Below are 115,343 nucleotides of genomic sequence, written 5' to 3'. Positions count from 1 at the left end.
GCGGCCTGCTCGCGGTGCTCGTCAACATCACCAACAACACCGATCGCACGGCCTCGTACGCCGTCCAGATCGACTTCAAGAACGCCGACGGCAAGGTCGTCGAGACCAGGTTCGTGGGCGCGGAGAACCTCAAGCCGGGTCAGCGCGCCCAGCCCGTCGCCATCAGCAGACAGCCCACCCAACCCCAGCTGACCCCGGTCCTGGCGAAGGCCCAGCGGTACTGACGGGCCCCCGACGGGCGAGAGCGACATGGGGTGGCCCACCAGCACTTTGACGGGGTGTCAGTCCTCCCGGACGAGGTGCACCGCCGTGCTGGACCAGTCGCCCGCCGGCAGCTCGAGGTCGATACCGTACTCGCCGAGCACCGTGGAGTGGTGCACGGCGCCGGTGCGCGCGTCGCGATAGCGGCCCCCGGGGGTCAGACCGCGCGGCCGGACCGGCAGCCTCGGCGCGCCGTGGCGGGAGACACGCCGGTAGGCGAGCACCAGAGTCTCCGAGGCGTCCGCGGCGGTGTACTGCACGACGCAGACCGAGTCCTCGGCGGGCGGCGACAGCCGGTCAAGGCTGCCGTGCTGGACGAGATGGCGGACCTTCTTGTACGTGGCGACCAGGTCGGCCCCCTCCCGCAGTTCCTCCTCGGACCAGTGGGTGAGATCGCCCCCGATGCCGAGCGCCCCGGCCATCGCGACGTGGAAGCGGAAGCGCAGCGGGACCGTGCGGCCGGTGAGCTGGTTGGGTACGTCGGTCACCCAGGCGCCCATCGTGCGGGCGGGGTAGATCTGGCCGTAGCCCTGCTGGATCCCCATCCGGTCGGCGGCGTCGGTGTTGTCCGACGCCCACGCCTGGTCCGTGCGGGAGAGAATGCCCAGGTCGACGCGGCCGCCGCCACCGCTGCACGTCTCGATCCGCAGCGCCGGATGGTCCGCGCGCAGACGGTCGAGGACGCCGTAGAGATTGCGTACGTACGCGGGGCCGAGGCGGTCGGTGCCGTCCTGCCGGTCGGGCCAGCCGGCCTCGCTGAACGCGCGGTTCATGTCCCACTTGAGGAAGTCGATGCCGTGGTCGCCGACCAGCCGGGTCAGCCAGCCGTGGGCCCAGTCGGCGACGTCGCGGCGGGCGAAGTTGAGGACCAGCTGATTGCGCAGCTCGGAGCGGGGGCGGCCGGGGAAGTGCAGTACCCAGTCGGGGTGTTCGCGGTACAGGTCGCTGTCCGGGTTCACCATCTCGGGCTCCACCCAGAGGCCGAAGCGCATCCCGAGCCCGTGCACCGTGCGGACCAGCGGGGCCAGTCCGTCCGGGAAGCGGTCGGGCGCCGGTGTCCAGTCGCCGAGGCCCGCACGGTCGCTGCGGCGCGCCCCGAACCAGCCGTCGTCGACGACGTAGAGTTCCACCCCGAGCGCCGCCGCCCGCTCGGCGAGCGCCTTCTGCCCGACCTCGTCGACGTCGAAGCCGGTCGCCTCCCAGGAGTTGTAGAGCACCGGGGCGAACTCGTCGGCATGGGGCAGGACATGGGCCAGGACGTACGCGTGCCAGGCGCGGCTGGCCGCGCCGAAGCCGCCGTCGGTGCACAGTCCCGCGAACGGGGGAGTGGCGAACTCCTCGCCCGGAGCGAGCGGCACGGTCGTGCCGTCCTGGCCGAGGCCGCCGGTGAATCCGGCCCGCCCGTCGGGGGTGCGCTGCACGGTGACGCGCCAGCTCCCGCTCCACGCGAGGGCGGCGCTCCACACCCGCCCGTGCTCCTCCGTCGCCTCACCCGCGTCGAGCATCAGCCACGGGTTCGCGTGGTGGCTGGTGATCCCGCGACGGCTGGTCAACACGGTTTCGCCGTACGGCAGCCGGTCGCGTCGCAACTGGCTCTCGGCGGACCACTGGCCCGTGACATGGCTGAGCCGGTAGTCCCGCTGCGGCGGCAGGGTCCAGGCGGCGGAGTCGGCACGCAGCAGCGTGACGGGCTCGTCGCCGTCGTTGCGGACGACGGTCCAGCGCTCGATGACGTCCGTGTCCTCGCGCACCCGGTAGTGGAGCGCCACCCGCAACGGGTAGCGGCGGTCGCGGAACGACAGGGTCAGCTCGCCCTCGTCGACCTCGTGACCGGTCGGCTGCCACTCGAAGGCGCGGGCGCCGTCCGCGAACCGGACCTGCAGTGACGGCGGTCCGTAGCGCGTGCCGCCGTCGACCGGCAGCTCCTCCCCGACGGTCGGCCTGCCCTCGAAGCTGCTGGCCTCGGGCGCGGGTGGCACGGCGAGCTCCGCGGCCTCCGCGGGCGTCAGTCGTGGACCCCACGCGACATGGCAGGGCGCTCCGGTCTCGTCGATCCGCAGCGCGTACGAGGTGCGCGGTGTGGACAGCAGCCAGACCCCGGTGTCCGGGGCGAAGGAGATCGGCGACATGAATCCTCGCGTTCAGGTGGTGCTCACGTACGAGACGAGGAAAAGCCAACCCTGACCTTGGATCACGTGTCAATGCTTGCTCGCATTCTGGAATTCACAGGTCACAGGTACCTCCTGGAGCATCCTCAGGAGAATCCTGCTTCTTTCATTGACAGCAGAAAATAAGGGCCTTAGGTTCCGGCCATGCGTTCGACCTCTCCCACCGAGGCGTTCCCGGCCCACACGCCGGCCGCTTCCCAGATCTTCACCACCGTGCTGTCCCACGGCCCGCTCACGCGGTCGGAGATAGCGGGGCGGACCCGGCTGTCGGCGGCGGCGGTCACCAAGGCGGTCCGGCCGCTGATCGAGGCCGGCTACCTCGTGGAGGACATCGCCGAGGACGCACGGCAGCCCGTCCTCGGGCGGCCCGCCAACCCGGTGCGGGTCGACGGAGGAAGGGCCCTGTTCCTGGGGATCAAGGTGACGGGCGACGAGCTCATCGCCGTACTCACCGACCTCTGCTGCCGCATCCGGGTCGCCCGGCGCGTTCCGCTCACCTCCCGCGAACCCAAGGCGGTACTGACCTCCGTCGCGGGACTCGTACAGGAACTCCTGACCGAGGCGGACGGCTTCGGGGTGCAGGTCCGGGGGCTCGGCATCGCCGTCTCGGGAGACGTGGACCGGGCGGCCGGGGTGGTGCGCTACTCGCCGTTCCTGGAGTGGCACGACGTTCCCCTCGCCGAACTGGCCGCGACCACGACCGGACTGCCGGTCACCCTCGACAACGACGTTCGGGCGCTGACGGTGGCCGAGCAGTGGTTCGGGGCCGGGGTCGGGCTGTCCGACTTCGCGCTGGTGACCGTCGGCGCGGGCATCGGCTGCGGTCTGGTGGTGCACGGACAGGTGGTGGCGGGAGCGCACGGCGTGGCCGGTGAGATCGGGCACGTGCCGATCGACCCGGCCGGTCCTCGCTGCCACTGCGGCAACCGGGGCTGCGTCGAGGCGATCGCCTCGGACCCCGCGATCGTCGCCCGGATCCGGGAGGTCACCGGCGCGAGTGTCGCCGACGCCACCGCGGCCCTGGCCCTCGCCCACGACGGCGACCCCGGCGCCCGGGAGGTGTACGCCCGGGCGGGAGCGGCGATCGGCCGGGGCATCGCGACCGTGGCCAACCTCCTCGGCCCCGAGCGCGTGATCATCTCCGGCGAAGGCCTGGCCGCCTACGACCTGTTCGCCGAACAGATCCGTGACGCGTTCGCCGCGGCCGCGTTCGGTTCGGCCGCGGACTGCGACGTACAGACCAGGCCGCTGCCCTTCGAGGAGTGGGCGCGTGGCGCGGCGGCCACCGCCATCCAGTCCTTCACCACCTCGGACGCGCGCTGAGGAGCACGACGCCCTGAGGGGCGAGCACGCGCCGACGAGCACACCACGCACCGACCAGCACGTACTGAAGCACAGCCTCGCACTGAAGATCAGACATGTACGGACACGCGTGAGGAGCAACAATGACGCAGCAGAGCCGCAATCCCCTGGCTGCGCGTGACCTGGGCCGCCGCAGAGTCGTCGGCGGACTGTTCGGACTCGGCGCCGCCGCACTGGCCGCGCCCGTTCTGACCGCTTGCGGCGGGGGAGCGGGGGCCGACCCGAAGACGGTCACCTTCGGATCCAACGGCGCCGACGCCACCCCCAAGAAGGCCTACGCCTCCGTCACCGGCGCGTTCGCCAAGGACAGCGGTCTGACGGTGAAGACGAACACCGTCGACCACGACACCTTCCAGAAGAGCATCTCCACCTATCTGCAGGGCACCCCCGACGACGTCTTCACCTGGTTCGCCGGCTACCGCATGCAGTACTTCGCCAAGAAGAAGCTCTGCAGCCCCCTCGACGACGTGTGGGACACGATAGGCGCCGACTTCAGCGACGCCACCAAGCAGCTCTCCCGCGGCGAGGACGGCAAGTACTACTTCGTGCCGCTGTACAACTACCCGTGGGCCGTCTTCTACCGCAAGAGCCTCTTCAAGGAGCGCGGCTACCAAGTCCCGCAGAAGTGGAGCGAGTTCATCGCGCTCGCGAAGCGGATGAAGAAGGACGGGCTCTCCCCGATCGCCTCCGGCTACGGCGGCGGCGACAGCTGGAGCATCCTCGGCGCCTTCGACTACGTGAACCTGCGAACCAACGGCTACGACTTCCACATGTCCCTGATGCGCGGCAAGGTCTCCTGGACCGACAAGCGCGCCCTCGCCACCCTCGACCACTGGCGCGAACTCGCCCCCTACTACCAGCAGGGTGCCGCCGGCCGTTCCTGGCAGGACGCCGCCCAGTCGCTGCTCGACAAGAAGTCCGGGATGGCCGTCATCGGCCTCTTCCTCGGACAGCAGATCACGGACGAGAAGATACGCGCCGACATCGACTTCTTCCCCTTCCCCGAGATCGACGCCGCGCACGGTCAGGACGCCGTCGAGGCACCCACCGACGGTTTCATGCTCAGCCGCCGGCCCAAGAACGAGGCCGGTGCCAAGAAGTTCCTGGAGTTCCTCGGCGGCGCCCACACCGAGGAGCTGTACATGGGCGTCGACCCGAGCAACCTCGCCGTCAACGACAAGGCGAGCACCGGCTCGTACAACGCGCTCCAGAAGAAGTCCGCCGACCTCATCGCCTCCGCCAAGCAGATCAGCCAGTTCGCGGACCGCGACAGCGACCCCGGCTTCATCTCCACCGTCGTACTCCCCGGCCTGACCGAGTGGCTCAGCCACCCCGACGACGGCTCGGGAACGCTGACGAAGATCGAGTCCCAGCGCTCGCGCTTCTTCACGGCCTGACCAGGACCGGAAAGGTCTCACGCACCGTGTCCTCCGCGCCCACCACGCCCCCCGCCCCGCGGGGCGCCCGCCCGCGCCGCCTCGGCACCGGCGACCGGATCTTCCTCACCGTCATCATCGGCATCCCGCTGGCGGCCCTGCTCTTCTTCGTCTGGCTGCCCGCGCTGGCCTCCCTGGGGCTGTCCTTCACCACCTGGGACGGCATCGACCTGGCCGACATCCACTGGATCGGCCTGGACAACTACAAGGAGATCTTCACCAACTACCCGCCGTTCTGGCCCGCGGTGCGGCACAACGTGATCTGGCTGCTCTTCACGGCGCTGCTGCCGACCCCGTTCGGCATCTTCCTCGCCTACCAGCTCGACCGGAAGATCCGCTTCACGAGGATCTACCAGACCGCCATCTTCCTGCCGATGGTGCTCTCCCTGGCCGTCGTCGGCTTCATCTGGGAGATCATCTACAACCCCGACACCGGGCTCCTCAACGGCATCCTGGGCGCCGCCGGATCCAGCCACCACATCGACTGGCTGGGCAACCCCGACCTCAACCTGTGGGCGGTCCTGGTCGCCTCCAGCTGGCGGCACACCGGATACATCATGATCCTCTACCTGGCCGGCCTGAAGGGCTTCGACCCGGCGCTCAAGGAGGCCGCCGCGCTCGACGGCGCCAACGGCCGCCAGACCTTCCTGCGGGTGGTCTTCCCGGCCCTGAAACCGGTCAACGTCATCATCCTGGTCATCACGGTCATGGAGTCCCTGCGCTCCTTCGACGTCGTCTACGTCCTCGGCGGCGGCGTCGGAAGCAAGCCTGGCATGGAACTCCTGTCCCTCCTCATCACCGACAACATCATCGGCGAGTCCAGTCACATCGGTTACGGCTCCGCCCTCGCGGTCGTCCTGCTCGTGGTCTCCCTTGCCGCCATCGGGACCTTCCTCGTCCAGAACTTCCGCAAGGAGGACCAGTGACCACGACCGTGCCGCGACCGGCCTCCCGACCGCGGACCCGGCGCGCGCAGCAGACGCCGAAGACCCCCTCCGGGCCGCGGCGCCAGACCGGCCGTCATCTGATGCTGGGCGGCATCGCCCTGCTGTGGCTCGTCCCGCTGCTGTGGGCCATGTACACCTCGCTGCGGCCCTACTCGGACACCGCGAAGCACGGCTATCTCTCCTGGCCCCACAGCCTCGGCCTCGGCAACTTCAGCGACGCCTGGAGCCAGTCCGGGATGCCGCACTTCTTCTGGAACTCCGTCCTCATCACGGTGCCGTCCGTCCTGTGCACCCTGCTGTTCTCGGCCGCGGTCGCCTTCTTCGTCTCCCGCTTCGACTTCCGCTGGAACATCGTCCTGCTGATGCTGTTCACCGCGGGCAACCTGCTCCCGGCACAGGTCCTCATCACCCCCCTGTACCGCCTCTACCTCCTCATCCCGCTGCCGCAGTGGATGAGCGACTCCCTCCTCCTCTACAACTCGGCCTGGGGCATCATCGCGATCCACATCGCCTACCAGTCGGGGTTCTGCACCTTCGTCCTCAGCAACTACATGAAGACGATCCCGAAGGAGATCTCCGAGGCGGCGCTCGTGGACGGCGCCCCCGTCTGGCGCCAGTTCTTCCAGATCATCCTGCCGCTGTGCCGCCCCGCGTTCGCGGCCCTCGCGACCCTCGAATCGATCTGGATCTACAACGACTTCTTCTGGCCGCTCGCGCTGATCGAGAGCGGCGACAAGCGCCCGATCACCTCCGCCCTGGCCAACCTCCAGGGTGCGTACTTCACCAATCCCAACCTCATCGCGGCCGGCGCCCTGATGACCGCGATCCCCACACTCCTGGTGTACTTCGCGCTCCAGCGCCAGTTCATCAGCGGACTCACCATCGGCTCGGGCAAGGGCTGAGCCGCCCCAACCCTGACCCCACAGGAGGCACGACCCATGCGGTCATCCTCGTATTCCGTCCTGCCCGCACGCACCCTGAGAGCCGTGGTGGTGTTCGCCCTCACGGCAGGACTCGCGACGACCGTCCCGGCCGCACAGGCCAAGACCCCGGTGCCGCGCGAGACCACCGCCACGACTCCCGTCGCCGCCAAGCCGTACATGGGCTGGTCGAGTTGGAGCATGCAGTCGTCGAAGTACCCGGGCCTCAACCCTGACGGCGACTACAGCTACCTCACCGAGGCGAACGTCCTGAAGCAGACGGACGCCCTCGCCGCCAGGCTGAAGAACTACGGCTACGACCATGTCAACATCGACGCCGGCTGGTGGATGGACAAGACCTGGAAGACGGGCTTCGACCAGTACGGTCGTCAGACGCCCGACCCGGTCCGCTTCCCCCACGGCATGAAGTCGGTCGCCGACCACATCCACTCCAAGGGCCTCAAGGCCGGCATCTACCTGCCCGTCGGCCTGGAGAAGGGCGCGTACGGCGACGGCAGTACGCCGATCTGGAACGCCACCGGCTGCACCACCGCCGACATCGTCTACCCGGACCTGCGCACCACCAACGGCTGGGACAACGCCTACAAGATCGACTTCGACAAGCCCTGCGCGCAGAAGTACATCGACTCGCAGGCACAGCAGTTCGCCGACTGGGGCTACGACTTCCTCAAGCTGGACGGCGTGGGCCCGGGCTCATTCAAGTCCGGTGACAACTACGACAACGTCCCCGACGTCGCCGCCTGGCAGAAGGCCATCGCCACCGCCGGGCGCCCGATCCACCTCGAACTCTCCTGGTCGCTCGACATCGGCCACGCCGCCGACTGGAAGAAGTACTCCAACGGCTGGCGCATCGACACCGACGTCGAGTGCTACTGCAACACCCTTGTCACCTGGGAGAACTCGGTCAACGACCGGTGGGACGACGCCCCCGCGTGGAGCCGCAAGGCGGGCCCGGGCGGCTGGAACGACCTGGACGGCATCGACGTCGGCAACGGCGAGATGGACGGCCTCACCAAGGCCGAGCGGCAGAGCTACATGACTCTGTGGGCCATCAACAAGTCGCCACTGTTCACCGGTGACGACCTCACCAAGCTGGACAGCTACGGGGTCTCCCTGCTGACCAACAAGGAAGTCATCGCCGTCGACCAGAACGACTCGCCCGTCGCGCGTCCGGTCACCACCGTCGGCGACCAGCAGGTCTGGGGCACCAAGAACGCCGACGGCAGCTACACCGTCGCCCTGTTCAACCTCGCCGACTCGCCGGCCTCCGTCACCGCTCAGTGGGCCTCCCTCGGATTCAGCGGGAACGCCTCCGTGCGCGACCTGTGGAACAAGGCGAACCTCGGGACCTACAAGAACAAGATCACGGAGGCGCTGCCCGCCCACGGCTCGCGGCTGTTCACCGTCAAGCCCGGCGGCGGCACGCTGACCACCACGAGTTACGAGGCGGAGTCCGCCGCCAACACCCTGTCGGGCAACGCCTCGGTCGCCGGCTGCGACGCCTGCTCCGGCGGCAAGAAGGTCGGCAACCTCTACACCGGCGGCAAGCTGCGGTTCAACGACGTCACGGTGAAGAAGGACGGCATCTACACCGTCCAGGTCGCCTACGTCAGCGGCGACCCCCGCTCGGCGACCGTCTTCTCCACCAGCGGCAACGGCACCAGCGAGAAGTTCCCCTCCACGGGCGACTGGAGCACGGCCGAGACGGTCAGCGTCCAACTGGCCCTGAAGGCGGGCTCCAACACGATCACCTTCGACAGCGGCAGCGGATACGCCCCCGACATCGACAGGATCGTCGTCCCACAGTCGGTCTGAGTTCCGCAGGCGGTTCTTGGTTCAGTGGTCGGTTCTCAGCTCAGCAGTCCGTCCGACCCGCTTCCCGCGGGGCCCGGTGACACGACCCGGGCCCCGCGGGGACCTGCAGCACGCCGACGGTCCGCAGCCGTCCTTCCCGCATGAGCAGCTCCCGGATATGGAGTGCAACACCGTGGACGTTCAGCACAACGCATCACGCGACAACACCCCCAACCGCAGAGGCTTCCTCGCCCTCGCCGCCGCGGCCGGCGCGGCCACCGCACTCGGTGGTCTGCCCGCCTTCACCGCCTCGGCGGCCCCCCTGCGCCCCACCGCGTCGCCCATGCTGTCCGCGGCCGACGCCGCGAAGAACCAGCTGTGGTGGGGGGCTCCCGGCTCCGCCAAGTCGATGATCGAGCAGGGGCTGCCGGTCGGGAACGGGCGCCTCGGGGTGCTCGCGAGCAACGACCCCGCCGGCGAACTCCTGATGATCACCGACGCCACCCTGTGGACCGGAGGTCTCAACGACAAGCTGCAGAGCGACGGTCAGTTCCCGTACGGCCGGGACGACTTCGGCTCCCTGACGATGCTGGCCGAGCTCACCGTCGCCCTCCCCGACCACGACCTGGGCAACGTCAACAACTACCGGCGCACCCTCGACCTGGCCCAGGGCCTGATCAGCACCTCGTACGACATCTCCGGCGTCACCTACCGGCGGCAAATCTTCGCCAGCCGACCCGATGACGCCATCGTCCTGTACTTCTCCCAGCAGGGCGGCGGCTCCTACACCGGTACCGTCTCCCTCGCGGGCACCCACGGCGAGTCCACCACCGCCAACAGCGCGGGCCGCTACGCGTCGTTCGGCGCCTCCTTGGCCAACGGCCTGAAGTACGGCGCCGCCGTCACCGCGTACAGCGACACGGGCAGGGTCCGCGTCGACGGTACGTCGATCGCGTTCCGCGGCTGCAAGGACCTCACCGTCGTCGTCAGCGGTGGTACCAACTACGTGCCCGACGCGGCGACGAAGTTCCGCGACCCGTCCCTGGCCCCGGAGCGCCTCGCCAGGACCAAGGTCCTGAACGCGGCCGGCCACTCGGCGAGCACCCTGCTGCACACACATGTCGCCGACTTCCGGGCCGTGTTCGGACAGCTGGACATCGACCTCGGCACGTCCTCCGCCGCGCAGCGTGAACTGGACACCTTCGAGCGGCTGCGGGCGCGTCACCGGGACGACATCCCCGACCCGGAACTCGAGGCCGCCTACCTGCAGTTCGGCCGCTACCTCATGATCTCCGGATCCCGGGGCAGCCTGCCGATGGGACTCCAGGGCCCCTGGCTTGACGGCAATGACCCGGACTGGATGGCCGATTACCACACCGACGTCAACCTCCAGATGAACTACTGGATGGCCGACCGGGCGGGCCTGTCCGACTGCTTCGACGCCTTCGCCGACTACTGCCTCGTACAGCTGCCCGACTGGACGGAGGTCACCCAGCGGCTGTTCAACGACTCCGCCAACCGGTACCGCAACTCCAGCGGAAAGATCGCCGGCTGGACCGTGGCGATCTCCACCAACCCCTATGGCGGGGGCGGCTGGTGGTGGCACCCGGCGGGCAACGCCTGGATCTGTCAGAGCCTGTTCGAGCACTACGAGTACACCCAGGACCGCGCCTACCTCAAGAAGATCTACCCCCTCCTCAAGGGCGCCGTGCAGTTCTGGGAGGCCCGCCTCATCACCACGACCGTCACCGACGCGTCCGGGACCGAGCGCGAGGTCCTCATCGCCGACAGCGACTGGTCGCCCGAACAGGGCCCGCTCGACGCCAAGGGCATCACGTACGCCCAGGAACTGGTGTGGAACCTCTTCGGCAACTACCGCACCGCGACCGAGGCGCTCGCCAGGGACGCCGCCTACCGCAAGACCATCGACGGACTGCGGGCGCGCCTCTACCTGCCCGTGGTCAGCCCCAAGACCGGCTGGCTCGAGGAGTGGATGTCGCCCGACAACCTCGGCGAGACCACCCACCGGCACCTCTCCCCGCTCATCGGCCTCTTCCCCGGCGACCGGATCCGTCCGGACGGCTCCACGCCGAAGGACATCCTCGACGGCGCGACCGCCCTGCTCACCGCGCGCGGGATGAACAGCTTCGGCTGGGCCAACGCCTGGCGCAGCCTGTGCTGGGCGCGGCTGAAGAACGCGGAGAAGGCCTACCAGCTGGTCGTCAACAACCTGAAGCCGTCGGTCAACGGCAGCAACGGCAGCGCGATGAACCTCTTCGACATCTACGAGGTGGAGACGGGCCGGGGCATCTTCCAGATCGAGGCGAACTTCGGCACCCCCGCGGCGATGGTCGAGATGCTGGTCTACTCGCGCCCCGGACACGTCGAGCTGCTGCCCGCCCTGCCCGCCGCCTGGGCGGCGTCCGGCTCGGTGTCCGGCGTGGGCGTCCGAGGCGGCTTCGTCGCCGACCTCAGCTGGAAGAACGGCAAGGTGACCCGGGCCACGCTGAAGAGCGTCGGGGGCCGCGAGACGACCGTGGTCGCGGGCGGCGCCTCGCGCAAGGTCAGCCTCAAGCCCGGTGAGTCCGTCACCCTGAGGGGCCTCGGGTGAGCGGCGCCCGGTTCCGACGCCGCGCCGTGGGCGTCGTATCGGCGCTGCTTCTCGCGGTCTGCGGACCCCTGACCGCCTCGGCGGCGGCGCAGCCGGGGGTCTCGTCGGGCACGCCGATGACGCCCGCCGCCGAGGCGCGGGCGAAGCACTCCGTGGTCACCTGGGGCGCCAGCGCCGACCGGCAGGGGGCGGGACCCGCCGACCGCAGCTACCGACTGATCGTGCGCACCAGCGTCGGCGGCACGAACCTGCGGATCCGGCTGTCCAACGCCTTCGGCGAGCACCCGGTGACCTTCGCGAGCGCGTACGCCGGGCTGCGGAAGCAGGGTGCGGAGCTGGTCCACGGCTCCAACCGGCGGCTGTCCTTCGGCGGGGCCGCGTCCGTCACCGTCCCGGCCGGCGAGACCGTGTTCAGCGATCCGCTGCCCGGAACACTGGCCGCCCAGAGCGACCTGGTCATCAGCCTGTACGTGACCGGCGCCCAGGGACCGACGACCGGTCACGGCATGGCCATGCAGACCAACTACGCGACCGCGGGCGACCACGCGGCCGAAGAGGGCGCGGCCAACTGGACCGATCCGATGGGCTCCTGGTACTGGCTGGACGCCGTCGACGTGGAGACGTCCGCCTCGGTCGGCTCGGTCGTGACCCTCGGCGACTCCATCACCGACGGATGGGCCTCGACCACCGACCAGAACCGCCGCTGGCCCGACTATCTGTCCCGGCGGCTCCAGGCCGCGTCCGGGCTCACCGTGAAGGGAGTGGCGAACGAGGGGATCTCGGGCAACAAGGTGCTCGCGGACGGCGCCGGGCAGGCGGCTCTGAACCGACTTCAGCGTGACGTCCTCTCCCAGCCCGGGGTCCGCACGGTCTTCCTCTTCGAAGGCATCAACGACATCAAGGCCCACTCCGGTGTCACGGTGGACGACATGATCGCCGGCTATCGGCAGATCATCGACCGGGCCCACGCGGCGGGCAAATGTGTCGTCGGCGCGACCGTCATGCCGTTCAAGGGCTGGTCCGAGTACGACGCCGCCTCCGAGGCCGTGCGCCAGGGCGTCAACGACTGGATCAGGAACAGCGGCGCGCTCGACGCCGTGACGGATTTCGACAGGATCACGCGCAATCCGTACGACCCGCAGCTGATCCTGCCGTTCTTCGACGGCGGCGATCACCTGCACCCCAACGACAAGGGGATGCAGGCGATGGCCGACGCGGTGGACCTCGGGAGCCTGACGTCCTGCTGAACCCAGGCTCCGCGCGGGGCGGTCAGGGGTACGAGACCACGGTGGACGGCACCGTCGAGGTGCCCGACGTGGGTGCGCCGGTCTCGTTGACGACGTGCTCGTACTGACCCTGGCCGCCCAGCGAGACGACCAGCAGGTCGTGGAACTTCACGCCCGGTGTGTTCGGCGCGGCGAAGCCGTTGTGCTGGACGATCGTCGGATCGACGTTGTAGTAGCAGTAGCTGCCCAGGCCCCATCCCTCGTGCGTGGTCACGGAGTCGGCGACCTTGTAGGCCGCGTACCCCTTGACGTTTCCGTTCTGGATGGCGGCCTGGTTCGGCGCGTCGTACGCCTTCTCGTTCTGGAAGAAGATGGTGCGCCCGCGCTGGCCATACCACTGGACGTCGTACTTGTTGAAGTGCTCGACGAACAGACCGGTGGCCAGGACGTCGTCGCCGTTGACACGGATGCCGTAGTCGGCCCGGTTGGTCTCCCAGCCGACGCCGGTGCCGTGGTCGGCGCGCCAGACCCAGGTGTGGTCGATGATCGTGTGGCGGCTGTTGATCACCACGCTGGTGGTGGCCTTGCCGGCGCCCGCGCCGCCGATCCGGATGAAGACGTCCTGGACCGTGGTCGGGTTGGCGGAGTGGCTCGCTGAAGCCCCCGTGGGGCCCACTTCGAGGAGCGTCGACGAGTTCACGGGACCGGCGTCGATGAGGAATCCCGCGAGCCGCACCCCGTCGACGTCGGCGGTCCTGAGCGCGGTGACGCCGTTGTCCGGGATCAAGGTGGCGTAACCGAGTCCGAGGACGACGGTGCCCGCGCGGTCGACCTGGATCGGCTGGTCGAGGTGGTAGATCCCCGGGGTCAGCAGCAGATGGAGGCCCTGGGTGAGCGCGGCGTTCAGGGTGGCGGCGCTGACGCCGGGCCTGGCCACGTAGAACTGGGTGAGCGGCAGCGACGTGCCGCGCGGGGTGCCGCTGCCCCAGGTGGTGCCGCGGGCATTGGTGCGCCGCTCCGGAAGGAAGACGCGGTACTCGCTGCCGTTGAGGTACAGGAACGGCTTCTCCCTCGACACCGGTGTGGTGTCGAGGGTGGTGTACGGCGGGTTCGGGAAGGACTGCGCGGGTGCGCCCTGGACACCGGAGAAGACCATGTTCCAGACGGCGTTGGCCCAGCCGCCCACCGAACTGTCGCGGGTGTACCACTGCTGCTGCGAGTACGGTCCGACCGAGCCGTCGATACGGCTGTCGGCGATGTAGCCGCCGCTGGCCCAGCCGTAGCCGGTGGGGGCGAGGTTGAGACCGCCCCTGACGTGCATCCGCCGGAAGGGCGCGGCCTGGGCGACCGCCCACCGGTTGGTCCCGCTGACCGGGGTGAGGGCGAGATTCTCCGCCGAACGCCAGAAGTTCTGGGTTGCGTTGCCGTTGAACCAGCCCGCGTCGACGGTCACATCGCCGTTGATCGCCGTGTCGTCCGGCGACAGGCCGAGGCCCGCGATCGAGGTGTAGAAGCCGAGTTGGGCGTTGAGCCCGTTGTAGGTGCCCGGCTTGAACAGCAGCGCGTAGCGGCCTGTGCCGAACTGGGCCGACTCCTGCTGTCGGAACACCTCGTCCAGCTTGGCCTGGATGCCGGAGGTCGAAGGGTCGAACACGATGACGTTCGGACCGAGATCGCCGCCGCCGGGCAGGGCTCGCGGCTGCGCGACGGGTGCCGCGGACGCGGCGGACGCCGGCGAGGACAGACCGAGCAGCGCGGGCGAGGCCGCGGTGGCGGCCATCGCTCCGAGGACGGACCGTCTGGCGGGAAGGGACCGGACGGAGTCCGGGGAATCCATGGGGAAGTGAGGCATGGGGGGCGACTCTCCTGGTTCAGAAAGTGAACGGTTGGAGGTGCGGGGAGCGCTCTCTTGCCGATGCATGCTTCATCCGCGTGAACACAGCGTCAAGAGTTGTCACACGAGTGCCGTGGATTGTTTCCCGATGAGACGTCAACAGGTGGATGTTTTGCGGTAGTTCGGTGATGTCTGGGCTCCGCCGAGGCTCCCTGGGCCGTGGGTGATTGCGTTCAAGAGGTGCGCTCACGAGGGTGGGTACTCCTCGGTGCCGTGGTGCGAGAGAGCGCTCTATGCCCTCGTGACGCCGGGCCGATAGGCTGCTGACATGAGCAGACGGGCCCCCACGCTTGAGGACGTCGCGCGGGAGGCCGGCGTGTCCCGCGCCACCGTCTCCCGCGTCGTCAACGGCGTCCAGAGCGTCGATCCCGCCCTTCAGGACGCGGTCCGCCAGGCCGTCGAACGGACCGGATACGCTCCCAACCGGGCCGCCAGGTCGCTGGTGACACGACGGACCGAGACGGTCGCGCTCATCGTCTCCGGCGCGGGCGACGTCTCCGGCGAGGAGCGGAACGCCTTCACGGCACGGGTGCTGGCGGACCCGTTCTTCGGCCGGGTCGTCACCGGCGTGGTGGACTACCTGCGTCCCCGGTCGATGCACCCGCTGCTGATGTTCGCCGACTCCGCTCAGACGCGACAGCAGGCGCTGAACGATCTGCGGCAGGGCAGCGCGGACGGCGCGCTCGTCGTCTCCACCCACGCCGACGACCCGCTGCCGGCGCTGCTCGCCGACGCCGGCCTGCCCGCGGTGCTCTTCGCCCGGCCGTCGCGCCCGGTGCCGCTCAGCTATGTCGACCTGGCCCACCGGGACGGCGCCCGGATGGCCGCCCACCATCTGCTGGACCGGGGCTGCCGACGGATCGTCACCGTCACGGGGCCACTGGGCGTCTACGCCAGCCAGGACCGGCTCGCCGGGTTCCGCGACACGATGGCGCGCAGGGGACATCCGTACGTACCCGTCGCCGAGGGCGGATTCACGCTCGACAGCGGCATGGCCGCGATGTCCGGACTGCTGACCGAACACCCCGACGTGGACGGGGTGTTCGCGGCCAACGACCTGATGGCCCAGGGGGTGTGTCAGGTGCTGCGGGAACGGGGCAGACGGGTGCCGGACGACGTCGCCGTCATCGGCTTCGACGACTCCAGCGCGGCGACGGCCTGCCGCCCGCCGCTGACCACCGTGCGTCAGCCCGTCGAGGAGATGGCCTCGGTGATGGCCCGACTCCTCGACGAGCACCTCCGGGGCGCGCGCACCGAGCCCACCTCGGTGATCTTCGATCCGGAGCTCGTGGTGCGCGAGTCGGCGTAGGCGGCACCCCGAGCCCTGCGCGACCCTGCGGTGGCGGTGACGGACACTGGACCGGTCAGCAGGATCGAGGGACCGGCACCGCGGGCGAGCCGGCGACGGAGAGGCAGGCGCATGACCGACAGGATCACCGTGGGCGTGGACGGATCCCCCGAGAGCCGGGCCGCGCTGGCCTGGGCGGGCAGGGAAGCCGTCCGGCGCGGGCTGCCCCTGCGCGCGGTGTACGCCTGGCAGTGGTCGCACCACGAACTGCTCGGCGGGGCGGACCGGGACGAGCAGGAGCGCTGGGCACGGGACATGGCCGAGGACGCGGCCCGCACCGTCACCGACCGGCACCCGGACCTGCCGGTGACGACCGAGGTCCTGGACGGCGGCGCCGTCGACTCGCTGCTGGCCGAGGCCGCGGCGGCCCGGACGCTGGTCCTCGGATCCCGCGGACACGGCACGATCGTCGGCTTCCTGCTCGGTTCCGTCGGCCAGCAGGTGATCGCCGAGGCCCCGTGCCCGGTCGTCCTGGTGCGGGCCGGTGACCGCGCAGCGTCCGAAGCGGGCGGCCGGGAGATCGTCGTGGGCCAGCAGGGCGGTCCGGACGACAGCGCGGCCGGCCTTCGGTTCGCCTTCGAGACCGCGGCGGCGCGTGGTGCCGGAGTGCGCGCCGTACGTGCGTGGACCCTGCCGCCGGTGTTCGCCTACAGCCCCGGTTCGCTGAAGCTGCTGGACGAGGCCGGGGGCCTGGAGCCGTACGAGAAGAAGGCGCTCGCCGAGGCGCTCCATCCGTGGCGGGAGCGCTTCCCCGGCGTGCCCGTCACACAGCACGTCGAGATGGGCAGCGCCGGGCAGGTCCTGCTGTCACTGGCCGACCGGGCCCAGCTGATGGTCGTCGGTCGCCGCGCACACCACTCGGCGGTAGGGGCACGGATCGGTTCGGTGACCCACGCGGTGATGCACCACGCGCCCTGCCCGGTGGCGGTGGTTCCGCACTCCTGACCCGGGGGTACGTTCCGACCCCGCGCCGGCACGGGCGGGGCCCTCGGGCGCGTTCAAGTCCCGAAGGCAAGGCCGGGGTTCAGGTTCGGCCCGGGCAATCTCGGCGTGTATTGACGGCACCATGACAGTCCGGTTGACTCCCCGCCCAGCGCCGGAACCGGTTCCGGTACCGCTTCCGGTACCGGTTCCACCCATGGCGCGGGAAGCCGCGATCCCCGTGTGCCGGGAGGCAGCTGTGGCCGTGACCATCGCCGATGTGGCCCAGGCGGCCGGCGTGAGCAAGACGACCGTGTCGCGGGTGCTGAACACCCGTGGCGAGGTCGACGCGTCGACTGCCGCCCGCGTCCGCGAGGTCATCGACCGCATGGGCTATGTACCCAGTTCGGGTGCCGTCGGGCTGGCCCGCGGCAGCAGCCGGACGGTGGGCATGCTGGTGCCCTCACTGACCTGGCCGTGGATGGGCGAGGTGCTGCAGGGCGTCGTCGACACGGTGGAGGCCGCCGACTTCGGGCTGCTGCTGTTCACCTGCAACAGGGGCGCCGAGTCCGTCGCCCGCTTCACCAGCCAGGTGTCGGCGCGCGCCTTCGACGGGCTGCTCGTGGTGGAGCCGGAGAACACCCTCGAGATGTTGACGGCGCTGCACCGCGACGGTCTGCCCGTGGTCCTCGTCGACGACCGGGGACACCACCCGGAGTTCCCGTCCGTCACGGCCGCCAACACCGAGGGCGGAGCGGCGGCCGCCCGTCACCTGCTGGCCGGGGGCCGGCGCAGGCCGCTGGTCCTCACCGGGCCCGCGCGGTTCGGCTGTGTACGCGACCGGCTCGCAGGGTTCCGGGCCGCCTGCGCCGAGCACGGCGTGGGGAACCTTTGGCAGTACCAGTCGAAGAAACCTTCAAGGACGACGCGGTCCTGTGGCGCGACATAGCGCAGTGCGTCAGCGCCAGCCGGAGGAAGCACCTTTCAGGCCGCCCTGCCGGCATGCCAGAACGCCGTCATCCATTGGTGGTGGGACTTCAGGTCGAGGCCGGGTGACGCCCTCAGGGTCGCCTCGTTCGTCCGAGGGTCGGCGGGGTCCTGGAAGTCCTTCATCGTGTCTCCGTGCTCGATCGGTCGGCGGCGTCCGCCGGGGTCCGGGGGCGGGGCACCGCAGGGCCGGCCCGAGGTCGAGGCGCTTGTCCATGTCCAGGCGGAAGGTGCCGTACGGGTTGACGTTGGACCAGAACAGCGCGGTCAAGCCCCGCCGGTCCTCGTCGCTGAGCTTCTTCGCCCACTTCGGCTCGGCCAGAATCTGCTGCACCAGCAGCGTGTTGACGTGCACAAGGCTGGACTGGAGCAGGTGCAGGGCGAGCATTGAGGTTTCGGCGTGCTCCTTGTCCGGGCCGGTCAGGGCGCCGTCCTTGCCGTCGTGCAGCACGGTGTTCGCCGAGTTCCAGTTCTCGACGACCTGGAGCCCACCGTGGATCTCGCGATGCAGGCCGGGGCTGGCCAAGAAGTCGCAAGCGCTGGCTGCACCATCCGGTGATCTGCGGCATGGAGACACGCGAGTTCGCCGCACTGCAGGCTGATGTCGAGCAGTACATCCTCGATCACCCGCCCATCAGCCTGCACCACAAGCGGGCCCGGCACCACACCTTGCGGCGCGGCCCGCTCTCGCTGTCCGACCGGCTGCTTGCCACCGTGATCCGAAACCGCTGGAAGACACAAGTCAGGGCGCTGACCGCGTTGTTGGGCTCCCCCAGGGAGGCGGTCGGCGACGCGGTCCACGAGGTCACGCCGCTCCTGGAAGGACTCAGCCACCCCATCAAGCCCGCCCCGATCACCGCAGCCACCGCCCAGGACCTCGCAAAGCTCATCGGGCAGAACGCCACCAGTACCGTCTGCGGCAGGCGGACGTACGCCTTTGACAGCCGCAACAACCGCACGTCTCTGACCACCCCAGCCGGCGCCCCCGGCCTGGACTGCCCCACCACGGGCGGCACCGCCAACAACCACACCTACGACAGTGCCGACCGCATCGTCGACACCGGCTGGCCTCCAAGGGTCCTGGCGGTGCCCGCTGCAAGCTCGATCCGGGACAACTGCGCGTTCTGGAAACGGCGTTGGATGCCGGTCCGGCCGCCTTCGGCTGGAGTGACCAGTGCTGGACGCCAGCCCGGATCGCCGAGATCGTGCGCCGCCGGTTCGGCGTCGAGTACACCGTGGCCGGGCTCACGCGGCCGGGAGGTCTGGCCGCTATTGCGTGAATCCCCAAGTCATTGTGCGATGCGGGAGCGCTTCTTGCGGGCACTGCCCCTGTTATGGGGGTCGTGGTGGTCGGAAGATGGCTCAGGCATGGGCGTGGGGAATCAGCCTTGGGAACCTTCCGGGAGGCGTGTGCATCTCCCTGTCCGGGAGTCAGAAGCGGGGGGCACACGGCCTTTGCAGGGGTGCTCCACCAGGGGGATGTACTCATGGCACGGCGAACAGCGGCAGTCTGCGCGATCAGCCTGGGGGTGGTTGTGGCTGCTGCAGCCTGCGGTCCAGAACACCGTGTTGCCGCGCAGCCGACCACCGGGCCGTCACGGACAACGGCGCCGACCGTCGAACCGTCACAGACGACCGTGTCGCCCTCGGCCTCGGCAGGCGTCCGACCAGGTGCCGCATGCGGCACCAAGCAGCTGCGATGGAGACTGACGCGCCTCGCCGACAAGTCGAGCAAGGCGCCGACGGCCCTGCTGAGCGCGACCAACGCCAGCACCGCGTCCTGCGCCTTCAACGGCTATCCGGAGCTTCACGCTTACGCGGGCAAAGGGCCGGCCGTCTGGTCGGAGCCGAAAGCGAAGGCGCCGGTCCGCCTGATGCTGGGCCCCGGCAACTCGGTCGACTTCCCGCTCTTCTACCCTGCGTCCCCTGCCCCTGACGGTTCCTGCTCGATACCGGTCGACGACGACCCACGCATCGAGGTGCTGCCGCCGCACCCCGCGCCCACCGACTATGGCGCTACCGTGCAGATCACCGACCTACACGGCCGGAATGTGACCCCGGTGTTCTGCGACACCGTTCACCTCGGCGCACCCCGACTGCGGTAGACGGCGCACGGCACACCGCCCCGTGCCGGCATTGCGTTCTCGTCGGTTGGTGGCCGTGGTGCCGGACTGAACTTCCCCAGGCAATTACCCGGCCTCGCACTCTGCGTCGGCCGTCAACCGCTTGCGTGGCCCCGGCTCATCGAGCCCTACGGCCTTCCTGACCTGGAGTTACTGTAACTTCGAAGACCCGACAACGCTCGTGGGGCCGGCTCACCCCCGCCTGCGCGGAGAGGACAGGGTCGGTATCCGGCGAGTCCACTCCACCGACGGCTCACCCCCGCCTGCGCGGGGAGGACAGGGCCGGAAGGATGCGCTCCAGTTCAAGCCGACACCTGACTATTCGTCGGCCTGAGCCCGCAGAGCAGCGCGCTTTGCATTCCGGCGTCGCCGCAGGCGGTCACCAAGCTCACCCAAGACGATCACAAGCGCAGAAGTGGCTGCACACCCTACGAGGCCTAGCGACTGATCCGTAACCTTGCTGAGCAGCCAAAAGCCGACTGTGACGACCGCCCACCACGCCATCCACACGCCGATCGCGGACCAACGGACTCTCTTCACAGCGTCACGATACGTCGACGTCGCTCTCCCGAGATCAGGAATAGGCACTCACCCTCGCCTGCGCGGAGGGACCGAATCGTCGGCGTGAGCACCCCGAGCACGGGTTACACCAGCCTGTTGTTCAAGTTGGCAGAGGCTCAGGCCCGTCCTTGGTGCCGGCGGTGCGGTATTCGCTGGGGGTCATGCTGGTGGCGGTGCGGAAGACGCGGGTGAAGTCGGACGGCCTGGGGTAGCCCCAGCGCATTGCTATGGCGGCGATGGGGACGGTGTGCTGGGCGGGGTCGGCCAGGTCGCGTCGGCAGCGGGTGAGGCGCTGCTGCCGGATGGTGTCGCCGACCGTGGTGCCGTGCTGCTGGAAGATGCGATGCAGGTAGCGCGTGGAGATGAAGTGGGCTGCGGCCACGGTGCTCGGGGTGAGGCCGGGATCGTGCAGGTGGGTGGTGATGTAGGCGCTGATCTGCTCGAACAGTGCGCGCTGCCGTGGGCCGGTCGGTAGCAGGCTCTGCTGGTCGGCGTGGTGGGCGAGCAGGGTTGCTGTGAGATCGATGACGGTGGTGCCCAGTCGGGCGGTGTCGGCGGAGGTGAGATCGGCGTGCGTGTCGGCCAGGCCGTTCAGCAACTGCCGCAGGAGCAACCCGACGCCCGTTCGTCCGTCGAGGGCCGCTCCGCACAGTGGTGCCGCGGTCTTCTCCGGCAGAGGCAGCAGGCGCCGGGGGAACTGCAACAGCATCGTCCGGGCTCCTGGAAGGTTCGGGCCCGCGGTGGCGGTGAACGGCCGCGAGCTGTCGTACAGGAGCAGGTCACCAGGACCGAGTGACGAGTACGTCCGTGCCTGTTCGATGCTCTGCTGTCCCTCGAGGGTCAGCGCGAGCTGGTACATCTCCGGATCGGACTGCCGGATGAGCCGCGGGGTGCGCTGGGATGACAGCGGCGTGTAGGACATCACCGATAGCTGGACCGGCCCGAGCGCCATGGCCTGGATCCGGGCTTTGACCCGGTCCCGTTCGAGGAAGGCGGTGCGGGTGGTGATCAGTGCCTGCCCCGTGGCCGCCACCCAGGCCGCCGCCCGGTCGGCGGCTGGCAGGTGGGCGGTGTCCAGCATGGTGGTCAGGATGACGTCCCCCCGAGTGATGCCGCCAGGTGGCACGGATGCGACGCGGACAGCCTGTCCGCCCGCCCTGACACGTGATCATCCTCGGTGGGCGGTGACCATTAGAAGTGCGTTGTGCGCCAAGTTGAGTGCGCTGTTTGCTCACGACGCGACCGGTGCCTTGACGGAACGATGCACTCAGACCACACAAGTGCCAGCCGTTGAACTCAACAGCGGGTGCTGGAGCAGCCAGCGCCCGCAAAGTACGGCCCACGAAGAACGACACCACGAGAATCGGCGAGCTCAGCGAAGAGGAGTGACAGCATGCGCATAACCAGGAAGTTCGGAGCTATTGCCGGCGGCATCGTGCTGACCGGTGGGCTGCTGGCCGGAAGCGCAGGTGCTGCCAGTGCAGCGGAGGCCACTCCGCTGGCGGCGTCGGACTGCCCGTCGGGCTACTTCTGCGTCTGGTCCGGGCAGAACTACACCGGCCACAGGCAACAGGTCGCGGGGCCCAACCCGGACCTGACCCAGTTCTCGGTCTTCCAGGACTTCATGTCGTGGTACAACCACGGCACTTCCTGTGACTACAAGTGGTACGACCAGACGAACTACGGCGGAAACAGCGGTGTCGTCGCCAGGGGGGCCAAGGGGACCGGCAGCACGCACTGGTACGAGAAGTCCAATAAGTGGGTCAACTGCAGCTGACCAGCGACCGTCAAACGCAAGAGGGCGGCGCCCCGCCAGGGGCATCCCTCGGGCCGTCATCGCTGTCAGCGCCCCACGCGGGTATGCGGCGACTCCCGGGCCGTGCCGGGGGCCGCTGGCATCCGGAGCGTGGCACGCCGCCAGCGGCTGGCGCTTCGACGGGCAGATGCCACAATGCCGGATGCGCTCCACGTGTCGGTGTCACGCCACGCGAGATGCCGCCGCGGCCCGGCCCCGGGCCTGTAGCGACGCAGATTCATGCGTTCTCCACGGTGGGTCGCGCGGCGTGGCCGGGGCCTTCCCCTCGCCTTCAGTGACTCAGCCGCGAAGCAGCTGGAGAACCTCACCGACGAACACCAGATCCATCTGCCGGACCTGCCCGTCCCCGGGCCGCAGGCGCGTCGTCTGGGTCGGTGAGGACTGGGGCGGCATGCCGTGGGTCAAGACTTGCTGCGACACCTGCTATTACGTGCCGTCATGTGATCGCTCCGGCCGGGAGCACCTGTCGCTCGTCGAGTACTACGAGGACCGCGGTTGACGGGGACGACAACACCGCGGGGCCCGATCGATCTCGCCGGGCTCACCCGCCAGTAGCCGGGAACTGCCGCGGTGAGAGCCAAGGCGGTCGATGACCCAGAAAGGTCCGGCCCGCAACGCGCGGCAGTCGATCAGGCGGTCGACACGGACGACGTCGACGAATTGCCTGCGCCACAGCCGCGCCGCGAGCACACCATTCGGCCAAACCAGCAGGGGTTATTTCTTAGCGGCCTTCAAAAGTTCATCGAGGCTGCGTTCGGCCCATCGGGAATGCGTGGTCATCCCATAGGGTTCCTGCTCCGAGTCGCTGAGAAGTTCCACACCTTCAGGGTCCCGCGAGATGGACGGGACAAGGTCGGGGTCGGTGTCGCCTTCGGCGAAATCAACGCCTTCCTGCCACTTGGGGAAGACCCACCAGGTTGTTGCGTAGTCGACGGCGTGCGTCAGATTCAGCATTTCGCTGCTGTGGTAAATCTTCGAGTGGTAGCGGTAGAAATCATCACCGGAACGCGCGACCCTGGAGGGAGCGTCCACAAGATGCTTCCCCGATGCCAGGTCCCAGGAAGGGGCGACAGAATCTCCGTAGCTGTTCCCCAGTTTGCCCCGGTCGGCTCGGATGAACGAGGCGGTCGCATCGATCTCCACACGACCGAGCCCCGTTCGCAGCGGTACGTCGACCACGAAGTCCTGCGAGAGGTCGACGCCGGGGTCCAACCGGTCCCCCGGCCCCGCGAATTTACCGGTTCCCAGCATGCGAGAGTAGAAGTAATCGACGTGCTTCAGTGCTCGATTGTAACCCAATGCGTCGCTTTTCCACGTGTCCTCACTGACGCCCTTCTCGGTGAATTTTGTAGGCCATCCATTGACTTTCCACATGGTGCCCACGACATAGATCCGCACGGATCCCATGTTACGGAACTCGATATGCGCCGGAACATGAAGCGAGGCGCCGTCCGCGCTCGCCGTGGGATCACCGAACGAGACACCGAAGGAAATCCTTACAGGCGCCGAATAAGGGACGTACATCTGTGAATAGGCCAGGCTCGCGATTCCGACTACGCCGGACACCACCACACTGAGGGCGACACCTTTGGGGTGCGGGACCCCTTGCCACGCCTTCTGACGGGTCAGCAGCCAGAACGCCCAAGCAGCCCACAGCACCAGGGTGATCCAGAGCCAGAGGAACGGCGTGTACGAGCGGCCCTGGATCTGTGTGAACAGGAACATCAGGTTCGTGACCGTCACGATGCCCACGCCCACCAGGACCGCCGCGCCCGAGTAGCGCAGGACCCTCTTACCCCAGTAGTCGCACACCGCGAGGGTCGCGACGGCTTCCACCAGCGCCGCGGTGACGAAGGCGACCCCCATGACTCGGCCCCCGTACGCCAGCGCGTTGAAGGCGTCTGCGCTGCCCACGTAGAAGAGCACCGACGCGGACGCGAGAAGTCCCAGCGCCATCAGGACGCTGGCTCCTCGTCTGCGCCATTGCCGGTCAGGCCAGCAAGACGGGTCCGCCAGCCAGTGGACCCGGGCGGGATCGTCGAGATCCAGCTCCGGCATACCCGCCCGACGTACGAGCCGCGCCAGGTCGCGCCGCGACCAGGCGCGGCCGACGGTCTCCCCGCGCACTCGCACACTCCGCAGTCCCCGGTCGTCCGGGGCCTCCACGACGACGAGAGGATGGTTGCTCATGAGCCAAAGGTGACCACGACCTCGCGACCGCTCAGGCAATGACGCGCACCGGCATCTCAGTCAACCTCGGCTGGCCTAGTGGCACCTCTCCGCCGACCACCTCGCACTCGTGACCCCGAGGCCAGTGAGGTCTTTCAGCGTTGCCACTGACCGGGTGACGGGGACGGTGTGCGCAACACACGGGGCTCCCGAGGCGAAACGCGTTGTGTAAGGGGCCCTGGTCCGTGTTGCCTTGGGCTCTTGAGAGTGGTGCGGATGGTGACCTGATGGAAAGACGGATGCCTTGAACGACCTGACGGCGGAGTTCTCCCGGGAGCAGACGGCGCTTTTCTTGATTTGCCCTTTTTCGTGGCTGTCTGTGCGCGAGATGCTGGACGCGGAAGGGGGATCATGACGGGCGAGCGGAGCGGGCGAGGGCGGTCCGCGTTACCCGGAACATCAGCCAGGTCTGCGTTGGTCCTTCGGTTCGTTCTCTTGCTGATGCTCGCGGCCGGTTGCGGCACGGGCAGCGGCGGCACGGGCGGCAGCGAGGCTTCCCCGCAGCATGTCTATGTTCAGGCGCTGGACAAAGCTCGTAAGTCCCTGTTTCAGGGCGACCTTGCATACGACGACCCGCGCCGCATGCACTTGGAGGCCGGGCAGCAGACTCCCTTTCACATCACGGTCTCCGGTGGCTGGCGTAACTCGACCAACGCACATGGACACTCCAGCGTGGACGTCGGGGCGATCGTGAGTGTACGGCTCCGCTGTCATGGCGATGCAGTCTGCAGCTCGGATTCATCGGTGCGGCAGCCGGTCCTGACGAAGGAGGATCGTGCCCAGTGGATCTGGTGGATCACACCGCGCACCGCCGGACCCCTGCCCCTGAGTATCACCGTGACCACGTACCTCCAGAACTCGGATACCGTCCTGCGCGAGACGACGATCCCTCTTGAGGCGCGCGCCAAGGCTGAGCCTCGCGGGTTCTTCACGGTTGTCTGGGACTGGTTGCGCACCGGCTGGGGTGTCTTCGTCGGCTTCACGACCGGTGTGGGGGCCGTGTGGGGAACGTGGTCGTTGATCACCGGTGCTGTACGGAGGCTTCGGCACAGCCAGGCTTCTGCGGACGATTCCCCGGAACCGGATCCCGAGGACACACCGCCCCCGGTCGGCGAACCGAGAGGGACTCAATGAGCTCTTTCAGCAGATACACCCGGCTCGCTGACTGCCGGGGCCGCGCCAGGTCTGCATCGGTTCGGGCAAGAGCGTCTCTCAGCGGCATAAGCGCATGATCGGGTACTGCAGTGACCGACGTCGAACTGGTTTCTCGCTCGGTGTTCTTGGCCTGGCCCGCTGTCAGTGGCTGCCCGTAATCTCGCTCGAGGCCATGTAGGGGTTCTGAGCCGGAGGCCCGATGGTCAGGGATTCACGCCGTGTGCAGACAGCGGTACTCGACAATGCCGATTCCGAGGATCCATTTGAACTGCCCATGGACGTGCCCGGGCTGGAGCTGTTCCGCGGTGCCCATCTGGGCCGCACCTTCTGGTGCGGGGTGTGGCTGGGCGGCTGTGGAGGCCGGCTGACGACCAGGCTCTGCATGGACAAGATCTGTTCCCTGTCAAGTCCAGCGTGTTGAGTTCATAGGGAGCCGCTGGCCATCATTCCGGTGCTGCCCGGCGCCTCACCGGACGGCGGCTCATCGCAGGGCGGTTTCAAGTTCCTAGTAGGGGCGGGCTGTCGGTGAGGCCCCAGATCCAGACGGCGTGTTCGGGTGCGTCCCGGATCGCTCGGGTGGTCTTGGTGATGTTGTCGGCTCCCAGCAGTCGTAGCCCGCCGACCCTCGGCCTCGGGGTCGACCACCGCGGCGTAGCCGCGGATGACGCCGCGCGGTTCGAGTGTGCGCGACGGGCAAACGTAGTACTGGTTGGCCCGCGACGACAGACATTCGGCTATGACCTGTCCGGCACCGCACACCACCGTGACGCCCAGATGCGGCACGCACTGATCCGGCTCCTGCACTGGGCGAAGCGGCACAACCTGGCGATCGCCGTCGAGGATTTGGACTCACGGCGGACACGACCCGGGAGAGGCACGGCCACCGCAAGAAGTTCCGCAAGCTCATCTGCGGTATGTCCGGCGGCGGACGGCACGCCCCCGCACGACCGGAGCGATCAGGCCGGACCGGGCACCTGAGGACACTGGCCCCCGTATCCCCGTGACACGGACACGATCCGTGTCACGGGGATACGGCGCGAAAGTGGGCGGCCGGGACATCCAACACCATTCGGGATGCCCGCAGTGACCAGGCATGGGTTCAAGACCCACTTCTGCTCACTGCTGAGGAACGGTAGGTCTTGATCACGATATGAATACCCGGCAGTCTCGTTCCGTCTTCACGCGGTGACCTTCATTACGTGATCGCTAATATGTTCGCCCTCACCCCTGCCCACTGCGGCTGACCTTCGAGGAACCAGTGACAACACCGCCCGCCTACCAAGATCCTGCCTACTCCGTACTGCCGCAGGCTCCGGTGCCGCAACCGCCCAAGAAGGGCGCCCGCGCCCTCAAGAAGCTGTTGATCCGCTTGGGTATCGGGCTGATCGCTCTCGTGATCTGGATGATCTACGACGAGGTGACCGGTGACCCCTCTACCGCCAACGCCGGTGACTGCGTCCAGGTGAGCGGTACGGACGACAACCCGGATGTGCACGTGATCGATTGCAAGGACCCCAAGGCCGCGTACAAGGTCCTGCGGGAGGACACCGGCAACGGTGACCAGTGCAAGAGCGTTCCCGGTGTGGTGGCCTGGTACACCGAGACCGGCCGCGCCAACGTGGTGCTCTGCCTGGGCAAGAACCAGTAGGGCGCTGTCGCGTTGGCTGACCGGCTGGGATGATCTTCTGGTTGATCACGCTGGGAGGGGTTGTCGGTGGGGAGTGCGTCGCCGTCGTACAGGGGGCACCGGTACCCGGTCGAGGTGATCTCGCACTGTGTGTGGCTGTACTTCCGCTTTCCGCTCAGTTTCCGCGAGGTCGAGGAGCTGATGCTCCAGCGCGGCGTCATCATCTCCTACGAGACAGTGCGCCGCTGGTGCGCCAAGTTCGGCCAGGCCTACGCGAACGGACTGCGCCGCCGCCGGCCCCGGCCCGGAGACAAGTGGCACCTGGACGAGGTGTTCGTCAGGATCAACGGGGAGCTGAACTACCTGTGGCGGGCTGTCGACCAGGACGGCAACGTCCTCGACATCCTCGTCCAGAACCGCCGCAACAAAGCCGCGGCCCGACGCTTCTTCCGCAGGCTGATGAAGAAGACCCGGGCGGTGCCGAGGGTGATCATCACGGACAAGCTGCGTTCCTACGGCGCCGCTCACCGCGAAGTCATGCCCTCCGTCGAGCACCGCTCCCACAAGGGACTGAACAACCGGGCCGAGAACAGCCACCAGCCCACCAGGCAGCGTGAACGCGCGATGAAAGGCTTCCGCTCCGTCGGCGCGGCCCAGCAGTTCCTGTCCGCGTTCAGCGGCATCTCACCCCACTTCCGACCCCACCGCCACCTGATGACAGCCTTCGACCACCGAGCCGAGATGACCATCCGCTTCGCCATCTGGGACCAGATCACCGGCACTGCCAGCCGGCCCACCACGGCCTGAACACAGGCCCGGACCGTGAGCCCACCACACCTCGACGCACCATCAGACAGTCACGCACCCAACAACGTGACAACGCCCGCCGCAGCGTCTCGTCTGTGAGTCCATGACCGGCTGGGTGGCCAAGGTCCGCGGCACGAACGAGAAGTACGTGTACGCGCGCACGTTCCTCAACCGCAGCCGCGAGCAGCCTTACGGATGGCCGCTCCCTGGCAACGGCTTGTACGAGTGCCGGGAGCTCGGCCCGTATGGAAAGTTCTCCGGCTTCTTCGTAGTGAAAGGCGTCTTCCGCCGCAGGGTGGTGCTGGTGACCCCGGAGGCGGCCGCGCGGATGGCTCGCCGGATGGGTCCGCGGCCCTCCGAGTGATTCAGGGCCAGGCGCCGCAGTGCCGAGATGCCGTGTGGCCGTCCCGCCGAGAGGGTGCCCGGGATTCGCCGGGGCCGGCCGATAGGCCCCGGCACCCTCTGGTGCGGCCTCGCGGTCAGCGCACCCTGACGGTCTCGGTCGGCGTGACAAATTGCAGGCGGAGCTTGTGCGAGTTCCAGTCCGTCTCGTAGAGCGCGCCGCGGAACTGTAGCGTGCCACGGTGCTTCGCCTGCACCCATGTGTTGACCGAGCCGCCGTCGAAGACTGCTCCGTGAGCGCACTTCACCGTGTGCCAGGATCCGGTGCCCTGTCGCTGCTGCACACAGAACTTCTGAAACAGGTCGCTGTCGTTCATGGCGTACCCCTTCACGTGGACACGCGCGCCGGCCTTCACGGTGTGCGGGCTCACCGTGAAGTCGTAACTGATCTTCGCGGAGGCCGTCACCGCGCTCAGCCCGAGTGCCGCTATATCGGCTGCCGTAACGACGGCCGCACGCGCAGCACGTCGGTTGAGAAAGCCCATCACGTGTCTCCCCCTTCGGATAGTCCCCTGCTCGGCGACAGTGAGAAGACGGAGGGCACGAACCTGTTCCACGGCCCGCTGCCGCTGTATCAGCTCACCGATCGCAACCTGTCAGAGGGTGAATGAGGGGGCGTCGTTGCCCCATAATTCATCATTTTTTGGGCGGCTCTCGACGACGTGGGGATACGCCCACGGCTGCCGCCGAGTTCGGCTCGGCGTCAACCGCCCGCGCTAAGGGGGCGGGTGCCACGTCACGGAGAACCTCGCAAATGACAGACCTTCCGGGCGAAGGTCTGTGACAGACAGCCTGTCCGTCTCAAGCGCCCGCGGGGTCACGATCTGGGCGTGACCCTTCCCAGAGGCGTTTCGCCCAGACCGAAGCCCAGGGGTCTAACTGCATAAGGGCTGCGGTTGTCCCTGCTCTGAACTGCGAATACGTGGCATGTTGGCACGCATGTGGCACATCAGGGATGGCGCGCACGGATCGCAGCCGCGGCCGATCTGCAGCCCGTCGGACATGGAGCGGCCCCGGCCGGGGATGGTCCGGCCGGAGCCCGTCTGTAGGTCAGCGGTGGGGGTAGTCCGGGTCGTCTTCGGCTCCCGGCAGTTCCGTGTCCCCCTGCGACCAGTGATTGACCCAGCCGCAGAGCCCGCAGGCGTAGCGCCCGTTCAGGCCGTGTACCTCTGCACCGCAGTCACGGCATCCCGTTGTCGTGATCTCGGAGCCGCCCTGCGCTGCGGCCGTGTCAGTGGGCGGCACGGCTTCCGGTGGCCATTCCTGCTTCATGCGGCGAGACTACCCGCGGGGCAGGCGCGCACCCGCTCTGCCATCCGCAGTTACCACACGGCCAGCCTCCGCTCGGCCCCTGCGAGGTTGCCGCGCCACAGTTCGGACAGGTCATAGCTGCCTCCTAATCCCGGGAAGATCCCGGTCTCCCAGCCGCAATGGTTGGAGCAGATCCATCGGCCTCGGTTGTCCTGGTAGGACCCGGCCCCACAGTTCGGACAGTTCATCGCTCAGTCCTCCGGCAGTGTCGTGGTGCGCAGCCCCGCCCGTCCCCTGCATGCGGGGGTACGGGACGGGCGGGGGGCTGGGTCAGCTGGCGCTGAGGTTCTCGTGGTGGTCGACCAGGGCGTTGAGGACGCGGGCGAGTCTGCGGGCATGCGCGGCACTGCCGCCCGTCCCCGGGCGCGCCTGCTGGCTCAGCTTCCCGCGGGCCTCCCCGACGCACGCCAAAGCTCAGTAGCGGGGCACGTCGTCCTTCGGCAGGCGGCCGGCTGTCGCCTCGACTACCGGGATGAGTAGTGCGATGTGTCCGCGCAGCTGCAGCGTGAGCGTCTCCAGCTCCTCAAGGCTGGGCAGTTGGGCGTCCTCGGCGAGCAGGCGGCGCACAGCGGAGCGCATGGTTGCAAGATCCGGAGGCGCCTGGTCCGGGTCTGCCGTAGCGGCGCCGTCTGTCGCGTTCTGTGTACGTCCGATAGCCACAACGCGATGATGAATGTGCACGGTGAGACGCGGATAGGTCGCGGCGTGGCCACGTGCGGCCACGTAGCGGCCACGGCCGGGAGAGAGCGCGATGACACCCCAGACTGGGCGCATGGGCCACAACGACGCGCTGAGAGCCGCACGGCTCCGTGCCGGCTGGCGCACGATCGGGCAGGCCGCGCTCGAGCTGACCGAGCACGGGCAACGGCTCCTCGACGACCACCAGTTCGCCGTGTCGGCGCGCACCTGGCGCCGATGGGAAGGGGAGCGCCCCGGCTGGCCGTCGGAGGAGACCGCGATCGTCCTGCACGACGCGCTCGGCCGGTGGCCCGAAGACCTGGGATTCACCACGCCGCCGGGGTGGATCCGCCCCGAGCATCATGAAGAGGCCGATGTGAAACGCCGTGCTTTCGTGTCCGTCACCGTCACCGCCGCCGCGCTCGTCGCCGGCCCCGTCGCACCCCAGCATGTCGACCCCGCCCTGATCGGCTACTTCCAGCAGCAGCTGGAGGGCCACTACCGGGCGGACATGTACCTCGGCCCCCACGACCTGATCGGCACCGTCTCGGCGCAGTACCAGCTGATCGACAAGCTGGTCCGCTCCGCGAAGGGCGAGACCCGCCGCGGCCTGCTCCGCGTTGGAGCGGCCTACGCCGCCTTGACCGGCTGGTTGTACCAGGACGCGGGCGACATGGACGGGGCGAGCTTTTGGCGTGGCGTCACTCAGGAGATCGCGATGCGCTCGAGGGACCCGCACCTCGTCGGCTACTCCCTCGTGAACCAAGCCCAGGTGCGCACCGACTTGGGGGACGGGCCCGCGGTCATCGACCTGTGTGAGGCCGCGATCGAGGACTCCGGCCGGCTTGTGCCGAAGGTTCGGATCATGGCCCTTCAGCAGCAGGCCCACGGCGCCAGCCTCACCGGAGACCGTGACGCGGTGGACCAGCTCATCGACCAGGCCGACGGGCTCCTCGGCCGCAGGTGGACGGCGACGCCCTGGGCGGCTCGGTCGCGGCCAACACGACCACCGGCGAGGCGACATCCAGTGCGATCTCCACGCTGAGCCCGGGATCGCACACGGTGGACGCCACCTACAGCGGAAACTCCAACTTCAAGACGGCTACGGCCTCCCTGACCCAACAGGTCAACAAAGCGCCTGTGGTCACAACACTCACCTCCAGCGCGACGTCGTCCGCGTTCGGCCACGCGGTGACCTTCACCGACACCGTCTGTCCGGGTCCCGACAGCACCTCCCCGAGCTCACCGCCGACGGGAACCGTCACCATCAAGGACGGCAGCACCGTGCTCGGCACACCGACCCTGGTCCCGGGGGGTGGAGCCAACTGCAGCCAGGTCCAAGTCACTTCGCCAAACCTGCTGCCCGGCACGCACACCATCACGGCCGACTACGGCGGCGACGGCAACTACCTGCCAGCCGGTACCGAGACCTTCACCCAGACGGTCTCCTGCACCCGCACCATCACCGGCCAGGTCAACGGCGCCGTCTTCGCGACCCGTGAGAGCACCTGCATCATTGACGCCACGGTGCGAGGCTGGGTGAACGGTGTCCCAGGCGGTGCACTGTTCATCAGCAACTCGACCATCGGAGGCAGCGTCCAGTCCTCGAACGGCACCCTGTTCAGCATCTGCGACAGCTCCGTCATTGGGTCGGTGCAGGTCAACGGCGCCACGGGCTTTGTCCTCATCGGTGACCCGGGTGACGACCACTGCCCCGGCAACCGCATCACCACCGGCAGCGTGCAGCTGACCAACAACCATGCCGGCGCCGAGCTCGTCGCCAATAACATTGGCGGCTCGGTCCAGGTGAGCGGCACGACAGGCACCGGGCCGTTCCCGGCGGACAGCAGCGCCGGGATCGTGGGCAACACCATCGGCGGCTCGCTGGCCTGTGCGGGCAACGTCCCGCCACCGACCAACCGCGGCACGCCCAACACGGTGACGGGAAGCCGCACAGGCCAGTGCGCGGCACTCTGAGACCTGGTCCCTAGCACCACCGCACCACATCCGGCCAGGCCCACCAGGGCCTGGCCGGATGTGGTGCCGCACCGGGGCTCTTGTCCCGGCCGGGAGCCGTACGGGGCGCCATGTCACGCTCGGCGCCGGTCAGGCGCCCATGTCGTAGATGTACCAGCCCTGCCAGCCGCCGTCCTGCGACCCGCCGTTGCAGGGGTAGCCGCGCAGCAGGTCGGAGCCGCCGTTACCGGCGTCGGAGTCGTCCAGGCAGCGGCCGGTGTTCGCGTTCTGGAGCACCTGCTGGTAGTAGGACGGGCTGGTGCCCGTATTGCGGTTGACGATCTTCCACTTCTGCCAGCCGCCGTCGTAACTACCCCCATTGCAGGAGTAGCCGCGGAGCAGCTCGGTCCCGTTCGGCCCGCCGTTTGAGTCGTCCAGGCACAGCCCAGTGCTCATGTTCTTGAGCTGGGCGTAGCCGTTGGGGTCCACGGAGATCACGTGCCACTTCTGCCAGCCCCCGCTGTAGCTGTTCTGGTAGCAGGGGAAGCCACGCAGGAGATTGCCGTCTTTGCTATTCGGGTCGATCGAGTCGTCCACGCATCGGTTGGTGTTGTCGTTCGGGCCGATCCAGTAGTCGTGCTCGACCTGCCAGTGGTCGGTGTTGACCCCGACCCCCGCGGCCGCCGTACCGGTCGCTACGGCAACGCCGCCGAGAGCGAGCCCGGCAGCCACAGCACCTTGGATAGCCCGCATGGTGACTTTCCGCATGGCGTTCACCCCATTCACGCATGGAAGGGTCAGTCCTGTCGCTTCCCTCGTGAGTGCCGTTCGGCCCGGTCCTGCGCGAAGCGGCAGGACCAGGCTGACGAGTTGATCTGGTGGAGTCCCGTTTCCCGTACGACTCCGGACAACCCCGCACACCCGGCCCGGCGGATTTTCACGCGCTCACCGCCGCTTCGCGCCAGGTGGAGGTGTTCGTGCCGGTGAGGCGGCGGATCAGTCAGCCGCCGCCCCAGTTGGGGGCGCCGAGGGTGTAGAGGAGGACGGTGACCGAGGCCAGGGTGAACGCGGTCAGCGTCAGGCGCTGCCAAGGGATGACTCGAAGCATTGAAGACTCCTTGAGTCGGTGGTGTCGGAGTGTGTCCGCCGGTGGATCAGTCAGCCGCCGGTCCAGGTGGGGGCGCCGAGGGTGTAGAGGAGGACGGTGACCGAGGCCAGGGTGAACGCGGTCAGCGTCAGGCGCTGCCAAGGGATGACTCGAAGCATTGAAGACTCCTTGAGTCGGTGGTGTCGGAGTGTGTCCGCCGGTGGATCAGTCAGCCGCCGCCCCAGCCGGGGGCGCCGAGGGTGTAGAGGAGGATGGTGACCGAGGCCAGGGTGAACGCGGTCAGCGTCAGGCGCTGCCAGGTGTGGGTGTGGGACATGGCTGGTTCCTTTCTTGAGCGGCGTTGGCTGGGTGGTGCATGGCGGTTGCGACGAGCAGGGCCGCGGCGATGGCCAGGAGCACGTCGCCGATACTGACGACGGCGTGGAGAGGCGGAAGGGGGATGGTGTCGCCCAGGGCGAGCAGACGGGTGCTGCGCCCGGCTGGCACGTTTTTGGCAGTCTGGGACCCGGCGCGCAGCCCGGCGACGGCCGCCGCGGAGAGGCTGTAGGGCATCCGGCCGTTGACGGCGATCGGCAGAGCGTTGAGGACGGCACCCGTGAGTGCCAGTCCCACCCCCGTCTTCAACGGCCAGGTCCTGTCTCGAGCGTTGACGCACAGCCAGAGGAGGGCAAGGGCGAAGGCCGACGCAAGCAGCGGTGCCCTGAGGTGGCGTTCGGCAGCGTCGGGAAGGCTGGTGGTAGCGAGCTGCGCGACCTGCACGGCGGCTGCGAGCCACAGCAGCCGCATCCATCGCAGCCGCACGCCCGGCAGCCTGCTCAGCCGGCCACCGCTGAGATACCCCGCAGCCGTTCCGACGGCAACCGGTCCTCCGAACAGGATCAGCGCGGTGGCGCTCATGGCCCCACCCCGCAGGTGACGCGCCCCTCCACGCTCGTCCCCCGCCTCACTGCATTCTGGCGCCGCAGGATCCAAGCGTTCCTGGGCGCGACTCCTCCAGTCCAACTGGGCATGCCTGATCCTTTCGGCGTACTCAAGTGGGGATCGGCTTGGAAGCGCGGCCGGTGCACCAACCTGCGGCAAGAATGGCAGTTATCGATAAACGTTTGAATGACGCACAGGCCACCGGTGAAAGAGGAATACGCCAGTCTGGATCCGTGGCATGGGTGCCTCCTTCCGCGATCGTCGTGACGCACGAGGGTTCCCGGCAGGGCGCATACCAGGGAACCCTCGTCTATCCCGTTACAAGCCCTCCGCGGTCACCACACCGAGGCGACCGGCGACTCCACGTCGCCGTAATAGCCGTACTTGCCGTTGATAGTGGCCCAGAAGCCCACCCGCACCACGTACGCGCCGCCAGTGTCAGGGTTGTAGTTCTGACCGTCGTCGCTGATCCAGATGGCGTCGTTGGTGCCAGGCCCGTACCAGCCCATGCAGTGGTAGTCGTGCACATAGGACCAGCCACCGCGGCCGTCCGACTTCCACAACTGCGCGCATGGGAAGACGGCCGGGTGGTCGGGGCCGCTGCCAGGGTCGAGCGTGACAGCAATGCGGGCGTAGAAGCCACGCCCGTTGTTGCCCAACTGGTCCTCGATGCAGGAGTCCAGGTGGATACCGTAGCCCTCGTAGGCGAAGCTGCCGTCTTGGGTGTGTTCGGAGCGGCAGCCCCAGTTGCTGGTCGCCGCCGAAGCGTTGCTCGTGCCTGCCACGACGCCGCCCAGCGCCAGCGTCCCCACCACGGCCGCGCGCGCTATCCGGCTGATCTTCTTCACAGAATCCCCCATTTCCCCAGGCCGCCATGTGACAGCCGGTGACAATCTTCGGTGGTCGTCATTGCGTGCCGGTGCCGGTGCCGGTGCCGGTGCCGGTGCCGGTGCCGGTGCCGACCCCGATGCCAGTGAGCACCGCGGCGGCGACGAGGCCGGCGCGGGCTATGTGGCTCATCTTCAAGGTCCGTTCCCTCCCCGTCAGTCTCCGGCGCTGTGCCGGAGGTCTCTTCGTCTGTATGAGTCTGCGGATGTTGACACCCGCGCGACAATGTTCTCGGTCAGGTCCGGACGGATCCGGTTGCCCCGGCTGGGCAGCGGGTCTTACAGGGGGAACGGCATGACGGAGGCACAGCCAGGCCCAGGAGCGTGTGAGCCGGCGGAAAGTGTGGCCGGCTACATTCACGACCTGCGGGCGCTGAAGGTGCGGGCGGGTCAGCCGTCCCTGCAGGAACTGCAGCGGCGCAGCGGCATCGCGCGCAGCACTTTGTCCGACGCACTCAACCCGCGTCGCCGTGAACTCCCGCGGTTGGAGGTCTGCCTCGCTCTCGTCCGCGCCTGCGGCGTGACACCGGCGGAGGAGGCGCAATGGCGGGCGCGGTGGCAGCACATTGCTCAGGCCCGCGAGGCGTTGCGCGCTATGCCGTCGGCTGGCGTGCCCGACCTGGCTGTCCCTGCGGAGTCGGCCGTGCCGCAGCAACTGCCGGCAGCGATACGGCACTTCACCGGGCGCGCCCGCGAGCTCAAAGAGCTCGACGCGCTGCTGGGCGATCAGATGCCCGGTTGCGGCACGGTCGTGATCTCGGCGATCGCCGGCACCGCCGGGGTGGGCAAGACCTCGTTGGCCCTGCACTTCGCGCACCGCGTGGCCCACCGCTTCCCCGACGGCCAGCTCTTCGCTAACCTGCGCGGCTTCGACCCCGCTGCCGCCCCGGTCGACGCCGCCGGCGTGGCGCGCGGCTTCCTGGACGCCCTCGGCGTACCGGCCCCTCGCATCCCACCCGACTCGGAGGGACAACTCGCGCTCTACCGCAGCCGACTGGCCGGCACCCGTACCCTGATCGTTCTCGACAACGCCCGCGAGGCGGAGCAGGTGCGCCCGCTGCTGCCGGGCTCGGACCGCTGCCTCGTGCTCGTCACCAGCAGAAACCGGCTCTCCGGCCTGATCGCCCTGGACGGCGCCGTTCCGCTCCCCCTTGACGTGCTCTCCCGTGAGGAGGCGCGCGAGTTGCTCTGGCGTCGGCTTGGCCCCGAGCCCGTCCTGGGCCATCCGGACGCGGCCGACGAGCTGATCGAGCTGTGCGCCCGGCTGCCGCTGGCCCTGAACATCGCTGCCGCACGCGCCGGCGACCACCCCGGCATCCCGTTGAGCGTCTGGGCGGACGAGCTGCGCGACACCCGCGCCCGTCTGGACCTGCTCGCAGCCGGCGACGGCTACGCCGATGTCCGGGCCGTGCTCTCCTGGTCCTACCGCGCCCTGGCCCCGGAGGCCGCCCGGCTGTTCCGGCTGCTCGGTCTGCACCCCGGGCCGGATATCAGTGCCGCCGCGGCGGCTAGCCTCGCGGGTCTGCCGCTGCCCCGGACCCGCACCCTCCTGGACGACCTCCACCGCGCCCATCTGGTCACCAGGCAGGGCCGTGAGCGGTACAGCTTCCACGACCTGCTGCGCGCGTACGCCATCGAGCAGATCGACGCGCACGACTCCACCGGCGTGCAGTCGGAGTCGACGCTGCGGATGCTCGACCACTATCTCCACACCGCGTACCGGGCGGGTTCCCTCGCCTACGCGGACGAAGCCTCCTGGCCGCCTTTGGACCTCGCGAAACGGGCCGTCGGGGTGACGCCCGAGGTCCTGACCGACCGTCAGCAGGCCCTGAGCTGGTACCGGGACGAGCAGACGGTGCTCGACCAGACCGTCGCCCGGGCCCGGCAGGAGGGGTTCGACAATCACGCCTGGCAGCTCGCCGGAACGCAGGTCTCCTACCTGCTCAAGTCGGGACTGTGGCAGCAGTGGCAGCAGATCAGCGAATTAGCGCTGGCCGCTGCCGAGCGAACCGGGGAACTCGACCGGCAGGCGCATGCCCACCGCTGGCTCGGCCAGGTACACCGCTCCCAGGGCCGCCAGCCCGAAGCCCATATCGAACTGCGGCGCGCCTTCGACCTCTTCGGCCAGGTCGGCGACCGCACGCGCCAGGGCAGGACCCAGATTGACATCGCCATCGCCTACGGCGAGGAACACGCCTACGTTGAGGCCATCGCCGAGGCACGCTTGGCGCTGGAGCTGTTCGAGGCTGTCGACGACCCCTCCGGACAAGCCACCGCCCTCAACAGCATCGGCTGGTACCTCACCCTCCGCGGTGAACCCCGGAAAGCGCTCCCGTACTGTCGCCGGGCGCTGGAACTGTCCCGCGCCTGCGGAAACCTGCCCGCCCAGTCGTCCACCCTGGACAGCATCGGCTTCATCCACCATCACCTGGGCGAGTACCACGAGGCGCTCCCCGCGTACCTCGAGTCCCTACAGCTGCGTCAGGCGATCGGCGACTACTTCCTCCAGGCCGAGATCCACACCCACATCGGCGACACCTATCTCGCGCTCGGCGACACCCTCGCAGCCCGCCGCTCCTGGAGGGCAAGCCTCGACATCCTGGACGACCTTCAGCACCGCGACGCCGACGCAGTCCGTGCCCGCCTGGACAGGCACCAGGACAAGAGCAGCTGACGGGTTGTACGGACTTCGGCGTAACTTCCCTTGGGCGTTTCCCCTTGAGCGTGGACACCCTGATCATTGGATCGTGCTCGAGCGGGAGATCCTGCGGAGGGCCGCGAAGTATTTTGCGGCGGAGACCAGCTGGTGAGCAGCCGCTTCCAGTTCGTCGAGGATCACCGTGGCGCCTTCGGCGTCAAGCGGCTGTGCCGGATACTCACGCTCTCGCGTTCCGGCTTCTACCGATGGCTGGCCGGCGCGGACGCGCGAGCCAGCCGGGCCCGGGCGGACGCCGAGCTCGCCGAACGCATCGCCCAGATCCATCAGGAATCGGACGGTACCTACGGGGTCCCGCGCGTCACCGCCGAGCTGAGGGACTCCGGTCGGAGGGGCAATCACAAGCGCGTCGAGCGCGTCATGCGCAAGTTCCACATCGTCGGGCTGCACCTGCGCAAGAAGGTCCGCACCACTATTCCCGAGCCGTCAGCGACACCGGTGCCAGACCTGCTCCAGCGAGACTTCACCGCCCAGGAGCCGAACACCAAGTACGTGGGCGACATAACCTATCTCCCCATCGGCAACGGCCAATTCCTATATCTGGCACCGGTGTTGGATCTGTGCTCGAAACGCCTGGCGGGCTGGTCGATCGCCGACCACATGCGCGCCGAGCTGATAACCGACGCGCTCAAGGCCGCCGCGAGAGCCCGGGGTGCCGACGGACTGCGCGGGGCGATCTTCCACAGCGACAACGGGGCGCAAGGTGGATTCAACTGGTCGTCGCAACACTTTGATCTCGGAGGTGTGCGACGTGGCCACGGCGGACTGGAGTTTGAAGACCAGCGATGTTCCGGAGGGTCGGCGTCGGCAGTGGCGCGCTGATCGTGCGTTGCGGCCGGCGATGCGTTCGCCGGGGCGGCCTGATCCGTCTCGAGTCGTGCAGCGCCAGTTCTGGCGACTGATCGCCACGGGGGTCACGACGGTGGAGGCGTCGTTGGCGGTCGGCGTGTCGTGGCCGGTGGGTGCGAGGTGGTTTCGTCACGCTGGCGGCATGCCTCCGATCTCGTTGGCCGAGCCCACGGGCCGGTACCTCGCGTTCGAGGAGCGCGAGGAGATCGCGATCCTCAGGGCGATGAACAAGGGCGTGCGCGAGATCGCCCGCGCCCTGGGGCGTGACCCCGGAACGATCTCTCGCGAACTGCGCCGCAACGCCGCCACGCGCAGCGGCAAGCAGGAGTACCGCGCGACGGTCGCCCAGTGGAAAGCACAGCAGGCCGCCAAGCGCCCGAAGACCGCGAAACTCACAGGCAACGACAGGTTGCGTGAGTACGTGCAGGACCGGCTCGCCGGCGGCGTCCGCCGCCCCGACAACACGATCGTCCCCGGACCCAGGACGCTCGCATGGAAAGGGCTGAACAAGCCGCACCGGCAGGACAGACGATGGGCGACGGCATGGAGCCCGGAGCAGATCTCGCACCGTCTCCCTGTCGACTTCCCCGATGATGAGTCCATGCGCATCAGCCACGAAGCGATCTACCAGGCGCTGTTCATCGAGGGCCGTGGCGCGCTCAAGCGGGAACTGGTCACGTGCCTGCGCACCGGCCGGGCGCTGCGGACTCCCCGTGCACGGTCGCAGAACAAACCGCAGGGGCATGTCACCGCGGACGTCATCCTCAGTGAACGCCCCGCCGAGGCCGCAGACCGCGCGGTCCCCGGACACTGGGAAGGAGATTTGATCATCGGGACGGGTCGCTCCGCGATCGGCACGCTGGTCGAGCGCAGCAGCCGCTCCACGCTCCTGGTGCACCTGCCCCGGCTCGAGGGCTGGGGCGAGAATCCGCCCGTGAAGAACGGCACCTCGCTCGGGGGCTATGGCGCGATCGCGATGAACGCGGCGCTCAGGACGTCGATGACGCAGCTGCCCGAGCAGCTACGCAAAACCCTCACCTGGGACCGCGGAAAGGAACTCTCCGGCCACGCCCAGTTCGCCCTCGATACCGGGACGAAGGTGTTCTTCGCCGATCCCCACTCGCCCTGGCAACGACCGACGAACGAGAACACGAACGGGCTGTTGCGTCAGTACTTCCCGAAGGGCACCGATCTGTCCCGGTGGTCGTCCACGGACCTCGAAGCCGTCGCCATGGCGATCAACAACCGGCCGCGCAAAGTCCTGGGTTGGCGGACGCCGGCCGAGGTCTTCGAAGAACAGCTACGCTCGCTGCAACAGCCCGGTGTTGCAACGACTGGTTGAACTCGCCCAATATGTGTCGAAGGAGTTCGCCCAGGTCTGCTCGGAGCTGGGCGTGACCAGATCGCGCGGCGCGGTCGGCACAAGCGCGGACAACGCCGCCGCGGAAAGTCTGAACGCGACCATGAAGCGCGAGACGCTCCAGGGCCGCAAGCGATGGAACGGGGCCAGTGAGGCACGCCTCGCGGTCTTCCGATGGGCGACCCGCTACGACACCCGCCGACGGCACTCGCGCCTCGGCCAGATCAGCCCCATCACCTACGAACAGCGATCAACTACGCTGGCCACCGCCGCATGACAACCGGTGTCCACAATCTTGGGGAAGCCCCCGTTGTCTACATCCACCACAGGACGACCGTCGGCAGCGTGGGCCAGCGTCATGGCAAGCCAGTACTCCACCGGTGGAGGCATGTCACCGCCGCTGGCGACCCCGAGGCAGAGTTCGAGCGGCAGCTCGCCCGCGAAGGTTCCCTGGATCCGCAACCAGATGCAGTACATCGAGCGGTTGCGGACGGCTCTCGGAGCCGCGGCTCCCGCCGCTTTCCACGAGCGGCTGCTGACCGACCTACGGCGGCTCCTCAAGGCCCGGGCCGGGAGCGCGGGCCCGGTCCGCCGCCACGCCCGGCGTCGCCCCGGCACGTCGACTGGTGCAGTCGCCGCGCTGCACCCGTCGTAGGCGGCCCCGACGACGGGTGCGAAGCACCACGCAGCCTGGGCCAGGATGGAAGGCGCTGGAAGCCATGCTGGGCCAGCTCTTTGCGACGCAGACCAGGGCCCCTTCGCCGCCCGACGCTGCCAACTCGCTCAAGTCGGCCACGCACGGCGGCCGTGGTCCTCGCCAGCCGTAACACGCGGCCGGTCGGGTGCGGATTGTTCCCGTGTCAGAGGCCCCGGCTCACGCTCGCCGAGCGATCCGACGCATTCGGCTGGCCGACCGCAGGGAATGACGACGCCCGGATCCGCCCCCTCACCCAGCAACTGATGGTCGTGTGGTGTGACGGTCCGGCTTCAACGAAACGCCCCAGGCGGTGTCACTGGCCGTCGGTAGCGTGGCCGCCGTGATGGTGGGCACCGGAGATATTGGTAACCCCGGCTGGTCGTGCTGCGCGGCAACAGCGCCTCGGGGAAGTCGTCCGTCGCGGCCGGCCTGCGCGAGAAGTTCGGCCGCGGCCTCGCCCTGGTCGGCCAGGACAACCTCCGTCGCACCGTGCTGCGCGAGCGCGACCGGCCAGGAGTGGCCAACATCGGCCTGATCGGACTGACGGCCGGCTATGCCCTGGACGCCGGATACCACGTCGTTGTCGACGGCATCGTGTACGCCGACCGTTATGGCGACATGCTCGCCCAACTGTGCGCCGACCACTGCGGCCCGACCCACGGCTATTACCTGGATGTGCCTTTCGCGGAAACCGTTGCCCGGCACGCCAGGACAGTGAGTCCTCACGTGCGCAGCCTCCACCCGATGCCCTCGGCCTCAAGCTTGCAACCTACCGGGTCGTCACCATCAAGTAGCCGATCTTCTTCACGCGGCCGTGGTGGGCGACAATCGTCACGGGGTAGCGGCCCGGCTTGATGTCTGTACGGACGGTGGCCGTGTTGAAGTAGCGGGGGTCGTCGCCGTCGGCGCTCTTGCTGGAGTCGCGGTTGAGGTGAAGTACGTGGGTGAACGCGGGTGAGGTGGCGGTCAGCCGTGTGTCCTCGCCCGCATCCGGTTCCTTGTCGTGCCACACGACCGAGACCCGCCCTCCGGCGCGGACCTTGAAGTCGTGTCCGTGACCGCTGTCGGGGCCGCCGGTGCTTGGGTCGTAGAAGTCGGGGCCGTACGCTGTGCCGAGGTAGTCGGGTTCGCCTGGACGGGACGCTCGGACCGTCAGGCCCCTTGCGGTGAGGGGGTGGCCGTGCGGACCGTACAGCTCGAAGGTGTAGGTGCCATCCGCAAGGCCGGGTTTGAGCTCCGGCTGGGCGGAAAAGGCCCGAGGGTTGTAGAAGTCGTATGTGGTGTCGTGGACGAGACGCACGGGCCTGGGCAGAGCTACGGACCGTACGGTGAAATCGGTGCCCCGCTCACCTGGGTACAGGTCGTCGAAGTGCAGCGACACCGACTCCCCGGGGCGGGCCACCCTCGACGACGCCAGCACGGTGAACGACGGGCTCTGGGAGCGCACGACCTGAACCTTGTCGCGAGCCACCGTGTGGCCTGCGACGGTGACCGACAGCGGGTACCAGCCGGGCTTGTCCGTCATCGCGAGGGCCGCCACGGTCCAGTAGACCCCGTCCTGCCATCGCATCCGTGCGGGTGCAGCGAACGCGCGCGAGTCGGCGGTCACCCCGTCGCGTCCCTGGGTGCGGCTGATGCCGTCGATTCGTATGTCGACCAGTTCCCCAGGGCGGGCGTCGAGCTGGCCGTTCAGGATCAGCACGGGCTTGCGGTGCGTGGCGGTAGACGTGCTCGCGGCGTTGTCCGGGGTCTTGTCCGCCCTGGTCGCGGACACGCCCGGACTCTGCCTCGCTCCGGGTGTACACGCCGACATGGCGCACCCGCACAGCGCGAGACCAGCCGCCGTGACGCCTATGAGCCTGGACCAGTTCATCCTCGCCCCCAGCCTTTGTCGTACCAAAAGACGATGGAATGGCGCTGTTGGTTGTCGGCGGACAGGTCCAGGTTGGTGGGTGGGGCAGGCCGGCCAGGGGACGGCGAGGGGATCGGCGCCTCGGGTGTGTTCTCGCGCGCGATGACGGGGCCACGCGCGACGTCTGGCAGACAAGTTGCCCGGCCGAACTCCTCTGCCGCGTCGGCGATCTCAAGCGCTGGGCCCGCGACCGGTCCTGCGCCGCCTCTTGCTCCACCGGCCTGGAGCGAACGGACCGTCGTGCGGGTGGCATTACTACCCCCGTGTCCGTGTTCAGAAGGGATGCAGTGCGTCCGGCGCAGGGATCGCGGCTGGTGGCCGGTAGGTGGGTTCGCGGTGCCGGCTGCCGTTGTTGAAGGCGAGTCGGGGTCGCGGTGCTGTAGCTCTTGGCGGAGTTGGGCGAGTGCCCGGTGCAGGTTTCAATCTCTCTGCGACTGGCGTGATCACGGCGCCGAACTGATCGTTTCAGAATGCTGTCCGACGCACAGCGCGTTAACGGTCTCGTGGCGGGCAATGGCGGCGGACGTCATCTGTAGTGGTGCTCCTTGAGGTTCGGTTGCGCGGTGATCAGCCGGTTGTTGGTGTTCACGGAGACCCCGGTAGTGCCCTGTTTCATGGCGCTGACGGCGAACCATCGCACAAGCCGACGCTGCTGTGTGGGGAGAGTTGAACGAGCAACTCGTCGCGTTCGGCCTCGATCTCGCGAATGGCGTCCTCGGTGATCCGCTTGTGCGGCCGCATCGCTACTGCCTGCTGTCCGCCGGCACTGCGCCGGTGGGTGTTGCGACCAGAGATATACGAGATGGGCTTCGCATGGCTGTTCACGGCGGCCAGGCGGCGCTACCACGCAGAACGGAAAAGGATCAGGGACAGGAAGAGCTGACCGACGACCCCGCCGCCTTGCAGACGCCACGGCCGGGGGCTGCTGGTGGAAAGCGCGTGTTTGCTTGGCTGGTGTGCGGTCTGCCGGATTGTCAGTGCCGTCAAGTTGGCGGAGGCTCACTGCACTGAGCGTTCCAATGCATCTCGATGATCGGAAACCCACTGATAGGCCGATTGAACTTGCCTCACTGCCCCTGCGTCACGGAGCCGGGCCATGGCGAGGTCACCCGCATCGGCCTGGGTCTCGATGCTCCGCCAGCACCGGTCCTGCCACCACAAGATCGTGGACACGAGACGTTGCCGGTCGGACAACTCGTAGCTGTCAACGATCAGCCTCATCCGTCGGGCTACCTTCTCGGCGTCGCCGCTTCACTGTGCGGACTGCGTCGGAGACTGGCCAGGGCGCTGCGCGCGGCAAAGGACGGCCCAGTCCTGGCATTGGGGGGTTTTCCCCAGTGGCGGCGGCAAAGCGGCTGCGTAGGATCGCGGCGACTGATCACCGATTCAACTCGCTTCACACGGGGGACTTTCATGAAACGCCCGCAGACGCGCATTCTCACAGCGGTGACTCTGGCTGCTCTCACGGTCAGCGGGCTGTCCTCGTGCTCGGCCCTGAGCCAGAAGACCTTCGAGGACGATGCCAAGGTGCCTCAGCGAATCACCTCAATCCGTCTCGACAACGGGAACGGAGATGTGAAGGTAGACGCTTCGGCCGACGCCTCCACGATCTCCGTGCACCGCAAGGTCAACTACCGCGGTGACAAGCCGAGTGGCACGTCCTTCCGCGCCAGGGACGGCGTCCTTGTGCTGTCCGGCTGCGGCAAGAACTGCGGCGTCGACTACATCGTCAAAGTGCCCGCCGGCCTTCCGGTGACGGGAGGCACGTCCAACGGTGACGTCGACGTCAAGGACGTCAAGGGCGGCGGCATCGACACGCAGACATCGAACGGCGAGGTGACGATCCAGACGGCCACCCCGCAGGACGTCACGGCTCGCACGACCAGCGGCAACCTCACGGTCACCACGCCACCTGCCAAGTACCAGATCGCGGCGAACGACTCCCACGGTGACAAGAACGTGGCGTTCAAGAACGATCCGTCAGGCACGTACCGCCTGGATCTGTCGACAACGAGCGGTGACTTGACTGTGAAGTCGGCAGCCTAGTACTCCAGCAGCACTTTGACGTTTTCCCTGTTCAGGGTCGGTCTGGGTGAGTGTAGAGGGCTGATGGCCGGCCTGTGTTCTCTTTCCCGGGCCGCCCCTCGATCGTGTGCAGCCGCCGCTGATAGTGACAGCGGTCCGGGCAGCCTCCCGGCGTGATCGACGAGCGTGCAGTTGAGATCTGGAACGACGAACTCGAGGAACTGTTCCTGCGTACCGGCCACCGCTTCAGGCGTGTCGAGCCGCGTCGCCGGATGCGTGACTACATCCGTGGACTACTGGGCCCGGTCGGCCGCAAAAACGGCTGGCAGCTGGCCGAATACGCCGGACACCGCACACCCGACCGCCTCCAGCGGCTCCTCAACGGCGCCCGCTGGGACGCCGATGAGCTCCGCGACGACCTCCAGCACTACGTAGCCGAACGGCTCGGCGAGCCCGACGGGATCCTCATCCTCGACGACACCGGCTTCCTCAAGAAAGGCACCACCTCGGCCGGCGTCCAGCGCCAGTACTCCGGCACCGCCGGCCGCACCGAAAACTGCCAGATCGGCGTGTTCGCCGCCTACGCCACCACACACGGACGCGCCCTGGTGGACCGGGAGTTGTACCTGCCCAAGACCTGGACCGACGACCGCGACCGCTGCCGCGCCGCTCACATCCCCAACGAGCGGACTTTCGCCACCAAACCCGACCTGGCCAAGGCCATGGTGCTGCGGGCGATCGCCTCACCGCTGCCGATCGCCTGGGTGACCGCGGACGCCGCCTACGGCCAGGAATGGCGGCTGCGCCACATGCTGGAGGAGACCAGCCTGGGGTATGTACTCGCGGTTCCCAAGTCCCAGCAGGTGCCCCACTTCGGACGCATCGACCACCTCTTCTCCCAAGCACCCGACGAAGCGTGGGAGAGACGTTCGTGCGGTGACGGGGCCAAGGGCCCGCGCGTCTACCACTGGGCCGCCCTGCAGATCACGCCCATCGAGGACTTCGACGACGAGATGCCCACCCACCAGCGGTGGGCACTGGCCCGCCGCAGCATCAACAAGCCCGAAGAGATCGCCTACTACCTCGCCTACGCACCGCTCGGCACCACCATCGAGCACTTGGTCCGCGTCGCCGGGACGCGCTGGGCCATCGAGGAAGCCTTCCAGGCCGCGAAGAACGAATGCGGCCTCGACCAGTACGAAGTCCGCCGCTACACCGGCTGGATGCGGCACATCACCCTGGCCATGCTGGCGCATGCCTTCCTGGCCGTCATGGCCGTCGACGCCGCGGCAAAAGGGGCAGCAGAAACGGTTCCTGCCTCGCGCCCCTCACCGTGGCAGAAATTCGGCGGCTCCTGGCAACTGGCCACTCATCCATCGCCGTTCACCAGCCCCTCATCAGCGCACGCGCGTTGAGGTGGTCACACTGGCGCAGACGACGCAAGCCGTCGCCCGCCGCTGTCACTATCAGCGGCGGCTGCACACGATCGAGGGGCGGCCCGGGAAAGAGAACACAGGCCGCCATCAGCCCTCTACACTCACCCAGACCGACCCTGAACAGGGAAAACGTCAGTGCTGCTGGAGTACTAGTACTCCAGCCGTAGATCGTGATCTTGTGGAGTGGGGGCGCCGCTGATATGGCGCGGCCACCATTGACCATCTCGACGAGACCGGCCGCGCCATCGGCGGCGTCCATCCCCTCTGCCTACTTGAGTCCACCGAGACGAAGGGCATCCTCGATCTCGCTGAGCTTCGCGGACGGCAGGACGCCCGCCTGCCCGGTCAGGGTCTTCCCTGGCCAGGGTGACCAGCCAAGTGCAAGGGATGAGGTCGGGACGTGGAAGTGCGACTCTCAGGACGCCTTCGAGAGGCAGTCCTTCGGGGGGCACCTACTGCCACCTCAACGGCCACGCCGCTGAGATCGGTGCCCGCGGGAGCGACGACCTGCATCGCCAAGAAACCGGACGCCTCTTCCCGACAGCAGTACGACTGCCCGCTGCTCGTTGAAATCTGCCCACCAGACTTCGCCACGTCGCATATGTCCTCCTGATACGGGACGGTGCGCCTGCGTCGCCCTTCGACCGCCGCCTACCCAGGCACAGATCGTAATGTTGGCTGGTCAGGGCCGACGATAAGACGGCTGCGGCCACCGTTGATCATCGTGAGTTGTGTGGACTGACGAAGAGACGGTGGCCGCAGGTCACAGCATAGAACCCGCCCGTTGGCGGGACGCGTTCGAGGGTCTGATGGGCCGGATCGCGGGGCGCTTCGCGCGGGTCGAACCCCGGCGCAGGGCGGCGCGGTTGGTGCTCGGTCTATTGGCCGACCTGCCACGCAAGAACTGCTGGACAATCGCGGAGTGGGCGGCGAGACCACTCCGGACGGTATGCAGCACCTGTTGGGCCGGGCCAAGTGGGATGCCGATGCGGTACGCGATGACGTACGGGAGTACGTGGTGGAGCATCTGCACGACGACCGGGCGGTACTGGTGGTCGACGAGACCGGGGACGTGAAGAAGGGCACCAGCACGGTCGGGGTACAGCGCCAGTACACCGGCACCGCTGGCAGGATTGAGAACTCCCAAGTCGCTGTCTATCTGGTCTACGCAGGTCAGCGCGGCCACACCGCCGTGGACCGGGAACTCTACGTTCCGCGCTCCTGGACCTTGGACCCCGACCGCTGCCGGGCTGCGGGCCTGGACGAGGACATCGTCTTCGCGACCAAGCCGGAGCTGGCCACTCGTATGGTCGCCCGGTTCCTGGACGCCGCCATCAGGCTGCCTGGGTGGCGGGGACGAGGTCTACGGCGGCAACCCGAAGCTGCGAACCGCACTGGAGGAACGCGGCACCGGCTACGTCCTTGCGGTGGCCTGCTCGCACGAAGTCACCACCGGTGCGGGGAAGTTCCGTGCGGACATCTTGTCCAAGAAGGTGCCCAAGCGGGCCTGGCAGAAGCTATCGGCAGGGGCCGGGGCCAAGGGGCACCGCTTCTACAACTGGGCAGTCATCGACCTCGCCGACCCCCGCCCCGGGAGTCGTCAGCTGCTGATCCGCCGTAACCGCAGCACCGGTGAACTCGCCTACTACCGCTGCTACTCGCCCGCGTCCGTGCCGTTGGCCGTGCTGGTCAGAGTCGCTGGATCAAGATGGCGGGTGGAGGAGTTCTTCCAATCCGGAAAGGGCCTGGCCGCACTCGACGAGCACCAGGTTCGCCGCTATACCTCCTGGTCCCGCTGGGTCACCCTCGCCATGCTCGCTCACGCCTTCCTCGCCGTCGTCCGCGCCGACGAACACGCCCGCCATCCCGCCCCGGACGAGCTGATCCCGCTCACCTGCAACGAGATCCAGCGACTGTTCACGACGCTGATCGTCCGGCTCGTGCACGATGCAGCCCACCGGCTCCGCTGGTCCGCCTGGCGCCGCCGCCACCAGGCCCGAGCCCAGGTCAGCCATTACCGCCGACAAGCCGCGAATCAGACATGAAGATCACGATCTACGGCTGGAGTACTAGTACTCCAGCAGCACTTTGACGTTTTCCCTGTTCAGGGTCGGTCTGGGTGAGTGTAGAGGGCTGATGGCGGCCTGTGTTCTCTTTCCCGGGCCGCCCCTCGATCGTGTGCAGCCGCCGCTGATAGTGACAGCGGCGGGCGACGGCTTGGCGTCGTCTGCGCCAGTGTGACCACCTCAACGCGCGTGCGCTGATGAGGGGCTGGTGAACGGCGATGGATGAGTGGCCAGTTGCCAGGAGCCGCCGAATTTCTGCCACGGTGAGGGGGCGAGGCAGGAACCGTTTCTGCTGCCCCTTTGCCGCGGCGTCGACGGCCATGACGGCCAGGAAGGCATGCGCCAGCATGGCCAGGGTGATGTGCCGCATCCAGCCGGTGTAGCGGCGGACTTCGTACTGGTCGAGGCCGCATTCGTTCTTCGCGGCCTGGAAGGCTTCCTCGATGGCCCAGCGCGTCCCGGCGACGCGGACCAAGTGCTCGATGGTGGTGCCGAGCGGTGCGTAGGCGAGGTAGTAGGCGATCTCTTCGGGCTTGTTGATGCTGCGGCGGGCCAGTGCCCACCGCTGGTGGGTGGGCATCTCGTCGTCGAAGTCCTCGATGGGCGTGATCTGCAGGGCGGCCCAGTGGTAGACGCGCGGGCCCTTGGCCCCGTCACCGCACGAACGTCTCTCCCACGCTTCGTCGGGTGCTTGGGAGAAGAGGTGGTCGATGCGTCCGAAGTGGGGCACCTGCTGGGACTTGGGAACCGCGAGTACATACCCCAGGCTGGTCTCCTCCAGCATGTGGCGCAGCCGCCATTCCTGGCCGTAGGCGGCGTCCGCGGTCACCCAGGCGATCGGCAGCGGTGAGGCGATCGCCCGCAGCACCATGGCCTTGGCCAGGTCGGGTTTGGTGGCGAAAGTCCGCTCGTTGGGGATGTGAGCGGCGCGGCAGCGGTCGCGGTCGTCGGTCCAGGTCTTGGGCAGGTACAACTCCCGGTCCACCAGGGCGCGTCCGTGTGTGGTGGCGTAGGCGGCGAACACGCCGATCTGGCAGTTTTCGGTGCGGCCGGCGGTGCCGGAGTACTGGCGCTGGACGCCGGCCGAGGTGGTGCCTTTCTTGAGGAAGCCGGTGTCGTCGAGGATGAGGATCCCGTCGGGCTCGCCGAGCCGTTCGGCTACGTAGTGCTGGAGGTCGTCGCGGAGCTCATCGGCGTCCCAGCGGGCGCCGTTGAGGAGCCGCTGGAGGCGGTCGGGTGTGCGGTGTCCGGCGTATTCGGCCAGCTGCCAGCCGTTTTTGCGGCCGACCGGGCCCAGTAGTCCACGGATGTAGTCACGCATCCGGCGACGCGGCTCGACACGCCTGAAGCGGTGGCCGGTACGCAGGAACAGTTCCTCGAGTTCGTCGTTCCAGATCTCAACTGCACGCTCGTCGATCACGCCGGGAGGCTGCCCGGACCGCTGTCACTATCAGCGGCGGCTGCACACGATCGAGGGGCGGCCCGGGAAAGAGAACACAGGCCGGCCATCAGCCCTCTACACTCACCCAGACCGACCCTGAACAGGGAAAACGTCAAAGTGCTGCTGGAGTACTAGCCTGTGGTCGGGGTCAGCGCAGGCGGACCACGGTGACCACTGCATGCCGGGTAGCGCCTGCCACGACCTCTACGACGACCTCCCCGCTTACGGGTGTATAGGCGTCGCCGTCCTGCGTGTGCGCGCGCCCGGACTGGGGGACCAGGCGTGGGGCGATCCGGGTGGCGAGTGCTGTGGTCAGGCGCTGGGACAGCGCGATCCGTCCGTCGGGGAGCCGTACGGCGAGTGCCTTCGGGTGCCGGGCGGTGCCGGTGAACCCGGCCACGGTCGCGTCGATCGTGTCGGCGTGGCGGATCTTCAACCACGCTCCGGTGCGGCCGGCCCGGTAGGGGGAGGTGGTGCGTTTGGAGACGATGCCTTCGATGCCCTGGTGGTGGAGGGTGTTGTACCAGGTGAGTGCGGTGTCTCGGTCGGTGGTGGCGGAGACGGCCTGGATCGGGGTGTTCGCGGGCAGGCCTGTCAGGAGGTTGAGGAGGGCTGGGCGGCGCTCGTTGTACGGGCGCGGCCGGACATTGCCGGACGGTAGTTGCAGGGTGTCGAAGGCGATGTAGTGGGCGGGGCGCTGGGCGGCCAGGCGGTGGGCGCGGGTGGGGGAGGAGGCGGCTCGGGCCTGTGCGGCCTCGAAGCTGATCCGTCCGTCCTCGGTGGTGATCACGGCTTCGCCGTCGAGGACGGTCCCGGCCTGGAGGTGGTGGCCGTCGAGGGCGAGGTCGCCCCATGCGGCGGTGACGTCGCGTCCGGAGCGGGCCTGGAGGCGGACGCCGTCGTCGGTCCGCCACATGATCATTCTGTGGCCGTCGAGTTTCATCTCGTAGCTCCAGTCCGCGCCGGTGGGAAGTTCCGGTACGGACTGGGCGAGGGCGACGGAGACGGGCCAGTCCACTCGTCCAGCCTGCGGCGGCTGCAGTCGTGGTGCCCGTTGGCGTCCTCGGGGGAGAGGGCCGTGACGGGGGCTGACTCCGTCGGTGGTGTGCCGAACCGCACCATGCCGCACCGCAGCGCCACCGTGGGTTCGGCGGTGAGACGTGCTGCGGCGGGGAGCCGAAGAGTGCTGTCAGGTGAGGAATTGCGGGGTCAGCTCGTAGTGGCGGCTCACGCGCACGCCGGTTTGGTCGAGTTCGAAGTTGACCTGCCAGATCTCGATGCCGCGCTTCACGGCTCGGGTCACCTGGGCTTTGATTTCGCTGTGGTGGCTGCTCTTTTGAACCTGGAAGCCGGGGTTGTCGTAGAGGAAGCAGACCAGGAGGATCGCGCGTTCGTGGGCTTCGAGGCTGCGGCCGAGTTCGCCGATGTGCCTGATGAGCCGGTCGGTTGCGGTCAGGGGCGGGCGTGGCCGGGTGTGGATGTGGTCGCCGAGGAGCACCTGGAGGTTGTCCAGGGGGGTCTTCACCTCGACGTAGGTGTCGTCGTTGACGAGGAAGTCGAGCCGTGACTGGCCGAGGAACTGCTCTCGTTGGACGGTTTCCGCGGTGACGATCTGCGGCAGGAGCCCGCTGATGAGGGCCTGTTCGACGTAGCGGTTGGCTGCGGTCTGGTTGATGCCGATCCAGGCGGGTTGTGGGGTGCCGGGCGGATCGACGCAGACCGCCTCGACGGTGTACGGGGTCTTGCGGGTGCTGCTGTGGCTGCGGGACAGCAGGCAGGGCAGGCCGTCCAGGACGAGGTTGCCGATGCGGCCGGTGGTCGGGCAGTGGCAGGCGACCGCCGTTCCCTCGACGTCGACGTCGATGACGAACCGGTTGGGGCGCCGGATGATGGTGGCCTGCGTCAGAGGCTCGGGGAAGTAGATCTTGTCGCCTCTCGCCTCGAGTGCTGCGGCGGTGTCCGTCATGCTGCCTTCGTTCATGTGCGTGCGGGTGACACGGCGGGCCCGGCCTGATCGAGGGCCGGGGCCCGCCGTGAGGTGGTGTGGCCGGCGGTCAGCTCTGGTGCTGGGCGAGGGCCTGGGCGACGGCTTCCTTGACGGCGGTGGTGGGGCGGCCGAGCAGGTTCTGCAACTCCCTGCTGTCGGTGTACCAGCCGCCGCGCGCGGCACCGGCGCTGTTGTCGGCGATGGCGTCGGTGAGGAACTGCGGCAGGCCCACGCTCGCGAGCGTCTGGGAGTACTCGGCCGGCGGCATGTCGGTGTAGGTGACGGTTGTGCCGGTCTGGGCGGTGGTCTCTGTGGCCAGGTCGTTCATGGTGAACGCGGTGCCGCCGAGCTCGTAGACCCTGTTGTCCACCGGTTCGCCGGCAGCCACGGAGGCGGCTGCGGCGGCGAGGTCCGCGCGGGTCGCGCCGGAGATCTTCCCGTCGCCCGCGGAGCCGATGATGGTGCCGTACTGGAGCCACATTCGGATGTTGGCGGTGTAGTTCTCGATGTAGGAGCCGTTGCGCAGGATCGCGTACGGGATGCCCGAGGCGCGGATGAGCTCCTCAGTGCGGGCGTGCGGCTCGGCCATGGCGATGCCGCTGCTGTCGGCGTTGAGGTAACTGGTGTAGATCAGCGCGGTGGCTCCGGCGTCCTTCGCCGCGCGGACCACGCCTGCGTGCTGCTCGGCCTGGCGGCCGAACTCGCTGGAGGAGATGAACAGCAGCCGCTCCACGCCGTTGAACGCGGAGGCGAGCGTCGCGGGATTGTCGTAGTCGGCCTCGCGGACCTGGATGCCACGCCCGGCCAGGTCGGTGGCCTTCTCCGGGGTCCGGACGGCCGCCACGATCTGGTCGGCGGGCACACCGCGCTCGAGGAGTTCGTCGATGACGAGGCGGCCGAAGTGACCGGTGGCGGCGGTGACGGTGATCATGGTGGGAAGCTTTCTTCGCAGGGGCCGGGGGCTGGGCTCTCGCGCCGCCGGCCGACGCATGGTGGTTGCGGTTGCCAGGGGGTGCGGTGGGGCCGGGGCGGGTCCGCCGCCGTCGCGCGGACGGACGGCAGCCCCGCTTTGCGGACTGGTCAGTGCTGGGGGTTGCCTCCGGCCTGGATCAGCGGGCTGAGGTCGAAGACGCTGATCACGTGGGTGATCTTGCCGTCCTTGACGGTGATGTAGTCGATGCCGCGGAAGTCCTTCTTGAAGGGCGTGTCGGTGGTGTAAACGGTCGCTGCGTGGGTGTCGTTGCCCAGCACGTCGATTACCGTGCCGCTGATGAGGGCGCTTGCGAACGGTTCCAGGAACTCGCGGTAGCGGGCCAGGCCTTCGAAGTGGCCGTTCGGGGCCTCGCACACGACGTCGTCGGCGAGGAAGCCCAGCGCCTTCTCGACGTCGCGGCCGAGCCAGGCGCGGACGAACTCGTCGGCGATCTTTTGGGCGGAGCCGTTGGTGGCAGTCATGGGAAGCATTCCTTTCAAGGTGTTTTCGTCCCTCACTGCGCGACAAACGTGGCATGGGCGCACGTGGGTCGCTTGTCGGGGGAGCCGGATCGCCGGGTGGGCGGCCGGGCAGGTTCGTGTCTCATCTTGGCCAGCGATACCTGACAGTGAGCGTCATGTATCTCCGGGATCTTCGGGGATTTGCTCCTTCGGGGTTCCGGGCCAACCTCGCGCTTCGGAACGCAGGAGGGTCTCGTCGCCTGCGGGGGAGTGAGAGTGCAGCTCACAGGGCCTTGAGCTGGGCGGCGACGACGTCCGCCAGCGCAGTGGCGGGCCGTCCGAGGAGCTGTTCGAGGTCGGTGCTGGGGGTGAACCAGTCGCCGTGTGTGACGGCCAGGCTGGTGTCGGCCAGCAGGTCGGCGAACGCCTGCGGCACGCCCTGGGCGGCAAGGGCCTGGGCGTACTGATCGACGGGCAGGTCCTGGTAGACCAAGGGCTTGCCGGCCTGCCGGGAGATCTCGGCGGCAACGTCCGCGAGTGTGAAGGGGGTGCCGCCGAGTTCGTAGACGCGGCCGGTGCTTCCCGCCCCGTAGACACCGCCTGCATGGCCCTGGCCGGTCAGGACCGCTGCCGCGGCGGCGGCGAGGTCGGCCCGTGAGGCCCCGGAGACCTTGCCGTCGGCTCCGCAGCCGTACATCACGCCGGAGTCCAGAGCGGGGGCGAGGTCACCGAGCTCGCCGGTATAGAGCTCGGTGTAGCCGCCGTTGCGCAGGAAGACGAACGGGATCCCGGACTGACGGATGTACGCCTCGGCCTGCTTGTGCTCGTCGGCCAGCCGCAGGGTGCTGGTGGGCGTGTTGACGAAGCCGGTGTAGGCGATTAGGGGAACCTGCGCATCGACCGCCGCATCGACGGCGTTCTTCATCTGCGGGAAGCGCCGACCGTACTCGGCGGACGGGATGAGCAGCAGCTGGTCGGCACCCGCGAAGGCCGGCGCGAGGGTGTGCGGCTCGGTGTAGTCCGCGTGGCGGACCTGCACTCCCAGCTCAGCGAGGTCGGTGGCCTTCTGCGGGGAACGCACGGCGGCGGTGATCTGGTCCGCGGGCATACCGCGCTGGAGCAGCTCGGCGACGACGAGGCGGCCGAGGCGGCCGGTGGCCGCAGTGACGGTGATCATTCTCAGGGACTCTTTCTAAGAAGCAGCACAGGAGCCTGTACGCCCAGCGCCGGGCCGTGCGTGAGCGGACTGAGCCCCCAGGATTAGGGCCGCACGCCCGCGGCAGGCGTACCCATCATCAGGACCCATACCTGACACATAGCGTCATGTTTCCCAGCGGATTTGTCTGGCTCGGAAGCGGATGAGTGTCCGTCTGAGGCAATGCCCTGCCGACGCCCGCGCCGCCGGGCAAGCGGCCGGGCGTCGTGAGCCACCGGCATCAGGTGGCCAGCCTGCACGAAGCCGGGGCGACACGCTGCCCTGGAGAAACCAGACATCACAGCGGTCCTGAGCTGGTGGAACCCGATGTTGCGCAGCCTGCGGCCCCGGCTCTGGGGGTTCGGAAAATCCCCTCACATACATGACGCGATGTGTCAGGTATGGCTGGATACGTTGGCTGGGCAACGAAACGAAGCGGCACCCGTGCCCGGCTCGCCGCCTGCCCGCACCCATAAGCGCGGCACATCGATGGAGCCAGGTTCGGACCCGCACGCGTGCCCCCGCTCGGGCAGCCAGGCATCCCCCAGGAGACACACATGCACAGGATTCAGTACCACACCTACGGCGGCCCGGAGACGATGCGGCTGGAGGAGTTCGAGCTCCCCTCCCCGGGGAAGGGTGAGGTCGCGGTCACGGTCAGGGCCACGTCGGTGAACCCGATCGACTGGAAGCTGCGCCAGGGCCAGCTGAAGATGATGACCGGCCGCTCCTTCCCCCGCGCGATGGGCTCGGACTTCTCCGGCGTTGTCGGCGCCGTAAGCCCGGACGTCACCCGGTTCAAGCCGGGCGATGAGGTCTTCGGCATCGCGCGTCTGAAGGAGAGCGGAGCGTTCGCCGAAGCCGTCGTCACGCTGGAGTCCTACCTGGCCGTCAAGCCTGCCGAGCTGTCCTTCGAGCAGGCCGCGGCGCTGCCGACCGGCGCGGTCATGGCCTGGAACGGGCTGGTCGAACGCGCCCGGCTGCGCTCCGGGCAGCGCGTGTTCGTCGCCGGCGCCACGGGCGGCGTCGGCGAGGCCGTCGTACAGGTGGCCCGCATGCTCGGTGCGACCGTCGCGGGCAGCACTGGTGCCGCATCACTCGAGCGCGCCCGCGACCTCGCTGTCGAGCCGGTCTTCGATTACGCGCGCACCGACCTTGGGCAGCGCGACGACCTGCGCGGCGCGTTCGACATCGTCTTCGACACCTCCGGATCCCTGCCCGTGAAGACCGCACTGCGCATGCTGAAGAAGAACGGCGTCTTCCTGGATGTCAACGCCACCCCGGCCAAGTTCCTCCACGCCGCCCTGATCCGGCGCCACAAGATCTTCTTCTGCACGCCGACCACGCAGATCCTCACCGACGCCGCCCGCGCGGCCGTCGACGGCCACATCCGGATGTCGATCGGCGAGACCGTACCCTTCGCATCCGGCATCGACCTGATCACCAGCCTGGAGAAGGGCCGCAAGATCCCCGGCAAGGGACTCATCGTCATGGACGCGCGTCCCTGAGCGGGCGCGTCAGCTCGCCGCTCCCCGCCGGTGCCACGGCCAGTACGGCGACGTTGGCCGTGCTCGGCGGCCGGTCCGCCTTTCAAAGAAGTCCGACTCCTGGCGGCCCCGGCACTGACCCAGGGGCGCCGGTGCCGGGTGTCAGGCGCCGCGGCCCTCGGTGTACACGGAGACGGTCTCCTGCGCCCGGCGCACCAAGATCTCGCGCAGTTCCGCGGGCTCCATCACCTCGACCGCCGGGCCGAACACCAGCAGCTGTTCGGCCGACCGAAGCGCCGGGAACCGCAGCTCCAGCTCCACCGGTTCCCCTTCGCCGGCCGCCTCCGTCTCAGCCTCCTCAAAGGCAGGCGCAGGACCTGCGAGGTCGGCTTCGTGGTAGCGCAGGAACCGGGCCAGCACCGACCGCTGCACCCGCGCGACCACCCGCACCGGGGCCGGGATCTGGTCGATGCTCTGCCGCAGCACCTCCCACACATCCGCCAGCTCCACCCCGTCACGGCGGTGCACCGGCTCGTCGACCAACGACGCCGACAGCATCCGGTCCGAACGGAACATCATCGGCTGCCCCCGGTGATCCGCCACCAAGTACCAGGCCCCGGCCTTGCTCACCAGCCCGTACGGATCCAGCGTGTACGAGCGCACCTGAGCGTCACGGCCGTGCCGGTAGCGCAGCCGCAGCCGCCGGTCGTTGAACACCGCCGCCTGCAGCACACCGAGATCGACCGCCGAAGGCCGCGGGCCGCTGCGCCAGCGCACCGGATCGATCATGATCCGCCTGCTCGCCAGATCGGCGTCCCCGCGAAACGGCGCCGGCAGGGCCGCCATCACCTTGCGCAACGCCGAACCGATCGCCTGCCCCAACCCCAGATCCGCATGCGCTTGCTCCGTGACCAAAACGAACAACGCACGAGCCTCGTCGGCGGTCAGACCGGTGACATCGGTCCGGTACCCCGGCAGCAACGCGATACCGCCCTTACTCCCGCGTTCCGCATACACCGGCACCCCTGCGGCCGACAGCGCCTCGACATCCCGGAAGATGGTGCGCACCGACACCTCCAGGCGCGACGCCAGCTCACTGGCAGGCACCTGCCCATGCGTCTGCAGCAACAGCAGGATGGACAGCAACCGGTCCGACTTCATACCCCAAGCATGATGCATATACATGACGGTCAGCGTCATGTATGCCCCGCGACACCGACGCGCAAGGCGGCGGGAGAGCGACCCCGCTGGGATACACCGCTCAACAGCGGGCCGAGCGGGGCGACTACGTCAGCTCCCAGCCTGCACCGGGGGATCCCTTAGAAGGACAACGGACAGCTGCAAACTCTGTCCATATTTTCATCTCGTAGCTCCAGTCCGTTCCGGTGGGCAGTTCCGGTACGGACTGTGCGAGGGAGATGGAGGCGGGCCAGTCCACCCGTCCAGCCTGCGGCGGCCGTGGCCGCGGCGCCTGTCGGTGCAGTCGGGAAGCGGGCCGTGCCGGGGGCTCACAGGCTGGTTGTAGGATCTCGCGCTTCGCTGCATACACCAAGGCTGTGACCTGCGGCTTCTCGCGGTGCCTCACGCTGCTTCATCTGCGGTTGTCTCGGCTCTCGGTGCATCCCCGCCAGGTTTGGCGACACGGGTGTGGTTCCTCCCGTGCCGCGCGGCGCCCTCGTGATGTCAGGCGGCGCGCTTCACGTGGCGGACCAGCCACATCAGCAGGGCGTCCAGGTCGGCGGCGGCCGAGAGGACCCGGTCGACCGCCTCGGGGGTGTGCAGCCACTCCTCGCAGCCGAGGGGACGGGCGGCTATCAGCGAACGGTGGCGCAGCAGGTTCGTACGGGTGTGGTTCGTCGGATAGCCGCGTGGGGGGCGTTTCATCAGGTCCCCGGAGATGTCGTAGCCCTTCCTCCGCACGTCCTCGACGATGGCGGCCAGTTCGCGGCCGCTCCCCTCGGAGGCCACGGCTTTGCGGAACATGTCCACCTGGCCGGGATCGGGGTACCACCAGGCACCCTGGACCCGCAGGCCGTCCAGGGCGAACCGCAGACCGATCTCGATCTTGCGGCCGAGCCGGATCACCGCGCTCTGGTGCTGCCACCACCAGGAGTCGGTGCGGTAGTGCCAGACGGAGAAGTCCTCGTATCGGGGGTCGGTGTCCGCGACCTCGTTGAGCAGGGCGATCATCGGCTGCCGCACCAGGCGTTCGCGGTCCGCGCGATAGCGCTCGCGGGTCGCGTGGGTCGGTTCGCCCTGGAGCTGCCACAACACGTCCATGGCCTGCTCCGGCCAGCCGGTGAACTGTCCGCGCATGCGGGCAGGTTAGCTCACCCATGGTCCGCGCGCGGAGAGTGAGACGGGTAGGGAGCCGTGCCCGGTTTCCTGGTGGTGTTCCGCAAGGGCGGCGGGCTTGATGACGTGAGTGCCGAAACGGCTGCGAGCAGCGTCGGTGACGACCTCCAGGCGGTGTGCTTTGTCGTCGGTGTCGCCGAGCTGCAGCTGGTGGTGAGCCGCGGCCGCGAGGGCGAGGCGGCCGTCAAGAGCGGCCTCAAGGAGCTTGAGAAGCACGGCTTCCTGCTCCGGGAACGCGAGCGCCACCCCGACGGCACCCTCCGCGCGGCCGCGTACTTCATCACCGATCTGCCCAGCCTGCACAACAGCAGGTCGCAACCGATGTCGGGTTTTCCACCGGTGGATAACCCGACGTCGGTTAATCGCCCCACTAAGAACACCAACGATCAGAAGACCAACAAGCAGAAGACCAGCACCGTCCCTCCGTGCGACCGCAGCGATATCGCGCGCACACCCGAAGGGACGGGCCAGCCCGACGCACCAGCGTCCCCGCCGGCTGCGCTCCCGGCGGATGAGATGCATCCGGGGATCCAGCTGCTGCTCGAGATCGGAGCGAGCCGTCCGGAACTCCTGCTGACCGGCAAGGTGCTGACCGATCAGGGCCGCGTGGCCACGGTGATGCTGGAGTCCGGCTGGAGCAGCGAGCAACTGCGCCACGTCATCACCGACCGGCCCCTGCCGCACCCGGTGCGCACCTCGGTCGGCGCGATCATCGCCGCCCGGCTCCGCGCCGCCCAGGCCTACCCGCCGCCCGCCACCGCAGCAGACCACCACGATGCGCCCCCGTGGGACGAGCCGTACGCCTCGGCGACAACCGAGCGGTCATCGATGGGGGCCGCCGCCCGCACCGTGACCGAGGCCCTGACCTACCGGGCCCTCGTCGAATGCGCAGGCTGCGGCGTGCCCGCAACCGCCCCCGGCGAAGACCTCTGCCCGGCCTGCCTCGGCTGGCCACTGTGCCGCACCTGCCCGGGCCCGACGCCCCGGCGCGCCCACCCTGACAGCGACGGCCGCTGCAGGACGTGCGCCTCCGCCTGACCGACCCACTGGCAGAAAGGAAGCAGCCCGTGACAGACACGCCCCGCACACCACCACCGACCGCAGCCGGCCAGCACCAGCGCCCCTTCACCCTCGACCCGGACCGGTGGGAGGCCGAACGCTCACGCGCCGTGCGCGGCGGGCACGTCTGCTGCGGCTCCAACTGCGCGGCCGGTTGCGAGCCCGTCCTGATCCGTGAACGGACGCGATGGGGGTGGATCGACTGGACGGTCCCGGCCGACGGCAGCCTGCCCGAACAGCCACACCGGATCGCCGTGTTCACCCCGATCGCGACCCGGTCCCAGCGCATCAGCCTGCGCTGGCTGGCCAGACGACCGGCACACCGGATCCGCCTCGGCAAAGTGACCGTACGGCCGGCCACGGCCGTCGTCACGGCCCTCCCCCTGGTGGTCGCCGCCCTTGCGCCCATGCACGGCATCCCCTTCAGCATCGTGCTGCCGGCGGCCGCCCTAACCCCGCTGCTCGTGGAGCACCTGCCTGACCGGCTCGGTACCCGCGTCGGCGAGAACGCCCGGATCGTCCGTTCTACCAGCGGCACACAAAGCACCCTGCAGTGCAGGTGAAAGACAACCTGGAGGCGCTGAAGCGCCACCACAGCATGTTCGACGATCGGTACGTGCACCTCGCCGGCGCAGCCTACTTGCACAACCTGAGGGATCCCGACTGCCAGTGGATCAGCATGGTGCGACCGGTGCCGGGAGTTCCGACCTTCACGGCGCGGCAACCAGCCGATCTCCGCAAGTTCCTCACCAAGCGCTTCAGTCCCGTCAAGGATGCCGAGGCAGCGCAGGCACTCCTGGGCCGTCGCCGTGCCAGTTCTCTACTCACGGACGAGATCGGGGCGATCGTCAACGGGCACACACATTTCAGCCTGACGGAGAAGCAGCTCGAAGCTGTGGACCAGGTCATGGAATCGGTCCGCAAACCGTCGCCTGGCGCGAAGAAGGTGTACGTCATCAGCGGGCGGCCGGGCACCGGAAAGTCGCTCCTGGCCCTGACGGCACTCGGCGAGTCGCTCAACAAGGGGTACGAAGCGCGGCTCGTGTCGGGCGGTGTCGCATCCCGAGATAACCTCAAGCGCGGTGCCAAGGGAAAGAAGAAGTACTTCACGACCTTGAACCAGGTCGCGAACAAGGTGGCACCCAACGGGCTTGACCTGCTGGTGTGCGACGAAGCGCACCGACTTACCGAGCGCCCACAGTCGGGCTCGTTCGCGATGCGGCCCGGCGAGTCGTCGGTGTCGGTGATCGTGACGCGGGCCAAAGTCCCTGTCTTCTTCGTGGACGGAGACCAGCGACTCTTCGCCGAGGACGCCTGGTCCGAAACGGATCTCATCGAGGCCATTCAGGACCTCAAGGCGGAGGTCGTGCCCATCAGGCTTGACAGGTCTCTTCGCGCGGTCGGGAGTTCCACCTACGACACGTGGGTGCGGCATCTCATGGCGGGCCGCCCTGTGCCGTGGAACGCGGACGACGACGAGAATCCGGAGCCGTTCGAGCTCTACTACACCGACAGGGCGGCCCGGATGGAGGAGTTCCTTCAGTCCAAGCTTGATGCGGGGCAGAGCGCCCGGATGACTGCCGGCATGTGCTGGGAGTGGACCGACACGTCCGGTACTTTCCCGGACGTCGCCCCGGAACCTGGGTGGGCTCGTCCATGGCACGCGGAGGACACGCACAACACGCCGGGTGTTCCCTCACGCCGGTTCTGGGCTACGGACGACGGCGGCTTCGGTCAGATCGGCTGCGTGCACACGGCCCAAGGCCTGGAATACGAGTGGGGCGGGGTCATCATGGGCCCTGACCTCACATGGGCCGGGGGCTCATGGGCCCTGGACCGGGACTGGGTGAAGAGCAAGGCCATCCGAATCGACTCCGACGAAATCCTGACGGAGCGGCTTCGTAACGCCTACGGCGTATTGATGAGTCGATCCATCCGCGGCACAGTGCTCTACTCCATGGACTCGGACACTAGGCAACTCTTCGCCGAACTTGGCATTCCGAAGCTCTGATCGTAGGAGGGCTTCCCAGGTTCGCATCCGAGAAATCGCCGCACAGGTATGGCTGCGTGGACGCTGTGCCGGGCCAACTCGGGGCGTCTTTGGAGCTGACAAGCGAAATATTGTGCCCAGCCGGTGCGGCCGGGACGAAGGGGGATGGCCCGTGTCGGCAACGGAATTCGCTTCCGGCTGGCCGCAAGTCCGGCTTGCCAGCGTCCTCGGCAGTCGATTGATCAGCGGCGGGTCCAAGACCACTGCCGCCAACGGCGGATGGCGTCCCACACCTGCAACCGATCCGCTCGAGACAATGGCGACGAAAGGGCACCAGAACCCAGCGGTCGACAGGGCAGGCGTCGGTGGACCTCCTCCAGTGGACGTTCGTGCAGGAGACTTTCTCGTCTGCCGCAACGCCGGAACACCGGACCGCCTTGGGCAGGGAGTACTGGTCGAAGACGACACGCAACTGCTGAGCTTCCCGAGCACGATGACGCGAGTCCGCGTGCGCCCCACACTCATGCATCCCGCGTACCTGGAACAGTTGTGGCAGTCCTCCCATGTCCGAGAACAGATCAAGGCCGCAGCACGCAGCGGCCGAACGCACTCGCTCACGATCAAGGCACTGCTGAACATCAGGCTTTCCCTGCCCCCCCCTTGCCCAGCAGGAACGCATCCTGGCGGCGCTTCGGGCACGGCTCAAACGCCTGGATCGTGCCGAAGCAGCCCTTAGCCGGGCCGCTGCGGCAGTCATTGCGTTGCAGGACGCCGCCCATCATGCACTGACGGCGCAGTGCGATGCCGCCACCCAAAAGCTTCCCCACGGCTGGCGTTGGGGGCGCCTGGACGATGTCATCAAGCGGATCGAGTCAGGGCACTCACCGCGGTGCCTCGAGCGGCCCGCCGAAAGCGACGAGAAGGCAGTGATCAAGACCAGTGCCATCACCAGAGGGAGGTTCCTCGAGGACGAGAACAAAGCGGTGCCCGCCGGAACGCTCCTCAAGGAACAGCACGAGATCAAGGCTGGCGACATCCTGCTGTGCCGTGCCAATAGCCTCGACCACGTCGGTGCGACCGTCCATGTCACCGAATGTCGGCCTGGCCTGTATCTGAGCGACAAAAGCCTGCGATTGGTGCCGAACACTGGCATCGACGACCGATGGCTGGTGTCGCTGCTGGCAGCCCCCTACGTACGTGCAGAGATGGCACGACGGAGCAACGGCACTCTGTCGTCGATGCGCAACATCATGCAAACCAATCTGCAAGACATCCCGATCCCCATTGCCCCACTACACGACCAGGTGCGGCTGGGCCGACAAGCCACTCAATGCCGGCACGCAGCAGACCACCTGCGTCTGCGGGTACAGAAGGCCCTGGAGTCATCGGCCCTACTGCGCCGGGCGCTAGCTGATGCGGCGTCAGCCGGACGGATCATGAGTCCTGCTAGCAGTAGCCCGCCGCAGGTGGAGATCGCCCTGCGCCTCCCGCCGCAGCCGTCTGTTCCCAACGACGGCGACTGGACTGCCCGCCAGGTGCACACCCCATGGATGGCCGCTGATCAGCACAGCCGGAACGTTCTCCCCGTACAACTGGAGCTTGAGCTATGACCTACGCCTCCGCCCTCACGACGGACCGAGGATCGCACGGCGCGAAGTCACACATCACCGAGCGGCTCTTAAACTACTACAACCTGCTGTATGACCGCGGGCTGTCTGCCGTGGAGGCCGTCGAGCAGCTCACGTATCTGCTCGTGCTCAAACTTGAGGACGAAGAGAGCCAAACCGCAGTAGTTGGCGAACAGCCCGCTCCACCTACACCACACGGTTGGACGTCGCTGACAAAGAAGCGGGCAGAGCCGCTTGTCGCCCAGTACACCGAGATACTTGCCCAGCGTTCGTCCAGTGCCTCCGGCACCGCCGTGGACGCTGTCTTCGCCGGCGCACAGAACCACGTACCCGATCCTGCACTGCTGCAGCGACTCGTTCTCGACCTCTTCGATGTGGAGCAATGGAGCGTGTACGGGAAGAGGCTGCTGGGCGAAGCATATGGTGAGCTTTTGCAAAGAACGATGAACGAGAGAAGATCTGGCGCCGGTGAGTTCTTCACGCCACGCCCACTCATCGATGCCATCGTCGAAGTGCTCCAACCAGAGCTCACCGACACCATCAGCGATCCAGCCTGCGGCATGGGTGGCTTCCTCCTCGGTGTCCATGACCATCTCGCACGGCATGTGACCAACCCCACCTCGGACGAGCTGCGCCAATACCGCAACCAACAGCGCCGGGGAGACGAGCTGGTCCCTGGTGCAGCCCGGTTGGCCACCGCGAACCTGCTCCTGCACGGAGCCGTCTCCGCCAGGCAACCGGCACCGATCACCGTGAGGGATGCGCTTGCTCAACAGCCCGACAGCAAAGCTTCGCTGGTGCTAACTCATCCGCCGTTCGGTAAGCATGCAGAGATCTCTGGGGAGGGCTCCCGCCACATGTATGGGCGGTCAGACTTCGTGACCGTCTCGAGCGACAAGCAGATCAATTTCCTGCAGCACGCCATGTCACTGACGGCCGTGCAGGGACGCGCAGCCGTTGTCGTACCCGACAGCATCCTCTTCGCCCTGGGCGCGGTAGAGATCGTGCGACGAGACCTGCTAAATAGATTTGACGTCCACACCGTACTCAGGCTGCCGACAGGCATCTTCCCCTCAGCTAGCGGCGTCATGGCGAGTGTCATCTGCTTCGATCTGCACCCCAATCATGCGGGCGAGTATCCTCAAACATCCAAAATCTGGGTCTACGACCTGCGGCCAAGACGACGATTCGACCCCAGGAGCAATCCGCTCAACCAACGGGACCTGAACGAATTCGTGTCCGCATACGGTCCGGGTCTCTCCCGAACGGATCGCCGGGAGACAGAACACTTCCGATACTTCGACATCCACGATGTGCTCGAGCATGATCACGCAAGCCTTGATCTCACACCGTCGAACGAAGTCTCAGGGGAGGGCTCCCTCGCCGCTCCCGAAGAGATCGCCCAAGGTGTTCTTGAGGACCTGCGCATAGCTCTGCAGGAGTTCGAGGAGCTGACTGCGGAGTTGCTGCGCGGCGACGCTGAGTGAGCGGCATATCGCCAGCCACGTCGGCCGTCGACGGTCACGTACTTCCCCAGGTGGTGGTTATGGCGGCGGTCGGGCGCGGAAGCCGAATGATCAGCACGGCAGTTACGGGACAACCCCTACGAGCTCGTGCATGGTTGGCGGTGAGGCGTCGAGGAGTTCGCTTAGGCTCCGGGTTCACGGCCCGGACGGGCTCTTCCAGTCGACTCGCTGGCCGGGGTCGTGGGCGGGGCGCCATATGGGTGCGGAGGGGCCGTGGTGGAGCAGGTCGGCCAGCGGCGCCGCGAGGACGGGAACGTCGTTGAGGAAGCGGGACGGCGCCAGCTTCCCGGCGGCCGCGTGCAGGGCGGTGATACGGGTCTCCACGCCAGTGGGGCCGGTGCCGTCCAAGACGAACAGCAGCCGCGGGAATAGCGGGTAGTGCCGTCGCCAGTCCTCCAGCGCGGGCTCCTGGCCGATGGTCGGCCGACGGCGCCCCGGGATGGTGGGCATGTAGCGGTGGAGGCGCTCGTAGGCGGGCAGCTTGGCGGCGAGGCGTTCGGGGCCCATGGTGGCCCGGTCGACTTCCACGAACGCCCGCACCATCGCGCCGTTGTCGCCGTCGGCGGGGCCGCGCCGGTAGTACATGAGAGCGTCGGGGATGACGGCCTCGCCGCTCCCGATCGGGTGGTGGACCTCCGTCAGCCAGTCCAGGGGCCGGCACAGCTCGCCGCGGCGGCGGGCGTCCTCGAGGAAGACGAGCGCGGTCTCGGTCACGGTCAGCGTGTGGCCGACCTTCAGCCGCACGGCCGTCGGATCGGACACGGTCCTGGAGGGCCGGTGCCCGCGCATCTCGGGCTACTCGGAGGCGAGTTGCACACCGTACGCGGTGGGGAACCACACCCGGGTCCGTCCGGCCTGCGGCAGGGTGATGCGGTCGACCAGCCCCTCGGCACGCAGTCGGGCCAGCCTGCGCCTCGTCTGCTCGATGCGCACCTCGGGGGCGATCACCCGGTGCATCTGCTCGGTGGTGGCCATCCGGTACTGCGTCAGCACGCCCAGCGCCAGCCGGTCCCCGCTGCCCACGTCCACGCCGATCATCACGGATCTGCTCGCTTTCCGTACGGTGCGGCGCCGTCCTTGCCGGGCGCCGCGCGTACCGGTCACAGCAGCAGACGGCCCCCACCAGAACCCCGACCACGAAGGCCCGACCACGGTCACGAAGCGACAACGCCTCCGTGGACCAGGCCCACATCCCCGCCGACAACAGTCCGCACCCGCACCCCACTCGCCCGCAAACCAGCAGGTCACCACGCTGGTCCTGCCGTGGTGGGGAGGCCGACATCCCCTCTACGCCCCCGAGTCCACGCCCCACAGCAGGAAGAACAAGGAAGGTGGGTGGTGGGACAGGCTCCGGGCGGCGGGCGAGGGGATCGGGCGCCGCTGGTGCTCCTCGCGCGCGACGGCGGGGCCGCGCGCGACGCCGGGCGGACAAGCCGCCCGACCGGGGATGCCAGGAAGCTAAGCGGGTCCGTGCCGACTGTGTTCGGCGCGGACCCGCTCACCCCGGACCTTACTGCCTGTGGCCTTCAGCGGCTCGCCGCCGCGGCAGCGTCCTCAAGGAAGACGAGCGCGGTCTCGGTCACCGTCAGAGCGTGACCGGCACGTAGCCGCGCGGCGGTCGGGTCGGACACCGTCTTCGGCGGCCGCCGGCCGCGCATCTCGGGCCACTCGCAGGCGAGTTGCACGCCGTAGCGGGTGGGGAACCACACCCGCAGCCGCCCGGCCTGCGACAGGGTGATGCGCTCGGTCAGCCCCCTCCTTGCGGAGCCGGGCCAGCCGTCGCCTCGTCTGCTCGATGCGCACCTCGGGGGCGATCACCCGGTGCATCTGCTCGGTGGTGGCCATCCGGTATGGCGTCAGCACCGCCAGCGTCAGCCGGTCCCTGCTGCCCGCGTCCACGTCCGTCATGGGTTTGCTTGCTTCCCGTCCGGATGCGGCGCCGTACCGGTGCCGCGCGTACCGCCCAGGCCACCAGCTGGCCCCTACCAGAACCCCGACCACCAGAGCCCCCGGAGGTCACGATGCGACAACGCCTCCGTCGACCAGGCCGACATCCCCGCTGACAACCGCCTGCACCTTCTCGCGAACCGGCTCTTAGCTCCGGCCGTGGTCGGCAGCCCGACATCCCCTCTACGCCCCCGGACCACGGCCCCACAGCAAGAACAAGAGAAGTGGGTGGGGGTGGGGCGGGCGGGCCGAGTGGCGGAGTCTTCGACCACAGCCAGTACGTCATCCTCAACCTCGCCCTGGGCGGCGCCTACCCCGCGGGATGGAACAAGGTCACCACTCCGTACTGGGGGCTGCCGCAGTCAAGTGTCGACCGGGTCGCGGCCGGGGGAGTGCGGGCCGAGGTCGACTGGGTGCGCGTGGAGCAGAAGAGTTGACCGGCACCCGGGCGTTCCGCACCGAGGAACGCCCGGGCCGGAAACCCTCGCGCCGGCCTCACTCCCGGGATCGGGACAGCCCCGGCAGGTCCTAGGTGTTGTCGGCCCTCGACATGCGCAGGGCGAGGTCCTGGAGCAGGTCGGCCGTCTTGACGTCGGTGCGTCCGGAGTCGTGGAGGTCGGCGAGTTCGGAGAAGAGGAACGCGAAGGCGCCCACGAGCGAGATGGTGGCGGGGAGGTAGGCGTCCGCGACGGCCTGCCCGGCCTCCGCGGGACCGGCGTCTCCCGGCACCTCCACCCTGGGGAACACCTCCGTGACGAGCGCGCCCAGTTGGGTCTCGGCCGAGTCGACCTCGGCGTTCTCGTCCTGGGCGATCCTGCGCACCATCGCGTTGGTCTCGGTGAGCACGCCGATGGCGCGCAGGATGATCTCCGTCTGTTCCATGCCGTGAGCCTAGACGGGCGAAGCCCCGCTGTGGCCTCGATGTTCGGGCCGGGATGGTAGACAGTGGTCATGAACCACTTCTCCCGCCCCCGCCCGGCCCGCACACGATGACCGCAGGAATCGACACCCCGGACCGCCGGGGCCGTACCGGACTCGACCGCGTCGGCCGCGACCTGACGGGCAACCCCCGGGTCAAGGTCCGCGAAGTCACGCTCCTGTCCAGCCACTGGTACGTGGAGCGCACCACCACCTTCGACTTCCGGCACGCCGACGGCACCTGGAGCACCCAGGAACGCGAGACGCACGACCGCGGCAACGGAGCCACGCTCCTGCTGTACGACGCCGAGCGCGAAACCGTGCTGCTGACCAGGCAGTTCCGCTACCCCGTGTACACCAACGGTCACCCCGACGGCATGCTGGTCGAGACCCCGGGGGGCCTGCTCGACGAGGACGACGAGCATCCCGAAGTCGCCGTACGGCGCGAGGTCATCGAGGAGACCGGGCACACCGTCGGCGACGTGCAGCACGTCTTCGACGTCTACATGAGTCCGGGTTCGGTCACCGAGCGGGTCAGTTTCTACGCGGCCACCTACGGCCCGTCCACCCGCACCCACGAAGGCGGCGGTCTTGACGAGGAGGGCGAGGACATCGAGATCGTCGAACTCCCCTTCCGCACCGCACTGGCCATGATCCGCTCGGGGGAGATCGCCGACGCCAAGACGATCATGCTGTTGCAGTGGGCGGCTCTGGAAGGACCGTTCAAGGCCTTGCGATGAAGGGTGACGCTCATCACCCTGACCGCCGAGCCCGGCATCCCCAGCCACGCCCTTCTGCGCATCCTCGCCTCATGGGCCGCACAAGCCGCCGACCACCCCGTGGCGGACCGCTAGGGCCTGCGCGGTGGATCATGCCGCAGACGCGGGATACCCACCTGCTGTCGGGGGAGCCGGCTGGTGAGTTCGGCGGGTCAGGGGCGGATCTCGCGGGTGGAGCGGCGGGTGGTGAGCAGGAGTGCGATGTCGTCGGGGCGTTCGGTGGCCTGCCGGGCCTCCTCGGTCAGCAGGTCCGCGGTGCCGGACAGGGAGGAGGCGCCGGGCCGGGCGTGCGGGGTGCCCGCGCGGGACAGCGTCGCGCGGATCTTCTCGATCCCATCGTCGATGTCGGCCCCGGGGCGCTCGACCAGACCGTCCGTGTAGAGGGCCAGCACCGCGTCGGGTTCCAGCAGCAGGTCCGTCACCGGGTAGCGGGCCCGCGGGGCCACGCCGAGCACCACGCCACCGGGCAGGTCGAGTAGCTCGGTGCGACCGTCGGGGTGGCGCAGCAGGGGCTGCGGGTGACCGGCGCGGGCGGCCCGGGCGACGCCGGTCACCGGGTCCAGCCTGACGTAGCAGCAACTGGCGAACTGGCCCGGATCGAGGTCGATGAGCAGCCGGTTGGTATGGCTCATCACCACGTCCGGAGGGTGGTCGCTGAGCGCGAACGCCCGTACCGCGCTGCGTAGTTGGCCCATGGTGGCCGCCGCCTGGACGCCATGGCCCTGGACGTCGCCGATGACCAGGGCCAGTGCGTCACCGGCCTCCACGACGTCGTACCAGTCGCCGCCCACGTCCATCCCCTTGGTGCCGGACAGATAGCGCCCGGCCGTCTCCACCTGCGGGTGCGACGACAGCCGGTGCGGGAGCAGCGCCTCCTGGAGGCCACGGGCGAGGGCGGCCTCGGAGTCGTAGCGCCGTGCCCTCTCCAGGGCCTGCGCGATGAGTCCGGTGAGCGCCGTCAGCACGGTACGTTCCTCCGTGCTGAAGTCGCGCGGCCCGTCGAAGCCGAGGATGCAGGAACCGACCGGCCGCCCCGAGGCGATCAGCGGCAGGAAGGCCCGGGCACCCACCTTCGCGTCCAGCGGGATGCCGGGGTAGGCGGCGGCCAGTTGGGGCATCGACTCGAAGAACAGCGGGCGGCCGGTGGTGAGCGTCTCCACCCCGGGCAGCTTGGCGTCCAGTCCCACCCCGTCGAACGGCGCGAGGAACCCCTGCGGGAATCCGGTCTCCCAGGCCAGGTACAGGCGCCGGTCCTGCAACAGGTAGATGGCCAGGCGCCGTCCGCCGAACGCGGGCAGCAGCTCCCGCATCACGGTCTCGGAGACCTGTCGGGCCGTCACGGCCTCGGTCAGGGCCATGGCCAGGACGACGGGTCGGTACAGCGCCGTTGTGGTGATGCCGGTGGCGGGCTCGGCGAGGGCGGACCCGTCCGCCACGGGCCCGCCGTGCAGCGGCGCGGCCTCGGGGGCCTCCGTGGTGTCCGCGACCCGCCCCATGGGGATCAGCTTGCAGGTCAGACTGCCGGGACCGGGATACACGGACATCGTCAGCCAGGTGTCGCCGTGGGCCGCCGCGGGTGTCCGGCGACCCCCGCTCGGGCGGGCGACCTGGAAGTGCACCGGCTCCGGCGTCAGCAGCGCGCCGCGCAGATGATCCTCGTAGGACGGCTGGTTCAGCCAGGGCACGGCCTGCCACAGCGGTCGCCCCAGGAGTTCCGGCCGCGGCCGGCCGAGGAGTTCGGCGGCGCGCGGGTTGACGTAGGTGATCAGCCCGAGCCGGTCCAGTGCGAAGACGCCCTCGGGGAGCAGGTCCGCGGCGCCGTCCGCCGCCGAGCCCGGGCCCGGATCGACCACCGCTCCGCCGACCGCGTACGGCGGCACGAGCGCGTTGCCCGAGGTCCACAACTCCAGCAGCCGCAGCCCGCCGTTGACCGTGTGCACGGGCAACGGGTGGGCCGGGGGACGCCCCGCCGCGGTCTCGTGCAGCGCGGCCAGCAGCACATGCGGATCGTCGAGGGCCAGCGTGTGGGTGAGTGCCTGCGGCGTCCAGGGAAAGGCACCGGGGCCGGTGCCGAGCAGGGCCCCCAGCGCGTCGTCCCCGGTGACCTCGCCCGTGACCGGGTCCCAGGTGAACCGCCCGACATAGCGGCGCGGCAGACCCTCGGCGGGCGGCCGTACGCACATCGGCTCCCCGTCCCAGACGACCTCGGCACCGTCCTTCTCCAGGACCGACAGAGCCGTCCCCAGGTTCTCGGCCACCGCCGTCATCCGGTCACGGTCCGGCAGTACGTCGGTGGCGTCCGAGGCCGAGGGGCGCAGCACCGTCAGGACCCCGAAGGACGAGGAGGCGCTCACGACGGGGACGTACAGCGAACCGAACTGGAACGGCAGACTCGCCGCGAGCTGCGGATAGCGGCGCATCGTCTCGGTGGCGTCGGTGAGCAGCACCTCCACGCCCAGCCGATGGGAGTCGGCGGCCGGGAACGGCCGGCCCAGAGGCATCCGCCACCAGGGACGGAACAACTGTCCCGGCAATCCGGCCAGCACGGCCAGCCGCAGCAGTTCGGGGGAGCTGGAGCGCAGGTACACACCCCCCGCGAAGCCGCGGGCCGCCCGGATCGCGTCCGCGACGGACCCGCTGAGCAGGGCGGCCAGGCTATTCAGCGCCTGGTCCTCACGCTCGGCGCTCCCAGTCATCGGTCTGCCCTCGTCCGCCCCCCCGTGAGGGGGATTCCACAGCAAGAATGCGCCTTACGGGTACCCACCCGCACCTCGACGCCTCAGCCGTGATGGTCGCTTGGAGTTGCACTCGGCCGCATCCGGCCGCGTACGGCCGTACTCGGCTTCGCCCAGCGCGAAGATACCGCGCCCGCGCCCCGTCCAGGAGCCCCGCGTAGATGTTGCTTCACGGCGCCTTCGGGCCTCGGCGTCTGCCAATCCCGGCCATTTCGGTGCTCAGCGTCTCAAGGTCTCCGCGGCGACGGCCGCCACCGCCTCGGCCACCGCCGCGAGGGCCGGGAAGTCGAGTTTCCACTGCTGCCAGAAGAGCGGTACGTCGACGATCCGGTCCGGCGCGAGACGGACCAGCCGTCCGGCCCGAAGCAGCGGCTCGGCCTGCACCTCGGGCACCATGCCCCAGCCCAGTCCGGCGACGACGGCGTCCACGAACCCCTCCGAGGTGGGCATGAAGTGCCGCAGCGCGCTCGCTCCGGGACCGACCCCAAGGCCCCGGACGAACTCGTCCTGGAGATCGTCGTTCCGGTCGAAGGCCACCACCGGAGCGTCGGCGATCAGCTCGTCCGGCGCCGCGTCCGTCCCCGCGCCGAGCCACCGCCCGGCGAAGTCCGGCGCGGCCACCGCGAGGTAGCGCATGCGACCCAGGGCGCGCACGGAACAGCCCGCCACCGGGTCCGGCCACGAGGTCACCGCCGCCATCACCACCCCCTCGCGCAGCAGGGCGGCCGTGTGGTCCTCGTCCTCACGGCGCAGTTCGAAACAGAGCCGCAGCTCGCGCGGTACGCGGGTGAGCGCGGGCAGGAACCAGGTCGCCAGCGAGTCGGCGTTCACCGCGATCGACAGCCGCGTCGGCTCCCCGGCCTCGCTCATGCCGAGCTCGGTACGGGCGTCGCGCTCCAGCCGGGCCAGCCGGCGCGCGAACCGCACGACGACCTCGCCGGACTCGGTCGCACGCACCGGCTTCGTCCGCATCAGCAGGACCCGGCCGGTGCGCTGTTCGAGTGCCTTGACCCGCTGGCTGACCGCCGAGGGCGTCACATGCAGAGCGGCGGCGGCCGCGTCGAAGGTGCCCTCGTCGACCACCGCGAGCAAGGTGCGTACCTGGTCGAGAGGGAGATCCGTCATCACAGGCGCTAATGATACGTAAGAATCTTTAGCTGTACTCTTGACGGCCGTGTTCCTAGCGTCTCTGGCATGAACAACGCCCTGACCGCCGCGGCCGCCGGGTTCGGCACCGGCCTCACCCTCATCGTCGCCATCGGCGCCCAGAACGCCTTCGTACTGCGCCAGGGGATCCGCCGCGAAGCGGTCCTGGCGGTGGTGGGCATCTGCGCGGTGTCCGACGCGCTGCTCATCGCGCTGGGCGTCGGCGGGGTCGGCGCGGTGGTCGTGGCCCGGCCCGAGGCGCTCACGGCGGTCGGACTGATCGGCGGCGGATTCCTCCTCTGCTACGGAATCCTGGCCGCACGGCGGGTGCTGCGGCCCTCGGCGCTGGAGGCCGCGGCCGGCGCGGCGGGCTCCCGGCGGCAGATCGTCCTCGCCTGTCTGGCGATGACCTGGCTCAACCCACACGTCTATCTCGACACCGTGTTCCTGCTCGGCTCCCTCGCGGCCGACCGCGGCCCGCTGCGCTGGACCTTCGGGCTCGGGGCCGCCATGGCCAGCCTGTGCTGGTTCGCCGCGCTGGGCTTCGGCGCCCGGCTGCTCGGCCGCTTCCTCGCCCGGCCGTCGTCGTGGCGGGTCCTGGACGGCGCGGTCGCCGCGACGATGATCACCATGGGCGCCCTGCTGATCGCCGACGCCTGAGACGGCGTACGCGATAGTGAACCCTGACAACTGAAAGATGTATCGAGCAGCCAGGACGGTCGTGGACACGAGCAGGAGCAGTACGGACGGGGCGGACGGCGGGGCGGACAGCGGGATCGACCGGGGGACGCACGGCGGGGCCGGGAACGGCTCGGCGGCCGGATCCGCCGAACACGACGAGGCGGCGGGAGCGGACCGCACCGGCTGGCGCCGCTGGGCGATGGACACCCGCCCGCTGCGCCGCCCCGCGTACCGCAGGCTCTGGTCCTCCACCATCGTCACGGCGGTGGGCAGCCAGCTCACCGCCGTCGCCGTGCCCAAACAGATCTACGACATCACCGGCTCCTCGGCCTGGGTCGGTTACGCGAGCCTGGCCGGACTGCTGCCGCTCGTGGTCTTCGCGCTGTGGGGCGGCGCGGTCGCCGACAGCATGGACCGGCGCAAACTGCTCCTCATCACCAACACCGGCATAGCCGTCACCTCGGTGCTGTTCTGGATACAGGCCGTCGTCGGACTCGATTCGGTGTTCGTCCTGATGGCGCTGCTCGCCGTCCAGCAGGCCTTCTTCGGACTGAACTCCCCGGCCCGCAACGCCTCCATCGCCCGGCTCGTCCCCGAGGACGAACTGCCCGCGGCGAACGCCCTCGGTTCGACCGTCATGCAGACGGGCCTGGTGGCGGGGCCACTGCTCGCGGGTGCCCTGATCCCCGTCATCGGCCTGGGCGAGCTCTATCTGATCGACGCCCTGGCGCTGTGCGTCACCGTGTGGGCCGTGATTCGGCTGCCCGCACTGCCGCCCCTGACGGGCTCCGCGGCCAAACGGGCGGGCTGGCGCGAGGTCGCCGCCGGTTTCCGCTACATCGCGCTGCACAAGGTGCTGCTGCTGTCCTTCCTCGCCGACATCATCGCCATGGTCCTCGGCATGCCCCGGGCCCTGTTCCCGCAGCTGGCCGCCGAAACCTACGCGTCCTACGGCGAAGGGCTCGCGCTCGGCCTGCTGTTCGCGGCGATCCCGATCGGCGCGGTGATCGGCGGACTGATGTCGGGCACGTTCTCCCGGGCCCGTCGGCACGGGCTCATGGTGATCGCCGCGGTGATGGCCTGGGGAGCGGCGATCACCGGCTTCGGCCTGAGCACCAGCCTCTGGGTGGCCGTGGCGTTCCTCGCCGCCGCCGGGGTCGCCGACATGGTCTCCATGGTCTTCCGCGGCGCGATCCTGCTGTCGGCCGCCACGGACGAGATGCGCGGCCGGATGCAGGGCGTGTTCACCGTGGTGGTCGCGGGCGGCCCGCGGTTGGCCGACGTCCTGCACGGAACGGCCGGCTCCCTCCTGGGCGCCCGCGCCGCCGTCGCGGGCGGCGGACTGCTGGTGGTCGTCGCCATGGCGATCCTGGCGGTCGCGGCGCCGGCGCTGCGACGCTACTCGTGACCTTCCGTGCCGGGCGTCAGCTCTCCGAGGCCTGCGCCATCAGCGTCTGGAGGTGAAGTCCCCGGTGGACGTCGAGTTCGCCGGACACCCCGGTGCGTACGGCCGTGGCGAACTCCCGGCGCAGCACCGACCAGGTCTCCTCGTGGTCGAGTTCGGTGGCGTCGTAGACCAGCGGGGCCTGCGGACCGAAGAGTTCGATACGCGTGTTGCCCTGCTCGACGTGGACCGATCCGGACAGTGAGGCCTGACTGACGACACCGTCGGCGTGTTCGCAGGTCAGCTCGATCCAGCGGCGGGGGTCACCGGTACCGCGGACCCGGACGATCGGTCCGACAGCGGCGTCCAGGAGATCCAGGAGATGGGGACCCAGGTCGAGCAGGGCGCCGTGCTCGAGCCGCCAGGTGGTGGCGAACTCGCCGCCCAGGAAGGCCCCGTGCAGGAGACACGAACGGGCCCCGGTGATCTCCAGCTCCCGCGCTCTGCTCAGGAACTTCCGGGTGGCCGGGTGGTAGCGGTTGGTCAGGACGAGCTGGGAGACGACCCCGGCCTCGTCGACGGCGTCGGCGAGGCGCCGCGCCGACGCCAGATCCACACCGAGCGGCTTCTCCAGGAGCAGTGCCTTGCCCGCCTTCGCGGCCAGCGGAGCGAGTTCCGCCTGCACCGCGGGCGGAACGGCGAACGCGACCGCCTCGCAGCCGTCGAGCAGCTCCTCGAAACGTGTGACCGCCGCGGCCCCGTGGGGCTCGGCGGTCTCCCGGGCCGCCTCGGCGCGCCGCGCCCACACCGAGGTCAGCCGTGTCTCGGGACCGGCGGCGAGCACGCGCGCGTGCACGGCCCGCGCCCAGGGCCCGGCACCGACCAGCCCGACCTTCACCGGGGGATGGGGCCACGGCTGCGCGGCATCGGTCTCGATCGCGGTCACGGAGGTCTCCTTGTCCTGGCGCCCGGAGCGGGCTGGGGAAACTCCATCACGGGGACCGGGCTCTCCACCAGGGGGTGCGGTGCGCCGCGGCCCGGCGGGCGGGCCTTCCGGTGAGCGGTTCTTGACCCTCCCTTTCCTTCATTACCTCTGATACAGAGCTATTCTCAAAACGTGGAGTCCGAGAGCTTTCCCGAGGCGCTGGCAGACGCCCTCGCCGGAGTGCAGCGACTGATCCGGCGGCGACTGCGCAGTGGCACGACCGCGCCGCGGCTGCGCGGCGCGGAGGTCGAGCTGCTGCGGCTGGTCGTGGCCCGCCCCGGCATCGGTGTGTCGGAGGCCGCCAAGGAGCTCTATCTGGCCAGCAATTCGGTCTCGACGCTGGTCAACCAGCTGGCCCGGGACGGCTATCTGAACCGCGAGACGGACCCGGCCGACCGGCGGGCGGCACGCCTGCTGCCCACACCGGCGGCGGACGCGCGACTGCGCGACTGGCGTGAGCGGCGCACGGCTCTCGTACGCCGCCAGGTGGCCCGTCTCGACGAGGCCGAACGCGCGGCCCTGGAGGCGGCCCTTCCAGCCCTCCGCAAGCTGGCGGTGAACCTGCACGAGGAGGCCGAGGAGACATGACGCGGAACCCGACGGGCGGGGGAGACCCCACCGAGGAGACGGAGACGGAGACGGAAACGGAGACGGAGACGGAGACGGAGAGGGAAACGGAGACGGAGACGGAGACCGTGGTGACGGAGACGGTGACCGTGGCGATGGGGGCGGCGGATGCCGGTACGGAGGCCGTCAGCTGTGTCGGGCTCGTCTACGCCTTCGGCGAGACCACCGCGGTCGACGGTCTCGACCTTTCCGTCCACGACGGAGAGGTGTTCGGGCTGCTCGGGCCCAACGGCGCGGGCAAGACCACCGCGATCCGCTGCATCACCACCCTCCTGCCGGTCCCCACCGGCATGGTCCGCGTCTTCGGGCACGACGCCACCCGCGAACGCATGGCGGTACGCCGCCTGCTGGGCTACGTACCGCAGCAGTTGTCCGCCGACGCGGGTCTCACCGGCCGGGAGAACGTGGCCTTGTTCGCCCGCGTCTTCGACGTCGCCCGCAAGGAGCGCGCGGCACGCGTCGAGCAGGCGCTGGCGGCGGTCGACCTCACCGACGCGGCCGACCGGCTCGCCAAGACGTACTCCGGCGGCATGGTCCGCCGCCTCGAACTCGCCCAGGCACTGGTGAGCGCACCCCGGCTGCTGATCCTCGACGAACCGACCATCGGTCTCGACCCGATCGCCCGCACGAGCGTGTGGGAGCACATCAACGCCGTACGCGCCGCCACCGGAATGACCGTCCTGGTGACGACCCACTACATGGACGAGGCCGACCAGTACTGCGACCGGGTCGCGCTGATGCACCGCAGCCGCGTCCGTGCCCTGGGCACCCCCGACGAACTGCGCAGGGGCCTCGGCGAGCGGCGCGGCGCCGGGAAGAACGGTGAACTGCCCACGCTGGAGGACGTCTTCCGCGACATCGCCGGCAGCGGCCTCGACGAACAGTCAGGAGACTTCAGCGATGTCCGAAGCACCCGTCGTACAGCGTCCCGTGTCGGCTGAGCGCGTCCACCCGGGCGGCCTCGACCTGCTCGTCGTCCCACCACGGGCCCGTACCGGCTGGCGGGTGCTGCCCGCCCGGGTCGGCGCGATGTGCGCGGTCGAACTGCAGAAGCTGCGCCACGACCGCACCGAGCTGTACACCAGGGCGGTCCAGCCGGCGCTCTGGCTGCTGATCTTCGGTGAGACCTTCACCCGGATCAAGGCGATACCCACCGGCGGCATCCCCTATCTCGACTACCTGGCGCCCGGCATCATCGCCCAGTCCGCGATGTTCATCTGATCCCTCCGTGGATACTCCGCCCTTCAGGGCGGAGAGGAAACGGACTCCTGCGGAGCAGGGCAGGGAAAGACGATCCGCCGCCAGGGCGGATCGTCGTTCGCGACCAACTATCCGCAGATTGCCGCAATTTGATGCGATAGTTTGTGAGCTGTGACCATTCACGTGAAGCGGGCATTCAAGTACCGCTTCTGTCCGACCGATGCGCAGGCAGCCGAGCTGTCGCGCACGTTCGGGTGCGTGCGGAAGGTCTACAACATGGCGCTCGCCGCGCGCACGGAGGCGTGGGTGACCCGTCAGGAGCGGGTGAACTACAACGCCACCTCCGCGATGCTGACGGCGTGGAAGAAGACCGAGGAGCTGGCCTACCTCAACGAGGTGTCCTCGGTTCCCCTCCAGCAGGCGCTGCGGCACCTGCAGACGGCGTTCACCCATTTCTTCGGCAAGCGGGCGAAGTACCCGCGTTTCAAGTCGCGCAAGAAGTCGCGCAGGAGTGCGGAGTACACCACCAGCGCATTCCGCTTCCGCGACGGAGCGCTGACACTGGCGAAGATGACCGAGCCGCTGGCCGTCGTGTGGTCGCGCCCGCTGCCCGAGGGAGCGAAGCCGTCCACCGTGACGGTCTCGCAGGACGCGGCGGGACGCTGGTTCGTCTCCCTGCTGTGTGACGACCCCGGCGTCAAGCCGCTCCCTGAGAACGGGAATGCGGTCGGCATCGACGTCGGGCTGGAGCATCTTCTGACCCTCTCGACCGGGGAGAAGATCGCCAACCCCCGGCACGAGCGCCGTGACCGGGCCGCGCTGGCCAAGGCACAGCGCTGTCTTGCGAAGAAGGAGAAAGGGTCGGCGAACCGGGCCAGGGTCCGGCTGAAGGTTGCGAAGGTCCATGCGCGGATCGCTGACCGGCGTCGCGACATGCTGCACAAGATCACCACTCGGCTCGTTCGTGAAAATCAAACGATCGTGATCGAGGACCTGACCGTGCGCAACATGGTCAAAAACCACCGGCTCGCCCGCGCCATCAGTGACGCGGCGTGGAGCGAGTTCAGGAGCATGCTGGAGTACAAAGCCCAGTGGTACGGGCGCGAGGTGATCGCCGTGGACCGGTGGTTCCCTTCCTCCAAGCTGTGCTCCGCCTGCGGCACCTTGCAGGACAGAATGCCGCTGAACGTCCGCGCCTGGACGTGCGGCTGCGGCATCACTCACGACCGCGACGTGAACGCGGCGCACAACCTTCTGGCCGCCGGGCTGGCGGTGACAGTCTGTGGAGCTGGTGTAAGACCTCAACGGAGTACTCCGGGCGGGCGGTCGGCGACGAAGCAGAAACCCTCACGGCGCGAGCCGTAAGAATCCCCCTCCTTCAGGAGGGGGAGAAGTCAACGCCATCTTCTACGGCATCGTGATCATCTGGGAGCGGGACGCCGGGATCCTCACCAAACTGCTCGTCACCCCGACCCCGCGTTCGGCGCTCATCACCGGCAAGGCCTTCGCCGCCGGGGTCAAGGCGCTGATCCAGGCGGTGGTGGTCGTCGTCATCGCGGCGCTGCTCGGGGTCGTGATGACCTGGAACCCGCTCCGTCTGCTGGGCGTGGCGGTGGCCGTCGTCCTGGGCTCCGCCTTCTTCTCCTGTCTCTCGATGACCATCGCGGGCATCGTGCTCACCCGGGACCGGCTGATGGGTATCGGCCAGGCGATTGCCACCTCCTCGCGAGCAGCCGCCAGGTACTCAACCGACCGCGCGATACGCAGGCTCACCGGAACCGGCGAGAGCCGGAAGAGCGCATTCTCCCCGAGCCGGATCACCCGCGCTTCTGTCGTCGAGTCCTGCAACCCGGCACGCGCCAACCCTCACTGGCGTCGCCCCTGCCGACGTGAACCCCACTTCCGAACCCCGAGCGGCGCCAACCACTATGCCCGCACCAGCTCCCCAGTCGCGCGCGATCAACCGGCACACGCCTACGGGTGACCAACCCGCGCGCACCAGACACGACTCTGACCGTACCCGCACTCAAACGATCAAGGCGAGTGCGCGAATCAGTAGCGGGTCTCGCCGAGCCCTCAGCTTGGGAAGCTGAGGTGATTTGGGGCTTGCTGAGGGACTGACCTGGGGCGGAGGGGCGTCGACCACCTGGTGGCGGGTCTTCTGATTCCCCGGTGTTCCCTGCGGTTCCCCATACGATCTGGCACACGTCTGGCGCGACCTCTTCGTGCCGAACTTTCGGCTAGTAGGTCACTGATGGTTCTCGGGCTGCTCAATCAGCCGTAGACGGCGCTTGGGGTACAGCCTTAGTCGCTGAGGGCTGTATGGCTTGGACGGCTCGGCGCGCACTGGCGAGGTTGTTGCGGCTGATCAGGGTGTCGGGGTGAGTGTCACCCAGGACCTGCTCGCGCTGGGCGAGCGTCGCCTCGTACAGAGGGATCGCCTGTCGCAGGTCCCCCGCCGACTCGTAGGCGCTGGCGAGGTTGTTGCGGCTGTTCAGGGTGCTCGGGTGGGTGTCGCCCGGGGCCTGCTCGCGCTGGGCGAGGACGGCGTTCAGTAGAGGGATGGCCCGTCGCAGGTCCCCCGCTGCCTGGTAGGCGTAGGCGAGGGCTCGGCACCGACCAACCGACGAGAACGCAATGCCGGCACGGGGCGGTGTGCCGTGCGCCGTCTACCGCAGTCGGGGTGCGCCGAGGTGAACGGTGTCGCAGAACACCGGGGTCACATTCCGGCCGTGTAGGTCGGTGATCTGCACGGTAGCGCCATAGTCGGTGGGCGCGGGGTGCGGCGGCAGCACCTCGATGCGTGGGTCGTCGTCGACCGGTATCGAGCAGGAACCGTCAGGGGCAGGGGACGCAGGGTAGAAGAGCGGGAAGTCGACCGAGTTGCCGGGGCCCAGCATCAGGCGGACCGGCGCCTTCGCTTTCGGCTCCGACCAGACGGCCGGCCCTTTGCCCGCGTAAGCGTGAAGCTCCGGATAGCCGTTGAAGGCGCAGGACGCGGTGCTGGCGTTGGTCGCGCTCAGCAGGGCCGTCGGCGCCTTGCTCGACTTGTCGGCGAGGCGCGTCAGTCTCCATCGCAGCTGCTTGGTGCCGCATGCGGCACCTGGTCGGACGCCTGCCGAGGCCGAGGGCGACACGGTCGTCTGTGACGGTTCGACGGTCGGCGCCGTTGTCCGTGACGGCCCGGTGGTCGGCTGCGCGGCAACACGGTGTTCTGGACCGCAGGCTGCAGCAGCCACAACCACCCCCAGGCTGATCGCGCAGACTGCCGCTGTTCGCCGTGCCATGAGTACATCCCCCTGGTGGAGCACCCCTGCAAAGGCCGTGTGCCCCCCGCTTCTGACTCCCGGACAGGGAGATGCACACGCCTCCCGGAAGGTTCCCAAGGCTGATTCCCCACGCCCATGCCTGAGCCATCTTCCGACCACCACGGCCCCCATAACAGGGGCAGTGCCCGCAAGAAGCGCTCCCGCATCGCACAATGACTTGGGGATTCACGCAATAGCGGCCAGACCTCCCGGCCGCGTGAGCCCGGCCACGGTGTACTCGACGCCGAACCGGCGGCGCACGATCTCGGCGATCCGGGCTGGCGTCCAGCACTGGTCACTCCAGCCGTTCAATATGGCTTGTGGACCGGGATTGACCCGGCCATCACCATGCCGCTGTTCTTCGGCTCCAACGCCCTCTACCCGGTGGCCGTCATGCCCGGCTGGCTCCAGGCAGTCAGCCTGGTCAACCCGCTCAGCTACCAAGTCGACGCCCTGCGCGGCCTGTTGCTCGGCACACCCGCGCACCTGCCCCTCGACTACGCCGTACTGACCGTGGCGGCGGCCCTCGGCGTATGGTCGGCGTCGTCACTGCTGGGGCGGCTGGCCAGGTGAGACGGCGATCCGGGCTCCCGCCCAGGGGGGCGCTGGCCGAGGCCGTCAGCAACGGCCAGGTGAGGTAGATCGCAAGCTGCCACCGGGAATGGCTGACGCGGCAACACCACTAGCTCGAACAGCTCTTGCACCTTGCCGACCAGCACAACGTCACCCTGCACGGCCAGGCCCAACTGTCGAGATCTCGCCGACCCCGACGACCCTTTCTTCCTCCGCATCGAGGTGGCACAGGCCTGCCGATCCAGTGACGACACCTCGCGACGCCACGGCTGATCGAGCCGGGGATGGCCGGCCGCACGGCGGCAAGCGTCGAGGTCGAAGCGGACCCACACGGTCTTGCCTCCCGGGCCCTTTGGGGACCACCACGCCGCGTCGGGCAGTCGTCAGCAACCTGGCGTCAGCCGACTACGCCGAAGTCCTGATCGAAGAGGGCGCGGTAGTACGCGACTTCCGGTTCGGGCTCCATCCAGATGTTGCCGGTGGGGAGCTCTGTTGTTGCGTTGTCGGACCACCCGGTTGGTTTCCGCTGCGCTCTTCGAGATGCACGACGAATGGATCGCCTTACCTCGCCGCCACCTCCCCGAAGGTGATATGGGTGATATCTACCGTAAACTCTCTTTTAGTTCCTCCGTGCTACCCAACGCGCCGAAATGCAACCGCCAGTTGATCCCCAACGCGATGACGAGGGCCACTACCTGGCGGATGCGTGTTCCCGACCGAGTGGCACTCGCTTCGGTATCCTTCCGTGCAGGTCATCGGAGGTCATTTACCCAAAGATTGCTGGGCAGTTGACCTCGGGGTTTCGTGGTAGCGTCCTTGTTCGGAGGGACAGTGCAACCTGAAAGGGAAATCGTGAACACGGAGAAGATTGCCGCTCGCCGCCTCTCGCTGGAAGAGGTGACGAAGCTCGGCGTGAAGGACAGGCTCTTCATTTCCGCCGATACGGCAGAACTCAAGCTTCCCGGCTGCTATGTCCCTGCTTTTCTGACCGAGTCCGGTGAGCATTTCGAGGGCGGCTCGATCACGGCGAGAACCGTATTCCAGGAAGAGGTCTCCTGCCTTCCTGACGACGAGAATGAAGCCGGAATCTACTTGGCCGACGAGAACGGCTCGGTGACCATTGAGGTTCTCCAGTCCGCCGGTGTCGTGCTGGACCTGGCACTTTTCGTCCCTGGTGGGGACAAGGGGGCCCTCACGGCCCTTTACGCTGCGGCCCGGCAGGCATTCGGCGCCGACATCGTGCAGATCTGGCGCCAGGGCCTCAAGGAGGTTCCCGACGTGAAGGTCGACATCTTCGAGGAGCAGATTCCCCGGGGGCGTAAGGGGAGCGACAGCCCCAAGCGTGACCGTCGCGCGATCGACACCTACCCCACCCGTGCGGACTTCATCGAGTTCTCCGCGGGGTGGAAGCCGGTCGTTGAGATTCACAGGCCGATTGTTGACAACACCCCGACCATCTGAGGTGGCGTCACCTCTCGGTCTCGGCCTGAGAGAACGCCGAGAACGCATGCGCCGGACCCGCAGGGCTTCGGCGTAGTCGGCGGGCGTCACACGCGAGGTTGTTGCGGCTGCTTAGTGTGTCGGGGTGAGTGTCGCCCAAGACCTGCTCGTACTGGGCGAGGGTGGCCTCGTACAGGGGCATGGCCCGGCAGCAGCCAGCCCGAGTGGGCCTGCGGTACGGGCCTCACCTCGAACAGCTTCATCGACTACGGATGGTCGACGGACTGCGATCACGGCGGCGGCACCTACACCTACTACCCTGTGATGCAGGGCTACGCCAGCGGCATCGGCTGGGGCCCGAAGACCCGCTCCGACAATGAACTGCCCAAGAGATGCGGGACCAGGTCTCCGAATCCGTAGGAGAAGCGCATCGTTGAACAGCCCCCCACGCGTTACTCACCCGAGGGCACCCCCTTGGGCCGCAGCGCGGACAACATCTGGCTGAGCAACAGCTATTCCACCGAAACCCCGCGCACCCGCAAGCTGTGGTGGCGTATCAGGGATGCGCTCCGCCGGCCGGTGAAGAACAGTGAGCAGCGCCACTGAAGCACGCGGACCGGCAGGGCCTCCATCTGGCCGGCCGTCTCGACCAGTTCCACTACGACACCGCACCGGCCAACGGCTGGCCCATCGCCGCAAATGGTGACTTCGAGGACTAGTGGCGCTACCACGGGCATCGCGGACGCCGGCGTCTCCATCCCGTATCCCACCAGCAGGAGCACGGGCCTACAGTCTGATCGGGAGCTAGCGACGGTCCCCGTCTCAACCTCCTCCCTGGCGCTGAACTGGCAAGGCAAGGGGGGCAGGCGACCGTCAGACGCAGATCCAGCAGTAGAGGCGATGCCCTCGCTCGACCGCCCGGCCCGCCAGGTCGATGGCCTGCTCGAGGAACTCCGCAAGGCCCTGTGGATCCGGCGGCGTGGGGAACACGTCCGATGCGGCCCATACCTGGGCCACGTGGTGCAATGAACCGCGGTCAGCGGCGGCGAGCGCGTCACGCAGGGCATCTGTCAGCGACAGGCACAACAGTTGCCCATCGTCGGCCGTCGCGAGCAGGTGACCGTACCGCGGGTCCGCCTGGATGGTCTCGGCAGACCGGCCCGAAAGGATCACCTCCGCTGGCAGCAGGTCGACGGTCGGATCCATACCGTTGACGTCGAACCCGTCATAGCCCGTCGCGGTCGGTTCGTCGTCCTCACGCATCACGGCCCGGACCGCGTCGTCATCGTCAGCAGCAGCGAAGTAGCCATAGATAACTCCCATGCGGCGATCTTGGCACCCGCCCCTGACACCCGCTCTCGATCAGTCCATCACTCCGGAGGAACCGCACCCAACCCGGATCGCATGCGCCGTCGCTTCACAACGCCGGGTGCGGGGTCCGGTCGTCGCCGCGCAAGCGCGTGCTGTGAGTCGGGTGACGGCTGCGCTCATCGCCGTAACCACCTTTGAACGCGCGTGGCGTCGGCTATGCGGACTCCGACCGGCGTCCTCTCCTGCCGCTGTCGTCGCTGGTGGTGTCCGTACCGCCGGATCCTTGGGGCTGTGAACGCTGTGGCGCCTGTGCGTCTTGGGCCGCGGCGAGCGGCGCCAGGTGTGCCGAGGCGCTGTCCAGCAGCCCGAGGTCGGCCTTGGTGTGCGCGATGGCGGCGTCGATCAGGACCGCGACCAGCGGCTCGGCGGCGTGGGCTCGGCGTTGCTGTGCCAGGCCGGCGAGTTCGGACAGGTATGTCTGCCGCTGTGCCTCGATCAGTGTGGTCAGGGCGTGCGGGCCCAGGGCGACGGCGCCGAGGAGTTTCAGGAACAGCTCGTCGCGGAAGCCGCCGACACGTACCCAGGCGCTGGTCGCCCACGTGTTCAGCTCGGTCCTGCCGGCCTCGGTGAGTGTGTAGAGGTTCTTGTCGGGCCGGTCGGTCTGCGTGACCTGTGAGCGTGAGACATAGCCGTCACGGACCAGCCGTTCGAGGATCTGGTAGAGGTGGCCGATGTTCAGGCCACCCCACTGCGGGCCGATGGCCTCCTCGAACCGGGCTTTGAGTTCGTATCCGTGGTTCGGCCGCTGGGTCAGCAGCGCGAGTACTGCGTGGTGGAGCGGCATGTACCTCTCCCTTCGGCATTGCTCTCTCCTGCATTGTGACAACATACCCTTGAATTGCGACAATGTATGAGGGTGAGGCTGCATCTATGGCTGTGAGCGTGGCGTTGCGCGGGGTGAGCCGCCGGTATCCCGGGCTGACCGCTCTGGACGGGATCGACCTGGAGGTCGCGGCCGGCGAGGTGGTGATGCTGACCGGGGCTTCCGGTGCCGGCAAGTCCACCGTGCTGCATGTGACGGGCGGTATGGACCAGCCCGACGAGGGGCATGTCGAGATCGACGGTACGGAGCTGGTGCCCCGGAACCTCGACCGCCACCGGCGGCGTATCGGCTTCGTCTTCCAGCGCTTCCATCTGCTGCCCGCGCTGACCGCGCTGGACAACGTGCTCGCCCCCGTCCTGCCCCGCAGAGTGGACTTCGACCGGCGCGAGCGCGGCATGGAACTGCTCGAAGCGGTCGGCCTGGGAGACCGGTCCGACGCCCTGCCCTCGCAGCTGTCGGGCGGTCAGCAGCAACGCGTCGCCGTCGCCCGCGCGTTGGTCAACCGGCCGGGACTGCTGCTGGCCGACGAGCCGACCGGCAACCTGGACAGCGTCATCGGGCGGGAGATCATCGATCTGCTGATGTCGCTGCGCGAGCGGTACGCGATGACGATGCTGATCGCCACCCACGACGCGGAGGTCGCCGCCAACGGCGACCGGGTGGTGCGTCTGCAGGACGGCAGGATCACCTCCGACCAGCGGGTCACGCCGTCCGGCGACGTGCTGAACCGGCTGGGGGGCCTGCGCCCGTGATAACGATGATCCTCGATCAGCTCCGGCGGCGGCGCGGGCGGGCGCTGGCCCTGGCCGCCGGCATCCTGGTGGCGGCGACCAGCTTCACCCTGCTGACCGCGACGGTGAGCACCAGCAGGGCGACCACCGTGGGCACGCTCCGCAAGAACGCACGGTCCGCCTACGACGTCCTGGTGCGCCCGCCGAACTCGCAGACGGACGTGGAACGGCAGAGCGGACTGGTCGAGCCGAACTTCCTGTCCGGCACGTTCGGCGGCATCACCATGGACCAGTACCGGCACATCCGCGGCATGGCCGGGATCGACGTGGCCGCACCGGTCGCCAACATCGGGTACCTCATGGTGATGAGCACCGTCACCGTGGACGTCTCCCGCTTCCTGGACAGCAAGGCGTCCCGGCAGATCCTGCGCATCAGCCCGACGCTCACGGCCGGACTGGGCGCCTATCGCACCTCCGACGAGTACGTCTACCTCACCCGCTCCCCCCTGACGTCGGGGTCGTCGTCGGATCAGGTCTTCCAGTCCGACACCCTGGAGAAGGGCGCGGTCGACAAGAGCACCCAGCGCTATCAGCTGAAGGGTAAGTACGACGTCTGCTTCTACTTCAACCGGGACAAGACCGAGCAGACGGACTTCAACCTGCAACTGCCGATGAGGCCGAACCTCATCGCCGAGGATCTCAGTGACAGGTCGGCGTTCGACCGGGACCTGAATTCGTGGATGAACTGTCAGTCCGGGCAGGGCAAGGCCACCATCGACGTTCCGGTCAGTTACCCCGTACTGCTGTCCGCCGTCGATCCTGAGGCCGAGAACCGCCTGGTGGGCCTGGGCGGCGCGATCGCCTCGGGCCGCATGCTCACCGAGCAGGACAAGCCGTGGACGCTGCCGTCCTCCAAGAGCATCCACGGACAGCACGACTCGTACATCCCGGCGCTGCTCAGCAGCAGCCCGCTGACCGCCGGAACGCTCAACGCCGCCGTCGAGCGGCTCGATGTCGGTGACCCGGCCGAACTGCCCTCCAAACTGGGCAATCCGACAGCCGCCAGTTTCGTCCGCGGCCTGCACGGGACCCGTGTGGGCAAGGTCGGCGTCGATCTGAGCAAGGGCTACCAGAAGGCGCTGGAGGAGGATTCCTTCGACACCGGCGCCTACTGGACGGTGGGCCCTGTCACCTACCGCCGGACATCCGACGGCGGCCTCGCCGTGCAGGCACAGCCGCGGCAGAAGCCCGGCCTGTGGGTGACCAACCAAGAACAGCGGCCCGTCCCCTACGTCCCCGAGGAGAACCAGGGCAAGCAGTACCGGAAGGTGATCAGCCATGCCTCCACGGACTGCCTCGGCCTGGGATACTGCGACCACGTCGACTCCGGGCGCCTGCCCAATCCCTTCGTCCGCCTGGTCGGCCGCTACGACACCGGCAAACTGCGCGGCTTCTCGGCACTGTCCGACGTCCCGTTGGAGACCTACCAGTCGCCACAGGTCACCGGCGCAGACCCCGCCACACGCGCGGTGCTCCACGACAAGCCGCTGCGGCCCGACCGCAACCTGGGCGGTTACGCCAGCCCGCCACCCACCATGCTGACGACGATGGACTCCATCACCGCGCTCACCAAGAGCCGCCGGGTCCCGAGCCTGCAGGACAAGGCGCCGGTCAGCGCGATCAGGATCCGGGTGGCCGGCGTGAGCGGCGTCGACACCGCCTCCCGTGCGCGGGTGAACGCCGTGGCCGGGGCGATCCGGGCCGCCTACCCCCGGCTCCAGGTCGACGTCACCGTCGGCAGTTCCCCCGCCCCTCAGACGGTGGCGCTGAGTCCCTCGGCGCATGTGACGGAGCGCTGGGTCGCCAAGGGCGTGGCACTGCGGATCCTCAGGGCGGTGGACACCAAGAGCGCGGTGCTCTTCGTACTGGTCCTCGTCGTGTGCGCGCTCTTCCTCGGGCAGGCGGCGCTGGCCTCGGTGCGCTCACGCCGCACCGAGATCGGCACGCTGCGCTGCCTGGGCTGGAGCGGCGGTGAAGTACTCCGCCTGGTCCTCGGCGAACTAGCGGTCATCGGCCTCGCTGCCGGAGCCGCGGGCACGGTCCTCGCCTACGCCCTCGGCCGCATGCTGGGACAGCCCGACGCCGGCGCCAAGTCACTCCTCGTCCTGCCGGTGGCGCTCCTCGTGGCCCTGGCGGCGGGATTGATCCCCGCCTGGCTCGCCGCCCGGCTGGGGCCTATGGCAGCCGTCCGACCCCCTGTGACCGCGGCCCGCCACTCCCGCCCGGTGGGTTCGGTGGCCGGACTGGCCGTGCTCAACCTGCTGCGGGTGCGGGGCCGCACGCTGCTGGGCGCGGCAGGGCTGGCGCTGGGAGTGGCCGCCTTCACCGTGCTGCTCGCCCTGACACTGGCCTTCCGCGGCGAGGCAGCCGGCTCGCTGCTCGGCAACGCCGTGGTGGCGCAGGCACGCGGGGCCGACTACCTCAGCGTCGCCCTCTCCCTGCTGCTGGGTGCCGCCGGCGCCATCGACGTACTGATCATCTCGCAGCGCGAGCGCGCCGCCGATCTCGCGGTGCTCCGGGCGACCGGCTGGACCAACCGCGAGCTGGCGATGCTGACCCTGTACGAGGGGATCGGACTGGCTCTGCTGGGCGGCCTGACCGGCGCGGTGGCCGGCCTGCTCGTGGTGCTGTCGCTCGGTCAGGGCGTGCTGCACGGACACCTCCTTGCGGTCGCCGGCGCCGCACTGCTGGCCACGCTTGCCGCGACCGCCCTGGTGAGCGCGGCTCTGACAGTCCCGATCCGGGGGCTGTCCCGGATCGCCCCCGCCCACCTGCTCGCCGCCGACTGACAGTGAGGATGCGACGTGGTGACGCTGCTGGTGGGTCTGACCCTCCGACTGACTGACGTTTCGACTGTCCTGTTTGGGATTTGTCGGCCCATCGGGTGTTTCCACGCACGCGGCCGGACGGGCGCTTGTGACTTCATAGGAGCTTGGTCCAGAAGCCCCGTCACTGTCTTGTCCACCCGCCCGACCGGCGCGTGCCGCCCTCGGATCGGACACGCAAGGACGGACATGACCAGCATGACGCACGACGGCCGGCAGATCACCGGCGGAGTCGACACCCACGGCCTGACCCACCACGCCGCAGTGATCGACCGGATCGGCCGGCACCTGGCCGAGGGTGCGGATCCTGTCGAGTGAAGGCCGTTGATCAGGCGCCGAGTTGGTAGTCGTGCTGGTCGGGGTAGGTGCGCTGGTGTTCGCGGGTGTGGTGGTAGGTGAGGTAGTCGTCGAGGTCGCCGTTGGCTTGGACGGCGCGGAGTTTGAGGACGGCTTCGGCGTCGGCGACTACCTCACCTACCACCACACCCGCAAAACCCCAGCTCAACCGTCCCCCGAGAGGATCCACACCCAACGGCGACTTCGAGGACTACTGGAACTTCCACGTGGCCCGCGAACATCAACGCCTCTACCTCAGCCCTGACCAGCAGCACTACCGCCTCACCGCTTGATCCCGACCTTCACTCCAGAGGATCCGCACCCAACGAGGAAGGGGCTCAAAGACCACGTGGCTGTACACAAACCTGGACCCGGCCTTCGGGCTCACCCCGCCTCGGAGGCGATCCGCGATGCGTCTCCAGGACCCACCGGGGACAGGCTCAAGATCGCGTTCTTAGTGCCCTTGGGCGCAGGCTAGTACGCGTTTGTGGCGCGCACCGACCGCCCCGGCAGTCGGACGTCAGTCGACAGCCAATACCTTGTGTACCGGCATTGACCCAGGCCATCACGATGCCGTTGTTCTTCGGCTCCAACGCCCTCTACCCGGTGGCGGTCATGCCCGGCTGGCTCCAGGCCATCCTGTCTCCTTCGTGGGTTCCCCCGGCTTCAGCCGGGGGTGAAACGAAGCTCCCGCGGAGCGGGGCAAGGGGCGGCGATTCGCCGCTAGGCGGACCGCCGTTGTCAGTGGCGTGCACTACGTTGATCACACGAGTTGGAGGGGGTGACTCCATTGATCCGCGCGTACAAGTTCCTTCTGTATCCGACCATGCGTCAGACCTGGGCGTTGGGCGAGATGCTGCGGGATCACTGCTCCCTCTACAACGGGGCGCTTGAAGAGAGGCGGTCCGCGTACCGGCACGCGTCGAGGACGACCGTGCGCTACGGCCGGCAGTCCGGACAGCTCAAGGACATTCGGGCGTTCGATCCGGAGCGTCAGGGCCGGTGGTCTTTCTCCTCGCAGCAGGCGACGTTGCGCCGCCTGGACAAGGCGTTCGCCGCGTTCTTCCGCCGCATCAAGTCCGGTGAGGCTCCCGGCTACCCCAGGTTCCGGGGTGTGCGCCGGTTCGACACGGTGGACTTCCCCAAGGACGGGGACGGCTGCCGGTGGGACTCCACGCCGCACGATCCGCAGACCCGTGTCCGCTTCCAGGGCGTCGGGCACGTCAAGGTCAAGCAGCACCGGCCGGTGGCCGGGAAGGTCAAGACCGTTTCCGTCAAGCGTGAAGGGCGCCGCTGGTACGTGATCCTCACGGCCGACCAGGCACCGCCCGAACCGCTCCCCGCGACCGGAGCCGTGGTCGGTATCGATCTGGGGATCGCCTCGTTTCTGACCACCTCCGACGGCCGGCACGTCGACAACCCGCGCCACAGCCGCAACGCCGCGAAAAAGCTGGAGGCGGCGCAACAGGCCCTCGCCCGCAGCAAGCGCGGGTCGAAGCGACGACGCAAGGCCGTGGAACGCGTCGCCACCCTGCACCGCAAGGTGCGCCGCCAACGCCTCGACCACGCACACAAGACCGCGCTCGGTCTCGTCCGCGACAACGATCTGATCGCGCACGAAGACCTCAAGATCCGCAACATGAGCAAGGCCCCCGAGCCGCGCCCGAACGGGGACGGAACCTACGCCCCGAACGGAGCCGCGGCGAAGGCCGGACTCAACCGAAGCATCGCCGACGCCGGGTGGGGGGTGTTCCTCGCGATCCTGGCCGCCAAGGCGGAAGGTGCCGGACGGGAAGTGATCGCCGTGGATCCCCGCAACACCTCCCGCACCTGCCCCGACTGCGGGCACGTCGCCAAGGAGAACCGGCCTACCCAGGAAAAGTTCCACTGCCAGGCCTGCGGCCACACCGCACACGCCGACGTCGTAGGGGCTTCCAACGTACTGCGGGCCGGGCTGGCCCGTCGTCAAGCCCAACCAGCTTGACGAGAAGCCCCCTCGTTCACGAGGGGGAGTAGTCACCAGCAAGGTCAACCCGTTGAGCTGTCAAGTGGACGCGTTGCGCGGCCTGCGGCTCGGCACACACGCCCACCTGGCCCTCGACTACGGGGTCCTCGCCCTGGCCGCCGCCCTCGGCATCCTGTCCGCCTCGTCCCTGCTGGGCCGCCTGGTCCGCTGATGGGGGCGTGGTCTCGAACTTCCTGCCGGGTCCCTCCAGTACGACGGTGCGTGTGCACCGCCCCCGCCGCGACTTGACCAGATGATGAGGGTCACCGGCCCGCGGGGCTCATAGGCTGTGCGTCATTGATCACTTGATCCGCTGATCACCTGATTGCCGTCGCACCGGAGGAGCCAACGTGACGCCACGTCCGCATCAGACCACCAGACGCACAACTGTCCTTCGAAGGGAGGCAGTTGTGGCCGCGGTTCCCGTCGCCGTCGCGGCGTTGCTCGTCGCGGCGGGCCCGGCGGCGGCCGGTACGGTGGGCTCGTCCGGTGCGGGGGACGCGTACTTCCCGCTCTCGGGCAACGGCGGCTACGACGTCCGGCACTACGACCTGACCCTCGGTTACGATCCCCAGAGCCGCCACCTCGACGGCAAAGCGGTCATCACCGCCCGGGCCACCCAGCGACTGACCCGCTTCGACCTCGACCTCAAAGGGCTGAAGGTCACCGGCGTCACCGTCGACCACGCCAAGGCGTCCTACCGGCGTGACGGCCAGGAACTGGTGGTCACCCCCCGCCACTCCCTCCGGCGGAACCAGGAATTCCGAGTCACCGTCACCTACTCGGGCACGCCCAAGCCGGCCACCGACCCGGACGGTTCCTCGGACGGGTGGATCCCCACCGACGACGGCGCGTTCGTGGCCGGCGAACCGCAGGGCGCCATGACGTGGTTCCCCGCCGACAGCCACCCCAAGGACAAGGCCTCCTACGACTTCACCATCACCGTCCCCGAGGGACACACCGCCGTGGCCAACGGAATCCTCCGCGGACAGTCGACCAGCCACGGCCGTACGACCTTCCGCTGGCGGCAGTCCGAGCCGATGGCGGCCTACCTCGCCACGGCGACGGTCGGGAAGTTCAAGGTCGAGCAGTACACCACCCGCGACGGACTCAAGGTCTACAACGCCGTCGACCCCCGTGAGGCGACCGCCGCGGCGCCCGTACTGAAGAAGCTGCCGTCCGTGCTGGCGTGGGAGAGCGGTGTCTTCGGGCCCTACCCCTTCCGGGCCGCCGGGGCCATCGTCGACCGGGCTCCGCAGGTCGGATACGCGCTGGAGACCCAGACGCGTCCCGTGTACGACTCCGCGCCCGACCTGAGCACCCTCGTCCACGAAAGCGCGCACCAGTGGTTCGGGGACTCCGTCAGCCTCACCGCGTGGCAGGACATCTGGCTCAACGAGGGCTTCGCGACGTATGCCGAGTGGCTGTACGCCGAGCAGCACGGTGGGAAGACGGCGCAGCAGACGTTCGACTCCCTGTACGCCAGTCCTGCCGGCAGCGGTCTGTGGGCGTTTCCGCCGGCGGATCCCGGGAGTGGGGCGCACATCTTCGACACGCCCGTGTACGCGCGGGGTGCGATGGCTCTGCAGAAGCTGCGTACGGCTGTGGGGGACGGGGTGTTCTTCCGCATCCTGCGGACCTGGGCCACGGAGCACCGTGGCGGCCATGGCACCACCGCCCAGTTCATTCACCTCTCGGAGCGGTTGTCCGGGAAGGACCTCGGCGCGCTGTTCCACACGTGGATCGGCACGGCGGGCAAGCCGACCGCTCCCTGACCGGTTCCTTCGCCCCCGCGCCCCTGGTGCGGGGGCGAGAACGCGTCAGGTGGGGCGGAGCCAGATGGTGGCCAGGGGAGGGAGCGTCAGGCGCAGGCCGCCGTCGTCGGCCCGGGGGTGGGGGTTGTGGATGTCGCTGCCGCCGTAGCGGGCGGCGTCGGTGTTGAGGACTTCGTGCCAGGCGGGGATGTCTTCGGGGATGCCGAGGCGGTAGTCGTGGCGGACGACGGGGGAGAAGTGGGAGACGGCGAGGAGGGGGGTGCCGTCGGTGTCGTGGCGGAGGAAGGCGAGGACGTTGTCGTCGGCGGCGTCGCCGGCGATCCAGGTGAAGCCGGCGGGGTCGGTGTCGCGTTGCCAGAGGGCGGGTTCGTGGCGGTAGACGGTGTTGAGGTCGCGGACGAGGTCGCGGACGCCGCGGTGGTCGGGTTCGGCGGGGTAGGCGGGGTCCAGGAGCCACCAGTCGGGGCCGTGGGTTTCGGACCATTCGGCGCCCTGGGCGAATTCCTGGCCCATGAAGAGGAGTTGTTTGCCGGGGTGGGCCCACATGAAGCCGAGGTAGGCGCGGGTGGTGGCGCGTTGTTGCCACCAGTCGCCGGGCATTTTCGACACGAGTGAGCGTTTGCCGTGGACGGCCTCGTCGTGGGAGATGGGCAGGACGTAGTTCTCGCTGTAGGCGTACACCATCGAGAACGTCATCTCGTTGTGGTGGTACTTGCGGTGCACGGGGTCATGGGCGATGTACTCGAGCGAGTCGTGCATCCATCCCATGTTCCATTTCAGCCCGAATCCCAGTCCACCGTCCGAGGTCGACCGCGTGACGCCGTCCCAGGCGGTGGACTCCTCGGCGATCGTCACGACGCCGGGTGCGCGGCGGTAGACGGTGGCGTTCATCTCCTGGAGGAAGGCGACGGCGTCGAGGTTCTCCCGGCCGCCGTGTTCGTTGGGGGTCCACTGTCCCGGTTCGCGCGAGTAGTCGAGGTAGAGCATCGAGGCGACGGCGTCGACGCGCAGGCCGTCGATGTGGAACTCCTCGCACCAGTAGACGGCGTTGGCGACGAGGAAGTTGCGTACCTCGCGGCGTCCGTAGTCGAATTCGAGGGTGCCCCAGTCGGGGTGGGCGGCGCGCTGGGGGTCCGCGTGTTCGTAGAGGGGGCGTCCGTCGAATTCGGCGAGGGCCCATGCGTCGCGGGGGAAGTGGGCCGGTACCCAGTCCATGAGGACGCCGATCCCGGCCCGGTGCAGGGCGTCGACGAGGTGTTTGAAGTCGTCGGGGGTGCCCAGTCGTGCGGTGGGGGCGTAGAAGCCGGTGACCTGGTAGCCCCAGGAGCCGCCGAAGGGGTGTTCGGCGACCGGCATCAGCTCGACATGGGTGAAGCCCAGGTCGGAGACGTAGGCGGGCAGTTGCTCGGCCAGTTGGCGGTAGGTCAGGCCCGGACGCCACGAGGGCAGGTGGACCTCGTACACCGACAGCGGTGCCTCGTGCACGGGACGAGCGCCCCGTTCCGCCATCCACTCCTCGTCCCTCCACACGTGGGACGACTCCGTGACGATCGAGGCGGTGGCCGGAGGCACTTCGGTGCGGCGGGCCATCGGGTCGGCGCGCATCGTGTGCGTACCGTCGGGCCGGGTGATGTCGAACTTGTACGGCGTTCCCTCGCCGATGCCGGGCATGAACAGCTCCCAGACGCCCGAGGAACCGAGCGACCGCATGGGGTAGGCGGTGCCGTCCCAGTGGCAGAAGTCCCCGCAGACCCTGACCCCCTGGGCGTTGGGTGCCCAGACCGTGAAGCGGGTGCCGGTCACGCACTGGTGGGTCATGGGGTGAGCCCCGAGCGCGCGCCACAGCTCCTCGTGGCGTCCCTCGCCGATGAGATGGAGATCGACCTCGCCCAGCGCGGGCAGGAAGCGATACGGGTCCTGCACCTCGTACGCGTGGCCCGCATACGTCACGGACAGCAGGTACTCGGGGATCGTGTCGAGCGGCAGGACGCCCGAGAAGAGGCCGTCCCCGACCCCCCGTAGCTCCGTGCGGCGGCCGTCCACCACCACCGCGACGGACTCGGCGTACGGTCGTAGCACGCGGAACACGACACCGCCCGGTACCGGGTGTGCGCCGAGCAGCGCGTGCGGATCGTGGTGGGCGCCCGACAACAGGCGCGCGCGGTCCGTCGCGTCCAGCGCGGCTACCGGCCTGGTGCCAACGGCGGTGGTGGGAACTGCCACGGCTTCAGCCTCCTCGGGGAAAGCGGTGGGGCGGATGGATCCTGGGCTCCGCGTCGTCGTCAGAGGCGTTCAGCGGGACGTTCGACGCGGGGTTCGGCCGGATGCTCGACGCGATGGTCGCCTGGATGTCGGGCAGGACGCCCGGTGGGGTGTTCGCCACGCAGTTCCCCCGCGCCTTCGGCGAGGCGACCGACCGCCGCCATCGGGACCGGCAGCCAGTCGGGCCGGTGCCTCGCCTCGTACAGCACCTCGTACACGGCCCTGTCGGTCTCGTACGCGCGCAGCAGTTCGGGCTCCTCGCGCGGGTCCCACGCGGCCGCGGCGGCGTACCCCGCGCAGAAGGCCTCCCGGCAGCGCTGCGCCCACTCGGGGCGCCACGGCCGGCGGGAGCGCGCGGCGTAGTCGAAGGAGCGCAGCATGCCCGCGACATCGCGTACGGGGGACTGGAGGCGTCGGCGCTCGGTGAGCGGACGGGCCGGCTCGCCCTCGAAGTCGATGACGGACCACTGCCGTCCGGCCCGCAGCACCTGCCCCAGGTGGAGGTCGCCGTGAATCCGCTGCGCCGGCCGAATCGCCGCGTCGAGCGCCGCGAGCGCGTCGAAGGCCGAGCGCAGCCCCGCCGCGTACGGCCGGAGTTCGGGCACGGAGCGGGCCGTGGTGTCGAGCCGTTCACTCATCGAGGCCGCGAGTTGCCGGTGCTGCAACGGACTGGGCGCTCGTACGGGGAACGCCGCCGCCAGCGCCACATGTATCTCGGCGGTGGCCCGGCCGAGTTCGTATGCCTCTTCGGTGAACTCCCCGCCCAAGATGAGTGATTGGAGTGCCAGGGTCCAGCCGTCGGAGGCGTCGCGCAGGAACGGCTGGAGCACCCCGAGCGTCGCCTCCCGCGGCTGCGAGGTGCCGAACCACGCCGCGGGGGCGGGTACGCGGGTGCAGCCCTGCCGGGCCAGCGCCCAGGGCACCTCCAGGTCGGGGTTGATGCCCGGCTGGACGCGGCGGAAGACCTTCAGGATGAAGGAGTTCCCGTACACGAGGGAGGAGTTCGACTGCTCGGTGTCGAGGAGCCGGGGGGCGAGACCGCAGGGGACCGTCACCTGGGGATCCCGCTCGAAGAGCAAGGGTCCTGCGGCCCCGGGCGTGCGCAGCCGTTCCAGGAGCAGACCCGCCGCGTCGGGATCGTGGAAGGCGTCGTACACGCTGAGGTCGGCCAGGGGTCCCGCGCTCGGACGGCCTATGAAGGCGGGGGCGAGCCGGGGTGGCAGGACCTCGCGTGCGCCGAGCAGGAGCTGGTAGCAGTCGTCGGGCGGGGGAGTGCCGGGACCTTCGGGTTCGGAGCCGCCGAGGTGTTCGGTGCGTATCAGGAGATGCAGGCAGCCCGGGTACAGCTCGGTCGACGACACCACGCTCAGGCCGGTGACGGGGTGGCCCTTGCCCGCGAACCAGCGCTGCCGCGGCAGCCACTGCCGCAGCAGTTCGGCGAGCGAGGTGAGCAGTGCGGCGGGGGCATGGCTGCCCGGACGGTGCAACGCGGTCTTCGGCATGGCGACACGTCCTTTCAGAGGCAAGCGATCTTCGATGGGCACACGATCACGTGCGATCACGTGCGGTCAGGATCGCCTGGCGGTGCCGGGGGTGATCGCGCGTCGCAGCCGGAACCAGTAGAAGCCGTGGCCCGCGAGGGTGAGCAAGTACGGCAGCTCTCCGATGGCCGGGAATCGCACCCCGCCGATGAGTTCGACCGGGTGGCGGCCGTTGAAGGCCCGCAGGTCCAGTTCGGTGGGCTGGGCGAAGCGGGAGAAGTTGTGCACGCACAGGACGAGGTCGTCCTCTTTGCCCTCGGTGGAGGGGGCCTCGCGCAGGAACGCGATGACGGCGGGGTTGGAGGACTGGAGTTCCGTGTAGGAGCCGAGGCCGAAGGCCTGGTTCTGTTTGCGGATCTCGATCATGCGGCGGGTCCAGTGCAGCAGGGACGAGGGCGAGGACATGGAGGCCTCGACGTTCGTCACCTGGTAGCCGTAGACGGGGTCCATGATCGTGGGCAGGAACAGCCGGCCGGGATCCGAGGAGGAGAAGCCCGCGTTGCGGTCGGGTGTCCACTGCATCGGGGTGCGGACCGCGTCGCGGTCGCCGAGCCAGATGTTGTCGCCCATTCCGATCTCGTCGCCGTAGTAGAGGATCGGCGAGCCGGGCAGGGACAGCAGCAGGGCGGTGAACAGCTCGATCTGGTTGCGGTCGTTGTCGAGCAGTGGGGCGAGCCGCCGCCGGATGCCGATGTTGGCGCGCATCCGCGGGTCCTTGGCGTACTCCGCGTACATGTAGTCGCGTTCCTCGTCGGTGACCATTTCGAGGGTGAGTTCGTCGTGGTTGCGCAGGAAGATGCCCCACTGGCAGCCGGACGGGATCGCCGGGGTCTTCGACAGGATTTCCGAGACCGGGTACCGGGATTCCCTGCGTACCGCCATGAAGATCCGCGGCATGACGGGGAAGTGGAACGCCATGTGGCACTCGTCGCCGCCGGAGGGGAAGTCGCCGAAGTAGTCGACGACGTCCTCGGGCCACTGGTTCGCCTCCGCCAGCAACACCGTGTCCGGATAGTGCGTGTCGATCTCCTTGCGCACCCGCTTCAGGAACTCGTGCGTTGCCGGAAGGTTTTCGCAGTTCGTTCCCTCGACCTGGTACAGGTACGGCACCGCGTCCAGCCGGAACCCGTCGATGCCCAGGTCCAGCCAGAACCGCAGCGCGGAGATGATCTCTTCCTGGACGGCGGGGTTCTCGTAGTTGAGGTCGGGCTGGTGGGAGAAGAAGCGGTGCCAGAAGTACTGCTTGCGGACCGGGTCGAAGGTCCAGTTGGAGGCCTCGGTGTCGACGAAGATGATCCGGGCGTCCTCGTACTGTTTGTCGTCGTCGGCCCAGACGTAGTAGTCGCCGTAGGGTCCGTCGGGGTTGGTGCGGGACTCCTGGAACCACGGGTGCTGGTCGCTGGTGTGGTTCATGACGAAGTCGATGATGACGCGCATGCCGCGCTGGTGGGCGGCGTCGACGAACTCGACGAAGTCGGCGAGGTCACCGAACTCGGGCAGGACGGCGGTGTAGTCGGAGACGTCGTAGCCGCCGTCCCTGAGGGGTGATTTGAAGAACGGGGGCAGCCACAGGCAGTCGATGCCCAGCCATTGCAGGTAGTCGAGTTTCGCGGTGAGGCCCTTGAGGTCGCCGACGCCGTCGCCGTTGCTGTCCTGGAAGGAGCGGACCAGGACCTCGTAGAAGACGGCGCGTTTGAACCAGTCGGGGTCGCGGTCCCTGGCCGGGGTGTCCTCGAAAGTGTCCGGGACGGGCTCGTTGACGATCATGTGGTGGGTGACCCTCCGATCCGCGGTGAGGTGTCGACGGCGAGCACATGCGCACCGCCCGGCCCCAGTCGCACGAAGTTGGCCCTGCCCCAGCGGTAGGTCTCGCCGGTGAGCTCGTCGTGCACGGGCACGGACTCGTGCCAGTCCAGGCCGAGTCGCGGCATGTCCAACGAGACCGTCGCCTCCTGGGTGTGGTGGGGGTCGAGGTTGACCACCACCACGACCGTGTCGTCGTCCGAGCGCTTGCTGTAGGCGATCAGGGCCTCGTTGTCGGTCCGGTGGAAGTGCAGGTTCCGTAGCGCGTGCAGAGCCTTGTGGCGCCGTCTGATCCGGTTCAGCTCCGTGATCAGCGGTGCGATCGTGCGGCCCTCGCGCGCGGCGGACTCCCAGTCACGCGGACGCAGTTCGTACTTCTCGGAGTTCCGGTACTCCTCGCTCGCGGGCCCAACCGGAGCGTTCTCGCACAGCTCGTACCCGGCGTAGACCCCCCACGAGGGCGAGAGGGTGGCGGCGAGCACGGCGCGTACCTCGAAGGCGGGCCGGCCGCCCCGCTGGAGATGGCCGGGCAGGATGTCGGGGGTGTTCACGAAGAGGTTGGGCCGCATGAAGGCGGCCGTCGCGCCCGACAGTTCGGTGAGGTAGTCGGTCAGCTCCTGCTTGGTGTTGCGCCAGGTGAAATAGGTGTACGACTGCTGGAAGCCGACCGCCGCGAGCGTGTGCATGATCGCGGGCCGGGTGAACGCCTCGGCCAGGAAGATCACGTCCGGGTCGGTGCGGTTGATGTCCGCGATGACCCGCTCCCAGAAGACGACCGGCTTGGTGTGCGGGTTGTCGACGCGGAAGATCCGCACACCGTGGTCCATCCAGTGCCGCAGCACCCGCACCGTCTCCTGGATCAGCCCCGGCATGTCCTTATCGAAGGCGATCGGATAGATGTCCTGGTACTTCTTCGGCGGATTCTCCGCGTACGCGATCGACCCGTCCGCCCGGTGGTGGAACCACTCGGGATGCTTCTGCACCCACGGGTGGTCCGGGGAGCACTGGAGCGCGAAGTCGAGCGCGACCTCGAGCCGCAGTTCCGTGGCCCGGCGCACGAACGCGTCGAAGTCCTCGATCGTGCCGAGATCCGGGTGGATCGCGTCGTGGCCGCCCTCGGGAGAACCGATCGCCCAGGGCACGCCGACATCCCGACGGCTCGCCGACAGGCTGTTGTTGGGGCCCTTGCGGAAGGTGGTGCCGATGGGGTGGACGGGCGGGAGGTACACGACGTCGAAGCCCATCTCGGCGATGGCGGGCAGGCGTTCGGCGGCGCTGCGGAACGTGCCGTGCACCGACGGGTCCAGCTGTCCGCTCTCCGAACGCGGGAAGAACTCGTACCAGGCGCCGTACAACGCCCGCTTGCGTTCCACGAGCAGAGGCATCGGCAGCGAGCGGGAGACCCGTTCGCGCAGGGGGTGTGCGGTGAGAACGGCGACCGCTTCCGGGGCCAGGGCGGCGGCGAGCCGGGCCGTCGGCCGCCAGGAGTCGTCGCGCAGGGCGTGCGCCGCGGCGCGTACGACCGCTTGGCCGGCCGGGTCCGGTACCGCGTCCGCGGCCCGCTCGTACAGCGCGGCGCCCTCCTCCAGGACCAGACCGGCGTCGATCCCGGCGGGGACCTTGATCGCGGCGGTGTGGCGCCAGACGGCCACGGGATCGCTCCAGGCCTCCACCACAAAGGTCCAGTGGCCCACGGATTCCGGTGTGACCTCGGCGCCCCAGCGGTCGGTGCCCGGGGCGAGTTCACGCATCGGGGCGCGCGGGCCGGGCCGGCCGCTCTGGTCGCACAGGACGACTTCGGCGCCGAGCACATCCCGGCCCTCGCCGAAGAGGGTGGCGGTGACCTCGAAGGTCTCCCCGACGACCGCCTTCGCGGGGCGCCGGCCGTGCTCGACGACCGGCTGGACGTCCACGATCGGGATACGGCCGATCGGGTCACGGCCATGGGCCGGATGTGCCTCCATGTTTCGCCTCCGCCGTCCTCGCGCCCTGCCCCCTCGGTTCAGAGCTGCACCGAAAATTCCCGACACCACGGTCCGCCTCAGGGATGCCTGCCGACCGCTCGACCCGCTCCCCGCCCCTGAGGCTCCTGGGGGAGCTGAGAGCCCCGCGTGCCGTGCGCCACCGTCATCGACGACAGCGCGGCAGCCGGTGCCTCGTCCCGCAGATAGAGCTCGGCGGCGTCCACCGCCTCCCGCGCGCAGCGCTTCCCCATCAGCACGCACAGGGTGTACCCCGCGTTCTCGAAGTTGCCCCGCACCGTGTGGTCGGCGGGGGCCACGAGCAACAGGCGTTCCCAGGCCCGGTATTGCTCCAGATGCCTGGCGACCTCGGCTTTGGCAGGAAGCAGCATGGGCCGGTCACCTTTCCACTCTCGCGACTGCGCACGGGACACCCGGCTGATGCCGTACGGCCGTGCACGGAAGGGCACCGACCCGTTACGGAGGGCGGTGCCCTCACTCATGGTGCCTGCACGGACACTCAGCGTCTTGTTGGCTCTTCAATCACATGGGGTCGGGCTCTCGTGTTGCACGAACGGAGTAGTGCTCGCACTCTGGGAATGACTCAAAAGCGATCAGTGCTCACGCTTCGTGATCGGGGCTCGGTCCGAGAAGGGCGAGGAGAGGCGAGAGCTTCGCCGTGAGGAGCCAACGAAGATGAAACCTGCAGTGCCCTGCTACTACCACCTCGACGTGGAGGTCAGCCCGGAGCGGGTTGGCCAGGTCAAGCGCATATTGGGGGCCCATCTCCGGTACTGGAACCTGGATACGCTCGTCGATTCCGTCTGCCACTGTGCGGAAGCGCTGCTGCACACGATCGACCGGCACGCGACGGACAAGAACACCACCATCGAGATGTGGTGGAACGGTTCCCACCTCATCACCGCGGTCTCCGACAACGACCAGGATCTCCGCCCGCACAACGAGCCCCAGGGCTGTCTGGCGCAGATCGCCGCCCTCAGCGACGGCTGGGGCTGCTGCGCCACCGGCGCCGGCGGCAAGATCATCTGGTTCTCCTGGCGGGCCCGCGCCGCCGAGCATGCTCCGCTGGTCCCGACCACGCCCATGCCCAGCCTGCGCGAGGCGCGCCGGACGCCGCGTCAGGTGGCGTTGCCGGAACCGGCGCTCGCGGTGTCCCGTCATGACACGGAGGCCGTGATCGCCGTGACGTGATCACGGCGACCGAGGGGCGGGGACCACCCGCCCCAGCGGTTGTACAGAACAGGCGCGTCGGATCCATCGGAGGGAGACTGGAGCCAAGGCCCCGGACACGGGCGCCCTGAAACCGGCCCCCAGGCGGGGGGAGGCGTATGTCCATCACGACGGCAGAGGCAGCGCGCCAGGAACTGACGGCATTCAAGGGGCAGTTGATCGGTCCCGGCGACTCCGGGTACGACGAGGCACGCACCGTCTACAACGCGATGATCGACCGGCGGCCCGCCCTGGTGGCGAGGTGCACCAGCGCCGAGGACGTCTCCCACGTCATCGGCTTCGCCCGCGACCACGGCCTCCCGCTCGCCGTGCGGGGCGGCGGCCACCACGGCGCGGGCCTGGGGGTCTGCGACGACGGCGTGGTCCTCGACCTCTCACCGCTCAAAAGCATCGAGGTCGATCCGGGGGCCCGTACGGTACGGGTCGCAGGCGGCTGTGTGTGGAGCGAGGTCGACCGTGCCACCCACGAGTACGGTCTGGCCACACCCGCCGGCATCATCTCCACGACGGGAGTCGCCGGCCTCACCCTGGGCGGCGGCATCGGGCATCTCTCCCGCAAGTACGGGCTGACGGTCGACAATCTCCTGGCGGCCGACCTCGTCCTGGCGAGCGGCGAGCGCGTGCGCGCGAGCGACACGGAGAACACCGACCTGTACTGGGCGATCCGCGGGGGCGGCGGCAACTTCGGAGTCGTCACCTCGTTCCTGTTCCGGCTGCGTGAGGTGAGCACCGTCGTCGCCGGCCCCACCTTCTGGCCCGTCGAAGTCGGCGCCGAAGTCCTCACCGCCTACCGCGACTTCCTCCCGGACGCTCCCCGCGAACTGAACGGCTTCTTCCTGTTCGGCTCCGTGCCGCCCGGCCCGCCGTTCCCCGAGGAGATCCATCTGCGCAAGGTCTGCGGGGTCGTCTGGTGCCGCGTCGGTGACGACACCGAGGCGGCGGCCGCGGAGATGGCACCCCTCCTCGACGCCGTGCCCGAGCCGCTGCTGCACGGAGCCGCGCCGATGCCGTACCCCGCGCTCCAGTCCGCGTTCGACGGGATCTACCCGCCCGGCGACCAGTGGTACTGGCGCGCGGACTTCGTCGACGAGATCCCCGACGAGGCGGTCGCGTCGCACCTCGGATACGGCGCCGAACCGCCGACCTGGAAATCGACGATGCACCTGTACCCGATCGACGGCGCCGTCCACGACATCGCACCGGCGGACACCGCCTGGAGCTACCGGAACGCGCACTGGGCGACCGTGTACGCGGGCGTGGACTCCGATCCGGCCGGCGCCGAGCGCGTCAAGCGGTGGAGCGTCGACTACTCCGACGCCCTGCACCCGTACTCCGCGGGCGGGGCCTACGTGAACATGATGATGGACGAGGGGCAGGAGCGCGTACGGGCCAGCTACGGCGACAACTACGCCCGCCTGGCCCGAATCAAGGCCGACCGTGACCCGGACAACCTGTTCCGCCTCAACCAGAACATCCAACCGGCGCCGCGCACCTGATCACGGCTTGAGGGCCACCCCGCCGTGCACGTCCGTGGGCTCCGGCGCGGTGCCGGGCTCCGGGCGCCACAGGGGGCAGGAGACGATGCCGGGTTCGATCAGCTCCAGGCCCTCGTAGTACGCGGTGATCTGCTCCGGGCTGCGCAGCACGTAGGGGACGGCGCCCGTGTCGTCGTAACCCTGCTGGGCCTGCTTGAGCGCGGCGTCGGTGTCGGTGCTGTCGTAGTGCACGAAGTAGCTGCCGGAGGGCAGGGCGGCCTGGAGGGTGCGGACGATCGACTTGGCCTCCTCGTAGTCCTGGATGTGACCGAGGATGCCCATCAGCATCAGGGCGACGGGCCGGTCGAAGTCCAGGATCCGGCTCGCCGCCTCGACGATCTTCTCGGGCTCGTGCAGATCCGCGTCGATGTAGTTGGTGACGCCCTCGGGGGTGCTGGTCAGCAGCGCCTGGGCGTGCCGCAGCACCAGGGGGTCGTTGTCCACGTAGACGATGCGCGACTCGGGCGCCACCCGCTGGGCGACCTGGTGGGTGTTGTCGTACGAGGGCAGACCGGTGCCGATGTCCAGGAACTGGCGGATGCCGAGCTCACCGGCGACGAAGGTCACGGTCCGGATCAGGTACTCGCGCGAGGCCCGGGCCATCGTCTCGATGTTCGGCGCGACGTCGCGGTAGGCGTCGCCCGCGATCCGGTCGACCTCGTAGTTGTCCTTCCCGCCCATCCAGTAGTTCCAGATGCGGGCCGAGTGCGGCACCGTGGTGTCGATCTTGGACAACGCCTCTTGGTCGGGGTTGGGCCGGCCGTCTGCCATGGATGTCTCCTGCCTCCGTCACGCGGTCTGTCAATAACCTACCGTCAACTACCTCTAACACAGGCCGAGTTGATGTTCCGGGCAGGCAGGGCCGCGGATGGGGTGGCCGAGGTCCTTGGCCTCCAGGGTCACCACGGGGACGTGCTGGGCGAGGGTGTGCAGCGCCCGCTCGTACGCGTCGACCGCCTCCGTGTCGTCCGTCTCGCCGGTCACATGGACGAGGGCTCCGTCGCGTTCCGCCACCGCTTCGGCGAAGTCGAGGGCCTGGATCCAGGTCACCCGGGAGCGTCCGCGGCGCAGCGGTCCGTAGACCAGCTCGTGGACGAGACTGCCGTCGACGGCCAACCGGCCCGACGAGGCGAGGAGTTCGCGATACGGCTGGGTGGGGTCCACGTGATGGAGGGGCCCGCGGCAGAGCCGGACCAGGAAACCGTGACGGGCCAGCTCGGCGATCAGGGCGCCTCTGCCGATGCCGTCCGGACCGTCGACGACCAGGGTCCGGCACTGGGCGAGGGCCTGGCCGAGGATCATCCCCGCACCTCGCGACAAGGACCGGCGCGCATACCGCTCCCTCCGGGACGACCGATTCCCTCAGTGTGAACGGACGACCCGCACGGCGGGAGTGGGCGTGCGGGTTGTCCGGTTGTGCGGGCGTAGTGGTGGTGCGGGCGTGGTGATGGCGCGGCTCCGGTGGTTGCCCGAGGGGCGGACGGCTCTCCCGGCCTCAGGCGGTCTGTCAGCGCCTCAGGCGACGAGGAAGTCGGCCTGGCCGGACTTCGCGCCTTCGAGGAACGAGATCATCTCGTCCCGGGTGTACACCAGCGCGGGCCCGTCCGGGTCCGTGGACTGGCGGAAGGCCACACTGCCGTCGGGCAGCCGCTTGGCCTCGACACAACTCCCGCCGTTCGTACCGCTCCAGGGCTTCTCCCAGCCCTCGGTGCCCAGGTCGACGGCCGGCATGCCACTGTAGATGGGGCCCTTGGATCCCATGGATCACAACTCCTTACGCAATTCAGCCAGGATGGCCCTGGTCCGAGCGACCGGTTCCGCCTGCACGGACATCCGGTCCAGTACTTCGAGATAGGTGACGACGTCGCCGGGCCGGTCGACATAGACCGCGCCGGCGAGGCTTTCCGTGTAGATGACGTCGGGCAGTTCGGAGAAACCGAAGCGGAAGTGGTGGAACGGGCCGAAGGCGCCGGGGTGTGCCCCCACCCCGAAGCGCATGACCTGGATCCGGACCTTCGGCATGTCCAGGACCTCGTGCAGCCGGTCGATCTGAGCCCGCATCACCTCGGCCCCGCCCACAGGCCGGCGCAGCACCGTCTCGTCGAGGATGGCCCAGATGGCGGGCGCGTCCGGCTTGGCGAGCAGGTCCTGCCGCCTGGTCCGCAGGGCGACTCGGCGGGCGACGTCCTCCTTCGACTCGTTGGGGAAGCCCACGCGCATGAGCGCGGTGGCGTAGTCGTTCGTCTGCAACAGGCCCGGAACGTAGTGGGGTTCGTAGAGACGGATGACGCTGGCTTCGCTCTCCAGGCTCACGTAGGCGCTGAACCACTCGGGCAGCACGTCGCGGTACTTGTACCACCAGCCCGGCTGGTTGGCCTCCCGGGCCAGCGCGAGGAAGTCGTCGATCTCCGTCGCCGGCACCCCGTAGGTGCGCAGCAACTCCTTCACATAGGGGATCCGGAGGCCGACCTCGGCCTTCTCGATCCGGCGGACCGTCAGTGGAGTGACCTCGATCGCCCGTGCCGCCTCCTCGAACGACACTCCCGCCTGTTCCCTCAGCTGCCTCAGCCGCTTGCCGAGAACCATCCGCAGGACCGTGGGTGCGCTGCCGCCCGAGCGGTTGTCACTCACGTCCTACCTCCCGGTACGGCTGTATCACAGCGTGCAGTGTGCCACGCGGTCGTTGACAGAGACAGGGTGATGCAGATCGTTCTGAAATTATCAGAACGCCGGTTGCGTGTTGAGCCTGTCGGCGACCATAGTGATCGAGCGACCTGTCGCACAGCCCCTGGTGCCATACGTTCAACTGTGCTGTGTGGCAACGGAATTGATGGATCAGCAGATACGGGCGCAGCCGTACGGACCGTGATGCGAGACCTGGGTGGCCACCGTGACCGACGGACAATCAAGGAGCGCAGGCAAGGGCCCCGGCGGGGCCAACTCGGCGCTGGCGGTCGCCCTCAAGGAAGCCGGTTGCTCCTACGCCTCCCTCGCCCTCAGGGTCAACGAACTGGGCCGCCGCCAGGGCGTGGACTCCAACTACGACAAGGCGTCGGTCACCCGCTGGCTCCAGGGCCAGCAACCGCGCGGCACCACCCCGGAGTTGATCGCCGCCGTGCTCTCCGGGCGGCTCGGCCGCGCCGTCTCGCCCGCGGACCTCGGCTTCCACTCCGATCAGCAGCGCCCGGTCGCGGGCCGGGCCCTGGTCTACGGCGAAGACGTGGCGGAAACCCTGCACACCCTGGCCGAACTGGGCTCCACCGACATCTCCCGCCGCAGCCTCCTCGGCTCGGTGCCCTTCGTCGCCGCCGCGCTGACGAACCCCCAACGCGAGTGGCTGCTGTGGCTGTTGGAGCAGCAGGAGGCCTTCCGCCCCACGGCGGTGACGAGCGGCGGTCCGGTCGAGCAGGTGCACGCGATGATCGCCATGTTCGACCAGATGGACAACCACTACGGCGGTGGCGGAGTGCGCACCAGCATCGTGCACTACCTCTCCACCGAGGTCGTCCCCATGCTCCAGCGCCGCGGCACCCCGCCACAGCTGCAACGGCAGTTGTACGCCGCGGCCGCGCGCCTCGCCGCGATGGCCGGCTGGAGCTCGTACGACGCGGGGGAGTACGGGCTCGCGCAGCGGTACATGACCCAGGGGCTGCGTCTGTGCGCCGAAGGGCGCGACCGGGTGCTGGGCGGCCAGATTCTGGCCGGGCTCTCCCATCTGGCCACCAACCTCGGCCGCCCCGACGAGGGGGTGGCACTGGCCCGGGCCGGAGTCGCCACCGCGAAGGGGGCGGGCAGCCCGCTCGGACTGATGCGCCTGTACGCCATGGCGGCACGCGGACATGCCGCGCAGGGGCAGTCGTGCGAGGCCTCGGAGGCGCTGCGCCTGGCGGAAGGGCAACTGGACACGAGCCGGGGCCCCGACCAGGAATCCGTCTGGGTGCGCTACCTCGACCACCACTATCTTCAGGCCGAGGCCGCCCTGTGCTTCCGTGACCTGGGGCTCGCCGCCCAGGCCGAACGTACGGCGAGCGAGTCGCTGAGCGCGAACGCCGACCGGCGCAGACGCCAGGCCATCAGCCGCTCGGTGCTCGCGACCGCGCATCTCCAGCAGGACCGACTCGACGAGGCCGTCGGTACGGCCACCGAAGCGCTGGACACCCTCAGGACCGTGCACAGTGAACGGTCGATCCAGGCCCTGCGTGACTTCCGTACCCGTCTGGAGCCACGCCGCCACGAGCCGATGGTGCAGGAGTTCGAGCGCAGGTCCCGTGCGGTGCTGGGGGCGGTCGCATGACGGGGAGCGCGGCGGTCGGTCCGGTGGGTGACTTGGCGGGAACGGTCTGCTCAGTAGCCGTCCGGCGAGGGTGCGTTCTGGGCGCGGTCGACGGGGAGGTGCGCTCCGGAGATACCGCTCGACCAGTCGGACAGCAGAAACGCCACCACCCGGGCGACCTCCTCCGGAGCGACCGGCGCCCCGCTCGGAAGCTCCGTCGCCACGAATCCCGCGTACGCCTCGGAGTCCTCCCGGCGCATCCGGTCCCAACGCCTGCCCGGGATGAGCATCGACCCGGGGGAGACGGCGTTCACCCGGATTCCGTCCGGCCCCAGTTCACGGGCGAGCGAGGCGGCCAACTGGATCTGGGCGGACTTCGCCACCCCGTACTGGACGGGCGGCCCGGGCTTCCAGCCGGAGATCGACGAGATCACCACGACCGATCCGCCCCCGGCGGCCCGCAGATGCGGCACGGCGGCCCGGACGAGGCGCGCGGCATGGCCGACGTTCACTTCCCAGGTCGCCGCCCAGTCCTCGGCGTCCGTCTCCTCGAAGCGACCGCCGCGCGAACCGCCCGCACAGGCCACCACCCCGTCGAGCCCGCCGAAACGATTCGCCATGGCCGCGACAAATTCCTCCAGGCGCTCCGGCTCCGTGACGTCGAGCGCCTGGGTGAACAGCGGGGAGTCCAGCGATGCCGCCAGCGCCGCCAGGTCGCCCGCGCCGCGCGCGCAGGTAGCCACCCGGGCCCCTTCGGCCGCGAGCAGCCGCACGATCTGCTCGCCCAGGCCCCGCGTTCCACCGGTGACCAGGACGCGCTTGCCGCGCACCCCCGACCACCCGGTGGGATCGCCTGGGCGCACCGGCGTCCGGCTCCCGCTCACGTTCCTCACTTGATCGAACATACATCCCATGCCACTACGTGCCTGCAACCGGACAACCCCGATACCCCCTGGTCGGCGAAGGGTCGTGCCCTGTTGGCTGCACGGGCAGCCATCGAGCACATCCCCCACCCGCGCTGCGATGAAGGAGGACCGATGACGGCATCCAGGGCTCATCGCCGCGGGCCGTCGCCCTCACCGCAGCACGACGCCGTCGTGCTGCCCAGGACGCACCCCAGCCTGGTGCGGACCACGGTCCCCGCCCAACCCTCGCGCGCGGCCGGCGTGCGGGACATGGTCGCCGAGCACCTCACCGCTCTGCGCCTGCCCTCCGAGTGCCTCGACAACGCTGTCCTCGCCACGGACGAGCTGTTCGCCAACGCGGTCAGACACGGCAGTCCCGGCCCCCGCGACACGATCACCGTCACCCTGGAACACCTCGGGCACGAGCTGCGTGTGACGGTCGCCGACCGTTCGTCCGCACTGCCGCGAGCACGCGACACGGGCGACGCCGAGGAGTCGGGACGCGGACTGGCCATCGTGGCCGCTCTGACGGACGACTGGGGCATCGCACCGGCCGACCCCGGCACCACGGGCAAGAAGGTGTGGTTCACCCTGGCGCTCCGGGGCATGCCATGAAGCGATTACCCGGGCACCTGGCGGTCGGCAAGCCGACGGAGCCGGACGGAACACCGGTGGAGCCGGGGCCCGCGTCCCCGGGGATCCTCCCGGCACTCGCCGCCGCGCTCGCCCGGGAACTCTCGCGCCGGGCCGACGAGGAGCGGCACCTGATGCGGCAGGCGCGGACGAACCCCACCCCACAGGTCCGGCGCGGCCTCGTCGAATGCCGCAGGACCAATGCCGACGCCCTAGGGACGATCGTCCGCCGACACGGCTGGCCGGCCACGGACCTGGTCGGCGCGCCCGCCTCGACCGCGGCCCTGATGATCCTGCTGCACGCCCCGGACCTCGACTTCCAGCTCCGCTGCCGCGACCTGATCGCCCAGGCCACCGCCGACGGCCGCTGCCCCGGTCCGCACCACGCCTACATCGCCGATCACTGCGCGGTCGAACTGGGCCAGCCCCAGTTCTACGGCACCAGGGTCGACCCCGCGACCTTCCGCCCGTATCCGATCCGACGGCCCGAGACCCTCGAGGAGCGGCGCCGCGACGTCGGCCTCGGCCCCCTCGACGAGCAGATGCGGACGCTGCGTCGCGGCGCCTGAGAACGTGATGTGCAGCACGCACGGAAATGTCCTCGCAACGGCAGGGACACGGGTTCTGGCTGGGCACGGCTTGATCGCCGATCAAGGAGGGCAAAAACGCTGGCCACGGTGCGTTCCGCCCATTTGACACCCCGTTGAGGGCACAGATAGGAAACAGCTCTCTGAGGTGGAGAGGTGGACCGTGCACGAACCGAACGTGGTCGGGGACTGGCAGGAGTACGACGAGCACGCCGGCCTGCGCGTCCGCGTCCACGGGGTGGAGCGGGCGGAGCCGCCGCGCGGGCGCGACGACGCCGCCGAAGGGCTGACCTACTTCCGGTGCCGGGTGACCGTCGAGAACCGTGGTGGCGAGCACTTCGGCATCCATCTCGAGGACGGCCAGATGGACATCCGGGTCGGCCCCGACGGCGAGAGCGCCTTCCTGGACTGGCGGAACTCCCAGTTCATCGAGGGCTACGACGTCTACCCCCTGCGCCGGGCCACCGCGGTCCTCTTCGCCGCGGGCCCCGACGCCTCCCTGTCCCGGCTGGACATCCAGATCCAGCTGAAGGTCGACGACGAGTGGACCGACCGGTACCTGTGGGTCGGCGGCATCGACCTCTACGAGGGTTCGGTCGACGCCGCCGCCCGCTCCGACTCGGCGCGGGACAGCCTCGCCTGTCAGGTGAGCAACTTCCTGCGGGGGGAAGCGGGATCGTGACCCGCTCCCGGGGTCACTGATCAGGCCGTACGGCGTTCCGTCGTCCAGTGGAGCAGGCCCAGCACCGGCAGGGCGGCGCCCAGGACGGTGACCGCGGTCCAGCCGGCCGCGTGGTAGGCGATCGAGCCGAGCTGGGAGCCGAGCGCGCCGCCGACGAAGAAGATCGCGATGAACGCGCTGTTGAGGCGGGCGCGGGCGTTCGGGTCGAGCTGGTAGATGGTGTGCTGGCCGAGGATCAGGGTGGACTGCACGGCCGTGTCGATCAGGATCGCGGCCAGGGCGATCAGGGTGATGTGGGACTGACCGAAGCCCGCGACCGCGAAGGCCAGGGCCGCGACGGCGAAGGCGATCCCGGTCATGGGACGGACGAGCCCGCGGTCGGCCCAGTGACCGGCGAACGGGGCGACGGCCGCACCGGCCGCGCCGACGAGCGCGAAGAGGCCGACACCGATGGGCGAGTAGTGGAAGTGGGGGCCGGTCAGGACGTACGACACGGTGGTCCAGAACGCGCTGAACGCACCGAACATCGCCGCCTGGTAGAGACCCCGGCGCAGCAACACGGGGTGGCGGCGTACCAGTTGGAGCGTCGAGCGCAGGACATGGGCGTACGGCATGGTCGTGGTCGGCGCGTGCTGCGGCAGGGCCGCGCGCAGGGCCAGGGCCAGCAGGGCCATCAGGACGGCGGAGCCGAGGTACACCACCCGCCAGCCCGCCACGTCGGAGACCAGGCTGCTGAGGGTGCGGGAGAGCAGGATGCCGGTGAGCAGGCCGCTCATCACCCGTCCGACGATCCGGCCACGGGCGTGGTCGGGGGCGAGGCTCGCCGCGAAGGGGATCAGTATCTGGGCGACGACCGAGGTGCCTCCGCTGATCAGGGAGGCGATCAGCAGCATGGGGAAGTTGGTGGCGAGACCCGCGGCGACCAGGGCGAGCGTGGTGACCGTCAGGAGCACGCTGATCAGTCCGCGCTTCTCCAGCCGGTCGCCGAGCGGGACCAGGAAGAGCATGCCCAGGACGTAGCCGACCTGGGTGAGGGTGATGAGTCCGCCTGCGGCCGCCGTGCCGACATGGAACACGTCGCGCAGCGAGGACAGCAGGGGCTGGGCGTAGTACAGGTTGGCGACCGTCATGCCGGAGGCCACGGCGAAGAGGGCGACCAGCCAGCCCGGCACGCCGTGCTCCGCCTGCGCGGTGGCGGACCGGCCCGGTGACTTGAGGACGGAGGACTTGGACACGGGCACCTTCTCGGGAAGGGAACCGGTGGAGCGGTTCGGGAAACGCTGGGTGGTGGTCGAGCGGCCTCGTTGCCGCTCGCACGGTTTCCTCAGCGCCCGTGGAGCCTCCGTGCTTCCCCTGCCGTGGCGATGATTTCGAATGTCAGTCATCTCCGAACGAGATGGGCGGAGACCCCGTGAACAAACCGATCGTCGAGGACGGGTGGGAATCGGCGAAGTGACGTGCACGGCCGCCGTCCGTCCGGAGGAGTAGGACCGTGTGCCCGCTGTGGCTCGACCGCCCCGGTAACCCCCTCCTGGCGCTCGTGACGGCGGAACCGTTTCACCGGGCGCCGTGTCCTCCTTCGCGGAAGGTGGTTCCACGCCGCGGGACCACCTGCGAAGGGGGATGGCCATGGGGCAGGTACGCGAGGGGGCACGGTTAGGGGCTTGGGCCGTCGCCGGGGTCATCGGTCTGGCGGTGCTGTACGTGATCGGGGCGTTCGCCTTCGGCGCCGCGGGGTGGATCACCGCCCCGTTCCGCGGTGAGGCGGACAAGCGCGAGAACACCGTCGGCTCGGGCGAGTTCCGGCAGACCACGTACGAGGAGTTCTTCGATCTGTGCGAGGCCGTGCAGAACGCCGAAGGGACGATCCAGGTGCTCCAGGAGGAGCGGAAGACCGCTTCGGAGACTCGCACGACGCAGATCGACCAGTCGATCACCGCGCTGAAGGCCAGTCGGATCGAGTCGGTCAACGACTACAACTCGAAGGCCGCCCAGGAGCACCGCGCACCCTTCCGTGACAAGGATCTGCCGTACCGGCTGGACGCCGGCGCCGAGCGCACGACGTGCACCAACTGATCCCCATCTCATCCCGGGAAGAGGGCAGCACCGCATGAAGAAGTTCGTACGCATGGCCCTGGCCACCGTCGTCGCGCTCGTCCTGGGCCTTGCCCTGACGTCCTGCACCGAGGACTCCAGCCAGGACAAGGAGAACAAGGCCAAGCAGGACACCTACGACCACCTCGTGGCCCAGCAGCCGGCGGGTCGCATGGAGTACTCGCCGACCCGCGAAGCGATCAACCAGTGGATCAAGACGTGGGGGAAGCGGGGCAAACTCTCGTACGTCTACATCCAGAACGCCAAGGGCGAGTACGGGTACTTCATCATGAAGGGTCTGCCCGTGCCGCGTTGCAAGATGCTCACTCCGACGGAGAGGGTGGAGTCCTACTCCAACGGCGTCGCGGTTCTCTCGCAGCCCGGCATGGACGGCACGTACACGACGGGTTCCACCTGCAACGCCTACTACGGTTTCGACGCCACGACGGGCGCGTACATGGAGTTCACGGTCGGCACGAACCAGTCGTTCTTCCTGTTCGACAAGCCCATGACGATGCCGGAGTACGCCAGCGCCAAGCAGTTGGGGCCGACCTCGGTGAAGGACGTCGAGAAGCAACCTTGAGCGGTCGGGGGCAGTTTGTTCGCGGGGGCTGAGGGATTGAGGCGAGGGATGGGCCACTTCGTCCCTCCGTCGCCTCTGACGCCACGCCCGTCAGGCCATGTGCCGCAGCAGGGCCGCGACCGCCGGGGGCGCCTCCCCGCGTGGCTGGACCACCATGACCTTCCAGCTCGGCGCGTGCCGGTCGAACCGGTGCTTGTCCAGGTCGGGGAAGCGGTCGGCGATCGAGATGGGCATGACGCACACACCGAGGTCGGCGCGGACGAGTTCGGACGCCGCGACGATGTCGTTCACCTCGAAGGTCGACTCGCGCTCGACGGCGGCGGCACGAAAGGCCCGGTCGACGGCGAGGCGGATCGCCCAGCCGGGCGTGAAGTCCACCAGCGGCAGCCGGGCCGCTTCGGCGAGCGTGACCCTCCCGTCGGGCCCCGTCCCGCCCAGGACCCGGCCCGGCGCGGACACCAGCACCATCTCCTCCCGGGCGAGCAGCCGGGTCACAAGACCGCGCTGCTGCTGACGGTCTAGGGCGACCACCGCCAGATCCACCGTGCCCTCGCGCAACGCCTGGCGGATGTCGGTCACGGCCCCCTGCCGCAGCCGCACCGCCACTCCCGGGTGCTCCGCGCGCAGCGCGGCCAGCGGGCGGTGCAGGTCGGCCCACACCCCCTGCATGGTGCCGACCGTCACCCGTCCGCGCAGCTGTCCCCGCGCGGCGTCGACCGCCGACCGCGCCTGTTCGGCGGCCCGCAACGTCGCCCGCGCTGCCGGGACGAAGGCCTCGCCCGCCGGAGTCAGCGACACCCGGTGAGTGGTGCGGTCGAACAGCGGGGTCCCGAGCTCCCGCTCCAGTGCGCGCACGGTGCTCGACACGGCCGACTGCACCACGTGCAGCCGTTGCGCCGCGGCGGTGAATCCGCCTTCCTCGGCCACCGCGACGACGACCTCCATCTGCCGCAGATCCATGTCCTCTCCCGATGCCCCGGTCCATCTCTCACAGAGATGGTGGTCCTCCTGGGTTATCACAGAACGGGGCGGGGCTGCCTCCCGGCGTGGTGCGGGGTCAGGGAGTGGGGGGTGCGGGGGTGACGAGGCCGGTCTGGTAGGCGATGACGACGAGTTGGGCGCGGTCGCGGGCGCCGAGTTTGGTCATGGCGCGGTGGATGTGGGTGCGGACGGTGAGAGGGCTGACGGTGAGTTGGTCGGCGATTTCGTTGTTGGAGTGGCCTTCGGCGGCGAGGGCCATGACCTCGCGTTCGCGGGCGGTGAGGGTGGTGAGGGCTTCGGGGGGTGCGAGGGGGGCGTTGGGGGTGGGAGTGGTGAGGAATCGGGTGATGAGGGTGCGGGTGGCTTGGGGGGAGAGGAGGGTGTCGCCGGCGGCGACGGTGCGGATGGCGTCCAGGAGGGCGTCCGCGCCCACGTCTTTGCCGAGGAAGCCGCTGGCTCCGGCGCGCAGGGCCTGGGCGACGTATTCGTCGATTTCGAAGGTGGTGAGGATGAGGACACGGGTGGTGTCGAGGTCGGGGTCGGCGCAGATGGTGGCGGTGGCGGTGAGGCCGTCGGTGTGGGGCATGCGGATGTCCATGAGGACGATGTCGGGTTTGTGGATGCGGGCGAGGTCGACGGCTTCTTTGCCGTTGGTGGCTTCGTCGACGACTTCGAGGTCGGGGCAGGAGTCGATCAGGATGCGGAAGGTCGCCCGGAGCAGGGCCTGGTCGTCGGCAAGCAGCACGCTGATGGTCATGGGGTGCGGTCCTCTTCCGGGGCGGGGGTGTACAGCGGCAGATCCGTGGTGACCTCGAAGCCGCCCCCGGCCCGGTGATCGGCCCTGAGCCGGCCGCCCACGGACAGGGCGCGCTCACGCATGCCGATGAGACCGAAACCGTGGCCCGGGGCCGGAGCGGCGGTCACCGTGCTCGCTCCCTCGTCGGTGACCGTGATGGTCAGCCGGTTGTGGGAGTAGACGAGCCGCACGTGTGCGGTGTCCGAGGCGGCGTGCTTGGTGACGTTGGTCAGCGCCTCCTGGATGATGCGGAAGGCGGTCAGGTCCACTCCCGGTGACAGCGGGCGCGCCGCGCCCGCGGTGGTGACGTCGACCTTGAGCCCGGCGGTCGCGAACGCGGCCGTGAGTTCCGGGAGCTGGTCCAGGCCCGGGGAGGGTTCCAGCGGCGCGTCGGGGTCGTTGGTCTGGCGCAGCAGCCCGACGGTGGCCTTGAGTTCGCGCAGCGCCGACGCGGTGGTGCCGGCGAGGTCGTCGAGGATCCTCTGCACCTGCTGGGGATGGGTGCGCTGGAGATGGGCGGCCGTCCCGGCCTGCGCGTTGGCCAGCGCGAGGTGGTGGGCGACGACGTCGTGCAGCTCCCGGGCGATGCGCATGCGCTCCTCGGCCACCCGGTGCCGCGCCTCCTCCTCACGGGTGCGCTCGGCGATCTCCGCGCGGGCGTGCACGGCCTCCAGGTAGTCGGCCCGCAGTCGGGTCGCGGTGCCCCAGGTGATGGGCACCAGCACCCAGAAGACGGGGCCGACCGTCGCGAGGACGAGGGACAGCGGATGGTGAGGGGAGTCGACGACCAGCGCGGTGGTGACCAGCAGTGCGGCGGTGCCGGCCAGACCGATGCGCCCGGTCCTGCGGTCGGTGTGGACGGCCAGCCAGTACAGGGCGGCCATGAGCGGTGCCAGCAGCAGGGGAGTGACCAGATAGCCCAGGGCGTTGGCTGCGTTGGCGGCGGCCGCGGTCACCGCCACCACGGTGAGCGGGTACCTGCGGTGCCACAGCAGGGCCAGGGCACCGATGCCGCCCAGGAGAATGCCGGGCCACGGGGTGAGGTGCCGTCCGGTGGGTTCCGCGCTGGTCCAGGTGCTGCCGAGAGCGGCGGCGGCGAACAGCAGCAGAACGACCGTCACCCGCATGACGCGGGGATGGTCCTTGGCGAACCGCTGCCGGCTGGTG

Annotated in this window: 96 protein-coding genes and 16 pseudogenes (2 of these 112 running past the window's edge); 62 read left to right on the top strand and 50 right to left on the bottom strand. The window is 68.9% G+C overall.

Annotation, left to right across the window (positions count from 1 at the left end; translation table 11 throughout):
- Positions 1-224 carry the 3' end of a hypothetical protein gene (locus FNV62_RS05935; RefSeq protein WP_097283045.1) on the top strand. Its footprint begins 415 nt before the window's first position, so only the last 224 of its 639 coding nucleotides appear in the window; its start codon lies beyond the left edge, outside the window; the stop codon is at positions 222-224.
- A gap of 57 nt (positions 225-281) precedes the next feature.
- Here the strand turns inward: FNV62_RS05935 and FNV62_RS05930 are convergent, their stop codons facing one another.
- Positions 282-2,390 carry an alpha-galactosidase gene (locus FNV62_RS05930; protein ID WP_143612534.1) on the bottom strand — a complete coding sequence of 703 codons (2,109 nt, stop codon included), beginning with the start codon at positions 2,388-2,390 and terminating at the stop codon, positions 282-284.
- 183 nt (positions 2,391-2,573) lie between these two features.
- Between FNV62_RS05930 and FNV62_RS05925 the strand changes: the two genes are divergently transcribed.
- The 7 genes from FNV62_RS05925 (at position 2,574) to FNV62_RS05895 (ending at position 12,767) form a co-directional block, all read left to right on the top strand.
- Entirely contained in the window at positions 2,574-3,752 is a 1,179-nt protein-coding gene (locus FNV62_RS05925; RefSeq protein ID WP_060900617.1) for an ROK family transcriptional regulator, read from the top strand.
- 122 nt (positions 3,753-3,874) lie between these two features.
- Positions 3,875-5,188 (top strand): ABC transporter substrate-binding protein, encoded by a 1,314-nt coding sequence (locus FNV62_RS05920; protein WP_143600209.1) that lies wholly within the window; start codon positions 3,875-3,877, stop codon positions 5,186-5,188.
- A gap of 26 nt (positions 5,189-5,214) precedes the next feature.
- Positions 5,215-6,153, top strand: coding sequence for a carbohydrate ABC transporter permease (locus FNV62_RS05915; RefSeq protein WP_060900619.1), 939 nt, complete (start codon positions 5,215-5,217; stop codon positions 6,151-6,153).
- Positions 6,150-7,076, top strand: coding sequence for a carbohydrate ABC transporter permease (locus FNV62_RS05910; RefSeq protein WP_097283041.1), 927 nt, complete (start codon positions 6,150-6,152; stop codon positions 7,074-7,076). The genes FNV62_RS05915 and FNV62_RS05910 overlap by 4 nt, the downstream gene beginning before the upstream one ends.
- A 36-nt stretch (positions 7,077-7,112) precedes the next feature.
- A complete protein-coding gene (locus tag FNV62_RS05905) occupies positions 7,113-8,930 on the top strand; it encodes an alpha-galactosidase D (protein WP_144314791.1) in 1,818 nt (605 codons plus the stop codon).
- A gap of 172 nt (positions 8,931-9,102) precedes the next feature.
- Positions 9,103-11,520, top strand: a complete 2,418-nt coding sequence (locus tag FNV62_RS05900; RefSeq protein ID WP_144314790.1) for a glycosyl hydrolase family 95 catalytic domain-containing protein — start codon at positions 9,103-9,105, stop codon at positions 11,518-11,520.
- A complete protein-coding gene (locus tag FNV62_RS05895) occupies positions 11,517-12,767 on the top strand; it encodes an SGNH/GDSL hydrolase family protein (RefSeq protein WP_054235211.1) in 1,251 nt (416 codons plus the stop codon). Before FNV62_RS05900 ends, FNV62_RS05895 begins: the two co-directional genes overlap by 4 nt.
- A 22-nt stretch (positions 12,768-12,789) precedes the next feature.
- Here FNV62_RS05895 and FNV62_RS05890 read toward each other — a convergent pair whose 3' ends face one another.
- Complete coding sequence (locus FNV62_RS05890; protein WP_144314789.1) at positions 12,790-14,598, bottom strand: coagulation factor 5/8 type domain-containing protein; 1,809 nt, start codon at positions 14,596-14,598, stop codon at positions 12,790-12,792.
- Positions 14,599-14,908: 310 nt separating this feature from the next.
- Between FNV62_RS05890 and FNV62_RS05885 the strand changes: the two genes are divergently transcribed.
- From FNV62_RS05885 to FNV62_RS05875, 3 genes and pseudogenes are all read left to right on the top strand, one after another.
- Positions 14,909-15,949, top strand: a complete 1,041-nt coding sequence (locus FNV62_RS05885) for a LacI family DNA-binding transcriptional regulator (RefSeq protein ID WP_143607104.1) — start codon at positions 14,909-14,911, stop codon at positions 15,947-15,949.
- Positions 15,950-16,060: 111 nt separating this feature from the next.
- Positions 16,061-16,933, top strand: a complete 873-nt coding sequence (locus tag FNV62_RS05880) for a universal stress protein (RefSeq protein WP_097283036.1) — start codon at positions 16,061-16,063, stop codon at positions 16,931-16,933.
- A gap of 235 nt (positions 16,934-17,168) precedes the next feature.
- A pseudogene (locus FNV62_RS05875) lies at positions 17,169-17,789 on the top strand (LacI family DNA-binding transcriptional regulator); the annotation flags it as partial.
- A 78-nt stretch (positions 17,790-17,867) separates the two neighbouring features.
- Here FNV62_RS05875 and FNV62_RS05870 read toward each other — a convergent pair.
- Positions 17,868-18,422 carry a Tn3 family transposase gene (locus FNV62_RS05870; RefSeq protein WP_164657608.1) on the bottom strand — a complete coding sequence of 185 codons (555 nt, stop codon included), beginning with the start codon at positions 18,420-18,422 and terminating at the stop codon, positions 17,868-17,870.
- Positions 18,423-18,430: 8 nt separating this feature from the next.
- Between FNV62_RS05870 and FNV62_RS05865 the strand changes: the two are divergent.
- The 3 genes and pseudogenes from FNV62_RS05865 to FNV62_RS05855 form a co-directional block, all read left to right on the top strand.
- Positions 18,431-18,787, top strand: a pseudogene (locus tag FNV62_RS05865) (ISAzo13 family transposase); the annotation flags it as partial.
- A 245-nt stretch (positions 18,788-19,032) separates the two neighbouring features.
- Positions 19,033-19,176, top strand: a complete 144-nt coding sequence (locus tag FNV62_RS55380; protein WP_225900162.1) for a winged helix-turn-helix domain-containing protein — start codon at positions 19,033-19,035, stop codon at positions 19,174-19,176.
- A 357-nt stretch (positions 19,177-19,533) separates the two neighbouring features.
- Positions 19,534-20,001 carry a DUF4232 domain-containing protein gene (locus FNV62_RS05855; protein WP_164657604.1) on the top strand — a complete coding sequence of 156 codons (468 nt, stop codon included), beginning with the start codon at positions 19,534-19,536 and terminating at the stop codon, positions 19,999-20,001.
- Positions 20,002-20,680: 679 nt separating this feature from the next.
- Here FNV62_RS05855 and FNV62_RS05850 read toward each other — a convergent pair.
- Positions 20,681-21,661, bottom strand: a complete 981-nt coding sequence (locus tag FNV62_RS05850; RefSeq protein ID WP_225900161.1) for a helix-turn-helix domain-containing protein — start codon at positions 21,659-21,661, stop codon at positions 20,681-20,683.
- A 312-nt stretch (positions 21,662-21,973) separates the two neighbouring features.
- On the opposite strand from FNV62_RS05850, the gene FNV62_RS05845 reads away from it, so the two are divergent.
- The gene (locus FNV62_RS05845; protein ID WP_144314786.1) at positions 21,974-22,357 is read left to right on the top strand and encodes a peptidase inhibitor family I36 protein; all 384 of its coding nucleotides are present in this window, start codon (positions 21,974-21,976) and stop codon (positions 22,355-22,357) included.
- Between the two features lie 753 nt (positions 22,358-23,110).
- On the opposite strand, the gene FNV62_RS05840 is transcribed toward FNV62_RS05845, so the two are convergent.
- Positions 23,111-24,586 (bottom strand): hypothetical protein, encoded by a 1,476-nt coding sequence (locus FNV62_RS05840; RefSeq protein ID WP_097283033.1) that lies wholly within the window; start codon positions 24,584-24,586, stop codon positions 23,111-23,113.
- 474 nt (positions 24,587-25,060) lie between these two features.
- Here FNV62_RS05840 and FNV62_RS05835 point away from each other — a divergent pair, with 474 nt between their 5' ends.
- The 4 genes from FNV62_RS05835 to FNV62_RS05820 all read left to right on the top strand — a co-directional run bounded on the left by FNV62_RS05835 (position 25,061) and on the right by FNV62_RS05820 (position 28,578).
- Positions 25,061-25,759, top strand: coding sequence for a hypothetical protein (locus FNV62_RS05835; RefSeq protein WP_144314785.1), 699 nt, complete (start codon positions 25,061-25,063; stop codon positions 25,757-25,759).
- 1,279 nt (positions 25,760-27,038) lie between these two features.
- Positions 27,039-27,428 (top strand): hypothetical protein, encoded by a 390-nt coding sequence (locus FNV62_RS05830; protein ID WP_144314784.1) that lies wholly within the window; start codon positions 27,039-27,041, stop codon positions 27,426-27,428.
- Positions 27,429-27,494: 66 nt separating this feature from the next.
- A complete protein-coding gene (locus FNV62_RS05825; protein ID WP_144314783.1) occupies positions 27,495-28,214 on the top strand; it encodes an IS6 family transposase in 720 nt (239 codons plus the stop codon).
- Between the two features lie 103 nt (positions 28,215-28,317).
- Positions 28,318-28,578 (top strand): hypothetical protein, encoded by a 261-nt coding sequence (locus FNV62_RS05820; RefSeq protein ID WP_144314782.1) that lies wholly within the window; start codon positions 28,318-28,320, stop codon positions 28,576-28,578.
- Between the two features lie 115 nt (positions 28,579-28,693).
- Here the strand turns inward: FNV62_RS05820 and FNV62_RS05815 are convergent, their stop codons facing one another.
- The 3 genes and pseudogenes from FNV62_RS05815 to FNV62_RS05805 form a co-directional block, all read right to left on the bottom strand.
- Positions 28,694-29,104, bottom strand: a complete 411-nt coding sequence (locus FNV62_RS05815; RefSeq protein ID WP_144314781.1) for a hypothetical protein — start codon at positions 29,102-29,104, stop codon at positions 28,694-28,696.
- Between the two features lie 562 nt (positions 29,105-29,666).
- Complete coding sequence (locus FNV62_RS05810; protein ID WP_211178871.1) at positions 29,667-29,888, bottom strand: hypothetical protein; 222 nt, start codon at positions 29,886-29,888, stop codon at positions 29,667-29,669.
- Between the two features lie 309 nt (positions 29,889-30,197).
- Positions 30,198-30,506: pseudogene (locus FNV62_RS05805) on the bottom strand (DUF6415 family natural product biosynthesis protein).
- 172 nt (positions 30,507-30,678) lie between these two features.
- Between FNV62_RS05805 and FNV62_RS05800 the strand changes: the two are divergent.
- Positions 30,679-31,650, top strand: a complete 972-nt coding sequence (locus FNV62_RS05800) for a Twin-arginine translocation pathway signal (RefSeq protein ID WP_225900160.1) — start codon at positions 30,679-30,681, stop codon at positions 31,648-31,650.
- Complete coding sequence (locus FNV62_RS56980) at positions 31,569-32,582, top strand: Ig-like domain-containing protein (protein ID WP_144314780.1); 1,014 nt, start codon at positions 31,569-31,571, stop codon at positions 32,580-32,582. The genes FNV62_RS05800 and FNV62_RS56980 overlap by 82 nt, the downstream gene beginning before the upstream one ends.
- Positions 32,583-32,711: 129 nt before the next feature.
- Here the strand turns inward: FNV62_RS56980 and FNV62_RS05790 are convergent, their stop codons facing one another.
- The 3 genes from FNV62_RS05790 to FNV62_RS05780 form a co-directional block, all read right to left on the bottom strand.
- On the bottom strand, positions 32,712-33,293 hold the full coding sequence (locus FNV62_RS05790) for an RICIN domain-containing protein (RefSeq protein WP_164331587.1): 582 nt from the start codon (positions 33,291-33,293) through the stop codon (positions 32,712-32,714).
- 661 nt (positions 33,294-33,954) lie between these two features.
- Positions 33,955-34,566: a DUF5317 family protein gene (locus FNV62_RS05785; protein ID WP_143600189.1), complete on the bottom strand. Its 612-nt coding sequence runs from the start codon at positions 34,564-34,566 to the stop codon at positions 33,955-33,957.
- A gap of 359 nt (positions 34,567-34,925) precedes the next feature.
- A complete protein-coding gene (locus FNV62_RS05780; protein ID WP_144314779.1) occupies positions 34,926-35,438 on the bottom strand; it encodes a hypothetical protein in 513 nt (170 codons plus the stop codon).
- 382 nt (positions 35,439-35,820) lie between these two features.
- On the opposite strand from FNV62_RS05780, the gene FNV62_RS05775 reads away from it, so the two are divergent.
- The 6 genes and pseudogenes from FNV62_RS05775 to FNV62_RS55360 all read left to right on the top strand — a co-directional run.
- The gene (locus tag FNV62_RS05775; protein ID WP_164657606.1) at positions 35,821-38,151 is read left to right on the top strand and encodes an ATP-binding protein; all 2,331 of its coding nucleotides are present in this window, start codon (positions 35,821-35,823) and stop codon (positions 38,149-38,151) included.
- A 79-nt stretch (positions 38,152-38,230) separates the two neighbouring features.
- Positions 38,231-38,899: pseudogene (locus tag FNV62_RS05770) on the top strand (IS3 family transposase); the annotation flags it as partial.
- Between the two features lie 285 nt (positions 38,900-39,184).
- The gene (locus tag FNV62_RS05765; protein ID WP_186003052.1) at positions 39,185-40,384 is read left to right on the top strand and encodes an IS30 family transposase; all 1,200 of its coding nucleotides are present in this window, start codon (positions 39,185-39,187) and stop codon (positions 40,382-40,384) included.
- 4 nt (positions 40,385-40,388) lie between these two features.
- Positions 40,389-40,679 (top strand): annotated as a pseudogene (locus FNV62_RS05760) (integrase core domain-containing protein); the annotation flags it as partial.
- A gap of 81 nt (positions 40,680-40,760) precedes the next feature.
- Positions 40,761-41,057: a hypothetical protein gene (locus FNV62_RS05755; RefSeq protein ID WP_144314777.1), complete on the top strand. Its 297-nt coding sequence runs from the start codon at positions 40,761-40,763 to the stop codon at positions 41,055-41,057.
- A 417-nt stretch (positions 41,058-41,474) separates the two neighbouring features.
- Positions 41,475-41,807 (top strand): annotated as a pseudogene (locus FNV62_RS55360) (kinase); the annotation flags it as partial.
- 61 nt (positions 41,808-41,868) lie between these two features.
- Here FNV62_RS55360 and FNV62_RS05745 read toward each other — a convergent pair.
- Positions 41,869-42,912, bottom strand: coding sequence for a hypothetical protein (locus FNV62_RS05745; protein ID WP_413083913.1), 1,044 nt, complete (start codon positions 42,910-42,912; stop codon positions 41,869-41,871).
- 711 nt (positions 42,913-43,623) lie between these two features.
- Positions 43,624-43,836: a hypothetical protein gene (locus FNV62_RS05740; RefSeq protein WP_164657605.1), complete on the bottom strand. Its 213-nt coding sequence runs from the start codon at positions 43,834-43,836 to the stop codon at positions 43,624-43,626.
- Positions 43,837-44,586: 750 nt separating this feature from the next.
- Here FNV62_RS05740 and FNV62_RS05735 point away from each other — a divergent pair.
- Positions 44,587-45,057: a DUF4097 family beta strand repeat-containing protein gene (locus tag FNV62_RS05735; protein WP_225900158.1), complete on the top strand. Its 471-nt coding sequence runs from the start codon at positions 44,587-44,589 to the stop codon at positions 45,055-45,057.
- Positions 45,058-45,212: 155 nt separating this feature from the next.
- On the top strand, positions 45,213-46,451 hold the full coding sequence (locus FNV62_RS05730) for an IS701 family transposase (RefSeq protein ID WP_375336837.1): 1,239 nt from the start codon (positions 45,213-45,215) through the stop codon (positions 46,449-46,451).
- Here the strand turns inward: FNV62_RS05730 and FNV62_RS05725 are convergent.
- Complete coding sequence (locus tag FNV62_RS05725; RefSeq protein WP_144314774.1) at positions 46,420-46,731, bottom strand: hypothetical protein; 312 nt, start codon at positions 46,729-46,731, stop codon at positions 46,420-46,422. The genes FNV62_RS05730 and FNV62_RS05725 overlap by 32 nt on opposite strands.
- 18 nt (positions 46,732-46,749) lie before the next feature.
- Positions 46,750-47,073 (bottom strand): annotated as a pseudogene (locus tag FNV62_RS55355) (type II toxin-antitoxin system PemK/MazF family toxin); the annotation flags it as partial.
- Between the two features lie 208 nt (positions 47,074-47,281).
- On the opposite strand from FNV62_RS55355, the pseudogene FNV62_RS05715 reads away from it, so the two are divergent.
- Positions 47,282-48,517: pseudogene (locus FNV62_RS05715) on the top strand (IS701 family transposase).
- A gap of 307 nt (positions 48,518-48,824) precedes the next feature.
- On the opposite strand, the pseudogene FNV62_RS05710 reads toward FNV62_RS05715, so the two are convergent.
- The 6 genes and pseudogenes from FNV62_RS05710 to FNV62_RS05685 all read right to left on the bottom strand — a co-directional run.
- Positions 48,825-49,955: pseudogene (locus FNV62_RS05710) on the bottom strand (IS701 family transposase); the annotation flags it as partial.
- A gap of 172 nt (positions 49,956-50,127) precedes the next feature.
- Entirely contained in the window at positions 50,128-50,997 is an 870-nt protein-coding gene (locus FNV62_RS05705) for a DNA ligase (protein ID WP_144314773.1), read from the bottom strand.
- 171 nt (positions 50,998-51,168) lie between these two features.
- Positions 51,169-51,960, bottom strand: a complete 792-nt coding sequence (locus FNV62_RS05700; RefSeq protein WP_205523127.1) for a DNA/RNA nuclease SfsA — start codon at positions 51,958-51,960, stop codon at positions 51,169-51,171.
- Between the two features lie 73 nt (positions 51,961-52,033).
- On the bottom strand, positions 52,034-52,897 hold the full coding sequence (locus tag FNV62_RS05695) for an NAD(P)H-binding protein (protein WP_144314772.1): 864 nt from the start codon (positions 52,895-52,897) through the stop codon (positions 52,034-52,036).
- A 149-nt stretch (positions 52,898-53,046) separates the two neighbouring features.
- Positions 53,047-53,421: a nuclear transport factor 2 family protein gene (locus tag FNV62_RS05690; RefSeq protein WP_225900157.1), complete on the bottom strand. Its 375-nt coding sequence runs from the start codon at positions 53,419-53,421 to the stop codon at positions 53,047-53,049.
- 262 nt (positions 53,422-53,683) lie between these two features.
- Positions 53,684-54,577 (bottom strand): SDR family oxidoreductase, encoded by an 894-nt coding sequence (locus tag FNV62_RS05685; RefSeq protein WP_144314770.1) that lies wholly within the window; start codon positions 54,575-54,577, stop codon positions 53,684-53,686.
- 575 nt (positions 54,578-55,152) lie between these two features.
- Here FNV62_RS05685 and FNV62_RS05680 point away from each other — a divergent pair.
- A complete protein-coding gene (locus FNV62_RS05680) occupies positions 55,153-56,103 on the top strand; it encodes an NAD(P)-dependent alcohol dehydrogenase (protein ID WP_144314769.1) in 951 nt (316 codons plus the stop codon).
- A 141-nt stretch (positions 56,104-56,244) separates the two neighbouring features.
- Here the strand turns inward: FNV62_RS05680 and FNV62_RS05675 are convergent, their stop codons facing one another.
- Both FNV62_RS05675 and FNV62_RS05670 read right to left on the bottom strand, forming a co-directional pair.
- The gene (locus FNV62_RS05675) at positions 56,245-57,243 is read right to left on the bottom strand and encodes a helix-turn-helix transcriptional regulator (RefSeq protein WP_144314768.1); all 999 of its coding nucleotides are present in this window, start codon (positions 57,241-57,243) and stop codon (positions 56,245-56,247) included.
- Between the two features lie 522 nt (positions 57,244-57,765).
- Positions 57,766-58,398, bottom strand: coding sequence for a DUF2461 family protein (locus tag FNV62_RS05670; protein WP_225900156.1), 633 nt, complete (start codon positions 58,396-58,398; stop codon positions 57,766-57,768).
- A gap of 198 nt (positions 58,399-58,596) precedes the next feature.
- Here FNV62_RS05670 and FNV62_RS05665 point away from each other — a divergent pair.
- The 5 genes and pseudogenes from FNV62_RS05665 to FNV62_RS05650 all read left to right on the top strand — a co-directional run.
- A pseudogene (locus tag FNV62_RS05665) lies at positions 58,597-59,475 on the top strand (hypothetical protein); the annotation flags it as partial.
- 29 nt (positions 59,476-59,504) lie between these two features.
- Entirely contained in the window at positions 59,505-60,059 is a 555-nt protein-coding gene (locus FNV62_RS54515) for a hypothetical protein (protein WP_205523126.1), read from the top strand.
- Positions 60,056-61,507: a DNA/RNA helicase domain-containing protein gene (locus FNV62_RS05660; protein WP_225900155.1), complete on the top strand. Its 1,452-nt coding sequence runs from the start codon at positions 60,056-60,058 to the stop codon at positions 61,505-61,507. The genes FNV62_RS54515 and FNV62_RS05660 overlap by 4 nt, the downstream gene beginning before the upstream one ends.
- Before the next feature lie 740 nt (positions 61,508-62,247).
- Positions 62,248-63,096: a hypothetical protein gene (locus tag FNV62_RS05655; protein ID WP_144314767.1), complete on the top strand. Its 849-nt coding sequence runs from the start codon at positions 62,248-62,250 to the stop codon at positions 63,094-63,096.
- Entirely contained in the window at positions 63,093-64,601 is a 1,509-nt protein-coding gene (locus FNV62_RS05650; protein ID WP_144314766.1) for a class I SAM-dependent DNA methyltransferase, read from the top strand. Before FNV62_RS05655 ends, FNV62_RS05650 begins: the two co-directional genes overlap by 4 nt.
- A gap of 174 nt (positions 64,602-64,775) precedes the next feature.
- Here the strand turns inward: FNV62_RS05650 and FNV62_RS05645 are convergent.
- Positions 64,776-65,678: pseudogene (locus FNV62_RS05645) on the bottom strand (replication-relaxation family protein).
- Between the two features lie 488 nt (positions 65,679-66,166).
- On the bottom strand, positions 66,167-66,349 hold the full coding sequence (locus FNV62_RS55350) for a hypothetical protein (protein ID WP_225900154.1): 183 nt from the start codon (positions 66,347-66,349) through the stop codon (positions 66,167-66,169).
- A 462-nt stretch (positions 66,350-66,811) separates the two neighbouring features.
- Between FNV62_RS55350 and FNV62_RS05635 the strand changes: the two genes are divergently transcribed.
- Entirely contained in the window at positions 66,812-67,024 is a 213-nt protein-coding gene (locus tag FNV62_RS05635; protein WP_143600119.1) for a hypothetical protein, read from the top strand.
- A gap of 91 nt (positions 67,025-67,115) precedes the next feature.
- Here the strand turns inward: FNV62_RS05635 and FNV62_RS05630 are convergent, their stop codons facing one another.
- A complete protein-coding gene (locus FNV62_RS05630) occupies positions 67,116-67,469 on the bottom strand; it encodes a hypothetical protein (RefSeq protein ID WP_060900627.1) in 354 nt (117 codons plus the stop codon).
- A gap of 107 nt (positions 67,470-67,576) precedes the next feature.
- Here FNV62_RS05630 and FNV62_RS05625 point away from each other — a divergent pair, with 107 nt between their 5' ends.
- Complete coding sequence (locus FNV62_RS05625) at positions 67,577-68,245, top strand: NUDIX domain-containing protein (RefSeq protein WP_060900628.1); 669 nt, start codon at positions 67,577-67,579, stop codon at positions 68,243-68,245.
- Positions 68,246-68,436: 191 nt separating this feature from the next.
- On the opposite strand, the gene FNV62_RS05615 is transcribed toward FNV62_RS05625, so the two are convergent.
- A complete protein-coding gene (locus FNV62_RS05615; protein ID WP_144314765.1) occupies positions 68,437-70,980 on the bottom strand; it encodes a SpoIIE family protein phosphatase in 2,544 nt (847 codons plus the stop codon).
- A gap of 258 nt (positions 70,981-71,238) precedes the next feature.
- Positions 71,239-72,147 (bottom strand): LysR family transcriptional regulator ArgP, encoded by a 909-nt coding sequence (locus FNV62_RS05610; RefSeq protein WP_143600116.1) that lies wholly within the window; start codon positions 72,145-72,147, stop codon positions 71,239-71,241.
- Between the two features lie 66 nt (positions 72,148-72,213).
- On the opposite strand from FNV62_RS05610, the gene FNV62_RS05605 reads away from it, so the two are divergent.
- Together FNV62_RS05605 and FNV62_RS05600 are read left to right on the top strand one after the other, a co-directional pair.
- A complete protein-coding gene (locus FNV62_RS05605) occupies positions 72,214-72,825 on the top strand; it encodes a LysE/ArgO family amino acid transporter (RefSeq protein ID WP_144314764.1) in 612 nt (203 codons plus the stop codon).
- 61 nt (positions 72,826-72,886) lie between these two features.
- Entirely contained in the window at positions 72,887-74,254 is a 1,368-nt protein-coding gene (locus tag FNV62_RS05600; protein WP_413083817.1) for an MFS transporter, read from the top strand.
- Between the two features lie 16 nt (positions 74,255-74,270).
- On the opposite strand, the gene FNV62_RS05595 is transcribed toward FNV62_RS05600, so the two are convergent.
- A complete protein-coding gene (locus tag FNV62_RS05595; RefSeq protein ID WP_144314762.1) occupies positions 74,271-75,176 on the bottom strand; it encodes a Gfo/Idh/MocA family protein in 906 nt (301 codons plus the stop codon).
- A gap of 171 nt (positions 75,177-75,347) precedes the next feature.
- Between FNV62_RS05595 and FNV62_RS05590 the strand changes: the two genes are divergently transcribed.
- The 5 genes and pseudogenes from FNV62_RS05590 to FNV62_RS05570 all read left to right on the top strand — a co-directional run.
- The gene (locus FNV62_RS05590; protein WP_144314761.1) at positions 75,348-75,803 is read left to right on the top strand and encodes a MarR family winged helix-turn-helix transcriptional regulator; all 456 of its coding nucleotides are present in this window, start codon (positions 75,348-75,350) and stop codon (positions 75,801-75,803) included.
- Between the two features lie 134 nt (positions 75,804-75,937).
- Positions 75,938-76,783 (top strand): ATP-binding cassette domain-containing protein, encoded by an 846-nt coding sequence (locus tag FNV62_RS05585; RefSeq protein ID WP_144316416.1) that lies wholly within the window; start codon positions 75,938-75,940, stop codon positions 76,781-76,783.
- Positions 76,743-77,060 (top strand): annotated as a pseudogene (locus tag FNV62_RS05580) (multidrug ABC transporter permease); the annotation flags it as partial. The gene FNV62_RS05585 and the pseudogene FNV62_RS05580, both read left to right, overlap by 41 nt.
- 153 nt (positions 77,061-77,213) lie before the next feature.
- The gene (locus FNV62_RS05575; protein WP_144314760.1) at positions 77,214-78,407 is read left to right on the top strand and encodes an RNA-guided endonuclease InsQ/TnpB family protein; all 1,194 of its coding nucleotides are present in this window, start codon (positions 77,214-77,216) and stop codon (positions 78,405-78,407) included.
- A 34-nt stretch (positions 78,408-78,441) separates the two neighbouring features.
- A pseudogene (locus FNV62_RS05570) lies at positions 78,442-78,756 on the top strand (ABC transporter permease); the annotation flags it as partial.
- A gap of 556 nt (positions 78,757-79,312) precedes the next feature.
- On the opposite strand, the gene FNV62_RS05565 reads toward FNV62_RS05570, so the two are convergent.
- The 3 genes from FNV62_RS05565 to FNV62_RS05555 all read right to left on the bottom strand — a co-directional run bounded on the left by FNV62_RS05565 (position 79,313) and on the right by FNV62_RS05555 (position 80,662).
- Positions 79,313-79,681, bottom strand: coding sequence for a tetratricopeptide repeat protein (locus FNV62_RS05565; RefSeq protein WP_143656978.1), 369 nt, complete (start codon positions 79,679-79,681; stop codon positions 79,313-79,315).
- Between the two features lie 30 nt (positions 79,682-79,711).
- Positions 79,712-80,179, bottom strand: coding sequence for a DUF4232 domain-containing protein (locus tag FNV62_RS05560; protein WP_164657604.1), 468 nt, complete (start codon positions 80,177-80,179; stop codon positions 79,712-79,714).
- A gap of 357 nt (positions 80,180-80,536) precedes the next feature.
- Complete coding sequence (locus tag FNV62_RS05555; protein WP_225900153.1) at positions 80,537-80,662, bottom strand: winged helix-turn-helix domain-containing protein; 126 nt, start codon at positions 80,660-80,662, stop codon at positions 80,537-80,539.
- Between the two features lie 15 nt (positions 80,663-80,677).
- Here FNV62_RS05555 and FNV62_RS05550 point away from each other — a divergent pair.
- Positions 80,678-80,923, top strand: a pseudogene (locus FNV62_RS05550) (ABC transporter permease); the annotation flags it as partial.
- 852 nt (positions 80,924-81,775) lie between these two features.
- A complete protein-coding gene (locus FNV62_RS05545) occupies positions 81,776-82,384 on the top strand; it encodes a hypothetical protein (RefSeq protein ID WP_143600111.1) in 609 nt (202 codons plus the stop codon).
- Between the two features lie 7 nt (positions 82,385-82,391).
- Here the strand turns inward: FNV62_RS05545 and FNV62_RS57895 are convergent, their stop codons facing one another.
- The 3 genes from FNV62_RS57895 to FNV62_RS05530 form a co-directional block, all read right to left on the bottom strand.
- Positions 82,392-82,565 carry a tetratricopeptide repeat protein gene (locus tag FNV62_RS57895; protein WP_164404832.1) on the bottom strand — a complete coding sequence of 58 codons (174 nt, stop codon included), beginning with the start codon at positions 82,563-82,565 and terminating at the stop codon, positions 82,392-82,394.
- 671 nt (positions 82,566-83,236) lie between these two features.
- Entirely contained in the window at positions 83,237-83,686 is a 450-nt protein-coding gene (locus tag FNV62_RS05535) for a hypothetical protein (RefSeq protein ID WP_097282842.1), read from the bottom strand.
- Positions 83,687-83,888: 202 nt separating this feature from the next.
- Positions 83,889-84,518, bottom strand: coding sequence for a PadR family transcriptional regulator (locus tag FNV62_RS05530; RefSeq protein WP_143600109.1), 630 nt, complete (start codon positions 84,516-84,518; stop codon positions 83,889-83,891).
- A gap of 86 nt (positions 84,519-84,604) precedes the next feature.
- On the opposite strand from FNV62_RS05530, the gene FNV62_RS05525 reads away from it, so the two are divergent.
- The 3 genes from FNV62_RS05525 to FNV62_RS56975 all read left to right on the top strand — a co-directional run bounded on the left by FNV62_RS05525 (position 84,605) and on the right by FNV62_RS56975 (position 88,491).
- Positions 84,605-85,309: an ABC transporter ATP-binding protein gene (locus FNV62_RS05525; protein ID WP_225900152.1), complete on the top strand. Its 705-nt coding sequence runs from the start codon at positions 84,605-84,607 to the stop codon at positions 85,307-85,309.
- Positions 85,310-85,314: 5 nt separating this feature from the next.
- Complete coding sequence (locus tag FNV62_RS05520; protein ID WP_144314758.1) at positions 85,315-88,137, top strand: FtsX-like permease family protein; 2,823 nt, start codon at positions 85,315-85,317, stop codon at positions 88,135-88,137.
- A 225-nt stretch (positions 88,138-88,362) separates the two neighbouring features.
- A complete protein-coding gene (locus FNV62_RS56975; protein ID WP_257040128.1) occupies positions 88,363-88,491 on the top strand; it encodes a hypothetical protein in 129 nt (42 codons plus the stop codon).
- A gap of 10 nt (positions 88,492-88,501) precedes the next feature.
- Here the strand turns inward: FNV62_RS56975 and FNV62_RS05515 are convergent, their stop codons facing one another.
- Positions 88,502-88,657: a hypothetical protein gene (locus FNV62_RS05515; RefSeq protein ID WP_164405923.1), complete on the bottom strand. Its 156-nt coding sequence runs from the start codon at positions 88,655-88,657 to the stop codon at positions 88,502-88,504.
- 410 nt (positions 88,658-89,067) lie between these two features.
- On the opposite strand from FNV62_RS05515, the pseudogene FNV62_RS57890 reads away from it, so the two are divergent.
- The 4 genes and pseudogenes from FNV62_RS57890 to FNV62_RS05500 all read left to right on the top strand — a co-directional run.
- Positions 89,068-89,148: pseudogene (locus FNV62_RS57890) on the top strand (multidrug ABC transporter permease); the annotation flags it as partial.
- A 151-nt stretch (positions 89,149-89,299) separates the two neighbouring features.
- Complete coding sequence (locus FNV62_RS05510; RefSeq protein WP_144314757.1) at positions 89,300-90,493, top strand: RNA-guided endonuclease InsQ/TnpB family protein; 1,194 nt, start codon at positions 89,300-89,302, stop codon at positions 90,491-90,493.
- A gap of 37 nt (positions 90,494-90,530) precedes the next feature.
- Positions 90,531-90,686 (top strand): annotated as a pseudogene (locus FNV62_RS05505) (multidrug ABC transporter permease); the annotation flags it as partial.
- A 238-nt stretch (positions 90,687-90,924) separates the two neighbouring features.
- Positions 90,925-92,289 (top strand): M1 family metallopeptidase, encoded by a 1,365-nt coding sequence (locus FNV62_RS05500; RefSeq protein ID WP_144314756.1) that lies wholly within the window; start codon positions 90,925-90,927, stop codon positions 92,287-92,289.
- A 45-nt stretch (positions 92,290-92,334) separates the two neighbouring features.
- On the opposite strand, the gene glgB is transcribed toward FNV62_RS05500, so the two are convergent.
- From glgB to FNV62_RS05475, 5 genes are all read right to left on the bottom strand, one after another.
- Positions 92,335-94,512 carry a 1,4-alpha-glucan branching enzyme gene (glgB, locus tag FNV62_RS05495; protein WP_144314755.1) on the bottom strand — a complete coding sequence of 726 codons (2,178 nt, stop codon included), beginning with the start codon at positions 94,510-94,512 and terminating at the stop codon, positions 92,335-92,337.
- A gap of 59 nt (positions 94,513-94,571) precedes the next feature.
- Positions 94,572-96,053, bottom strand: coding sequence for a maltokinase N-terminal cap-like domain-containing protein (locus FNV62_RS05490; RefSeq protein WP_144314754.1), 1,482 nt, complete (start codon positions 96,051-96,053; stop codon positions 94,572-94,574).
- A gap of 66 nt (positions 96,054-96,119) precedes the next feature.
- On the bottom strand, positions 96,120-97,859 hold the full coding sequence (gene treS, locus FNV62_RS05485) for a maltose alpha-D-glucosyltransferase (RefSeq protein ID WP_143614168.1): 1,740 nt from the start codon (positions 97,857-97,859) through the stop codon (positions 96,120-96,122).
- Positions 97,856-99,859 (bottom strand): alpha-1,4-glucan--maltose-1-phosphate maltosyltransferase, encoded by a 2,004-nt coding sequence (locus FNV62_RS05480; protein ID WP_144314753.1) that lies wholly within the window; start codon positions 99,857-99,859, stop codon positions 97,856-97,858. The genes treS and FNV62_RS05480 overlap by 4 nt, the downstream gene beginning before the upstream one ends.
- Positions 99,860-99,936: 77 nt before the next feature.
- Positions 99,937-100,248 (bottom strand): DUF5133 domain-containing protein, encoded by a 312-nt coding sequence (locus FNV62_RS05475; RefSeq protein WP_143607025.1) that lies wholly within the window; start codon positions 100,246-100,248, stop codon positions 99,937-99,939.
- A 304-nt stretch (positions 100,249-100,552) separates the two neighbouring features.
- Here FNV62_RS05475 and FNV62_RS05470 point away from each other — a divergent pair, with 304 nt between their 5' ends.
- On the top strand, positions 100,553-101,068 hold the full coding sequence (locus FNV62_RS05470) for a hypothetical protein (RefSeq protein WP_054229265.1): 516 nt from the start codon (positions 100,553-100,555) through the stop codon (positions 101,066-101,068).
- 137 nt (positions 101,069-101,205) lie between these two features.
- On the top strand, positions 101,206-102,603 hold the full coding sequence (locus FNV62_RS05465) for an FAD-binding oxidoreductase (protein WP_097282834.1): 1,398 nt from the start codon (positions 101,206-101,208) through the stop codon (positions 102,601-102,603).
- On the opposite strand, the gene FNV62_RS05460 is transcribed toward FNV62_RS05465, so the two are convergent.
- From FNV62_RS05460 to FNV62_RS05445, 4 genes are all read right to left on the bottom strand, one after another.
- The gene (locus FNV62_RS05460) at positions 102,604-103,413 is read right to left on the bottom strand and encodes an SAM-dependent methyltransferase (RefSeq protein ID WP_144314752.1); all 810 of its coding nucleotides are present in this window, start codon (positions 103,411-103,413) and stop codon (positions 102,604-102,606) included.
- A 54-nt stretch (positions 103,414-103,467) separates the two neighbouring features.
- The gene (locus FNV62_RS05455) at positions 103,468-103,944 is read right to left on the bottom strand and encodes a hypothetical protein (protein ID WP_144314751.1); all 477 of its coding nucleotides are present in this window, start codon (positions 103,942-103,944) and stop codon (positions 103,468-103,470) included.
- A 213-nt stretch (positions 103,945-104,157) separates the two neighbouring features.
- Entirely contained in the window at positions 104,158-104,403 is a 246-nt protein-coding gene (locus FNV62_RS05450) for a DUF397 domain-containing protein (RefSeq protein WP_054229261.1), read from the bottom strand.
- A 3-nt stretch (positions 104,404-104,406) separates the two neighbouring features.
- On the bottom strand, positions 104,407-105,228 hold the full coding sequence (locus FNV62_RS05445) for a helix-turn-helix domain-containing protein (RefSeq protein WP_054229271.1): 822 nt from the start codon (positions 105,226-105,228) through the stop codon (positions 104,407-104,409).
- Positions 105,229-105,523: 295 nt separating this feature from the next.
- Here FNV62_RS05445 and FNV62_RS05440 point away from each other — a divergent pair, with 295 nt between their 5' ends.
- Positions 105,524-106,936, top strand: a complete 1,413-nt coding sequence (locus FNV62_RS05440) for a hypothetical protein (RefSeq protein WP_144314750.1) — start codon at positions 105,524-105,526, stop codon at positions 106,934-106,936.
- A gap of 50 nt (positions 106,937-106,986) precedes the next feature.
- Here the strand turns inward: FNV62_RS05440 and FNV62_RS05435 are convergent, their stop codons facing one another.
- Positions 106,987-107,799 (bottom strand): SDR family NAD(P)-dependent oxidoreductase, encoded by an 813-nt coding sequence (locus FNV62_RS05435; RefSeq protein WP_225900808.1) that lies wholly within the window; start codon positions 107,797-107,799, stop codon positions 106,987-106,989.
- Between the two features lie 153 nt (positions 107,800-107,952).
- On the opposite strand from FNV62_RS05435, the gene FNV62_RS05430 reads away from it, so the two are divergent.
- The 3 genes from FNV62_RS05430 (at position 107,953) to FNV62_RS05420 (ending at position 109,722) form a co-directional block, all read left to right on the top strand.
- Positions 107,953-108,435 carry an ATP-binding protein gene (locus FNV62_RS05430; RefSeq protein WP_143600101.1) on the top strand — a complete coding sequence of 161 codons (483 nt, stop codon included), beginning with the start codon at positions 107,953-107,955 and terminating at the stop codon, positions 108,433-108,435.
- Positions 108,432-109,022 carry a DUF6624 domain-containing protein gene (locus tag FNV62_RS05425; protein ID WP_225900150.1) on the top strand — a complete coding sequence of 197 codons (591 nt, stop codon included), beginning with the start codon at positions 108,432-108,434 and terminating at the stop codon, positions 109,020-109,022. The genes FNV62_RS05430 and FNV62_RS05425 overlap by 4 nt, the downstream gene beginning before the upstream one ends.
- A gap of 181 nt (positions 109,023-109,203) precedes the next feature.
- On the top strand, positions 109,204-109,722 hold the full coding sequence (locus FNV62_RS05420) for a hypothetical protein (protein ID WP_143600100.1): 519 nt from the start codon (positions 109,204-109,206) through the stop codon (positions 109,720-109,722).
- A gap of 20 nt (positions 109,723-109,742) precedes the next feature.
- Here FNV62_RS05420 and FNV62_RS05415 read toward each other — a convergent pair whose 3' ends face one another.
- Positions 109,743-110,894: an MFS transporter gene (locus FNV62_RS05415; protein ID WP_054229267.1), complete on the bottom strand. Its 1,152-nt coding sequence runs from the start codon at positions 110,892-110,894 to the stop codon at positions 109,743-109,745.
- Between the two features lie 451 nt (positions 110,895-111,345).
- On the opposite strand from FNV62_RS05415, the gene FNV62_RS05410 reads away from it, so the two are divergent.
- Together FNV62_RS05410 and FNV62_RS05405 are read left to right on the top strand one after the other, a co-directional pair.
- Complete coding sequence (locus FNV62_RS05410) at positions 111,346-111,798, top strand: hypothetical protein (RefSeq protein WP_054229258.1); 453 nt, start codon at positions 111,346-111,348, stop codon at positions 111,796-111,798.
- A gap of 34 nt (positions 111,799-111,832) precedes the next feature.
- Positions 111,833-112,399 carry a hypothetical protein gene (locus tag FNV62_RS05405; RefSeq protein ID WP_097282825.1) on the top strand — a complete coding sequence of 189 codons (567 nt, stop codon included), beginning with the start codon at positions 111,833-111,835 and terminating at the stop codon, positions 112,397-112,399.
- Positions 112,400-112,489: 90 nt separating this feature from the next.
- On the opposite strand, the gene FNV62_RS05400 is transcribed toward FNV62_RS05405, so the two are convergent.
- The 3 genes from FNV62_RS05400 to FNV62_RS05390 form a co-directional block, all read right to left on the bottom strand.
- A complete protein-coding gene (locus FNV62_RS05400; RefSeq protein WP_054229256.1) occupies positions 112,490-113,359 on the bottom strand; it encodes a LysR family transcriptional regulator in 870 nt (289 codons plus the stop codon).
- Positions 113,360-113,456: 97 nt separating this feature from the next.
- The gene (locus tag FNV62_RS05395) at positions 113,457-114,137 is read right to left on the bottom strand and encodes a response regulator transcription factor (RefSeq protein WP_097282823.1); all 681 of its coding nucleotides are present in this window, start codon (positions 114,135-114,137) and stop codon (positions 113,457-113,459) included.
- Positions 114,134-115,343, bottom strand: the 3' portion of a protein-coding gene (locus FNV62_RS05390) for a sensor histidine kinase (protein WP_054235672.1). Its footprint extends 5 nt past the window's final position; 1,210 of the gene's 1,215 nt are visible here — the last part of the coding sequence; the start codon falls outside the window, past its right edge — the gene reads right to left on this strand; its stop codon occupies positions 114,134-114,136. The genes FNV62_RS05395 and FNV62_RS05390 overlap by 4 nt, the downstream gene beginning before the upstream one ends.

The sequence above is a fragment of the Streptomyces sp. RLB3-17 genome (assembly GCF_007113425.2).
Classification (GTDB): Bacteria; Actinomycetota; Actinomycetes; order Streptomycetales; family Streptomycetaceae; genus Streptomyces; species Streptomyces mirabilis_D.
Note: the sequence above shows the minus strand (reverse complement) of the source record. Positions and strands in the feature narration are given on the sequence as shown.

Excerpts from the sequence above, each read along its gene's own strand:
- FNV62_RS05905 (WP_144314791.1), top strand. The coding sequence starts at position 7,113 with ATGCGGTCATCCTCGTATTCCGTCCTGCCCGCACGCACCCTGAGAGCC.
- FNV62_RS05850 (WP_225900161.1), bottom strand. The coding sequence starts at position 21,661 with ATGCTGGACACCGCCCACCTGCCAGCCGCCGACCGGGCGGCGGCCTGG.
- FNV62_RS05465 (WP_097282834.1), top strand. The coding sequence starts at position 101,206 with ATGTCCATCACGACGGCAGAGGCAGCGCGCCAGGAACTGACGGCATTC.
- FNV62_RS05480 (WP_144314753.1), bottom strand. The coding sequence starts at position 99,859 with ATGGAGGCACATCCGGCCCATGGCCGTGACCCGATCGGCCGTATCCCG.
- FNV62_RS05800 (WP_225900160.1), top strand. The coding sequence starts at position 30,679 with ATGACACCCCAGACTGGGCGCATGGGCCACAACGACGCGCTGAGAGCC.
- FNV62_RS05690 (WP_225900157.1), bottom strand. The coding sequence starts at position 53,421 with ATGACTGCCACCAACGGCTCCGCCCAAAAGATCGCCGACGAGTTCGTC.
- FNV62_RS05845 (WP_144314786.1), top strand. The coding sequence starts at position 21,974 with ATGCGCATAACCAGGAAGTTCGGAGCTATTGCCGGCGGCATCGTGCTG.
- FNV62_RS05525 (WP_225900152.1), top strand. The coding sequence starts at position 84,605 with ATGGCTGTGAGCGTGGCGTTGCGCGGGGTGAGCCGCCGGTATCCCGGG.
- FNV62_RS05395 (WP_097282823.1), bottom strand. The coding sequence starts at position 114,137 with ATGACCATCAGCGTGCTGCTTGCCGACGACCAGGCCCTGCTCCGGGCG.
- FNV62_RS05630 (WP_060900627.1), bottom strand. The coding sequence starts at position 67,469 with ATGGAACAGACGGAGATCATCCTGCGCGCCATCGGCGTGCTCACCGAG.
- FNV62_RS05785 (WP_143600189.1), bottom strand. The coding sequence starts at position 34,566 with ATGAGCGCCACCGCGCTGATCCTGTTCGGAGGACCGGTTGCCGTCGGA.
- FNV62_RS05680 (WP_144314769.1), top strand. The coding sequence starts at position 55,153 with ATGCACAGGATTCAGTACCACACCTACGGCGGCCCGGAGACGATGCGG.
- FNV62_RS05765 (WP_186003052.1), top strand. The coding sequence starts at position 39,185 with ATGCCTCCGATCTCGTTGGCCGAGCCCACGGGCCGGTACCTCGCGTTC.
- FNV62_RS05605 (WP_144314764.1), top strand. The coding sequence starts at position 72,214 with ATGAACAACGCCCTGACCGCCGCGGCCGCCGGGTTCGGCACCGGCCTC.
- FNV62_RS05410 (WP_054229258.1), top strand. The coding sequence starts at position 111,346 with ATGGCCATGGGGCAGGTACGCGAGGGGGCACGGTTAGGGGCTTGGGCC.
- FNV62_RS05650 (WP_144314766.1), top strand. The coding sequence starts at position 63,093 with ATGACCTACGCCTCCGCCCTCACGACGGACCGAGGATCGCACGGCGCG.
- FNV62_RS05685 (WP_144314770.1), bottom strand. The coding sequence starts at position 54,577 with ATGATCACCGTCACTGCGGCCACCGGCCGCCTCGGCCGCCTCGTCGTC.
- FNV62_RS05880 (WP_097283036.1), top strand. The coding sequence starts at position 16,061 with ATGACCGACAGGATCACCGTGGGCGTGGACGGATCCCCCGAGAGCCGG.
- FNV62_RS05455 (WP_144314751.1), bottom strand. The coding sequence starts at position 103,944 with ATGATCCTCGGCCAGGCCCTCGCCCAGTGCCGGACCCTGGTCGTCGAC.
- FNV62_RS05490 (WP_144314754.1), bottom strand. The coding sequence starts at position 96,053 with ATGCCGAAGACCGCGTTGCACCGTCCGGGCAGCCATGCCCCCGCCGCA.
- FNV62_RS05840 (WP_097283033.1), bottom strand. The coding sequence starts at position 24,586 with ATGAGCAACCATCCTCTCGTCGTCGTGGAGGCCCCGGACGACCGGGGA.
- FNV62_RS05890 (WP_144314789.1), bottom strand. The coding sequence starts at position 14,598 with ATGCCTCACTTCCCCATGGATTCCCCGGACTCCGTCCGGTCCCTTCCC.
- FNV62_RS05400 (WP_054229256.1), bottom strand. The coding sequence starts at position 113,359 with ATGGATCTGCGGCAGATGGAGGTCGTCGTCGCGGTGGCCGAGGAAGGC.
- FNV62_RS05470 (WP_054229265.1), top strand. The coding sequence starts at position 100,553 with ATGAAACCTGCAGTGCCCTGCTACTACCACCTCGACGTGGAGGTCAGC.
- treS (WP_143614168.1), bottom strand. The coding sequence starts at position 97,859 with ATGATCGTCAACGAGCCCGTCCCGGACACTTTCGAGGACACCCCGGCC.
- FNV62_RS56975 (WP_257040128.1), top strand. The coding sequence starts at position 88,363 with ATGACCAGCATGACGCACGACGGCCGGCAGATCACCGGCGGAGTCGAC.
- FNV62_RS05530 (WP_143600109.1), bottom strand. The coding sequence starts at position 84,518 with ATGCCGCTCCACCACGCAGTACTCGCGCTGCTGACCCAGCGGCCGAAC.
- FNV62_RS05820 (WP_144314782.1), top strand. The coding sequence starts at position 28,318 with ATGACCGGCTGGGTGGCCAAGGTCCGCGGCACGAACGAGAAGTACGTG.
- FNV62_RS05920 (WP_143600209.1), top strand. The coding sequence starts at position 3,875 with ATGACGCAGCAGAGCCGCAATCCCCTGGCTGCGCGTGACCTGGGCCGC.
- FNV62_RS05930 (WP_143612534.1), bottom strand. The coding sequence starts at position 2,390 with ATGTCGCCGATCTCCTTCGCCCCGGACACCGGGGTCTGGCTGCTGTCC.
- FNV62_RS05695 (WP_144314772.1), bottom strand. The coding sequence starts at position 52,897 with ATGATCACCGTCACCGCCGCCACCGGTCACTTCGGCCGCCTCGTCATC.
- FNV62_RS05670 (WP_225900156.1), bottom strand. The coding sequence starts at position 58,398 with ATGCGCGGACAGTTCACCGGCTGGCCGGAGCAGGCCATGGACGTGTTG.
- FNV62_RS05755 (WP_144314777.1), top strand. The coding sequence starts at position 40,761 with ATGGCAAGCCAGTACTCCACCGGTGGAGGCATGTCACCGCCGCTGGCG.
- FNV62_RS05445 (WP_054229271.1), bottom strand. The coding sequence starts at position 105,228 with ATGGTTCTCGGCAAGCGGCTGAGGCAGCTGAGGGAACAGGCGGGAGTG.
- FNV62_RS05615 (WP_144314765.1), bottom strand. The coding sequence starts at position 70,980 with ATGACTGGGAGCGCCGAGCGTGAGGACCAGGCGCTGAATAGCCTGGCC.
- FNV62_RS05535 (WP_097282842.1), bottom strand. The coding sequence starts at position 83,686 with ATGGGAGTTATCTATGGCTACTTCGCTGCTGCTGACGATGACGACGCG.
- FNV62_RS05925 (WP_060900617.1), top strand. The coding sequence starts at position 2,574 with ATGCGTTCGACCTCTCCCACCGAGGCGTTCCCGGCCCACACGCCGGCC.
- FNV62_RS05725 (WP_144314774.1), bottom strand. The coding sequence starts at position 46,731 with ATGGACGCCGCCGATGGCGCGGCCGGTCTCGTCGAGATGGTCAATGGT.
- FNV62_RS05460 (WP_144314752.1), bottom strand. The coding sequence starts at position 103,413 with ATGGCAGACGGCCGGCCCAACCCCGACCAAGAGGCGTTGTCCAAGATC.
- FNV62_RS05520 (WP_144314758.1), top strand. The coding sequence starts at position 85,315 with ATGATCCTCGATCAGCTCCGGCGGCGGCGCGGGCGGGCGCTGGCCCTG.
- FNV62_RS05430 (WP_143600101.1), top strand. The coding sequence starts at position 107,953 with ATGACGGCATCCAGGGCTCATCGCCGCGGGCCGTCGCCCTCACCGCAG.
- FNV62_RS05405 (WP_097282825.1), top strand. The coding sequence starts at position 111,833 with ATGAAGAAGTTCGTACGCATGGCCCTGGCCACCGTCGTCGCGCTCGTC.
- FNV62_RS05700 (WP_205523127.1), bottom strand. The coding sequence starts at position 51,960 with ATGAACGAAGGCAGCATGACGGACACCGCCGCAGCACTCGAGGCGAGA.
- FNV62_RS05810 (WP_211178871.1), bottom strand. The coding sequence starts at position 29,888 with ATGAAGCAGGAATGGCCACCGGAAGCCGTGCCGCCCACTGACACGGCC.
- FNV62_RS05745 (WP_413083913.1), bottom strand. The coding sequence starts at position 42,912 with ATGTCGGCGTGTACACCCGGAGCGAGGCAGAGTCCGGGCGTGTCCGCG.
- FNV62_RS05475 (WP_143607025.1), bottom strand. The coding sequence starts at position 100,248 with ATGCTGCTTCCTGCCAAAGCCGAGGTCGCCAGGCATCTGGAGCAATAC.
- FNV62_RS05425 (WP_225900150.1), top strand. The coding sequence starts at position 108,432 with ATGAAGCGATTACCCGGGCACCTGGCGGTCGGCAAGCCGACGGAGCCG.
- FNV62_RS57895 (WP_164404832.1), bottom strand. The coding sequence starts at position 82,565 with ATGCCCCTGTACGAGGCCACCCTCGCCCAGTACGAGCAGGTCTTGGGC.
- FNV62_RS05625 (WP_060900628.1), top strand. The coding sequence starts at position 67,577 with ATGACCGCAGGAATCGACACCCCGGACCGCCGGGGCCGTACCGGACTC.
- FNV62_RS05450 (WP_054229261.1), bottom strand. The coding sequence starts at position 104,403 with ATGGGATCCAAGGGCCCCATCTACAGTGGCATGCCGGCCGTCGACCTG.
- FNV62_RS05885 (WP_143607104.1), top strand. The coding sequence starts at position 14,909 with ATGAGCAGACGGGCCCCCACGCTTGAGGACGTCGCGCGGGAGGCCGGC.
- FNV62_RS05675 (WP_144314768.1), bottom strand. The coding sequence starts at position 57,243 with ATGAAGTCGGACCGGTTGCTGTCCATCCTGCTGTTGCTGCAGACGCAT.
- FNV62_RS05585 (WP_144316416.1), top strand. The coding sequence starts at position 75,938 with ATGGGGGCGGCGGATGCCGGTACGGAGGCCGTCAGCTGTGTCGGGCTC.